The 93,805-nt window shown below is 41.7% G+C and carries 86 protein-coding genes, 1 tRNA gene, 1 rRNA gene and 1 pseudogene (1 of these 89 cut by a window edge); 57 read left to right on the top strand and 32 right to left on the bottom strand.

Annotation, left to right across the window (positions count from 1 at the left end):
- Nucleotides 1–48 precede the first annotated feature (48 nt).
- Nucleotides 49–163 (top strand): 5S ribosomal RNA (gene rrf, locus B9T38_RS05965).
- Between the two features lie 198 nt (nucleotides 164–361).
- On the opposite strand, the gene B9T38_RS05960 is transcribed toward rrf, so the two are convergent.
- On the bottom strand, nucleotides 362–1,741 hold the full coding sequence (locus B9T38_RS05960; protein ID WP_086195910.1) for a dihydrolipoyl dehydrogenase: 1,380 nt from the start codon (nucleotides 1,739–1,741) through the stop codon (nucleotides 362–364).
- A gap of 151 nt (nucleotides 1,742–1,892) precedes the next feature.
- On the opposite strand from B9T38_RS05960, the gene B9T38_RS05955 reads away from it, so the two are divergent.
- On the top strand, nucleotides 1,893–4,100 hold the full coding sequence (locus B9T38_RS05955; RefSeq protein WP_086195909.1) for an Ig-like domain-containing protein: 2,208 nt from the start codon (nucleotides 1,893–1,895) through the stop codon (nucleotides 4,098–4,100).
- Nucleotides 4,101–4,697: 597 nt separating this feature from the next.
- Here the strand turns inward: B9T38_RS05955 and B9T38_RS05950 are convergent.
- Nucleotides 4,698–5,033: a protein tyrosine phosphatase family protein gene (locus B9T38_RS05950; RefSeq protein ID WP_086195908.1), complete on the bottom strand. Its 336-nt coding sequence runs from the start codon at nucleotides 5,031–5,033 to the stop codon at nucleotides 4,698–4,700.
- A gap of 124 nt (nucleotides 5,034–5,157) precedes the next feature.
- Between B9T38_RS05950 and B9T38_RS05945 the strand changes: the two genes are divergently transcribed.
- The 3 genes from B9T38_RS05945 to B9T38_RS05935 are packed head-to-tail and all read left to right on the top strand — an operon-like array spanning nucleotide 5,158 to nucleotide 6,919.
- Nucleotides 5,158–6,054 carry an alpha/beta hydrolase gene (locus tag B9T38_RS05945; protein ID WP_086195907.1) on the top strand — a complete coding sequence of 299 codons (897 nt, stop codon included), beginning with the start codon at nucleotides 5,158–5,160 and terminating at the stop codon, nucleotides 6,052–6,054.
- The gene (gene trxC / locus B9T38_RS05940; RefSeq protein WP_086195906.1) at nucleotides 6,055–6,492 is read left to right on the top strand and encodes a thioredoxin TrxC; all 438 of its coding nucleotides are present in this window, start codon (nucleotides 6,055–6,057) and stop codon (nucleotides 6,490–6,492) included.
- Nucleotides 6,493–6,547: 55 nt separating this feature from the next.
- The gene (locus tag B9T38_RS05935) at nucleotides 6,548–6,919 is read left to right on the top strand and encodes an acyl-CoA thioesterase (protein ID WP_240921688.1); all 372 of its coding nucleotides are present in this window, start codon (nucleotides 6,548–6,550) and stop codon (nucleotides 6,917–6,919) included.
- Between the two features lie 85 nt (nucleotides 6,920–7,004).
- Here the strand turns inward: B9T38_RS05935 and B9T38_RS05930 are convergent, their stop codons facing one another.
- Nucleotides 7,005–7,505 carry a DUF4442 domain-containing protein gene (locus tag B9T38_RS05930; RefSeq protein WP_086195904.1) on the bottom strand — a complete coding sequence of 167 codons (501 nt, stop codon included), beginning with the start codon at nucleotides 7,503–7,505 and terminating at the stop codon, nucleotides 7,005–7,007.
- A gap of 32 nt (nucleotides 7,506–7,537) precedes the next feature.
- A complete protein-coding gene (locus B9T38_RS05925) occupies nucleotides 7,538–8,026 on the bottom strand; it encodes a YajQ family cyclic di-GMP-binding protein (protein WP_086195903.1) in 489 nt (162 codons plus the stop codon).
- A gap of 92 nt (nucleotides 8,027–8,118) precedes the next feature.
- On the opposite strand from B9T38_RS05925, the gene B9T38_RS05920 reads away from it, so the two are divergent.
- Nucleotides 8,119–8,433, top strand: a complete 315-nt coding sequence (locus B9T38_RS05920) for a rhodanese-like domain-containing protein (RefSeq protein ID WP_086195902.1) — start codon at nucleotides 8,119–8,121, stop codon at nucleotides 8,431–8,433.
- A gap of 135 nt (nucleotides 8,434–8,568) precedes the next feature.
- On the opposite strand, the gene mnmC is transcribed toward B9T38_RS05920, so the two are convergent.
- Genes mnmC through B9T38_RS05900 form a run of 4 tightly spaced genes read right to left on the bottom strand, consistent with a single transcriptional unit; the run spans nucleotide 8,569 to nucleotide 12,002 of the window.
- Nucleotides 8,569–10,491 carry a bifunctional tRNA (5-methylaminomethyl-2-thiouridine)(34)-methyltransferase MnmC2/FAD-dependent 5-carboxymethylaminomethyl-2-thiouridine(34) oxidoreductase MnmC1 gene (gene mnmC, locus B9T38_RS05915; RefSeq protein WP_086195901.1) on the bottom strand — a complete coding sequence of 641 codons (1,923 nt, stop codon included), beginning with the start codon at nucleotides 10,489–10,491 and terminating at the stop codon, nucleotides 8,569–8,571.
- A 56-nt stretch (nucleotides 10,492–10,547) separates the two neighbouring features.
- A complete protein-coding gene (locus B9T38_RS05910) occupies nucleotides 10,548–11,054 on the bottom strand; it encodes an SH3 domain-containing protein (RefSeq protein WP_086195900.1) in 507 nt (168 codons plus the stop codon).
- A 4-nt stretch (nucleotides 11,055–11,058) separates the two neighbouring features.
- Nucleotides 11,059–11,361, bottom strand: a complete 303-nt coding sequence (locus B9T38_RS05905; protein ID WP_086195899.1) for a YciI family protein — start codon at nucleotides 11,359–11,361, stop codon at nucleotides 11,059–11,061.
- A 26-nt stretch (nucleotides 11,362–11,387) separates the two neighbouring features.
- A complete protein-coding gene (locus B9T38_RS05900) occupies nucleotides 11,388–12,002 on the bottom strand; it encodes an inner membrane-spanning protein YciB (RefSeq protein ID WP_086195898.1) in 615 nt (204 codons plus the stop codon).
- A 45-nt stretch (nucleotides 12,003–12,047) separates the two neighbouring features.
- Here B9T38_RS05900 and B9T38_RS05895 point away from each other — a divergent pair, with 45 nt between their 5' ends.
- Complete coding sequence (locus B9T38_RS05895; RefSeq protein WP_086195897.1) at nucleotides 12,048–12,899, top strand: PHP domain-containing protein; 852 nt, start codon at nucleotides 12,048–12,050, stop codon at nucleotides 12,897–12,899.
- Nucleotides 12,900–13,008: 109 nt separating this feature from the next.
- Here B9T38_RS05895 and B9T38_RS05890 read toward each other — a convergent pair whose 3' ends face one another.
- Both B9T38_RS05890 and radC read right to left on the bottom strand, forming a co-directional pair.
- Nucleotides 13,009–13,920, bottom strand: coding sequence for a bestrophin family protein (locus B9T38_RS05890; protein ID WP_086195896.1), 912 nt, complete (start codon nucleotides 13,918–13,920; stop codon nucleotides 13,009–13,011).
- A gap of 82 nt (nucleotides 13,921–14,002) precedes the next feature.
- A complete protein-coding gene (gene radC / locus B9T38_RS05885) occupies nucleotides 14,003–14,686 on the bottom strand; it encodes a RadC family protein (protein WP_086195895.1) in 684 nt (227 codons plus the stop codon).
- Between the two features lie 112 nt (nucleotides 14,687–14,798).
- Here radC and coaBC point away from each other — a divergent pair, with 112 nt between their 5' ends.
- Nucleotides 14,799–16,064 carry a bifunctional phosphopantothenoylcysteine decarboxylase/phosphopantothenate--cysteine ligase CoaBC gene (gene coaBC, locus B9T38_RS05880; protein ID WP_086195894.1) on the top strand — a complete coding sequence of 422 codons (1,266 nt, stop codon included), beginning with the start codon at nucleotides 14,799–14,801 and terminating at the stop codon, nucleotides 16,062–16,064.
- Between the two features lie 155 nt (nucleotides 16,065–16,219).
- Nucleotides 16,220–16,597, top strand: coding sequence for a cytochrome b562 (locus tag B9T38_RS05875; RefSeq protein ID WP_086195893.1), 378 nt, complete (start codon nucleotides 16,220–16,222; stop codon nucleotides 16,595–16,597).
- 184 nt (nucleotides 16,598–16,781) lie between these two features.
- Here the strand turns inward: B9T38_RS05875 and dusA are convergent, their stop codons facing one another.
- Nucleotides 16,782–17,813, bottom strand: coding sequence for a tRNA dihydrouridine(20/20a) synthase DusA (dusA, locus tag B9T38_RS05870; protein WP_086195892.1), 1,032 nt, complete (start codon nucleotides 17,811–17,813; stop codon nucleotides 16,782–16,784).
- 133 nt (nucleotides 17,814–17,946) lie between these two features.
- Here dusA and B9T38_RS05865 point away from each other — a divergent pair, with 133 nt between their 5' ends.
- Nucleotides 17,947–19,095, top strand: a complete 1,149-nt coding sequence (locus B9T38_RS05865; protein ID WP_086195891.1) for a tyrosine-type recombinase/integrase — start codon at nucleotides 17,947–17,949, stop codon at nucleotides 19,093–19,095.
- Here B9T38_RS05865 and B9T38_RS05860 read toward each other — a convergent pair.
- Entirely contained in the window at nucleotides 19,079–19,354 is a 276-nt protein-coding gene (locus B9T38_RS05860) for a pyocin activator PrtN family protein (RefSeq protein WP_086195890.1), read from the bottom strand. The genes B9T38_RS05865 and B9T38_RS05860 overlap by 17 nt on opposite strands.
- A gap of 127 nt (nucleotides 19,355–19,481) precedes the next feature.
- Between B9T38_RS05860 and B9T38_RS05855 the strand changes: the two genes are divergently transcribed.
- From B9T38_RS05855 to B9T38_RS05800, 12 genes are all read left to right on the top strand, one after another.
- The gene (locus B9T38_RS05855) at nucleotides 19,482–20,363 is read left to right on the top strand and encodes a hypothetical protein (RefSeq protein WP_086195889.1); all 882 of its coding nucleotides are present in this window, start codon (nucleotides 19,482–19,484) and stop codon (nucleotides 20,361–20,363) included.
- Nucleotides 20,364–20,466: 103 nt separating this feature from the next.
- Nucleotides 20,467–21,705 carry a hypothetical protein gene (locus B9T38_RS05850; protein ID WP_086195888.1) on the top strand — a complete coding sequence of 413 codons (1,239 nt, stop codon included), beginning with the start codon at nucleotides 20,467–20,469 and terminating at the stop codon, nucleotides 21,703–21,705.
- 384 nt (nucleotides 21,706–22,089) lie between these two features.
- Entirely contained in the window at nucleotides 22,090–23,052 is a 963-nt protein-coding gene (locus B9T38_RS05845; protein ID WP_086195887.1) for a YagK/YfjJ domain-containing protein, read from the top strand.
- A gap of 619 nt (nucleotides 23,053–23,671) precedes the next feature.
- Entirely contained in the window at nucleotides 23,672–24,568 is an 897-nt protein-coding gene (locus B9T38_RS05840) for a helix-turn-helix transcriptional regulator (protein WP_086195886.1), read from the top strand.
- A gap of 30 nt (nucleotides 24,569–24,598) precedes the next feature.
- The gene (locus B9T38_RS05835) at nucleotides 24,599–26,113 is read left to right on the top strand and encodes a hypothetical protein (protein ID WP_086195885.1); all 1,515 of its coding nucleotides are present in this window, start codon (nucleotides 24,599–24,601) and stop codon (nucleotides 26,111–26,113) included.
- 8 nt (nucleotides 26,114–26,121) lie between these two features.
- Nucleotides 26,122–26,943, top strand: coding sequence for a hypothetical protein (locus B9T38_RS05830; protein ID WP_086195884.1), 822 nt, complete (start codon nucleotides 26,122–26,124; stop codon nucleotides 26,941–26,943).
- Nucleotides 26,944–26,954: 11 nt separating this feature from the next.
- The gene (locus B9T38_RS05825) at nucleotides 26,955–27,959 is read left to right on the top strand and encodes a hypothetical protein (RefSeq protein WP_086195883.1); all 1,005 of its coding nucleotides are present in this window, start codon (nucleotides 26,955–26,957) and stop codon (nucleotides 27,957–27,959) included.
- Between the two features lie 18 nt (nucleotides 27,960–27,977).
- Nucleotides 27,978–28,250 carry a YkgJ family cysteine cluster protein gene (locus tag B9T38_RS05820; protein WP_086195882.1) on the top strand — a complete coding sequence of 91 codons (273 nt, stop codon included), beginning with the start codon at nucleotides 27,978–27,980 and terminating at the stop codon, nucleotides 28,248–28,250.
- A gap of 158 nt (nucleotides 28,251–28,408) precedes the next feature.
- Nucleotides 28,409–28,696, top strand: coding sequence for a hypothetical protein (locus tag B9T38_RS05815; protein ID WP_034681927.1), 288 nt, complete (start codon nucleotides 28,409–28,411; stop codon nucleotides 28,694–28,696).
- Between the two features lie 52 nt (nucleotides 28,697–28,748).
- A complete protein-coding gene (locus tag B9T38_RS05810; protein WP_086195881.1) occupies nucleotides 28,749–29,792 on the top strand; it encodes a DUF932 domain-containing protein in 1,044 nt (347 codons plus the stop codon).
- 155 nt (nucleotides 29,793–29,947) lie between these two features.
- Nucleotides 29,948–30,988 (top strand): YqaJ viral recombinase family nuclease, encoded by a 1,041-nt coding sequence (locus tag B9T38_RS05805; RefSeq protein ID WP_086195880.1) that lies wholly within the window; start codon nucleotides 29,948–29,950, stop codon nucleotides 30,986–30,988.
- Between the two features lie 183 nt (nucleotides 30,989–31,171).
- Nucleotides 31,172–32,071, top strand: coding sequence for a recombination directionality factor (locus tag B9T38_RS05800; protein WP_086195879.1), 900 nt, complete (start codon nucleotides 31,172–31,174; stop codon nucleotides 32,069–32,071).
- A gap of 98 nt (nucleotides 32,072–32,169) precedes the next feature.
- On the opposite strand, the gene B9T38_RS05795 is transcribed toward B9T38_RS05800, so the two are convergent.
- Together B9T38_RS05795 and B9T38_RS05790 are read right to left on the bottom strand one after the other, a co-directional pair.
- Complete coding sequence (locus B9T38_RS05795) at nucleotides 32,170–32,766, bottom strand: putative adenosine monophosphate-protein transferase Fic (protein WP_032007969.1); 597 nt, start codon at nucleotides 32,764–32,766, stop codon at nucleotides 32,170–32,172.
- A gap of 12 nt (nucleotides 32,767–32,778) precedes the next feature.
- On the bottom strand, nucleotides 32,779–32,946 hold the full coding sequence (locus B9T38_RS05790; protein WP_086195878.1) for a YhfG family protein: 168 nt from the start codon (nucleotides 32,944–32,946) through the stop codon (nucleotides 32,779–32,781).
- Nucleotides 32,947–33,367: 421 nt separating this feature from the next.
- Between B9T38_RS05790 and B9T38_RS05785 the strand changes: the two are divergent.
- The 3 genes and pseudogenes from B9T38_RS05785 to B9T38_RS05775 all read left to right on the top strand — a co-directional run.
- Nucleotides 33,368–33,740: pseudogene (locus B9T38_RS05785) on the top strand (integrase core domain-containing protein); the annotation flags it as partial.
- 142 nt (nucleotides 33,741–33,882) lie between these two features.
- Nucleotides 33,883–36,501, top strand: a complete 2,619-nt coding sequence (locus tag B9T38_RS05780; RefSeq protein WP_251992209.1) for a DUF8727 domain-containing protein — start codon at nucleotides 33,883–33,885, stop codon at nucleotides 36,499–36,501.
- Between the two features lie 26 nt (nucleotides 36,502–36,527).
- A complete protein-coding gene (locus tag B9T38_RS05775; protein ID WP_143222665.1) occupies nucleotides 36,528–38,735 on the top strand; it encodes a hypothetical protein in 2,208 nt (735 codons plus the stop codon).
- A gap of 96 nt (nucleotides 38,736–38,831) precedes the next feature.
- Here B9T38_RS05775 and B9T38_RS05770 read toward each other — a convergent pair whose 3' ends face one another.
- The 3 genes from B9T38_RS05770 to B9T38_RS05760 form a co-directional block, all read right to left on the bottom strand.
- Nucleotides 38,832–39,587 carry a hypothetical protein gene (locus B9T38_RS05770; protein WP_086195876.1) on the bottom strand — a complete coding sequence of 252 codons (756 nt, stop codon included), beginning with the start codon at nucleotides 39,585–39,587 and terminating at the stop codon, nucleotides 38,832–38,834.
- A 10-nt stretch (nucleotides 39,588–39,597) separates the two neighbouring features.
- Nucleotides 39,598–41,757 carry a hypothetical protein gene (locus B9T38_RS05765; protein WP_086195875.1) on the bottom strand — a complete coding sequence of 720 codons (2,160 nt, stop codon included), beginning with the start codon at nucleotides 41,755–41,757 and terminating at the stop codon, nucleotides 39,598–39,600.
- A gap of 81 nt (nucleotides 41,758–41,838) precedes the next feature.
- Nucleotides 41,839–42,294 carry a zinc-finger-containing protein gene (locus B9T38_RS05760; protein WP_086195874.1) on the bottom strand — a complete coding sequence of 152 codons (456 nt, stop codon included), beginning with the start codon at nucleotides 42,292–42,294 and terminating at the stop codon, nucleotides 41,839–41,841.
- Nucleotides 42,295–42,757: 463 nt separating this feature from the next.
- On the opposite strand from B9T38_RS05760, the gene B9T38_RS05755 reads away from it, so the two are divergent.
- A complete protein-coding gene (locus B9T38_RS05755) occupies nucleotides 42,758–43,402 on the top strand; it encodes a HEPN domain-containing protein (protein ID WP_086195873.1) in 645 nt (214 codons plus the stop codon).
- Nucleotides 43,403–43,454: 52 nt separating this feature from the next.
- On the opposite strand, the gene B9T38_RS05750 is transcribed toward B9T38_RS05755, so the two are convergent.
- Together B9T38_RS05750 and B9T38_RS05745 are read right to left on the bottom strand one after the other, a co-directional pair.
- Nucleotides 43,455–44,651: an MFS transporter gene (locus B9T38_RS05750; protein ID WP_086195872.1), complete on the bottom strand. Its 1,197-nt coding sequence runs from the start codon at nucleotides 44,649–44,651 to the stop codon at nucleotides 43,455–43,457.
- A gap of 186 nt (nucleotides 44,652–44,837) precedes the next feature.
- Nucleotides 44,838–45,764, bottom strand: coding sequence for a DMT family transporter (locus tag B9T38_RS05745; protein WP_086195871.1), 927 nt, complete (start codon nucleotides 45,762–45,764; stop codon nucleotides 44,838–44,840).
- Nucleotides 45,765–46,739: 975 nt separating this feature from the next.
- Between B9T38_RS05745 and B9T38_RS05735 the strand changes: the two genes are divergently transcribed.
- From B9T38_RS05735 to B9T38_RS05715, 5 genes are all read left to right on the top strand, one after another.
- Nucleotides 46,740–47,867, top strand: a complete 1,128-nt coding sequence (locus B9T38_RS05735; protein ID WP_086195870.1) for a Re/Si-specific NAD(P)(+) transhydrogenase subunit alpha — start codon at nucleotides 46,740–46,742, stop codon at nucleotides 47,865–47,867.
- A gap of 11 nt (nucleotides 47,868–47,878) precedes the next feature.
- A complete protein-coding gene (locus tag B9T38_RS05730) occupies nucleotides 47,879–48,199 on the top strand; it encodes a proton-translocating transhydrogenase family protein (protein WP_086195869.1) in 321 nt (106 codons plus the stop codon).
- A 3-nt stretch (nucleotides 48,200–48,202) separates the two neighbouring features.
- Nucleotides 48,203–49,657: an NAD(P)(+) transhydrogenase (Re/Si-specific) subunit beta gene (locus B9T38_RS05725; protein ID WP_086195868.1), complete on the top strand. Its 1,455-nt coding sequence runs from the start codon at nucleotides 48,203–48,205 to the stop codon at nucleotides 49,655–49,657.
- Between the two features lie 371 nt (nucleotides 49,658–50,028).
- The gene (locus B9T38_RS05720; RefSeq protein ID WP_086195867.1) at nucleotides 50,029–51,363 is read left to right on the top strand and encodes an ammonium transporter; all 1,335 of its coding nucleotides are present in this window, start codon (nucleotides 50,029–50,031) and stop codon (nucleotides 51,361–51,363) included.
- Nucleotides 51,364–51,384: 21 nt separating this feature from the next.
- The gene (locus tag B9T38_RS05715) at nucleotides 51,385–51,993 is read left to right on the top strand and encodes a hypothetical protein (protein WP_086195866.1); all 609 of its coding nucleotides are present in this window, start codon (nucleotides 51,385–51,387) and stop codon (nucleotides 51,991–51,993) included.
- Nucleotides 51,994–52,099: 106 nt separating this feature from the next.
- Here the strand turns inward: B9T38_RS05715 and rsfS are convergent, their stop codons facing one another.
- The 5 genes from rsfS to B9T38_RS05690 form a co-directional block, all read right to left on the bottom strand.
- The gene (rsfS, locus tag B9T38_RS05710; protein WP_086195865.1) at nucleotides 52,100–52,501 is read right to left on the bottom strand and encodes a ribosome silencing factor; all 402 of its coding nucleotides are present in this window, start codon (nucleotides 52,499–52,501) and stop codon (nucleotides 52,100–52,102) included.
- A 77-nt stretch (nucleotides 52,502–52,578) separates the two neighbouring features.
- Nucleotides 52,579–53,373 (bottom strand): hydroxypyruvate isomerase family protein, encoded by a 795-nt coding sequence (locus tag B9T38_RS05705; RefSeq protein WP_086195864.1) that lies wholly within the window; start codon nucleotides 53,371–53,373, stop codon nucleotides 52,579–52,581.
- 36 nt (nucleotides 53,374–53,409) lie between these two features.
- Complete coding sequence (locus B9T38_RS05700) at nucleotides 53,410–54,276, bottom strand: NAD(P)-dependent oxidoreductase (RefSeq protein ID WP_086195863.1); 867 nt, start codon at nucleotides 54,274–54,276, stop codon at nucleotides 53,410–53,412.
- Nucleotides 54,277–54,312: 36 nt separating this feature from the next.
- Nucleotides 54,313–55,101, bottom strand: coding sequence for a crotonase/enoyl-CoA hydratase family protein (locus B9T38_RS05695; RefSeq protein ID WP_086195862.1), 789 nt, complete (start codon nucleotides 55,099–55,101; stop codon nucleotides 54,313–54,315).
- 128 nt (nucleotides 55,102–55,229) lie between these two features.
- Nucleotides 55,230–58,040, bottom strand: a complete 2,811-nt coding sequence (locus B9T38_RS05690; RefSeq protein WP_086195861.1) for a GacS-like sensor histidine kinase — start codon at nucleotides 58,038–58,040, stop codon at nucleotides 55,230–55,232.
- 153 nt (nucleotides 58,041–58,193) lie between these two features.
- On the opposite strand from B9T38_RS05690, the gene cysM reads away from it, so the two are divergent.
- The 23 genes from cysM to B9T38_RS05575 all read left to right on the top strand — a co-directional run bounded on the left by cysM (nucleotide 58,194) and on the right by B9T38_RS05575 (nucleotide 80,631).
- Nucleotides 58,194–59,114, top strand: a complete 921-nt coding sequence (cysM, locus tag B9T38_RS05685) for a cysteine synthase CysM (protein ID WP_086195860.1) — start codon at nucleotides 58,194–58,196, stop codon at nucleotides 59,112–59,114.
- Nucleotides 59,115–59,133: 19 nt separating this feature from the next.
- Nucleotides 59,134–59,955, top strand: coding sequence for a 3'-5' exonuclease (locus B9T38_RS05680; protein WP_086195859.1), 822 nt, complete (start codon nucleotides 59,134–59,136; stop codon nucleotides 59,953–59,955).
- A 6-nt stretch (nucleotides 59,956–59,961) separates the two neighbouring features.
- Entirely contained in the window at nucleotides 59,962–61,353 is a 1,392-nt protein-coding gene (gene rlmD / locus B9T38_RS05675; protein WP_086195858.1) for a 23S rRNA (uracil(1939)-C(5))-methyltransferase RlmD, read from the top strand.
- Nucleotides 61,354–61,382: 29 nt separating this feature from the next.
- Entirely contained in the window at nucleotides 61,383–63,689 is a 2,307-nt protein-coding gene (locus B9T38_RS05670; protein ID WP_086195857.1) for a RelA/SpoT family protein, read from the top strand.
- Nucleotides 63,690–63,922: 233 nt separating this feature from the next.
- Nucleotides 63,923–64,561: a beta-ketoacyl synthase chain length factor gene (locus tag B9T38_RS05665; RefSeq protein ID WP_086195856.1), complete on the top strand. Its 639-nt coding sequence runs from the start codon at nucleotides 63,923–63,925 to the stop codon at nucleotides 64,559–64,561.
- Nucleotides 64,546–65,355: a lysophospholipid acyltransferase family protein gene (locus tag B9T38_RS05660; RefSeq protein ID WP_427929936.1), complete on the top strand. Its 810-nt coding sequence runs from the start codon at nucleotides 64,546–64,548 to the stop codon at nucleotides 65,353–65,355. The genes B9T38_RS05665 and B9T38_RS05660 overlap by 16 nt, the downstream gene beginning before the upstream one ends.
- A complete protein-coding gene (locus B9T38_RS05655; protein WP_086195854.1) occupies nucleotides 65,352–65,612 on the top strand; it encodes a phosphopantetheine-binding protein in 261 nt (86 codons plus the stop codon). The genes B9T38_RS05660 and B9T38_RS05655 overlap by 4 nt, the downstream gene beginning before the upstream one ends.
- A 9-nt stretch (nucleotides 65,613–65,621) precedes the next feature.
- The gene (locus B9T38_RS05650; RefSeq protein ID WP_086195853.1) at nucleotides 65,622–65,870 is read left to right on the top strand and encodes an acyl carrier protein; all 249 of its coding nucleotides are present in this window, start codon (nucleotides 65,622–65,624) and stop codon (nucleotides 65,868–65,870) included.
- Complete coding sequence (locus B9T38_RS05645) at nucleotides 65,867–66,421, top strand: COG4648 family protein (RefSeq protein ID WP_086195852.1); 555 nt, start codon at nucleotides 65,867–65,869, stop codon at nucleotides 66,419–66,421. Before B9T38_RS05650 ends, B9T38_RS05645 begins: the two co-directional genes overlap by 4 nt.
- Before the next feature lie 12 nt (nucleotides 66,422–66,433).
- Nucleotides 66,434–68,104 carry an ApeI family dehydratase gene (locus B9T38_RS05640; RefSeq protein WP_086195851.1) on the top strand — a complete coding sequence of 557 codons (1,671 nt, stop codon included), beginning with the start codon at nucleotides 66,434–66,436 and terminating at the stop codon, nucleotides 68,102–68,104.
- A gap of 12 nt (nucleotides 68,105–68,116) precedes the next feature.
- A complete protein-coding gene (locus B9T38_RS05635) occupies nucleotides 68,117–68,851 on the top strand; it encodes a glycosyltransferase family 2 protein (RefSeq protein WP_086195850.1) in 735 nt (244 codons plus the stop codon).
- Between the two features lie 55 nt (nucleotides 68,852–68,906).
- Nucleotides 68,907–69,785 carry a lysophospholipid acyltransferase family protein gene (locus tag B9T38_RS05630; protein ID WP_086195919.1) on the top strand — a complete coding sequence of 293 codons (879 nt, stop codon included), beginning with the start codon at nucleotides 68,907–68,909 and terminating at the stop codon, nucleotides 69,783–69,785.
- Nucleotides 69,785–71,317: an HAL/PAL/TAL family ammonia-lyase gene (locus B9T38_RS05625; protein ID WP_086195849.1), complete on the top strand. Its 1,533-nt coding sequence runs from the start codon at nucleotides 69,785–69,787 to the stop codon at nucleotides 71,315–71,317. Before B9T38_RS05630 ends, B9T38_RS05625 begins: the two co-directional genes overlap by 1 nt.
- 19 nt (nucleotides 71,318–71,336) lie before the next feature.
- Entirely contained in the window at nucleotides 71,337–71,756 is a 420-nt protein-coding gene (locus B9T38_RS05620; RefSeq protein WP_086195848.1) for an acyl-CoA thioesterase, read from the top strand.
- Between the two features lie 6 nt (nucleotides 71,757–71,762).
- Nucleotides 71,763–72,410: a LolA family protein gene (locus B9T38_RS05615; RefSeq protein ID WP_086195847.1), complete on the top strand. Its 648-nt coding sequence runs from the start codon at nucleotides 71,763–71,765 to the stop codon at nucleotides 72,408–72,410.
- On the top strand, nucleotides 72,385–74,709 hold the full coding sequence (locus B9T38_RS05610; protein ID WP_086195846.1) for an MMPL family transporter: 2,325 nt from the start codon (nucleotides 72,385–72,387) through the stop codon (nucleotides 74,707–74,709). The genes B9T38_RS05615 and B9T38_RS05610 overlap by 26 nt, the downstream gene beginning before the upstream one ends.
- 19 nt (nucleotides 74,710–74,728) lie before the next feature.
- Nucleotides 74,729–76,027, top strand: a complete 1,299-nt coding sequence (locus B9T38_RS05605; protein ID WP_086195845.1) for an NAD(P)/FAD-dependent oxidoreductase — start codon at nucleotides 74,729–74,731, stop codon at nucleotides 76,025–76,027.
- 1 nt (nucleotide 76,028) lies between these two features.
- A complete protein-coding gene (locus B9T38_RS05600) occupies nucleotides 76,029–76,592 on the top strand; it encodes a DUF3261 domain-containing protein (RefSeq protein WP_086195844.1) in 564 nt (187 codons plus the stop codon).
- A gap of 11 nt (nucleotides 76,593–76,603) precedes the next feature.
- Nucleotides 76,604–77,800, top strand: a complete 1,197-nt coding sequence (locus tag B9T38_RS05595; protein WP_086195843.1) for a beta-ketoacyl-[acyl-carrier-protein] synthase family protein — start codon at nucleotides 76,604–76,606, stop codon at nucleotides 77,798–77,800.
- Nucleotides 77,797–78,234, top strand: coding sequence for a hotdog family protein (locus tag B9T38_RS05590; protein WP_086195842.1), 438 nt, complete (start codon nucleotides 77,797–77,799; stop codon nucleotides 78,232–78,234). Before B9T38_RS05595 ends, B9T38_RS05590 begins: the two co-directional genes overlap by 4 nt.
- Nucleotides 78,231–78,956 carry a 3-ketoacyl-ACP reductase FabG2 gene (locus B9T38_RS05585; protein WP_086195841.1) on the top strand — a complete coding sequence of 242 codons (726 nt, stop codon included), beginning with the start codon at nucleotides 78,231–78,233 and terminating at the stop codon, nucleotides 78,954–78,956. The genes B9T38_RS05590 and B9T38_RS05585 overlap by 4 nt, the downstream gene beginning before the upstream one ends.
- A complete protein-coding gene (locus tag B9T38_RS05580) occupies nucleotides 78,956–80,176 on the top strand; it encodes a beta-ketoacyl-ACP synthase (protein ID WP_086195840.1) in 1,221 nt (406 codons plus the stop codon). Before B9T38_RS05585 ends, B9T38_RS05580 begins: the two co-directional genes overlap by 1 nt.
- Before the next feature lie 20 nt (nucleotides 80,177–80,196).
- Nucleotides 80,197–80,631, top strand: coding sequence for an excinuclease (locus B9T38_RS05575; RefSeq protein ID WP_143222663.1), 435 nt, complete (start codon nucleotides 80,197–80,199; stop codon nucleotides 80,629–80,631).
- A 119-nt stretch (nucleotides 80,632–80,750) separates the two neighbouring features.
- Here B9T38_RS05575 and secF read toward each other — a convergent pair whose 3' ends face one another.
- The 7 genes from secF to queA form a co-directional block, all read right to left on the bottom strand.
- Nucleotides 80,751–81,719: a protein translocase subunit SecF gene (gene secF / locus B9T38_RS05570; protein WP_086195839.1), complete on the bottom strand. Its 969-nt coding sequence runs from the start codon at nucleotides 81,717–81,719 to the stop codon at nucleotides 80,751–80,753.
- 10 nt (nucleotides 81,720–81,729) lie between these two features.
- Nucleotides 81,730–83,628 (bottom strand): protein translocase subunit SecD, encoded by a 1,899-nt coding sequence (secD, locus tag B9T38_RS05565; protein WP_086195838.1) that lies wholly within the window; start codon nucleotides 83,626–83,628, stop codon nucleotides 81,730–81,732.
- 51 nt (nucleotides 83,629–83,679) lie between these two features.
- A complete protein-coding gene (yajC, locus tag B9T38_RS05560; RefSeq protein WP_086195837.1) occupies nucleotides 83,680–84,009 on the bottom strand; it encodes a preprotein translocase subunit YajC in 330 nt (109 codons plus the stop codon).
- 105 nt (nucleotides 84,010–84,114) lie between these two features.
- On the bottom strand, nucleotides 84,115–85,245 hold the full coding sequence (gene tgt, locus B9T38_RS05555; protein WP_086195836.1) for a tRNA guanosine(34) transglycosylase Tgt: 1,131 nt from the start codon (nucleotides 85,243–85,245) through the stop codon (nucleotides 84,115–84,117).
- 248 nt (nucleotides 85,246–85,493) lie between these two features.
- Entirely contained in the window at nucleotides 85,494–86,060 is a 567-nt protein-coding gene (locus B9T38_RS05550; RefSeq protein WP_086195835.1) for a LemA family protein, read from the bottom strand.
- A 29-nt stretch (nucleotides 86,061–86,089) separates the two neighbouring features.
- Nucleotides 86,090–87,118: a hypothetical protein gene (locus tag B9T38_RS05545; protein ID WP_086195834.1), complete on the bottom strand. Its 1,029-nt coding sequence runs from the start codon at nucleotides 87,116–87,118 to the stop codon at nucleotides 86,090–86,092.
- A 26-nt stretch (nucleotides 87,119–87,144) separates the two neighbouring features.
- A complete protein-coding gene (gene queA, locus B9T38_RS05540) occupies nucleotides 87,145–88,182 on the bottom strand; it encodes a tRNA preQ1(34) S-adenosylmethionine ribosyltransferase-isomerase QueA (protein WP_086195833.1) in 1,038 nt (345 codons plus the stop codon).
- Nucleotides 88,183–88,376: 194 nt separating this feature from the next.
- Here queA and B9T38_RS05535 point away from each other — a divergent pair.
- Together B9T38_RS05535 and B9T38_RS05530 are read left to right on the top strand one after the other, a co-directional pair.
- Nucleotides 88,377–88,463: transfer RNA gene (locus tag B9T38_RS05535), tRNA-Leu, on the top strand.
- A gap of 146 nt (nucleotides 88,464–88,609) precedes the next feature.
- Complete coding sequence (locus B9T38_RS05530) at nucleotides 88,610–89,419, top strand: TIR domain-containing protein (RefSeq protein WP_086195832.1); 810 nt, start codon at nucleotides 88,610–88,612, stop codon at nucleotides 89,417–89,419.
- A gap of 86 nt (nucleotides 89,420–89,505) precedes the next feature.
- On the opposite strand, the gene B9T38_RS05525 is transcribed toward B9T38_RS05530, so the two are convergent.
- Nucleotides 89,506–91,737 (bottom strand): NADP-dependent isocitrate dehydrogenase, encoded by a 2,232-nt coding sequence (locus tag B9T38_RS05525; RefSeq protein WP_086195831.1) that lies wholly within the window; start codon nucleotides 91,735–91,737, stop codon nucleotides 89,506–89,508.
- A gap of 1,126 nt (nucleotides 91,738–92,863) precedes the next feature.
- On the opposite strand from B9T38_RS05525, the gene B9T38_RS05520 reads away from it, so the two are divergent.
- Nucleotides 92,864–93,805 carry the 5' portion of a sensor histidine kinase gene (locus tag B9T38_RS05520; protein ID WP_086195830.1) on the top strand. 333 nt of this gene lie beyond the right edge of the window, so the window shows 942 of its 1,275 coding nt (coding positions 1–942); it begins with the start codon at nucleotides 92,864–92,866; the stop codon falls past the right edge of the window.

Below are 93,805 nucleotides of genomic sequence, written 5' to 3'. Positions count from 1 at the left end.
AAGCATTGGCATCTAAATAAGACCAAACGCAAAGTCATAAACAGTTGTGCTGGCGACCATAGCAAGAGTGAACCACCTGATCCCTTCCCGAACTCAGAAGTGAAACCTCTTAGCGCTGATGGTAGTGTGGGATTACCCATGTGAGAGTAAGTCATCGCCAGCTCATTATTCCTAAAAAACCCCTGCCAAGTGCAGGGGCTTTTTTTTTGCCTAGATTATTAAAATCCTCAAATCATTAGGGGCGTTTTTAGGTAATCTTAATGCTGCAAAAAGCCTAAAGCTTTTTGCAGTGAATTGTAAGCAGGATCGATTGATAGTCTTATCAAAAAATTATTAAAGGTATTTACTGAATATTAAACTTTTATAATCGCTTTAATTGTCTTCGAGCATGTTTTAAAGCGCTTCTTAGTCCTTCTTCTAAAGTTGGATGATAGAACGGCTTATCTAAAATTTCATCCACAGTTAAATTCTCAGAAATCATCCATGCCAGTAAATGAGCTATATGTTCTGCAGCTTCTACAAATAATTCTGCCCCTAATATCTTGCGTGAAGATTGATGAATATACACTTCGAGCGCACCACTGTTTTTAGCGAGTGCTAAAGCACGGCCTTGTTTTTCATAAGAAACCATACCTGTAACAAATTCAATTTTTGCATCGCTGAGTTGTTTGAAACTTTGTCCTACGGTTGCCATTTCTGGGGCGCTAAATACGATTGCTAAAGGTGTAAGTGTCTTTAAGTTTCTAATTTCAGGATAGTTTAAACAGTTATGTACAGCTTGACGTCCCTCATGTGCTGCTTCATGTTGAATAGGGGTGTTGCTATGTGCATCACCGATAATGAAAATGGGGTGATCTCCAAGCTGTTTGGTTTTATCATTAACAGGAAGTTTTCTAAGATCGGTATATGAGTGATCGATATTATTTAATAGTAGCGTATCTAAATAACTTTTTCGGCCTGTTGCAACCAGAAGATATTCCACATCAACTTGTTGAGATTGATTATTTTCATTGAAGTTAATTGTAACTCCTTGAGTATTAAGCTGAACTGTAGTCGGTAATATTTCGAATTTAATATTTAAATTTTTACTGATTTCATCTTGTACTAATTTCTGCAAAGCTGGGCTGCTTAGGGAGCCAACTTTACGGCTACGTGCAAAAACAGTGGTCTTGACCCCTAATCTTTGCATGGCTTGTGCAAGTTCGATAGCGATGACTCCACTACCTATTACGGCCAAAGACTGCGGTAATTTTTCTAATTCAAAAATCTGGTCTGAAGTGATGAGCCGGTCACCGAGCTGTTCTTTCCATTGAGGATCAAAGGTTGGGGTAGAGCCTACTGCAACTATAAAACTTTTAGCCTGATATTTCTGACCATTCACAGTAATTGTATTGTGATTAATGAACTGTGCCTGTCCTGATATTTTATGTTTTGCTGTCCAGCTATTTACATCTTTGAGTATCGCATTTGTAAAATGATCTCTAAGCATTCGAACATGTTGCATGATTTGAGATGTATCAATTTTTGAGGTAATAGATAGACCTACTTTCTCCGCAGTTTGGATATCATGCATACGGTTAGCAGCAGAAATAAGAACTTTACTTGGCATACAGCCGACACGGGCACAGGTTGTATCCCATGCTCCTTTGTTAATAATAAGAAGGTTTTGGGTGTGTTTTACAGCTTCTTTATAAGCAGCAATACCTGCAGTACCTGCACCGATAATAATGATGTCATACATTGTGATATTGCCCTCATTTTTTATATTTTCTAGGTTACCATACTAAAACATTTCCAATGCTTTTGTTTACATAAAGCACTAACTATGATTACATATCACGCAATATTAATTAAGAACAAGCTCTAAAGTTTTGAGGGTTCCGGGGATATTCATGAGTAAAAATATTAGTTTAAAATTATCTACAGTTGCTTTGGCTGTTTTACTTGCAAGTTGTGGTGGCGGTGGTAGTGAAGGTTATTTTAATAAGCAAGGTTCTACGTCAGGTAATGCTTCGAACCCTAGCACAGGCGAAGAAGTAAAATCTGTTAATATTAGTACTATTCAATTAATTGATTTAAATGGAAATATTACTCAAATCATTACCTCGGAAGGTGTAACAGCGAAAGTAAAAGTTACTGATCAATCAGGTCGTGGCATCAGTGGTGCATTAGTAACTTTTACAGCTACAGGTGGTGTCACTTTTGGCACTTCTAATAGTGCTGTTTTAACCAATTCTGATGGTGAAGCTACCATTTCTGTTACCCCGGAAAATAATAATACAAATGGTGCTTATAAAATTTCCGCTAATGCAGATTATGATGGTAAGACTGTCGCGGCAAAAGAAATAGCATTTTCATTGCAATCACTTAATATTACATTAGAAAATTTAAGTGCTGCAAATACAATGCTTGAATCTGGTGGTTCTACTAATATTACGTTAAAAACAAAGAACCAGAGTGGTGCTAATCAAAATAATGTTGCTGTAAACTTCTCTGCCAGTTGTGGTACATTTGAGCCAGCTACTGTTATATCGTCTAATCAAGGTGATGTCATTACTTCCTATAAAGCAATAGACAAAAATGGTGAACTTTGTGAGGGGCAGGATATAATTGTAGCAGCCAGTAATGGGGCAGCACCTGTATCTGTTCCTGTAAATATTGCTGCTATTAAGGCGGATTCTTTAGTATATACAACAACTTCAGCTATTGACTTAGGAATCAAAAACAGTGGATCCGCTGCTTCAGGACAAATTGAATTTACACTTTATGCGAATGGCACGCCTGCAAAGAATAAAGAAGTTCGCATCGAGTTGACTGATGCTCCACCAGATTTAAACTTTATTTCTTTAGGTAACCGTGATCCAAGAATCGTAAAAAGTGATTCTAATGGTAAAGTTGTTGTTAATTTATATCCTGGTAGTTTACCAGGGCCTGTTGAGATTAAAGCAACTCTTGTCTCAGCTCCAAATGTATCTGCTTTATCTAAGAATGTGAAAATTTCTACAGGCCGTGTGACTCAAAATGGTGTGAGCCTTTCTGTTTCTAAACAATCATTAAGAACAGATATTGATGGTGATACAGCAGTTATCACAGCACGTTTGCGCGATCGTGTCGGGAATGCTGTACCTGCAGGTACTGTAATTAGTTTTGTTTCTGAAGGTGGTAAGGTTGATCCAAATTGTGCAACAGATGTACAGGGTGTTTGTACCGTTACTTTAACGACTCAGAGTCCTCGACCATTGGATAACCGTGTGACGGTTTTAGCCTTTGTAGAGGGTGACAAGGCCTATGATGATAATGATGGGAATAACTCATTCTCAACTACTGATACATTGAAAAATAATATTGGCAATTTCTTCCGTGATGATAATGAGGATAATCTTTATAATACAGGTGAATTTATTTATCAAAAAGCAGTAGGTGCATTGCAATGTGCAATTTCTAGCTTTGCGCAGCCAAATATACAAGACACTTGCGACAGTGGTTTAAGTGCAGTCCTACGTCAACAATTAGTATTCTCCTTTGCACATGACACCCCAACATTCGTTTGGAATACAGGATTTGATAGCAACGGAAAAATTACAAATGGTGCGGGTAGTTTTTCTTTCCAAGTCTTTGGAAATAGTCAAAAAACTGTACCAATGCCTTCAGGTACTACTATTTCTGTAGCAGTAAAAGATAACACTGATTTTCAGCCAAAAGCAAAGCTTCAAGTCGATACTGCAGATTCAACTAAACAAATTTTAAAAGTTTCTGGAGCAGAACCGAATAGCACCTTAATTGTAACGATTAATAATATTGATTATACTGTAGCAATTGATTCAAATGGTACTGGAAGCAAAGGTGATATTGCATCAACTGTTACAGGAACTCCTGAAATAACTTATAAAAATTTATCTTGTGAAGCTGAAATTCGAGGCGGTAATATAACTGTTCCGAATACAATGAACTTATTTACTCCCGCCTCCTTCCAAAATATTGAAAATGGGGTTGTTAACTATACAGTGCAACTTAGAGGATGTACTCAAGGTGATGATGTTAAAATTATTTCCAATGTCCCTGCTGGTAAAACTGTTACATCATGGCTTGATATCAAATAAGGTATGTAAAAAAAACAGATGATTTTTCACACTTTATATAAAATTTTAGAATAAAAACAGCACTTCGGTGCTGTTTTTTTATTTAAAGGATATTAAATAGAGGTGCCTACACTCACCCCAACCGTAGGCCGAACATTCATTGAGCTACATCCCCCAATGACACATGAAATAAGCAGTAGAACAATAATTTTATTCATTAAACATAATCCTAATTTTTACTTTATTAAATAATAGGGAAGAGCATGGCTACTTCAACTTGTCATTAATATCAGTTTTAGAAGTTGATTATCATATTTTAAAAATTTAACGATGTGTGTTTTAAAAATTTTACTATTAGTAATGGGGAATAACACTGCTAAGCTATTGTTCAGCAATATGTCTGAGTGGATTGAATTAAGCCAAATAGCCTCGTCACTAATTTAGAATGAGGTAAGTGATGGTAGACTTAAAATTTTAAAATAATTTAAATTTATTGGTTGTCATTTGACCTTTAATACGGACAGAAAAGCTTAAATTACAGATTGAATCAATAATTTATATGAATAACTGAATATTAAAGGTCAAAATGAAACTAAAAAAGCGCGCCTTACAACGTGCTTAATCATCCAATAAATCCATTTGTTTGGCCAGCTGGTATAAGTTATTTGAGCGATTGCCAGTACGGCAGAACATCAATACCGGTTTTGGCAGCTCATTAAAGTGATTGGCAAATGTACGCACATCAACTTCAGTAATCTGACCTGCAACTACGGGTTGGAACACGTAGTCTAAACCTGCATTGCGTGCAGCTTCTTCAATTTGCGCGCTAGTAGGTTGTTCTGGACCACCTTCCATATCTGGGCGATTGTTGATAATTGATTTAAACCCTTTTTCAACAATTTGCGTTACCTGTTCTGGGCTAATTTGACCCGCAAAGCCGACATTTTCGCTCATTTTGTCACTCCATAATGTGCTCAATAGATATATGCTTTATGATAGCATTAAGCTGAAACTAGAGCTTAATCTGTTGAAATTTTTATAAGCGATTACAATCATAAAATAACGCACCGGAGCGCGTATGCATTCCTATACGGTTGAACCACTCTATGTAAATAGTGGGCACGAGGTCATTGCTGCGGATTTTTATCATCCCAAAACTGAACATAAACCTGCTGTCATCATTATGGCGCATGGTTTGGCTGCTTTACGTCAATTTAAACTGGTACAATATGCCAAGCGTTTTGCCGAAGCTGGTTATGCCGTAGTACTGTTTGATTATCGTTATTGGGGCGGAAGCACCGGCCGTCCACGTGAGCTGGTCTCGATTCAATCCCAGTTAGAAGATTGGCGCACCATGATTGCCCATGTGATAGAGCGAAAATCGATTGATTCCAGGCGCATTGTACTTTGGGGAACGTCTTTAAGCGGTGGTTATGTTCTAGATTTGGCGGCACAATTAAAAAATGTTCAGGCAATAATGGTGCAAGTGCCATTTGTCGATGGTACAGAAAGTGCCAAGCTGTATCCTTTACAACAATTGCCGACAGCCCTGAAAATATCCAGCCAGGACTATATGGGGGCGAAGGTAGGAATGTCTCCGAAAACATTGCCTATTGTGAGCAAAAAGGGTTTATGCTTTATGCCTACAGCAGATAGTTATGAGGGATATCTATCTATTGTTCATCCGGATTATTATTGGAGTGGCGAGATTCCTGCGCGAGTCTTTTTCAACCTAATCCGTTATCGTCCTATTCATTATGTGCGTAAAATCAGTGTACCCGTTTTATTTATTGCCTCTAAACAGGATAGCCTGATTCCAATTGAATCTAGCCGTGAAACAGCGACCAATATCGCGCCTTATGTACAATACCATGAATGGGATATGCAACACTTTGATATCTATCATGGTCAATGGTTTGAAAAAGCCATATCAACTCAATTAGAATTTTTACACCAACATATTGGAGTGAGCTAAATGATTATTGTATGTCCTGCATGTGGTGCCAGAAACCGAGTACCTGAAGATAAACTGGAAGCACATCCAAACTGTGGTCAGTGTCAACATGCGCTTATTCCTCTGGCTCCAATAGAGTTGAATGAGCACAATTTCAGTAATTTTATTACCCATAGTGAACTGCCTGTGCTGATTGACTTATGGGCGGAATGGTGCGGTCCTTGCAAGATGATGGCACCTCATTTTGAACAAGTGGCAAAACAAAATCCGCGAGTGATTTTTGCTAAAATCAATACCGAAGAATCACCTCGACTCAGTGGTGCGTTTAATGTGCGTAGTATTCCTACATTGGTTTTGATGAATAAAACTAATGAAATTGGTAGAATAAGCGGTGCGCTACGATCTACAGAGCTACAACAGTGGCTGGATCAACATTTAAATGCCAATACTGGGAGTTAACGTGTCAGATACTCATGTAAAACCGGAAGGAACGCTTTCCCTTCAAACAATTGCAATGCCGGCAGATACCAACTGGAGTGGTGATGTCTTTGGTGGGTGGATCGTTTCACAAATGGACTTGGCAGGTGCAATTCATGCAGAGCGTTTTAGTAAAGGACGCTGTGCAACCATTTCAATTAATCAGATGACTTTTTTGGTTCCAGTCAAAGTCGGTGATGTGATTAGTTGTTATACCAAAATTTTAAAAGTGGGTAATACCTCAATTCAAATGCAAATTGAAGTATGGGACAGTCATGACAGTTCCCGTGAACCTACTCGTGTAACCGAAGGCGTATTTACTTTTGTCGCTGTGGATGTAAAAGGGGCCAAGCGTCAGATTCCGGATGAGGTCAAACAAAAATATTTAGCTTCCCAGCAAGATAAATAATTCTAACCGTAAAAAAACCCAATCAAGATTGGGTTTTTTTATTGCCTAAATTTGGTTGTTTTAACCGAAGTTTATGAGATACAAGCTATTTTTTTAATTGGGATTTGGCAATCCATGCCCACAGCATCTCACATTGAATCGGCTCTTCACCGGATTCATCCGTTACCTGAACTTTAACCAGCGTTTCACCTTTTTCAGTGCTTTGCATTAATTTCTGCTGCTCATCCGTCAAGGTTGCGGTGGCAATCATTGCACCTTGGGTTGGACGTTTAAAATCAACTTTTAAGCTTTTGATTAATACAATGCAGGAATCCGGAACATTCATGCCGGTGACAAAACCTGTGGCAGTTTCCGCAGTCAGTGCCATGGCACAGGCATGAACCTGACCAATATGGTTTTGCATGGCACGGTGGTTTTCAATCTTGACCACCACTTTGCTGTGGCTGACTTCAAGGTAGTGGATTTGTGCACTACCTACCATCGGCACGACCCGACCAAACACTTTGCTCCACAGTCTATTGCGGATAGCTTTAGGTAATTTAGCAGTAGCTTTTACCAGTTTCGATAAGCGATTGGTCGGTGTCATGGAAGTCCTCGACGTGTTATGGCAGCAAAGCCTTAGTCTTTAAAGTTGTTAAACTGCAAAGGCACACCAAATTGTTGTTCTTTTAAAAATGCCATCACTTGTTGCAAAGTATCGCGTTTTTTATCCGTTACACGAATTTTGTCACCTTGAATGGATGATTGCACTTTGATGCCACTTTCTTTAATGGCTTTATTAATTTTTTTTGCGGTATCAGAGTCAAGACCGTCTTTCAGCTTGATCACTTGAATCACATTTTTGCCAGAAGCGGTCATTTTTTGCGGATCAAGTGCCTGAATATCCACTTTACGTTTGAAGAAATGATTTTCCAGCATGCTGTAGACTTGTTCACATTGGAAATCGCTTTCAGTCGAAATCTTGATTTCCTTGTTTTTTTCATTCAGTTCAATAGAAACGTCTTGTCCGCGGAAGTCAAAACGGGTTGCAATCTCTTTTTGCGTGTTTTGAACCGCATGATTTACTTCAAAAATTTCTAATTCAGATACAATATCGAAAGAAGGCATGGTTTAGACCTTTACAAAGGGAAAGAATATCTGAGATGCTAGGGATGTTTTCTTCATTTGCCAAGTGTTGTTTTACATCAAAGGAGTGCGCAATGATCCGTAAACAAGAAATTACAACATTTGAGTTCCCAGAAAATGCAATTATCTGGGATGTTCGTGATACAAAAGCCTTTGCTGAAGGTCATGTTAAAGGTGCTGTTAACCAGCCCATTAATGGCTTAAGTGCAGACAGCTTAACTCAGGTGGAGTCGGATCAGCCTATTTACATTTTATGCGGTGGTGGCAGTAAAGCGCCACGTGCTGCTGAAAAGTTGGAAAGCTTGGATGGCTCACGTGAGTATGTTGTATTGATGGGTGGTACTCGTGCTGCACGTGATGCAGGTTTCCCTCTAGAACAGGGCGCGTAAGGAAAAAGCGCCGCAAGGCGCTTTTTTATTGGCAAGGATTTGATTAAATAATTTCTGTTCTCTAATTTTGACTTGCACTTCATGTCGAAAACAGTGTGTAAAAATCTGCTCAGCAGAGACAAACTTCTACCTTTTTCAAAGGGAGGTCGGGAGGGATCTAATTTCAGGCTTAAAATAAGGCTTTTTAGCTTTCACTTTCTTTTCAAAGCGTTTTACACTCAGTTTCTTTAGTAAATTTGATGACACTGGGCATGCTTCCCCCAACACCTGTGCGGCCAGAACTTCACTGCACAGCGGTGCAAATAAAAATCCTTTCGAACCCAAACCTGCAAAAGTATAAATTTCCTGATGATCTTTCACCTGTCCCACGACTGGAAAATAGTCCTGCGTTTGTGCACGTATTGATGCACGGCCTTGCCAGGTTTCGACTGGTGGCAAAGTTTTGGCATATTCAGGAAAAACACTGTGGATAAGTTCATAGTTATGCACATGATCTTCTAGCAGCACTTCTTCATCATCACGATTCGGATAAAATGATGCCCCTAAAATAAGCTGATCTGCATCAAGCTGCATGCAATAACCGCCATAGCTGTAGGCTTGATGGTGATCTAGCGGCTGAGCAGCATTATTTACCCAGCTAACCTGACCACGAATCGGTTTTAAAATAGGAAAATGTTCAAAGAAATGCTGGCTATTTCGTGCAGCACAGACAACCACATGATCAAATTCACCCAATAGTTGCTGTGAACTGGAAAGCACCTTCACGAAAGTTGCTTGTTTGATTTCGGAAATTTCTGCTTGCTGATATTCGATCAGTGGATGTTCGAGGATCTGATCACGCAATTTGTGTGGTGAAACTGCACCCGCTTGCAATAGGTTTAGGTTTGGATATGGTGTTTTAACAGTACTCTCTGTCGCTTGCTGGCTTTGAAGAATATTTTCCGGATATTGCTTTGCCAGTCCGAGTAACTCATCGGCATTTTTCAGTGCTAACTGGCTGACCTGAATCGGGCGGAATGCTTTAAATTTTGCATAATGATTTATGGCATGCTGCCAAGCCAGAGTCATTAAATGATCTGCACTTTGTTCAATCGAACACAGTTTCGGGTTCAGCAACGCCAGTGGATTACCAGAGCCTCCAGAAAGAGGGGCTGACTGGTCATAGATGGTCACTTGATGGCCACGCTGAGCAAATGCCCAGGCACAGCTTAAACCGGCGATTCCTGCGCCAATAATAGCAATCTGACGCTGTTTAAAAGTATCAGTCTTTAGTTCATTTTTTTTTCCAGTGGAATCGAGGTTTTTTGAAGATTCCGATGGTTCTTCAGGTGCATTCCAGATGGCTTTAAGCATTTCCCGTTTATGTCCAAAACCGCGCGGACGGGAAATGGATATGCCATGACTTTTCAGACCACGTTTCAGTACACCAGCCACACTGAATGAAGCAAAAGTGCTGCCGAAATCTGATAAACGCACGATGTTATTGAGAACGTTTTCTTCCCACATATCCGGATTGCAGGAAGGAGCGAAGCCATCTAAAAACCATGCGTTGACTACTGCTGTTTTTTCCATCACGGGAAAAACGTCATGCGCATCGCCTAGCCATAAATCCAGGCTAAAACGCTCATCTGGAAAGGATAAACGATGACAGCCTGCTATCGGCATTGGGTACTGTGCAATCAGTTGATCAGCTAAAGGTTTCAGTTCAGGCCATGCATTTAAGGCACGAATCAGATCATCTTTGGATAATGGAAATTTTTCTACAGAAATGGCATGCAGATGGCTATGATTGTCCGGGCGAACTTGTTGCCAAAGTTGCCATAAGGCCAGAATATTTAAGCCGGTACCGAAACCGGTTTCACCAACACAGAAATATTCAAAATCATTCAGCTTTGCCAGGCGGGTCGATAAATCGTTGCCGTTTAAAAACACATGCCGTGTTTCAAGCAGGCCATTATCTTTAGAGAAATAGACATCGCCAAACTGTTTGGAAACAGGAACCTCAATGCCATCGACGTGTTGCCAATCCAGATCGGCAGTTTGAATAGGATGAGACAAACCTAAATAACCTTTAAATCAAGCTGTAAAACTAAATGAAGCAGTAAACATCGTCATTACCACTGACGACGACGTTTAGTATAGACATAACTGGCAATCAGGAAGCCCAGCAACACGCCGACGGCAATCGTCGCTGCGCCGTATAAAAACATCTGGGCACTACGTTCGCTTTGCAACACCTGCACCTGAACGCCCAAACTGTCGTTTTTCAATTGCAGTTCCTGGTTTTGTGACAAGGCATCTAAATTGGCTTTTTCCAGTTGCTGTAAACGCGTGGCCTGATCTTTAACTAATGCCTTCACTTTGGCATCTTGCACTGCTTTATTCTTGGCAATTTGTTCTGCAGTCAGAGGTTTGGCCTCCAAAGGTAAACCATTGGCATCCAGCTTGGTCGCAGGAACAGTACCCGGCTTATTTGCAGCTAAAGTTTGTGGTGGAGGTGTTGCAGTCGTTGCTTGAGTAGCAGGGGCTACAGCAGGTGTCGGAGCAGGAGCAGATTCCACCGCCCAAGCTGTTGAACAGATTAAAGAGAAACCCAATAAGCTTGAAACTACAACACGCATGATTTTATCCTTGAGGGAAAGCTTTATTAAAAGGTTTCACATCAATATGAGCATAGACGCCTTCTTTTAAGAAAGGTTCATCTTGTAGCCATGCATCAAGCGCTTCACGCGATTCAAAGTCAACAATAATCGTGCTGCCATAAAAACCTGCCTGTGGATTGCCGGGATCTTTAGGCATGGCACCTGCCACAATTAAACGACCCTCATCATTTAATTTTTGCAGACGTTCCAAATGTTTTGGACGTGTAGCTAGACGTTTTTCGACTGTACCCTCGTTATCGGTACAGGTTACGACGAATAAAGGCATATTCTTTCTCGATCAGTTGACCTGAATTATGCTTCAGGCGACTTAAAATATTTGCGCAAGACAATAAACTGAACAATGATAAAGGAAAACATCACAATCATGTCACCAAATGCGGTAAATTCGCCCCAATATTTTCCGCCAGCAAATAAAAATGCGAAGAAAACATGCAAGAACGACATGAATGCGAACATGCCAGCCCAGGCAAAGTTTAAATTTTTCCAGCCTTGGGCGGTTAAATTAAAGATGGGACCAAATAAACGCTGAATCAAAGGTTTCTTATCTTTGGTAAAATAAGGTGAAAGCAGGAAGGCACCCGCAAAAACGATATTTAAAAGCGCTGCTTTCAAACGGATATAAAAATCATCGCTCAGCATTAAGGTGATACCACCAAAAATGACCGTCATAAACAGCACAATCCATTGCTGTTTATCCAGGCGGAATTTCTGGCTGACAAATAAGATGCCATACACCACCAACATTGAGATGATCAGACCTGCGGTAGCCACCAAAATGTTATTATTATCAATACCTCCCGCTGAACCGATCAAATGTAATAGCGGATGCTCGGTATCTTTTGGATCAACAGTTTTATATAAATAAAAGAAAATAATGAGTGGCACAAAGTCTAAAAGTGCTTTCATGTTAGAGTATCTAAATCTGATCAAATAAATGACATAGTATAAGTGATGCAAGGCGTAGATTTACATACACATAGTAATATTTCTGATGGAACTTTGTCTCCAGAACAACTTGTGCATGCAGCCGTGGAAAAAGGCATTCATACCCTTGCGCTGACTGACCACGATAGCATGGATGGCTTAAAATTAGCTGAAAATATTGCACAGGATTTACCATTGAAGATTATTTCCGGTGTGGAAATTTCCAGCCAATGGTCACGTCCGGCAACGAAAAAAAACTATGCCGTACATGTAGTTGCATTGAATATGCAAAACCCAGAACCGTTACTTGCCTTACTGGAGCAGCAAAAACAGATTCGAGCAATTCGTGCCAAACAGATTTGTGATTTACTGGTTCCGCTGATTGGTGAGGATATTTATGCCGATGTGATTGCCAAAGTGGAGGGTGTTGCAGACCGGATTACCCGAACGCATATTGCTAAAACCCTGGTAGAAAAAGCTTATGTGAGTCGAGCCCAACAGGCCTTTGATAAATATATTAAAGAAGGCAAAAAGGCCTATGTGAAATTTGATGGCTTGGGCTTAGAAGAAACCATTCAGGTGATTCATGAGAGTCAGGGTTTCGCCGTGCTGGCGCATCCGACAAAATATGATTTATCAGCAACTAATATCCGTTATCTGATTGAAATTTTTTCAAAGTTTGGTGGGGATGCCGTGGAGCTTCCACCTGCGATTGAGCCGGCTTCAACCCGTCAGATGGTCGATCGGATGATTGAACAGTTTGGGCTTAAGGTCTCTGTGGGCAGTGATTTTCATGGTGACAATATGCCGTGGATCAAGCTGGGCAATATTCCGCGCGTTAAGGAGGGACAGGTAGGGGTTTGGGAGAGTTTTGTTTAGTTATGTCCTTATTCTCTTGCAGAACAATATTCCTCATCCCAAAGGGAAAAGGAGTTCCCTCTCCTTTAAGTAGATGAGAAGCACAGCTTCGTAAAGGAGAGGTCATAAATTAAAGCAGATTATTATCTTGTGCCTGAATAGGTGGAGGGGTTGGTTTACCTAAGGTACTCAATAATTCAATCTCGATGGTGCGTACCAATGAATCTAAGGGCAGATCATTGCTTTGGGTACCAAACGGTTCTTCGATTTCTGAACTTAAAGCATCCAGACCTAGAAAAGTATAAGCCAAAATACCGACCATTAAAGGCGTTGCCAAACCCAAGGTTGAACCCAGGCTAAACGGTAGCATAAAACAGAAAAAATACACGGTACGATTCAGCAGCACCGAATAGGCAAAAGGTAAAGGGGTGGTGGCAATACGGTCACAACCGGTTTGAACCCGACTCAGTTCAGCCACATGCTGGTTCATTTGAGTATAAATAATGTCGGAAATTTCACCTTCTTTCAGCGCCTGCATCAATTCCCATTGAATCAGGCTCAAGGTGTATTGCGGTGCATTGGCCTGCTGGTAAAGCTGGGTTATAGCCTGTTGGCTCATGCCGCTGGTTTCTACTAGTGCCTTAGGATTAGCTGTCTGGTGACGCAAACGGTCACGCAGTACATTGGCAAACACAATCACGTGCTGAATAATGCGTTCACGACGTCCTTGGCTGAGCATGCGACAATCACGGTCAAAATGCCGGGCATTGGCAATCAACATACCCCAAAGTTTACGGGCCTCCCACCAGCGGTCATAACAGGCGGTGTTTTTAAAGCCGAGAAAAATCGATAGCACCACCCCAATTAAGGTAAAGCCTACCAGTGGAAGTTCCGGAAAATGAAAGTAACCAATATAGGACAGACCGCCAATCACTGAGGAGATCAGCATGACCACACCTAAAGGCGGCAAAACCTTGGGCAGGATGGTTCCGCGCCAGGAAAAGAGCAGCTTGAATACACTAGGTTGATCACGAACAATCATGTTATTAGTATCAGCAAAATTTTTTGTTGATCTTCAGTGTTAGCAGGTCTTTTGTCAATATTTGTCAGCATAATTGTTGCGTTTAAATCAGCCCCAGTTCAGCCAATGAGCAGGTTCCTTCTGGTGACACGATACAATGGTCAATCAGCTTGATTTCCAATAATTGACAGGCCGTTAGAATACGCCGGGTAAGCTCAATGTCGGCATGGGAGGGCTGAGCTATTCCCAAAGGATGATTGTGTGCAATCACGATGCTACTGGCATGTTGATGGATCGCATAGCGCAGCAATTGATTTGTAGAAATTTCACACGAATTAAGCGAACCGTAGAACATTTTTTTAAAGCTAATTTTTCTTAAATGCGCATCAAGGCAAAGTACCGCAAAAACTTCCTGCATTTCACCCAGTAATTCGAATTTCAAAAAATCCAGGAGTATTTTTGAATTGCTTAATTCTATTTTTTCCTGCTGTAAATGGGTGGAAATATAGCGTCGTCCCAATTCCTTCACTGCAATCAGTTGGGCATATTTGCTTACCCCGATACCATGAAACTGGCTTAAATCCTGAAGCTCGGCATCCAAAATAGAGTTCAGCCCACCAAAATGCTGCAATAACAGGCGGGATAGTTCCACGGCAGAATGTTGCTTGGAACCGGAGCGTAAAAAGATGGCCAGCAGTTCTGCATCTGACAGACTGGCAGCACCTTGTTGAATCAGCCTTTCACGTGGACGTTCCTGTTCAGGCCAGTGTTTAATCGATAAATTCATTGTTTTTAGACTTTTTTGTTATTAGTAATGATTATTAACCAAGTTGCCGACTTGGGGATGACTTTATTTAATGCTATTGTGAGCGCCACTGCAACAGAAAGGTAGCCTGTTCGTGAGCTTCGATTTGAGTGTGATTCCAAATAAAAACATTGTTTTAGCGGTAACTGGTGGTATTGCGGCATATAAAAGTGCCATTTTGGTCCGTCGTTTAAAAGAGGCGGGCTTTAATGTCCGTGTGGTGATGACGCAGGGGGCGCAAGCTTTTATTACTCCGTTAACATTCCAGGCCTTGTCTGGAAATCCGGTACATACTGAATTACTCAATCCTGAAGCCGAAGCCGGCATGGGCCATATCGAATTGGCGCGTTGGGCTGACTTACTGCTGGTTGCCCCGGCAACTTGTGACACGTTGGCAAAGTTTGCGATAGGTTTGGCTGATGATTTACTCAGTACTTTATATCTGGCAACCAAAGTACCGGTTTGGGTAGCCCCGGCAATGAATCAGCAAATGTGGGCAGCCAAAGCCACACAGCGTAATTTAAATACCCTGGTGGAAGATGGCGTGCATGTGATTATGCCGGATGCCGGATCACAGGCCTGTGGCGATGTCGGTTTGGGACGTATGCCTGCACCGGAAGATTTAGCGCGACAAGTCACCGAATACTTCCACAAGGCGCAGCGTGCGATTGCAGAAAAGTTTGGCATGCTGGCCGGTAAACATGTAGTGATCACAGCAGGACCTACACGTGAAGCGATTGATCCAGTCCGTTATATTTCTAACCATAGTACCGGCAAGATGGGCTTTGCCCTGGCAGCGGCCTGTTATGCAGCTGGTGCTAAAGTCACTTTGATTGCAGGACCGGTCAGTCTGGATACCCCAAATGGTGTGCGCCGTATTAATGTACAGTCTGCAATGCAGATGCTGGAACATAGTATGGATCAGCTGGATAAAGGTTGTGACATCTTTATTGCCACGGCGGCGGTGGCGGATTACCGCGTGGCAGAAGTTGCCGAGCATAAAATCAAGAAAGCCGGTGATGAACTGAATGTGGCTTTAATTAAAAATCCGGATATTGTGGCAACCATTGCCCAGCAACAAAAACGTCCATTTATGGTGGGATTTGCTGCTGAAACCCGCAATGTTGAAGAATATGCAGCTGGTAAGCTGGTGGCGAAAAAACTGGATATGATTGCCTGTAATGATGTTTCACGTCCTGACATCGGTTTTGCCTCTGATGAAAATGCCATGATTGTGTTCTTTGCTGAGCAGTATCAAATGCAGCAGCGAGATCTGGAAAAAGCATCGAAACAGGAAATTGCCCAGCAGCTGGTGGAAGCGATTCATGACGCATTGCATCATGAAATGCAGCCTGTTTAAAAAAAGCGAGACCATTGAATAAAATGCAACCTTTCCGTTGCATTTTTTATGGCATCTACACTATGTTTAATGCTTAAAGCGCAAATGTTCAGAACAATTTAACTGTAACAATAAGCTTCTTATTTTTTGAAACGGATCTTTACAAGGACATCAACATGATGAAAAAAACTGTAGCCACAGTGATGCTTTCTGCTGCTTTGTCGTTCAGTAGCCTGAGTTTTGCTGGTGCACTTGAACAAAATATGATGACGCTTGGAAAAAACTTTAAAATGTTTAACAAGGCTGATAATCAGAAGGATGCACTAAAAGCACTGGATAATATGAAGGCTGCTGCTTTAGATGCAAAAAAAGTGAAGTTAAAAGCTCATGATGTAAAAGCACCAAGCTCAGATGCTTTATACAGTCAATTGCTGGTGGAGATTGAAAAAACCAGATTATTGGTTCAAAGTGGTAAATTGGACCAAGCCAAAGTAGAAGGCAAAAAAATTGCTCTGGTCAAAGATCAGGCGCATGCGATTTATAATCATCACTGATTTGATATACATTTATCGTTTAAGGTTTGGAAGGGGGAAGCTAGATTAAGCGCATCGTTTTATCTCTTAATTGTCAGATGAACTGTATAAATCTTGCTTCAGCAAGCCTCATGCATAATTTAAATAAAAAATGCCAGCCCATTCAGCAATAGGCTGGCATTACTTTTTATCAGGATAGTTGCAATCAACTTGATGCTAGATGTGCCTGATTTTCTCTGACATACTCTTCAGTACGTTGCATGGCTTCCTGAATATTAATCAAGGCTGTTTCTACATCTTTTAGGGTTTTGGCATTGCCGCCACTTAAAGCCTGACGCCATTTGCGTGCACCCGGCAAATTCTGGAACAACCCGAGAATATGACGGGTGATAATCGAAAGTGGAGCACCTTCTTCCATACGTTTAGCAATATACGGCATCATTTGCGCCATAATATCAAAACGGTCAGGCGCTTCTAGGTTCCATAATTGTCCTAGTTCAGCCAATAAATATGGATTGTGATAAGCCTCGCGACCAATCATCACCCCATCGACATGCTTTAAATGCGCTTGAGTTTCGGCAAAGGTTTTGACCCCACCGTTAATTTCAATCAGCAGATTTGGACGGTCTTGTTTTAAACGGTACACATCTTCATAACGTAAAGGCGGAACATCACGATTTTCTTTAGGTGACAAGCCCTGAAGCAGGGCAATCCGGGCATGTATAATAAAATTGTCACAACCGGTTTTAGCTACAGTATCGACAAAATGCAGCATTTCTTCATAAGACTGCATGTCGTCAATCCCAATACGGTGTTTGACAGTGACAGGAATATCCACGGCATTACGCATTTCAGCAATACATTCAGCAACCAGGTCAGGTTCTGCCATTAAGCACGCGCCAATTTTATTGTTTTGTACGCGGTCGCTCGGGCAGCCGACATTCAGGTTGACTTCATCATATCCCCAGTCTTGAGCCATTTTAGTACAGGTTGCCAAGTCTTTTGGATTTGAACCGCCAAGCTGTAACACGATTGGATGTTCTTCGTGGTTGTAGTCCAAATGACGTTCTGCACCACCAAATAGAATGGCACCAGTCGTCACCATTTCGGTGTACAGAATGATATTCGGATTAAACAGGCGGGCAAAAAAACGGTAGTCACGTGTGGTCCAATCCATCATCGGTGCTACACTGATTCTCGGAGATTGAGTGTTTTCAATGTTTTTTATATTAGTCATTAAAAATCATACCTTTAATCTGTATTTCGCAATCTGAGCGAATCTGTGTGAACCTATATTAAGGTGGGTTAATCTGTTTGCATTTACACCAAATTTTACACCATAATTAAAAAAATAGTTTGTGGTGTAAATTATGGGGTCAATTACAGCAAGGAAAGGTGCAGATGGTAAAGTTAACTATCGTGCTGCAATTCGAATCAATCGAAAGGGCTTTCCTACTTTTTCTGAAAGTAAAACATTTCACTCAAAGAAGTTGGCTGAAAACTGGATTAAGAAACGAGAGGTCGAGATTCAAGAAAATCCTGATATTTTGCTTGGCAAAGAAAAGCTGATTGATCTGACTTTATCAGAGGCCATAGATAAATATTTGGATGAAGTCGGGAGCGAGTACGGAAGGACGAAACGCTATTCTCTGCTCTTAATTAAGAAGCTGCCAATCGCGCGCAATATTATCACAAAAATAAAATCAGTACATTTGGCTGAGCATGTTGCTTTGAGGAAAGGGGGAGTTCCTCACCTTAATCTTGAGCCTATTGCTACCAGTACGCAGCAACATGAGCTTTTACATATCCGAGGTGTGCTTTCTCATGCTGCTGTTATGTGGGAAATGGATATTGATTTAAATGGCTTTGATAAGGCTACTGCCCAGTTAAGAAAAACACGTCAAATATCATCTAGTCAAAAAAGAGACCGACTTCCTTCAACAGATGAACTGATTGCATTGACGCAGTATTTTACAAAGCGATGGAAGTTAAATCGTTACAATTCAAAATATCCAATGCATTTGATAATGTGGTTTGCAATTTTTTCATGCAGACGTGAAGCCGAATTAACACGGCTTTATCTGCGGGATTATGATTCACATCATTCTACGTGGAAAGTACATGATCTAAAGAATCCCAATGGCTCTAAAGGTAATCATAAGTCATTTGATGTACTTGATCCATGTAAGGAACTGATCAAAAGACTAAAGCATTCAGAAGTTCGAGAACGGATGTTAAAGCTTGGACATGATGAAAATTTACTATTACCCTTAAACCCTAAAAGTTTAGGCAAAGAGTTTAGAGAAGCTTGTAAAATGTTGGGGATTGAAGATTTACGATTTCATGACTTGAGGCATGAAGGCTGTACCCGATTAGCTGAGCAGAGCATGACTATTCCCGAAATTCAGAAAGTAAGTTTGCATGATTCTTGGAGTAGTTTACAGCGATATGTATCAGTGAAGGCAAGAAGAGATGTTATACAATTTGAAGAGGTGCTACGCCTCATCGATGAAACGTAGCATAGTCTTTAGAAGCTTCTGAATACTTTTTGTCTAAAATATCTGCTAAATCTTTTACGTGTACTAGAAAGGGTGCACGTTTACTCTGATCTATTTTAAATACAGAGAAAGGGAATTCTTGATTATTCGCCTTTCTCAATGCTTCAGCTTTACTAAGATGAGGATAATAGTCAGAAACTATAGTCATTAGTTCTACTGTCATAGAGCGATATTTCATAAATAGGTAATCGGATGTGGAAATTTTTAAAGATATATTCATGATTAAAAGTTAGTAATTATCTCGATGAATTCAGTTTAGTATCCTGAAAATAGTAAAAGTAGATTGGTACTAGATTTTAAAAATATAGTAGTATTATGCTATTTAATTTATTGTATTTTAATAATTTATGACTAATAAAAATTTGTCGGACTTAGATCGGATTCAACAGGATATATGGCTAAATTTTTGCTATTACTATCAATGTGATTTAGTAGATACGTCAATTAAACCTGAAAATTCATTATATAGAGATCATTTTGAAAAAATCATAAAAAGAATGCAGCAGAATGATTTTCCATTGAGTGAGCAGTTAGCTTGTCATTTAGAAATGATGGGGGATGTGGTTTCAATCCCTTTCAAGCCATTTCAGATTGCACAGCTTTTAATACAGATAAATACATTAAGACTTGAGGTGGAGCATTTGTCTACCCGAATGTTCCAAAGACAATATTCGGAGATCTTAATTGCCTATGTACAGATCATAGGTGGGTTGGAGTTCATTCAAAATAATAAGCTTGCCCGTAGTGCCAAGGGAATCCTTGCTGTTAAAGCACGCTATGAAAAACATTTATACCCAAGACGTGAAATTTTATATCGTACTCTACGAGAGCATGTGGCGCGTCGTGGCAAATGGGATAATTTGAATCAAGCAGTTAATTTTGTGCTTGATGATCTAGTCAAAGCTTTTGAGGTTTACGATATTGAATGGCTTCAGTCTGAACTTGCGCTTAAGCAAAAAATGCTTAGTGAATTGGAGCAGGAGAGTAAGCAGTTGTATGCTAAAGCTCAGTCAGATGGCGTGCGAAGAAAGCCAGCATCAATTGCGAAAAAAATAGAAAAATTACAGCTGGAACTTAACAATCTTAATCAGATACTGAAAGCAAAATATCCTTCTAAAGAGATGGAAAAGTTTGGGTATAAGATGCCATATAGTGGTGGGTACATTGCTGAAACTATTATTCATGAGCTAAGAACCCAACCAGAGTTACTGCGGGAAATCTTAAGCTAAATAAATTGTCACTTAACATTAAAATATGAGTTTATTAGACTGAAATTAGGTGCTATATTTTACAAATTTCATCTTAAATTTATATAAAATTACAGGTAATTCAATGGGTTTGGTTTATTTTGGCGATAAAATAATTAAAAACGTATTTATTAATCTTCAGCAAGACCTGACTCGAAATGGACTAATTGAGCGAAGACAAGAGTTAGATCTGAGAATTTTGCTGGAATTAATACTGTTCATCAGATCACTAGATAAAATCAAAGGGCAATATTTTAAAGTGACTTGGAATAAGTTTTACCCGCCTATTTACGCGGATAAGTTTTATCCTTTTGAATTTTTCACTTATGATTTTGGTTTGAAAAATACAAAGTTTGTCAATATTGATGGAGAGAGCAGAAAAGTAAATTTATTTGAGTCGACGCCTCGAGTTGAGCTATTTTACGATGTTCTTGATCTACATATAAAAAATGAACAATTAGTGAGTTTGCGCGAAAAACTGCAACCAATCTTGAATGAAAGGAATAAACCTATTGACTTAAGCCTATTGCCTGCAAGCTTTTTCCCTTCAAAATTTAGTGAAATTTCAGTTGAAAGTGTTGCATATTTGGATGAGTTCTTAGATATGTTCAGAGAACATGAAGAATTCACAAAGAGAAAAAATGATGAAAATAAGGCAGTAAAAAAATTTCATGAATATTGTGACTATTTTAATGATGCGATGAGTTTAAGTACTAAAAGCTTTATTTTTGCCATTGAGTTTCTTGTTCATGGTCAGCAAAAATTAATTGATGATACTTATATCAATCTAAAAAAAGATTTTATGAATTCGATAAGGGGATACAGGCAGCTCGCTCAGATTTCGGGATATATGGGTTTTTGGGATTTAGCTGATAACAATAATTTGTGCTTTAGAATTATGTTTATTGTGCCTGATATTGGCATCGAAGTAGATGAATGGATTGAGGACATTATTTATTACTGGGAGGATATTTATTTCAATAGAATCAGAGAGAAAGATGTTTATAAATTTAAAGGTACAGATGCGATAAGATTTGAAGCAGTTCAGTTGCCTGTTGCTTGGTCACATAAAAAATTGAAACCTCGATTTTTAGAGGTTGGAAAAAATAATCTAAGTATGAAAAAGCTCATTTGTGAGCATGCTATTTCTTATATTGTACTGTCTGAATTTTATTACTGTCCGTTTGAGCTCCAGCTTTATCTTAAAGCTATAGCGGTTATTTCTGAGGAACAGTCTAAGGTGGAGTCTGGGTTGCGAATTAACGGAAAACGGATGTATAGGGTGTTTAGAGGAAGTCTTTCTAAAAAACAAAGTCTGGTGTAACTTTAGCTTTTGCAACATTCCCATATTTTGGTTGTTATCGTTGTATGGGCCTATGGTGCAATCGTTAGATCATAGGAACTTGCTTAACAGGTAATATATTTTATTAACTACAAGAGTAATATATTAAACATAAACAATATCTTATCTAGTTGAGTGAGTACTGTGAGTCACTTAGCACAGTATAGCCCATACTCAAATGGGCTATAGACTATGTATCAATAACACAGTATTAAAATATTCAGAACTAACCCTATAGTATGTTCCAAAGTCTATGAGCATATTCAGCTAAGCAGGATGATCACAACATCCTGCTTTAGAATCAAGATCAGTAAAAAAATATATTCCTCACTTACATATGAACCTTATGTTTCAGTGAGAATCTAAATGTACCAAAATGTTCAATTTCAAAATAATCCATATGATCAGCTTTACCATGAAGCAGAAGTATTGGCAGCAGTAGACCATTTCATTCAAGAAGTATGCTTGGGTAGCTATGATCTATATCTTCAAAACCTGATGATAGACCTGCAAAAGCTGATTCAGTCATTTAAGCCCATCTATAACGCTAATTTTTTCTATTGTAATACAGTGCAGATATTCATTGAGGTTGTGAACATCGTCGATCGCACACTCCGTCTAATGCGGCAGGCAGACTATGATTGTATAGTCTGTATTGATGATATGACAGTCTGGCATATTCTGACTTATATACAATCATTATCTGGCTGTGTAAAACAGCAACTGATTGATTTTCAACAACGTGAATTAGAGAATCAGTATAGCCTTTTTGATTATACATCTACACTCATTCATCATTATGCGAGAACACTGGTGGTTCGAGTGGATTTATCTATCAAGAAAGAATATCAAGCCTTATACAACATCCAAGTGTTCAATAAAGCGCTAGAAACATTGCTTCGTCGAATCGCAGATCAGGATACTTGCTTTAGTGGTTTACATGGTTATGCATGGGCATTAGAGCATGGCATAAGCAAAGGCTACCATTGTCATCTCTTGCTTATGTACGATGGAAATATACATCGAGGTGATTTTGAAATGGGGCAGTGGGTAGGTGAGTGTTGGGAACAGATTACACATGGATGTGGTTATATTTTTAACTGTAACCATTCCGACTATAAAGCCATCTATGAAGCGATGGGGACATTAGGGATTGGTATGATTCATAGTAAAAATCCTGATCAAGTTTATAATTTTCTGAATTACGTTGTCCCTTATTTGGTGAATGCTGAAAAAGAGCAACAACATCCCCGAGTAAAAGATCTAGCCTATATGCGTAGCTTTGGCAGAGGAGTGGTTGATTCGAAAAACCGCAGAGGACTGGAATAATTTCACAAAAAAGGAGAGCATCTGAATCATGCAGTGCTCTCATTGTTGAAGCTGTTCTAAAATTTCTACAGCCTTAAAATGTAATAATGAAGCTCCCCTGATCTGTAATCAATTCAGCTTCAAGCACTTGATCACCACGGTATTTCAATAAATACGATACCGTAGAGCTATAGTTGATCATTATCAGCATTTTTCTGTGAAGATCCGTAATATAGCGTTTACGATAAATTCTTAATTCTTATCTTAAAAAATATAGCTTATGACACGACCTGTCACTTTGACTTTTTATATTTACACAAGTTCTTAATAGGCTTATGTGTTAATTAAAAATGGATTAAAAATAGTGAAGGTAAAAATTATGAAAATGTATTTAAAGCCATTTACTAGTCATCATAAAATTGGTGCCTTAAAGCGTATATTTAAATTATTTGTATTTGGAACGATAAAGTTGTCTGAGTTGAAGCGAACTTATTTAGCAATACTGAATTTAGAGCGTTATCTAGAACGGTTAAAAAAGATTTAAATTAATCAATATGTTAGTTTTTTTATTTGTGTTATATTTACACGATATTTAAGAACGACAGATTGTATACTTGATTGAATAATTAAAGGTTAATTTATGCGGCAAGATGAGTCGACTCATGAGCGTCTAGCAGATCGTTTAGCTAACATCTTAACTAAGTTGAACATGGGGTATCAGTTAAATGCTAAAGAGTTGGCATCAGAATTTGGAGTAAGTAGCAGAACTATTTCTAGAGATTTTGACCGTTTAAATACTTATTTACCTTTACTCCAAGATGAAGGGACTAAAAAGTATTATTTGGATTCAAATTATTTGGGGAAGATTACTCCGAATGATATCCGTAGTTTTGCTCAACTTTCAGGAATTAGTCATTTATACCCATCTTTGGATATAGCTTTTTTACGTGAGCTTTTAGATCGCCGTGCAAATGAGATTTACAGTGCTAAGGGATATTCTTTTGAAGATGTTACAAAATTTAAAGACTTATTCAAAAGTATTGGTAAGTCTATTCAAGAAAATGGTCGGATTAGTTTTGTATATAAGGGTGAAACCAGATTGGTTGAACCTTATCGTTTAGTACATCATCATGGCTCTTGGTATTTAGCAGCGGTACATAATGGTAACTTGAAAGCCTATCGTATAGCCCATCTTGAATCATTCCAAAGCCTAGAGCTTTCTAGTTTTAAACCAGATATTAAAATTTTGGAGCAATTAAAGAAGGAAGAAAGTATTTGGTTTGGAGTTGATAAATTTGAAGTGGTTTTATCCATTGATCATGAAATTGCTTTCCATTTTCAACAAAGACAGTTGCTACCCGAACAGCTAGTTATTAAAAGATTGGATGATGGGGGATTATTGTTATCTAGTCGTATCACTCATAAGACTCAACTTTTACCTTTGGTTCGTTATTGGCTTCCCCATATTAAAATTGTTAATCCTGAAGATTTACAGCAAGAGTTGGAATCTCAATTAAAAAAATATTTGTATCAATAAGATAAAATTTATAAATGGTGGATTGGGGAAATGAAAGAAACAATAGATTTACAAGATTATGCTATTACTGGAGCATTGTTTGAAACGACTTCGCGTTATGGCTCTGCTGGAGCAGAATTTCTAAAGGGTCTAAGAGGCATAGATTATCAAACTGGAAAAGAGTTTGATAGAAGTTTACGAGATATAAAGTCTTATAAAATTAATGTAGACCATGCAGATCAAAATATTAAGCAACAAGCTGGATTTTCTGCTGAGATTGCCAGTGTTTCTCGTAGAAATGCCAAATCAATAATTAATAAAAGTAATTCTCATTTTACTCGTAGTGAAGACTTAGCGCATTATGGGAAGAATCATAATGTTGTTGATATTGTAGAATTATTTGATGATCAAGAAGTTACATCACAAATGAAGTTTGTCACCAATAGTGAAAGTTTGGTTGATAAAATTGCTGCTGGTTCTGGTAAGGGAAAAAGTGACTATTCACGCTATATGGCTGTAGATAAGTTAGAAGTTCCAACAGAGCAAGTTGAGGAAATGAAAACTTATTGTCGTACTCAAGTAGAGAAGCTCAATAAGCAAGTTATGGCTTTAGAAAAGCAGGGTAAAAGCGAATTAGCTACAAAATATCGTGAAAATATTGAAAATTATAAAAAACTTGAAGGGAAAATTACGGATTCTGGTTTGACCACTGATCAGGCAATTAAATATCGATTAAATCCTGAATGGGAAACTGTTCTAGATATCACTGATGTCAGTCATCAGGCTGGAAGTGAAGGTGCGAAATTAGGAGCCGTCATTGGTGGAAGCATTTCGCTTATAAGTAATATGATTGCTGTCTATTCTAATCAAAAAGATTTTAGTGATGCTGCAATAGATGTAGCACAAGATACTTTAGTGGCTGCTGGTGTTGGTTATGGAACAGCTTTTGTTGGAACAGCAGCGAAGACATATATGCAACAATCTGCCTCTTCAACCTTACGATCATTATCTGCAGCAGGATTGCCAGCAACAATAATGACAACGTGTTTGGCGACAGGGAAATCTGTTAATAGGTATGCTAACGGTGAAATTGATGGCACAGAACTATTACAAGAAATGCATTTAACTGTATCGGGAACATTATCTGCATCAATGTTTACAATGATTGGACAGCTAGCAATACCAGTACCTGTTTTAGGTGGATTAATTGGTGGCATGATAGGTTATGCTCTGACAAATACTTTCTATCAAAGTTTTTTTGACGTATTAGAAAAAGCTAAAATATCTGCTGAACAACGTGCCATTACTGAAATGAAATGTAAGGCCGCAAAAGAATTATCTTATTTCTATCAAAAAAGAATTAATAAAATTTTTATTGAAAAACTTTCTCAACTCGATCAAGAAAGTCGAGAAATGTTTGAAGTTTTAGATAATCCAGATATTTCTGCTGATGACTTTTGTGTTGGCATTAATAAATTTGCTCAATCGTTGGGTAGAGAATTAAGCATCAATAGTTTTGATGAGTTTGATCAAATGATGTTATCCGATGAACCTTTTAGACTTTAGGAAAAAAAATGTTTTTACACGAAATTGAACACAAAGCATCAAAAGTTTTTTTATTGGAATACGCTTGCCTTTTGGCAATGGTTGAGAAAAGTTCAGAATCAACGGCCACTGAAATTAGAGAGAATGAAGAAAATTTTATCCAGCCTTATTCCCAGTGTATAGATGACTATGAGTTAGGTAAATTAAAGGAATATGCACAAACATTTGATTCTATTTTAGAAAAAAAATCAAATTTTTTTACAACTAATCATAATTCTTTTTTGAAAGATTCCTTGGAAAATGGTAGTGAAAAATATAGCTTTGATGATCAAGAAGTATCGTCTATTTACAATGGTAAATACTATGGTTTTGAGAGTATGGAAGAATATTTAAGTAATGGATACTTTCCAGCATTAGGACATGTTCTAAACCATTCTATACAAAGTATTTTTAAAAAATATGGTGATGATAAGGATGTTAAGCAGAGAGTAATTCATGAGTTAATATCATCAGGAATAGATTTGATGGATATTAATCCAGAAAAAATTCATGGAGTTATGATAAGTTTTGAGGATATTAAAAGTGAAATTCTAAGGGATTCGGTAGAAATTTTATCAAGTACGAAAACTGCATATTTGGATGAAATGACTAACAAAGATAAGAAATCAGTTTTATTTGAATTAATTAGTTTTTGTTTTAATAGTGGAAAGATTTCAAATAATCAGATGGATTTGATTAAGCAAATATGCATTTGTTTAAGAGTCGATTCAGCCTACATAGAAGAATTTATGGAAGTAATTCAGCGTCTTTTTGCCGCAAATAAAGAAGCTAAAGAATTAATTAACGAGTAGGAGTATTTGGGATGGCTGTTCCTTTAATTATTGGTTTGGGACTTGGGGCTGTTGGGCTTTATAAAAGCGGTAAAGCTATTAAGGATAATATGGATGCAAATGATCTTAATAGTTCAGCACAAAGTATCGTAAGGTATGCTGAGTCCGAATTAGAAGTATCTCGTGATGATTGTCAAAAAACATTGACTGATTTAGGTCAGCTTAAAGTTGAAGCTGTACAAGTGAATATACATAACTTTTTAGAAGAATTTAAAAAGATTAAAAATAAAGATGATATTGGTGACGCAGAAATAGGAAATTTACAGTTATCTGAATTCAGTGAACAGGCACTACAGGAAATGGATGAAAAGGTTTCTTTTCTAGTAAGTTCAGGTTTAGGGGCTGGTGGTGGTGCTCTCAGTGGTGCTCTAGCTGCTTTTGGTGCATATAATGGAACAATGGCATTTGCAGCTGCAAGTACTGGTACAGCAATTAGTAGTTTGAGTGGGGTTGCTGCAACAAATGCAACCTTAGCATGGTTAGGTGGTGGTACATTAGCATCTGGTGGAATGGGAGTTGCAGGAGGCACTTTAGCTTTAGGTGCATTAGCAGCAGGCCCAGCATTACTGGTTGCTGGCTGGTACATGGGAGCAAAAGCAGAAAGTAAAGTGAATGATGCTTTGAGTAACTTAGCAGAAGCTGAGCGATTTAAGGTTGATATTGATTCAGCTATTCTTTTAACGAATGGTATTCGAGACGTCGCAAAAAAAGCGTCAGAAGTTATTAGTACACTTAGAATGCACGCTAGACGTAATTTAAAATTATTGAAGAATGTCATTGATTCACAAGGGGTTGATTATTCAATCTACACTCTAGAAAATAAGCACATTGTGATGAAAAACTATAAAATTGCTCAAGTATTAAAAGCTCTTATCGATACAGCAATACTAGATCAAGAGGGTAATTTATTGGGTGATGCATCAAGTAATATTATTAAAATGCAAAATTATATAGATGGCGATTTTAGAGAGATGTAATAAGAGTTAGTTTGTTAAATGAGTTTAGAGTTGAAAACATTCCCATGTACCCAATGTGGTGCATGTTGTCGACACGTAAATTTATCTGAATTAACAAAGCATTTAGATCGTGGTGATGGTATTTGCCATCACTATGATCTGGATTCTAAATTATGTAGTATTTATGAAAGAAGACCAGAAATTTGTCGAATTGATACTTTTTATCAAAAGCATTTAAAAGAGCAATTTACATGGAATGAATTTGTGGAATTGAATTTAATAGCATGTAAACAACTTGAAAATTTGGATTAATATTTTTTGTAGAGTACCTGAAATTAATGATCCCAAATAATTTCAGATACATAACATCCTAATGAGAATCATGAAGCTCTTTAGAGTACACATGAAAAATGAATATCAAGCCTGCCATCGTGCAGGCTTTTTTATGCCCAAAATTTAGGAGTCAAATCATGAGCTTGAATTGTCCCTTTTGTCATTCAACCGACATCATGATTGTTGAAGCGAATGCACAACAAGCAAATTCAACATTATCCAATTTTGCATCACCCGCAGCTTTAGGGGCCTTAGGCACAACCGTTGCGAAGTCTTTGAATTTGCCTCCCATCGTTGGAGGAATTGCAGGAACTGTACTTGGTGGTTTGTTTAATTCTTTTACAGAACAAAGCACACCTCCACAGCAAAGTTTGTGCTTCTGTCATAACTGCTACCAAAAATTTCCAACGCATCTTCTGCACTAAAGATCGTTGGTATTAACACAGAATCAAATTTCAAATTAAAAGGAATACAACCATGGCACATCAACTTGAACAAATGGCTTATGTCGGTGAAACCCCTTGGCATGGACTAGGAAATCAACTAAGTCAAAACCAACCGATTGAGGTCTGGGCACAGCAGGCAGGCATGGACTGGCGTATCGAGTCATCTAACGTCAGTTATATGGCACAGAATGAACGTGGGCAAAGTATCATCATGCCGTATGAAGACCAGCGTGTACTGTACCGTTCTGATACCCATGAACCTTTGTCAGTGGTCAGTCAACGTTTTCAGGAAGTCCAACCTCGTGAGATCTTAGAGTTCTATCGTGATCTAACTGAACAATCAGGCTTTGAGCTGGAAACCGCAGGAGTACTTAAAGGCGGCAAGAAATTTTGGGCATTGGCACGTACAGGTCAAAGCACAGCACTCAAGGGAAAGGATGTCAGTAATGGCTATATTCTTCTTGCAACCGCATGTGACGGTACGCTTGCCACAACAGCACAATTTACTTCCATCCGTGTCGTCTGCAACAACACCTTGGCGATTGCTTTACGTGGTCAGAACAGTAGTGCAGGTGTAGTGAAAGTTCCGCATAGCACCAAGTTTGATGCAGATAAGGTCAAACAGCAATTGGGTATTTCAGTTCGTGCATGGGATGAACACATGTATGAAATGAAGCAGCTCAGTCAGCGTAAAGTCACCCAGTCTGAAGCCGCAGCCTACTTTGATGCGGTATTTAATAACACCACAATGAGCATTGCAGATCAGGAAGAAAATATTATTCAGTTCTACCGTGATGTTGCAACTCAGGCAGCACAGGCAAATGCCAAGGAAAAAGCTGAGCCAAATGCCAAGGCGATGACTAAAGCAATGGACATGTTTAACGGTCAGGGACGTGGTGCAACACTTTCATCATCTAAGGACACGGCTTACGGATTACTCTGTTCAATTACAGAATTTATCGATCACGAGCGTCGTGCCATGAGTACAGATCATCGACTCGATTCAGCTTGGTTTGGTGCAGGAGCAGCGATCAAGCAACGTGGACTAGAACAGGCTTTACGCATGGTGTCATAGTGTAAAAGGTTAAGTTTTTTCAATAGAAAGTTAGATCTATCATTTAGATTTTAAAGATAAATTTACATTTTAAAAATAATTAAACCACATCTTCGGGTGTGGTTTTTTTATGCCCTTTATTTGCCATCACCCATATAAAAATGAGGAAGCAAGATATGAATACAGCAATATTAAACCCATCCAGTCAACAAGCGAGTACACCCTTTATTGCCCCAAAATTGTTTACAGCAAAACGATTGGTCAATACCAAAAATATGACTCAATCTGACTGGCTTGAAGTCAGACGACAAGGCATTGGCAGTAGTGATTGTGCAGCAGCCTGTGGATTGAATCCCTATATGTCGATGCTCGAACTTTGGATGATCAAGACAGGGCGATTCAAACAATCGATTGAAGATGAAGGTTCAGGTATCGCTCCACTCTATTGGGGCAAACAGCTAGAGCCATTGGTGGCTGAATACTACAGCATGCATACCAATAACAAGGTACGCAGAATCAATGCAGTGCTTCAGCATCCAGATCCTGATAAGCATTTTATGCTGGCTAATCTGGATTACTCTGTGGTTGGTAGTGATGAAGTCCAAATTCTGGAATGTAAAACAGCAGGTGAGTATGGTGCAAAACTTTGGCGAAATGGCGTGCCTTTATATGTCTTGTGTCAGGTACAACATCAATTGGCAGTGACAGGCAAACGAGCAGCACATATCTGTGTGCTGATCTGTGGTCACGAAACGCGTATCTATAAAGTGGTTCGCAGCGAATCAGTGATTCAACACATCATCAATGCTGAACGATACTTCTGGGAATGCGTGGAAAATGACACACCGCCTTCAGTCGATGCTAGTGAATCGGCAGCCAAAGCCATTCAACAATTGTATCCTCAACACATTCCCTTAACAGTAGAAGACCTCAGCCAAAACCAACACGCCAATCAGTTGTTTGCTCAACTGATTCAAGAAAAGCATCACATTGAACAGCATCAAAATAACTTTGATGAAACTAAGCATCAAATCCAGATGTTGATGAGGGATGCTGAACGAGCAACCTTTGCCAATGGTTCAGTGACGTGGAAGAAATCCAAAGATTCAATCAGTTTAGACAGCAAAGCCTTACTCAAACTTCATCCTGAAATGCTTGAGCAGTTTCCACAAAGCAAAGCCGGGACACGACGTTTTCAGATCTATACCGATGACTGAATCCATCACGTCGATATTTCCAATCTTCCCAAAAGCGCAAAAAACCACCCCGATCCACCGACTCCCGAAGGAGCGGTGGACTAATAATGGCGGTCTTTGCATTTCATCTGATCTTTAAACGGTTTTGTATTTGCTTACATAACAAAGGGTCAATAGTAAAATTTTACTTAGAGGAAAATTATCATGATTAAAGGGTTAGCGATTACACCACCGATTCTTGGACGTATTAGTATTGGTCGCGTTGTTGAAAAGAATGGGAAACGTCTGCCTGAAAAGGATGACCAGTTCACCATCACTTCACAAATCCAGAATAAAGATGGATGGGTGAAGCATCCATTAGATGAGCAGCTCCGAGAAAAAGTACCCAATCAAAAGCTACGCTCGATTCCAGTCAGGATGATCTTCAATGATCCTGATCTGAACTTACGCGCAGAGTACACCATGTTTGATAGGCAGACTGGCCGTCCTATCTGTGTAGGGGATGGGGAAACCTGTCAGCGTTTGACCAATCAAGGTATCGAACAGCATGCCTGCCCTTCACCGGATCTTTGCCCATTAGCCCAAGGTGGGCACTGCAAGCTCTATGGACGTTTACATGTCAATTTGGATGAAAGTGATGAACTCGGTACATTCATTTTTAGAACCACAGGTTTTAACAGTATCCGCACCTTGGCAGCACGGCTAAATTATTACCATGCAGCATCAGGTGGTTTGTTGTCGTGTTTACCATTGCAACTCACGTTACGTGGAAAAAGTACCACCCAAAGCTATCGCCAACCTGTGTACTACGTGGATCTGACTTTACGAGAGGGCATTAGTCTGAATGATGCGATTGCTCAAGCTAGGCAAATTGACGAACAGAGTAAACAAGCTGGATTCTATCAAGAGGCTGTAGATCATATCGCCAGACGAGGTTTTGCGAACGCAAGGTTTGAAACGGATATAGAGGAAGGACTAGATGTGTTGGAGGAATACTATCCCGAACAAGAGCAAAGCTTTATGGTAGAGCAACAAGCTTCGCATGAAGGGTTTGTGCAGGATATTCAGCAGGGGTTGCAGCAGAGTGTCAGAGCTGTGAATTGAGCACAGTTGAATTATCTAGTCAGCTTGGTAAGTCAATTAATGGATTCTGAACAAGTTGGCCAGTCACTAATTGAAGGGAGCTTTGGCTCCCTTATTTTTTAGTCTGGTAGGGTGAGACATGATTCAAATATTTGAATTAATAGCTGCAAATTACCATAAAAGCCTTCAATATTTGCTTGTACCCATTGTTCTTTAGAGTTGATTTTCGACCAATCAATGCCATAGCCACAGTAGGCAATTAGGTGTTCAAAGAAAATACGTTGGGTACGTCCATTACCCTCACGAAATGGATGGATGACATTGAGTTCACAATACAAATCAGCAAGTTTAGGTATAAATTGTTGTAGTTCTAGACCTTGAAAGTAATTCTGCTGCTGAAGTGGATTAAGTAATTTATTTATTTCAATTTCGATACGGGAAAATGTACAAAAGCGAGTATCACCTTTAGAGATATCAATTTGCCGAAGTTGTCCTGCCCATTCGTACAAATCGCCAAAAAGCTGTGCATGGATAGATTGTAAGTAGTGCAAATCGTAAGGCGGTTCCGCATATTCAATTAAGCTACTCGATAAGCCTGATAGTTCAAGTTCCGCTTGTTCTAAAACCTGCTCATCACGGATATTCAGCTTGTTTTTTAGAATATTTGTCCCCGAATAGCAATATAGGCTATCCCCTAGTTCCCCATACTTATCCATAGCAGTACTCAGTTAGCTTTCTGGTTGTGAATACTTTTTATATTTTTGCAAAATTTGCGCTTTGCTTAGTTGGGTTAGATTACCAGATGCGGTGATCCCTTCAAGTTTGAGACTAGCTTGGTAGTTTTTCAAACGCGTCTTTTGAATGTATATTTTTTTTTGTTCGGTGGTCTTAAGCATTTTTAGATTCCATTAATTTAACAACTAAAATGAGTATAGCAAAGAATAACGACACAGAGCTGAACATGCACTCTATGGTACATAATTGTCTTTCCGCAATCGTATCCCTTTGATCAGCATTTACCCTATTAGGGTAAAATGCTTTCGATTGATTTGGATGAGCCAATCGATAATGTCACTGTCTTGGTACGGATCGCATTAAAGCATTTGGAACAGACATGAAGCTGGTGTGATATATAAAAAATGTGGGGTGATGCTGACTGATATAATCGGTAAATAGCGTTATGCCCCGACACTGTTTGTAGATCAGGAAAAACTACAAAGTAATGAAAACCTGATACAAGTCTATGAAGCGATTCAGCAGAGATATGGCAAGACTAATATAGCATAGGGAGTTGTTATCTACCCAATCTAAAATGGTCGGGAAAGCGGACTAGCCATTGGAGCAGGATTCTTATTACTGACATACGAGTTATTCGAACACTCAATCAGTGACTTGAATATCGATAAAAACCGTTTGTGATCCAATGTGACAATAGAGCGGAATTTATCAGTCATGAACTTATTACGCTGGGCAACTGAAGACGGTAGTTGTGTTGAATATATTCAATCAGGTAAACCACATCAAAATGTCTATATTGAACGTTATAATCGGACTATACGGTATGTTGCTTGAGCAAGAATTTGACCCACTGGAAGAAGTGCAAGATTATCCAACGAGTTGGCTGTGGCATTACAATCATGAACGGCCACACAAAGCCAACAAAAGAAAGCCTCCTCTAATGGCTCCTTAACCTCTACTTTTAACTTCAGTTATTTATTTGAGGATTAGCGGAGCAATCCAATACAGTAATTGAGAATGTTTACATATGTGATCATTTTAAATGTAATATAAGAATATTTATGTGATTTAAATTATTTTTGAGGGGCGTAGTGGTGCGATTAATAGTACATGGACTGAAAACATCTAATACAAATAATGATACAAATAATGATCGAGTTAGCGGCTATGTTGTTCCTATCGCCTATGAAAATGATGATATGACAGTTACTTATACTAACCCGATTGACTTTCCTAATAATAATCGTATCTGGATAAGTAGTGGATTTCCATACATTGAGAACAGCTTTCCTAGTGATAAAATTTTTTATTTGAATTCACATTATAATGGGTATGAGGATGATAATAGTTCTAACGAGATATTAAATGATCCAACCAAGTGCAAATACTTTTCTTTAGGTAAACACGCATCTACGATTTCATCTGACTATAAACAAATTTATAAATTACCAGCATTACCAGATATTCGCACAGGACGTTTAGAATCTTATGCGGTATCTCTCTTATCCAGTGTTGTTCATCCATTTTTTGCTTTGGTCGGTGACTATGTTTATGGACCATTTCAAATCAAAAAAAATAAAATAAATGAAGATGAGCATATTGTTTTTGAAACTGTAGATACTAAAACTCCTCTTGATCTTAAAAGTAATCATATTGCTAAATTTGCTTTAAATGATTTAATCGAACAAAAAATTTTACTTAAAGTTGAATCGCATGGCTTAGAGGCTATGTATATTACTAGTTTGCATATCTTAAAATCATCTGTTCCATTTGAAACGATAGACTACATCTCCGATAGTAAATTAATTCAATATTATCAAAGCTTGGACTTTGCGAAAGATGATTCAATATCTAAAAGTCAAGCAAAGAGCTTGAGCATATCTATACAGCGTTATCTTCATAACAACGCAGTAGAACATCCAGAGCGTATATCACGTTTACAAATGGTATTAGATCAATTTCTTAACAAGGAGGATCAAGAATTTTCCATTATAAAACAATATCTTGATTCAGAACAAGGACGTGCCTTTCTTAATGGTTTTTTAAGCAAGAATAAAGAAAATATTTTAAAAGATCATATAAAGGATTTACAAAAAGAAAATGCTCCTATAGTGGAAGAACTTAGAGCTAAATATCAAAATCAAATTGAAGATTTAAAGAAAAAATATACTGATGAAAAACTGGATATTGATAATAATATTGCCCAACTTAGACAGGATTTTGAAAAAGAGAAAGAGTCGATTAAACAGCAAAGTGAAGAAATACATAACTCAAAATTGAATGAAGCGTTGGAGCACTTACAGACCCAGATTGCTTTAAAAACTAAAGAGTTAAACAATATTTCTAGTCTTGTAGATTTAGAACAAAAAATTACTCAGAAACAGGGGGTTTTGGATCATGTTCAAGGTCAAATAAATTCAAAGCAAGGTGAATTAAATAAATTTGAACAAATGGTTAATCAGCAGAGAACTTTACTTCAAAATCCACACCAATTAAGTGATAAGGCTGTAGAGTTTGCTACTTTACGCTCTATCATGACTGGGGCAAACAATATAAAAGAAGAAATTTATGAGCCTGAAAAACTAACTCCAGCTGCCTATCAAGTCACAGGTGAAACAAGAATATCCTATATTAATTATTTACAAAGACATATTAATCAAAGAGATGGTAGAAAATTGTCTTATAACGGAACTGCCAACCTTATGACTACCGTTATGCAGACTTACTTGACGATCTTTAATGGACTACCTGGTGTAGGTAAAACTTCTACTGTTCATCATTTTGCTGATGCCCTTGGAATAAAGGGACCTATAGAGAATAAAGCTAACTTTTTGAATGTTGCCGTAGCACGTGGGTGGACATCAAGCAAGGATTTGCTAGGTAATAAAAATGCACTTCGGATGAGTTATGAAGAGGGGCGCACAGGCATCTACAGTATGCTGAAAGCATTAGAATATGCTAAGAGTAGTGGCAAGGACGATATTATTAATCATCAAATGCTGAGTATCATTCTCTTAGATGAAGCAAATCTCTCCCCGATGGAACATTACTGGTCAGATTTTCTTTCTATCTGTGATACTTTCCATGAAGGTAAAAATTTAAATCTTGGAGGAAAGAGTAATACATTTACCCTCAATTTACCGCCAAGTTTAAGATTCATTGCTACCATCAATACGGATGCTACGGTAGAACCATTATCAGATCGTTTACTTGATCGTGCTAGTGTTATTACGCTAACAAATGAGAATAATAACTTGGATAATTTATCTCTAGATGATTTAGGGTTTAACGGTGCTGTCCCTTATCAGGAATTAGCCGAAGCATTTATGATAAGTCGCGAACAAACGCTTAAATTACAGAATTCTGGTAAGCTGGAATTAGAGAGAAATGCATTAGCAAAGATTAGACATGCTTTAGAGTCTGATGCAAGAAGTGCACATCCAGTTTATATCTCTAATCGTAAAATGAATGCGATTTATAATTATTGTGCCGTAGCAAACCAATTGGCTTTTGAAAATGATGTTCCCCCTTTAGATTTTGCTATAGCTCAACATGTTATTCCTAAAATCAGAGGATATGGTAAAGACTTTAAAGAACGTTTAATAGACCTAGATAAAGTTTGTCGTGAGTATAGGTTGTCACAATCAAATCAGTTAGTTAAACAAATTCTCGATAATGGTTCAGAGTTCGCTGACACTTTTTCTTTGCTCTAATGTTTTTTAAGGGAATAAATCATTCTATGAAAGTATCCGTTGAGGTTATTGCTGGACGTAATAAGGGCCAAGTACTCGACCTGATGCAATCTCCACCCAATAATATGCCATACATATTATGTGAAGATGATGTTTTAGTCTTCAGGGTGCAGACTAGTGAGGAGCGTCCTAACCTACATCTCAATTTACATGAAACGTTTATTCCCTTTTTTCAAAAATCAGAGCTATGCAAAGATCAACCATATTACGAATATATTTGCGAACCAAAAAAGATTAAGAATAGTTGGAGGTATCAAGCACTTTTTCATAATTTTTGCGGTATAGCAGAGCTGATCATTACAGATTACCTAGACCTTGGTTTTGATAATTTTGAAATTAAAAATGCACAATATTTGCACCCGATTGAAATATTAGCACGTAAAATTAATGCTGATCGTATCAGTGCAATGCTAGATTTCTTAGGCCGAAACGATGGCAGTGATCTAGCAGCTCTCGCACGTATGACACGAAAATATTCTGGCTTTCAAGAAGGTGATAAAACAATCACTTATACCTTGGATAGTGTAGAGCGATATATTTTGTCACTTGAAGATTTATTGCCAAAGATTACCCAACATCCTATTGTTAAACTAGTACAAGTTAATCGTCTGAATTCTTATAAAGATTCTTCTCAGCTCACTGAAGATTCAATCAACCATTTAATCAATACAACTGAAGACATATATGAGGTCTTAGATGAAGAAGATAGTCTATTTTCTATAGATGATCGTTATTTCGCTGTTGATAAAGTATTAGAAACGGAAATCGTTGAAGAGTGTGATCTTTATGAAAACGAAGTTCTACATGGTTTTATACATATATTAATTCAATCATTAGGACAGATTACAAAGGGTTTACAACAAAAGTGCACGAAAGATGAAAGAAGAGATATCTCAGGTTATGAATCTCTTTTTAATAAAATTGATAAGTTTAAAGAAAAGTTAAATCGACCAGTGATTGAACGTTGCAATCATTTTATTTCTCGACTTTTTTTCTTGAAAAGGCTTCTTGTTAATAGAATTAATGTAAAAAAACCTTATTTGCGAGAGCCTATTTTCACTCATAAAGCAAAGCATAATCTTTATTATCGTCAGGTCTTTTTGATGATGATTGAATGGATGAGATTTGGTAAACCAGACTGGAGCTTACAAAATCAACTAAATTCAATTGAAAATTTACCTAAGTTATTTGAATATTACCTGTTCTGTCTTGTTAAAGAGCATGTCCTGAATTATAGCTTACAATTCAGAGAGGCTCTCGCAGAAACACTTCTAGATGGATCGAGTTATGATCGGTTCGTTTTCAAACTTAGTGAAGAGGTAAAAGCAGAACTACTATATGAACCAAATATCTATACTTCTGACCGCAATTCACTTAATGCTAAGGATAGGGTTTTAGCTTCTTATAGAAATACAGAGGCGTGGAATAGAAAGAAAGATTCTAACGACGCACATGTGGATAAAAATATACCTAACCGTAGTTTTCAACTGCGCCAAAATTCAGAAAATGCTAAAAAAAGATTGTATCGCAGGTCCCCTGATATTGTATTGCGTATGTATACATCAAATCATGAGTCACTACTTATGTTGGATGCTAAATACATGACATCAGAAAAAGCTTTCCATGAGGCAATGCGTGACTGTATGATTAAATATTTACATGGCATCCATTTTGCTGCAACTGGAGAAAACAAGACTATTGGCTTGATGATAGTTAATCCTGATGAGCAAGATGTTACACACCATTTTCATCATGATGAATATACAATCTTTGGTTCTATGCCAGTGACGCCATGTGTCATGACTGCATCGATCGATATTTCTAAAGCACATCATCTCGGTTCAACTATTCAACGTAATATATTTCGTATTATGGAAATGATGGTAGAAAAAGTCAGTAATGTGGGGTTAGGTGAGATGAAAACTAATGTACACGAATTATATAAAACAAAAGAAAACTTTATATCTCAATCACAAGATGAAATGTTGAGTGAACATAAAGAAATAAAATATCATGAGATTGAGCTTAGAAAGCCAAAAATCAATGAGAAGAAAGTGAAGAAATCGTCTCCAATTGTAAAGCAATCGTTAACAGTTGGCCCACTTTTCAAGAAAAATCCTACATCAATCAAGAATGAACAACCAAGTCATATTGATTTACTGAAAAAGCTGAAACATCGTGGTCGGAATAATTAACCCCAATCCTATCTAAGCTAATAACTGCACTAATAAGCATAACTCAAGAACGGTTAATCTTGGATTGAGGAAGTAAAATGCATGAAAAAAAAATTCTTAATCAAGTTTAAGTTGATTTACGCTATTAAGATCACGCTTATCACTTATTTTTGATTCAATCATATTCACTTGGTTTTGAATATTTTGCTTAATCCCTAAAGACAGGTTATTAGCATGTTCACTCATTGCAAGTTTACTTTGCAAATTGGCATCAACTACTGCTTTTTGACGAAAGCCTAAATTACTTAATTGTTCGCTTTTAAAGTCGATGGATCGCTTTATCTCCAAAGCAATTGCATCCATGTAAATTTTTTTACTATCAGAATTTTCAGGAAATTGGTTGGAAGTTTCCAAAAGCTGCGGAAGTTTGATCGTGAAGAATTTATCATCTTCATTTATCGACTTGGCTAATTCCCCATAAAAAGCTTCGATTTCCTTAACTTGTTCTAAACTGCTACGCTCTATAAGTTCGAGCCTCGAATTAGCCAATTGATCTAGCTCTTTTTGCATTCTTGCTAAGGAATCAGCTATAGCCTGAAAACCCCTGAATTTAGCCTCAAGCATTACAGCTTCAATTTTAGCATTTGCTTGAATTATTTCGAGTTGAGCTTCTTTAACTAGATGAACTCTCTCGTTCTCTAATTCAGCCACCCTAATCTTGTCTGGATCATAATTGGTAACTGTAGAGCTTCCTGAATTTGAATACGACCTACCGCCAGAATCACCGTTACTACTTGTTGATGAACCCAGAAAACCACCTATTGCACTAGCAACATTAGAAACAATAGTAGACCCAAAATCCAACCATCCCATAATATAATCCTTATTTAATTAACTCTTTACTTATTGCTTTACGCATCTTAAACATCAATGTAGCAAGTTCTTTTTCCCTTTGATCCAAAGCATTACTATAGCTTTGTGCATCATGTAGAAATTCTGCTAGGTTCTGTTGCTGAATCTTTCTAAATTCTTCATTCATGCTCAGGAAAATTTCATTTCGATTTATTAATTGTTCATCATTTAATAGATCAACAATGAGGTTCACTGATGTTTGTTGCCAAGCATTAGCAAACTTATCCAACCAAATCTTTTGCGCTGTCGTGCTGCAACTGAAAATAATATTTTCTAATCGCTTAATAAGGTTATGAGTAAGAATAGTTAATTGTTGCTCTTTCTCTAACTTTTCTAAACTGTCGCCATTGATCTTACTTTCATTTGTTATATAAATCCCGAAACGCTTTTTGCAATAAAATTCATCCAGATCATTTTGATATTGCTCAATAGACAAGAATATATCTATTACTGTTTTTTCATCTATAACCTGATTTAATCCTGCATCAAATAAAGAGCGAAGTTGTTTCAGAGCCACTAATCGCTCAGTGCGCCATTCATTAAAGCATTCATCAATTTTATCTAGTTCAATACCACTGTCTAAGCCAATTTGGATCAATTTTTGTTTAGAGTTATCAATGAATATCAGATGATTTTGTAGCACCTGATTCATGTAGCTTGAGATTTTTTTGATAACATCCATTGATTCATCCAGTAATTCAGCTTTTCTTAATGTACTGGTACATAGAGTTGCCGTGTATTCTGCAAGCAGTGTGAAATTTGGAACAGGCTGTTGTCCAAGGGCATGTAGATCACTAAGCGTTTTAATATTGGTATTTGACAGAAGCTGGTTTGATTCTTCCAAAAGATTCGTCAACTTTGAGCGTAAAGATATTAAATCAATATCAAGATATTCTTGTAACAGTTGTTTTTGAGATTCAAAAAATTCCTGTTCTTCAACTGTCAAATTATGTATGAGTGGCTGTTGTTCAAGTTGAGTTTTCAGCCTGATAATCTTGCTAAACAAATCAAGATTATGACTTTCCCAATCATTAAGTTTGCTTAATAGATTTGTAATCCATTTTTTACTTGCCAGACTATATTGCCAAGTGGATTTTTGAATTGCATTTAAATCATAATTTTTCAGCTCTGTAATATAGTCAAAATAGGGTGAAAGCAAATTGGTCGCATTTTTTTCTTTCGCGTAGTCTATTTTTTTCTCTACCTCGACTAACTCGTTTTGTAATTTTTTATACCTAGAGTAAATATCATAAAGACGGTTATATTCATCACATCTTTCTTTAAGTTCTTCAGCAGTCTCACTGTGCTTTTTTTTTGGCTCGAAAATGGGAATCCAATTGTTTTCAATAAAGTAATTTAGGATAGCTAGAGCTTTCTTCCGTGCGGGAAGAGAGTTGCCCCATATATCTGGTTCGAAAGTATCAAATTGTTGAAGATGAATGACAGGGCATCTTAGAAGTGCTACAACCGATGAATCCAAATGATAGTTGAGGACATCTACGGCTTCTGGATCAGTATGGTTACTATATTTGACAAGACATTTATAAGTTGAGCTACCCCAAGGATAATAAGCACCGTCCCCGCTATATGCAATCGTAACTTCTTTCTCTGGTCTAAACTTTTTATCAGGGATACAAAAAGGAATCGGATTCTTTTCTGTATGAACAGTCCATTTGCCTTTCCCTATGCCGTGTAACTCATATTCTTCCCATAAGTTTTTTTCCTCCCATAGTTTGCAAGATACAGGTTCTACGACACTAAGGTTTTGATATATGCAGCCAGTCCTGTTATCAAAGAAGATTTGATCCAAGTTTTTAAAAGTAAAAAACCTTTGTTCATTTATAGCTTCAATTAATGTGCGTATGGTATTTTTATATCCCCAAGATAACCACATCAACTTGTGTATCGTTTCATCACGTTGGGCTAATAGTCTGATCCTTTCTAATTCACCGAAGTATATATCTTCAACACTACTCTTTTGAGCGTTTTCATCTAGGTGAAAAAACGCATATGGGTCTTCATTTGTGAAATTTATTTCGCTTTGGAGTTCTTTAAGACTTCTACGCAATATTTCTCTTTTTTCTAAATATTGTTTTGCATCATAACAAGCATTATTTTCGATTGATTTCACGGCACCCTCTTAACAGGAGTAATTAACCAAATTTACAACGCTTTACAGCATATCAATTCGATACTCAAAATGCTGTAAAAATTAAACTTTTTTCATTTTTGACATAGCTAAATTAATGTACGGAGCACAGTGCTGAATGACTTGTTGGCACTGTTCAGTATCAAACTGACCTACATGACAATCATCAACGTGTATTTCCATTTTCTTAGCCAACCACTCATAAGCAGCTTTACGAGTTTTCATTTTGGCTAGGATCAGGTGCAACATTTCTGCAGTAGATGGATTGAATGTTGTAGAGCAAGGCAAGGCAATAAATGCGGGCTTGGATAATGCCGGGTTGTGCAGAGTTTGTCTGCCATCGAGAAGGTGAATCAATTTAGATACGAGATTTGCACTCAGGCCATACTGTAAAGCGACTGAGGTGATTGAAGTGTTGGGTTCTTTATAGGCTTGAACAATACTATTTTTAAATTCAGCACTGTATGTTCTTTGCTTTTTGGAAGCAGATCCGGTTGATGCATGAATATTTGTGGTCATAAATTAAGTCACCACTTAAAAATAAGTGGTGGATCAGTTAGCTAGAGAAGAGACGGCTCACAGGACTTTTTTATCATTTTCTACCCGCCTTATAATTTAAATTGAATATTTTGTAACCGATCATCAAGCCACTAACTTAATTTTACTCCAAATTTACACCCTATATATTAGTAATCTATTTAAGTGTTTGAAATATAAATATTATTATTTTTATAATGTCCAATCCATCATCGGGGCAACCGAAATGCGAGGCTGTAAAGATTGCAGAGCAGTCATGGCATAAACCTGAAATAATGAAAAACCGAAGCGCGGATTATACGGGGTTTGATGAAAAATCGACAGTCGCTTGCAGCGATCATTGCCTTTATTAAAGTCTTAAAATCAACTGTGCAGTCAGCTTAGAATTTGTATGTAATTTAACTTTTTAGTATGTTGGAGATATGACCACAACAGGGAAAATAACATGTTGGTTCTAGAAGAAATGTATAGGAGTAAAAAAAATGAATATTCTACGCCTTTTAATTTACGTATCCAGCGCAGTTTAAGCTGGTTTAAAAAAGCCCTGATACTTCATGATGATCTTGATCTACAGTTTATTACGGTATGGGTGGCATTTAATGCATTGTATGCACAGGAGCAAGCTGCTGATCAGGAGCAGTACACCTTAAGACATTTCCTCAGCTCGATGTGCCATAAAGATGTTAATCAAAAAATATTTCACATCCTCTGGGAAAAACAACAGTCAACCATTCGATTACTCCTGAGTAATCCATATCTGTATCAGAGCTTTTGGGACTGGCGTAATCAGAAAATCAGTGAGGCAACATGGCGCTCAGCTTTTGCCACAGAACAACAACAGCTCCAGCACATCTTGCAAAACCATGATTCAGTCAGCCTGTTGGTATCCCTGTTTAGTCGCTTGACGACTTTATATCAACAGTTAAGTCGAGGCGGAGCGACCTACAATAGTGCTATTAACCGGAAACAATTAGCCAATGCTTGGAGTATTTTATCTGTATTGGTACCGAGCTTTATCCAAATTTTATTGGAAAATGTCGAAAATATAGAGTTCAATCAGCCATTTTATCCCGTGGTGCAAGTATCCTGAGGTGAATGATTTGAAATAGACAGCAAGATCAAAAACTGTTTCATTTGCAATTTTATTTTGAAAGAGGCATGCTGCGAGCGTGATAACGCATATCCAGAAATGCAAAAAAAGCAGCGCAGAGTACCAAACTCACTCCTGCAATACAGGTCATCTTCCAGCCGCCATGATGCCATGCATAGACTCCGAGTGCAGAACCACAGGCTCCACCAATAAAGTAAGAAGTCATATAAATAGAATTAATCCGCGATTTGGCATCTGGACGTAGACGGAAAATAATATTTTGATTACTGGTGTGCACAATGGTCAGGCCCAGACTGATTATGCCGTAGCCAATCATATAACTCAGCAAAGACTGCCCACCGAAATAAAGAAAAAACCAGCTCACAATCAGCGTTAACAGGCCGATCCAGGTCAGTGACTGGGTATGGCCCTGATCGGCAATTTTGCCAATTTTCGTTGTAGACAATGCACCAAACACTCCCGCCAGCGTTACAACACCCACCAATACATCGGAAAGATGAAACGGGGATGAGGTCAGTAAAATGGCAATGGTCGAAAACAGGGTACTCATGGAAGCAAATACAAAACCACCAATCAATGAACGAAATCCTAAACGCGGTTCCTGTTTCAGTAAAATCGCCATGGATTTAAAAATTTGTGTATAGCTCATTTTTAGTATGGTGATGTGGGGCAGTTTGGTTTTGAGTAGAAAGGCTAACATCAGCATCAATATGGCACTGAGCATATAGATCAGTTTCCAGTTGAACAGGTTGGACATTAAACCCGCAAGACTGGTGGATAGCAGTAGTCCGACCAGAAGTCCACTCATCAGGAAGCCGACCACTTCACCAGTTTTTTCAGGTTTGACGGCCATGGTGGCTAGAGGAATCAGGACCTGTGCTGCGACCGAAAATAGCCCTGTAATTATGGTTCCCAGCCAAAGCATGGGTAAGTTGACGGCAAAAGCACATAGAAATAAACCGATGGCAGTCATGACCATCAGTAAAGGAATAAATTTGGTTTTATTGACAATGTCACCCATTGGAACAATAAACAACAGGCCCAGTGCATATGATACCTGGGCAAATGTCACGGTTAAGGCGACTTGTGATTCAGGAACATGAAAATATTGCTGGATGGAATGGATTAAAGGCTGGCAATAATAGTTGGCTCCCGCACACAGACCACAGGCTATGGCCATGAGCCAGAGTAAAGATTTATCCTGGCTGATGTCGAGAGAAGTTTTCATAACCATCCTTGTTTTGTTTCAGGTAGGCAAAGTTTGCCGGTATTGTATGTACATGTAGAGTATAGCAGCCCTATCAGTCTGGACTTACCAATATAGGGGAAAAGCAATCTCTATTCGGTGTTCTGTGACTATTTTAAAAGCCGTATTTTTTAGCTTGCGGCAGACTTTGATTAGACCAGACAAAAATTAATGTGAGAATTTCTTTTTAGCCAGAGTAATCATCATGACGCCAATTATATTGAGCATACAGCCTAGCCATTGAATGGCATTTAAATGTTCACCTAAAAAAATAGTGGCCAAGATAATGGTCAGAATCGGGCCAATTGAAGCAATCATGGCAGACTGTGCAGCACCTAAGCGGACAATACTCTGTGCCATCAGTACCGTCGGTAAAACTGTGACCAGCAGGCCTAAGGCAATACCGTACCCAATTACACTGACAGGTAGCTGGGTGAATAAATGCAAAGGCTGCGGCGTGGCAATCATGTAATGGGTTAGGGTGCCGATACAGGCAATACTCAGTGCCAAACCGGTAAAATTCCATGAACCAAAACGTTGAATCAGTCGTGGAGTAAGCAATAAGTACCCGGCAAAACATACCGCACTGGCAAAGACCAGACTGCTTCCAAGCCAGAAATGACCTTCATGTGCGACGTTGCTTTGTTCCTGCAACATCACAATGACCGTACCGCCGTAACTTAAGGCGATGGCCAGCATACTTTTTAGGCTAAGTTTCTGCTTATAAATGGCACTGGAAGCCAGAACCGTCAGGGTGGGATAGAGAAATAAAATAATCCGTTCCAGTGAGGCACTGATATACATCAGACCAACAAAATCCAGCCAGCTTGAAAAGTAGTAACCCATGAGCCCTGCAACAATCAACAAACCCCAGTCTTTCGCTGCCAGTTCTTTATTATGATGACGGTTAAACCAGCACAGCAGCAAAAAAAACGGTAAGGCACTTGCCATACGCAAAGCCATCAGTACCGTGCCATCGACCAAAGGCGACAAGGCATAGGTTTGCTTGATAAAAATGGCTTTGGTACTAAACAGGAAAGCAGCACCAATCGCAAATAATGAACCTAATTGTGTTTGGCTTAGAGTCGGTTTCATTTTACCTGCTTGATTAGGGCTTCTGATCCGAAGAAGATCGAGACAAAGTTGAATTATAAAGTTTTTAAGCCTCGAGGTTAAATGCAAAAAGATGCGAATTATAATTCCAATTAGGAATGATTGATGCTTAGAGCCATTTTCTAGAGGTTACTGACAACTGGCTTGGCTTCTCTGGAAAGTGAGTTTTGTTTTTTTGTCTAAATTTTATTCAAGCACGTTTGTTTAGAAGCGTTATATCGCTATGCCTACTCTTTTAAAAGTAATAAAAACAAGAAGATGAGTATAAAAAATAATTTTTTGCACTAAATTTGTGCATAAAATGTTGAATTGAGACAAATACAGTGTAAAACATCATCAAGCGAAATGGCTGTAAAATTTTTTTTAATTAATTTTTTGAATTACCTTAGACTTAGGGCGAATAAGCATTAAATAACAAAAAAACATAAAAATAAGCAAAATCAGCATTTTTTCTGATATGCAGCTCCAGACTTGATTTAGGCAAAACCAGATAGGCAATCGCTTATTTTTTAAGGGAACAAGTCCATTCAAGATGTCATTCTGGCCAATAAAGGGGGAGAAAATTATTTAAATTTACTCAGTCGATAACTAAATCAAGCAACTTTCTAGGTATTTATTTAAATTCTGATTAAAGGAAGAATGTCAGAAAGATCAATTTTGTGGGACAAGCCGGCTGGAAATGGTGAACGGAAAGGTCAAGATAAGGATTTATAGCTTTTTCAGGCTGGCATTTAAAGTCATGAAGACGAGCTAAAATTAAAGTAAAACCGACGAATCCTATATGAAACTATTATTTTTATGAATCATCAGTTCAAAATATGGGTATTTATTAAATAAATATTGGGTAGTAATTTAAAAAAGTTCAATTAGAATCCAAAAATTCAACAAAAACGCATCCTGGGGGAAACATTGCTCACCGCGATGTTTACTGAAGAAAAATTAGCTTGAGGAACGCTCATGCAGATTGGAATCCCAACCGAAACTGTGGTCGGTGAAAATCGTGTGGCTGCAACGCCAGAAACAGTAAAGAAGTTGATCAGTGCTGGTCATACTGTAGTCATTGAACGTAGAGCAGGGGTAAAAGCTGCTTATATTGACAGTGCCTATGAACAGGTCGGCGCCAAAATTACCGATGATGCCTATACCGGCAGTCAGATTATTTTGAAAGTTCGTGCCCCTCAAGGTGATGAAATTCAAAAACTTGCAGCAAACACCGCAGTGATTGCAATGTTTGACCCGTATCGCAACACTGAACTTGATCAGTTTGCAGCAAAGCAGGTTTCTGCATTTGCACTGGAACTTTTACCACGTACGTTGTCCCGTGCACAAAACATGGACGTGCTGTCTTCTCAAGCCAACTTGGCCGGTTATAAATCGGTACTTTTGGCGGCAGCAGAATATCAACGCATGTTCCCAATGCTCATGACGGCTGCGGGTACGGTAAAACCGGCCCGTGTGGTCATCATGGGGGTTGGGGTTGCCGGCCTGCAAGCCATTGCGACTGCTAAACGTTTAGGTGCTGTGGTTGAAGCCACCGATTTACGTCCAACTGCACGTGATCAGGTCGAATCACTTGGCGGTAAATGGCTAGACGTACCAATGTCGGATGAAGAAAAGCAAAAAGCTGCGGACGCTGCTAAAAATGGTTATGGCTGGATGCCAGGTGAGCAATATATCAAAGACCAGGCGGCCATTGTCGATAAAGCTGTTTCTAATGCCGATATCGTGATTACCACTGCACTGTTACCCGGCCGTGATGCACCGCGTTTAATTCGTGCTGAAACGGTGGCCAAAATGAAACCGGGTTCAATCATTCTGGATATGGCGGTTGAATCAGGCGGTAACGTGGAAGGTTCCAAGTGCGGTGAAAATGTCGTGACGGATAATGGCGTGACCATTTTGGGTATTCCGAATATCCCATCTACAGTTGCGACCGAAGCCTCAGCACTGTATGCACGTAATGTCTTTAATTTCCTCGATACCCTTTTTGATGCAGAGAAAAAATTTGCCATCAATCCGGAAGAAGAAATTCAAAAAGCCCTACTCGTCACTCATGGCGGTCAAGTACTGCTGAAGCGTGGTTAAGGAGAGTCATCATGGTTGAAACGATTACAATTTTCGTCCTTGCCATTTTCGTAGGTTACTACGTGGTTTGGGGCGTTACACCTGCATTACATACGCCATTGATGGCGGTAACCAACGCCTTGTCATCGATTATTGTGGTGGGTGCGATGTTGCAGACGGTGGGCATCCCGGGTTTGGTTGAAGCCAATGTGCAATTCCAGAGCATCAACGTGGTCAGTATTTTGGGTGCAGTCGCAGTATTTCTGGCAAGTATCAACATTTTTGGTGGCTTCGCCGTAACTGCACGTATGCTTGAAATGTTCAAGCCAAAGCAAAAGAAAAAAGAGGGCTAAAACATGGAATTCATTCGAGACTATGCGGATTGGTTCTACCTGGTGGGTGCCGTTCTTTTTATCTTAACTTTACGTGGTTTGTCTGGTCCTAAAACAGCCATTGCCGGTAATCGTTACGGTATGATTGCAATGGCCATTGCCGTGATCACCACCTTCTTTGTTGCTGATCATCCTGTGGTCTGGATGATTGGCGGCGCAATGGTGTTAGGTGCGATTGTAGGTATTGCTCGTGCACGTACCGTTCCGATGACGCAAATGCCGGAAACCGTTGCATTGATGCACTCATTAGTGGGTTTGGCTGCAGTGCTAATTGCGATTGCTGCAATTTTGCATAACAACCAGTTAACGGCACTATTTGCACAAAATGAAGCGGCGTTAACAGCTGCGGGTGTTGAACATGCCCACATGAGCAAAGTTCATCTTTTTGAATTATTTGTAGGTTGTTTCGTTGGTGCGATTACCTTTACCGCTTCAGTATTTGCTTACGGTAAGTTGGCTGCGAAAAAATGGGCGAAAACCATTTCGGGTGGCTGGGTTAAACCACTACAGGCGATTATTTTCCTGGCGATGTTAAGCTGTGGTTTCATCTTCTTCTCAACAGGTAACATGCAGGCTTTCTGGGCAATGACTGCTCTGGCACTTGCATTTGGCTGGGTATGGATTGCACCGGTCGGTGGCGGCGATATGCCAGTGGTGGTATCGCTGTTGAACTCATTCTCTGGCTGGGCTGCGGCAGGTATTGGTTTCACTTTAGAAAACAATATGTTGATTGTTGCGGGTTCACTGGTGGGTTCTTCAGGTGCAATTCTGTCTTACATCATGTGTAAAGCCATGAACCGTTCAATCATCAACGTCTTGTTTGGTGGTGCGATGGGCGGTGCAGCAGTTGCATCAGCAGATAAAGGTGAGCAAGTTCAACGTAACCACCGTTCTGGTTCAGCAGATGACGCAGGCTTCCTGATGTCAAATGCGGATAGCGTGGTGATTGTACCGGGTTATGGTATGGCGCAAGGTCGTGCACAGAATGCGGTAAAAGAATTGTGTGAGATTTTGAAAGAGCAGGGCGTAAAAGTACGTTTTGCGATTCACCCGGTAGCAGGTCGTATGCCAGGTCACATGAACGTATTACTTGCTGAAGCAGACGTGGCGTATGAAGACATTCTGGAAATGGATGAAATCAACTCGGACTTCCCGGCAACTGATGTTGTGTTAGTCATTGGTGCAAACGACGTCGTTAACCCGGCAGCGAAAGATGATCCAAGTTCACCAATTTACGGCATGCCGATTCTGGAAGCGCATAAAGCACGTACTATTATGGTGATCAAGCGTTCTATGGCAACCGGTTATGCGGGTCTGGACAATGACTTGTTCTATAATGAAAAAACCATGATGATTTTCGGCGATGCCAAGAAAGTCGTGGAAGACATGACTAAAGCTATTAACGGTGGCGGTCACTAAATCCACGCTTCAAAAGTCCCTCTTTCATAAAGAGGGATTTAGGGAGATTAAAACCACCTTCGGGTGGTTTTTTTAATTCTAGAATATATGACTTTTTAACAATTAAATTGAAGAATAGTGCAGAGCACACTTTTATCAGGCTATGGTTTCTTGTTTTATTTGGTGCTGCCTGATCAAGCGATATTGCAAAAATGCTTTATAAAATGGCAATTAACTGTTTATTTCTAAATAGGTATTGCCGATGAGGGATATTTTTAGAAATTAAGTTGTGTTAAGACCGGCATTTGCCGGCCTTTTTAAATAAAAAGATAAATCTCGATAATCTGGCATTTCTTTTGCATTTTTGTGATTCAGTTTTAGGGGGACTGTTCATGAAAATAATAAAGTATCTAGCATTGCTGTTATGTGTATGTTCACTACCTGCATTTGCAAGTGAAGCTGCGACAAACACAGCGAATATTCAAGAAATACGTTTATCACTCGACAGTGTCTGGGTGGTAATGGGCGGTATATTGGTGTTCTTTATGCAGGCCGGGTTTGCACTGGTGGAAAGTGGCTCTGTACGTAGTAAAAATACCGTCAATGTACTCATGAAAAATTATATGGATGCTTGTCTGGGGGGATTGGTCTTCTGGTTAGTTGGTTTTGGTTTAATGTTTGGGGTCAATGCTTCAGGCTGGATAGGCACCAGTCATTTTGCACCCAATGACCTGGATGACTGGCATTGGAATCTGTTGTTCTTTCAAATGATGTTTGCCGCTACTGCAACCACAATTGCCAGTGGTGCCATGGCAGAGCGTATTCACTTTGTTGCTTATATTGTAGGGGCTGCTGTGGTCAGTGGCCTTATTTATCCTGTCTTTGGCAGTTGGGCGTGGGGCAGTATTTTTGAGGGTTCAGGCTGGTTAAAAGCAATGGGTTTTATCGACTTTGCTGGTTCAACCGTGGTGCATTCAATCGGTGGTTGGGTCGCTCTGGCCGGGATTATTGTTTTAGGGCCACGCTTGGGACGTTTCGGGCGTAATGGACAAACTCACCATCTGGCAGGGCACAACCTGCCTTTGGTGGCTTTGGGTGGTTTTATTCTCTGGCTGGCATGGTTTGGTTTTAATGCTGCATCAACCGTGAATGCCAGTGTCAGTATCGGTCGTATTGCTTTAAATACCCATCTAGCGGCCTGTGCTGCTGCAGTGGCTTATATGCTGTATGCCTTAATTCGTGGTAAGGCAATTCTAATGCAGACCACAATTAATGCTTCATTGGGCGGTTTAGTGGGGATTACGGCGGGTTGTGCCACCATGTCACCTTTATTTGCCGTGATTACTGGACTCATTGCCGGACTCATTGTCAGCGTCATGCCAAGCCTCATGGAAAAATTAAAACTGGATGATGTGGTGGATGCCGTTACTGTTCATGGTTTTTGTGGGGCGTGGGGAACCGTGGCTGCAGGCCTGTTTTTTGAAGCCGATATGTTTAACTCACAAATTGTGTCTATTCAGATTTTAGGTGTGCTGGCAGCATTTGCTTGGGGATTCGGAATCGCGCTGATTACTTTTAAGCTGCTGGAGAAAATATTGGGTGGTTTACGTGTCAGCACGCAACATGAACAACGCGGTTTGGACTATACCGAACATGCCGAGCTGTCTTATCCTGAATTTCAGCGTGATGTGACTTTTGAAACAGATGATATTACCAAACGCCACTAAACCAAGAAGGGGAGTTTAGCTATGCCAAATGAATTACTCACTGTGATGCAAAAGAAACAGGCGATTGAACGCGGTTTAAGTCATTATTTGCAAGGAACTGTACTGGAACGGGTATTGAGTTACTGGGAACAGGAGTATGGCGACAAACCTTCATTTGTACTCAATCGTTTTATGAATGACATTTGCAATACTGATGAATTGCGTATTCATCGCAAAGAAATGTTGAAACAGGTGTTATGTGAAATGTCGGCGGTTGAAAAACAGGTGCTACTGGATACCCAGCCGAAAGTGCAAACGGAGGTGCCAATTTCAGCCGATTTTGCCGATGCTTTTTTTGATTTGATTAATGGGGTGCTACAGACAGTAGCCAGAGCTGATCTGAATGATTTTAATGCGGAAGTTAAAAATCACATCCAAGCCCTGGGCATTGCGATTGAGAAATCTGCAAATCTGAATGATGCTGCTTTTGCAGAATGTTTACCGCTCACCAGTTATGCTCAGGTGATTACCGCATCATATGAATGCTATTGCGAATTTTATGGCCCAAGTAAAGCCGATCAGGTCTATGCACGGGTGAAAATGGATATCAAGAACAAATATCCGTCCGTGGATTTACATCATTTATTATAGTTGGCAGTCATCTTGATCAAATACATGTTCAGTCTTAAGTTCAGGCTGGGCATCCTAAAAACAGCAGCACTAAAAAAGCGACCTGAAGGTCGCTTTTTTAGTTTATTTAGGCTACTGATTCTGGAGTTGTGCGCCATAAGCTTTCCAGATCGTAAAATTTACGTGCTGTTGGAAGCATGACGTGAACTACAACAAACCCAAGATCGATCAGGATCCATTCGGCATCACGTTCACCTTCAACGCCGAGAGGGCGGAAACCCGCTTTACGTGCTTCTTCAGCAACATTGTCTGCAAGGGCTTTAATGTGACGGGTTGATGTACCGCTGGCAATGACCATGGCATCTGCCACATTGCTGATTGAGCTGACATCAAGTTCTAGAATATCTTTTGCTTTTACATCTAATAGGGCTTCATGTACAACTTTCAAGCAAGCTTGTACATCTTTAGCATGAGCATTCATTGCGTGTTCGAGAGAATTAGAAGCGCTGGGCGATGGTTCTAAATTCATAAAAGGTTTAATTTCCGGACAATATCTCATCGTGTAATATAGCGGTTTTGGGGCTGAATTTCAAATCTGTTCATAATTTAACTTTGTGGATGTTTTGCAAAATATTTATCTTTCCAGGCAAAAGAATGGCTGGAATGCGCTTGTGGCTTGTATTCTGCTGCAGTGAAACCTGTATAGGTACTTTGGTTTAACCACTGAAAAATTTCTGCATAGGGAATTTGTGCAGTATCAGGCTGATGACGTCCCGGACAGTCTGCAAACTGGATGTGTCCAATATCCTGAATATTTTCCTTTAAGCCCTGTAGTACATCTTCACCCATCATCGCCATGTGATAGCAGTCATATTGCATTTTTAGCGCTGGGTGTCGTACTGCTTCCAGCATTTCTTGGGCTTGGGCAATATTTTGTACCAGAAAGCGGGGCATGTCGGTGCCATTAATCATTTCAAACACTGGCTGAATGTTGTGTACAGCAAACATGGAACACGCCAGTTTTAAATTTTTTGCCAGCGTATTTAGGCAAGGCAACAAATCGGAATCAAGCGGTTGCTTGCCGGCCAAGATATTCACACTGAATACATTCAGTGCTGTGGCATATTCAATGGCCTTTTCCAGGGCATGATGGAATGCAATTTCTTGACCCGGTACGCCAGCCAGACCATTACCGCCTTGCATTAGGTCACCTGCAGGGACATTAATCAGGCATAAGCTCAGGTCGTGCAGGGTCAATTGGGTCTGAATCTGTTCGATGCTGAGTTCATAGGGAAACTGGATTTCTACATGCTGAAAACCATGAGCCTGCGCCAGAGCAAAGCGCTCAATCAGAGGCACTTCAGTAAAAATCATGGATAAATTGACCGCCAGCTTAATCATGCCTTTACTCCTTGCTCATTAAAGAAAATGGTCTGATCAGGATTCAACCAGTTGAATGACGGTCGCCAGATCTGTTTCAGCATAGCCTTTATCTTGATGGGTTTTCAATTGCGAAAGTGCCTGTTTTGCCACAGGAATATCTAAATTGAACTGTTGGGCCAGCTGCACGGCATTATTTAAGTCTTTGGACAGGGTTTGCACTTTCCATTGCACCGGCTCAAAAGTATGCGTCGCCATACGCGGAGCTAAAATCTGGAAAGGTTTCGAGTCAGCAAAACCACCGGCAAGAGCAGGAGCAAGCAAGGTGGTATCTACACCGGCTTGTCCAGCTAAGGCCACTGCTTCGGCAATCAAGGTGCTGTTGGCGGCCACAATAAGTTGGTTGCAAATTTTGGTCGCTTGTCCGGTACCTGTTTCGCCCATACGCGTTACGCGTTGTGAAAGCACATTATAAATCAGCGATAAATTTTGAATGGTGTTGATATCGCCACCGGCGAAAATCACTAAGGTGCCCTGTTCGGCACCTGCCGTGCCACCCGAAACAGGCGAGTCAATCCATTGCACTTGTTGGTTTTGTGCCTGCTGTGCCAGCGCTTTGGTTTTATCCACAGATAAACTGGAAAAATCCACAATCACTTGACCAGCAGTGAGTTGATTCTGGATTTGATCAAATACTGCCTGTACGGCAGCATCATCGGCCAGACAGGTCAGAATCACCGGATATTGCCCAATCTCTTGCAAGTCTAGGCCAGTAGCACCCATATCAATCAGCACGTCACAGGCGGATGCCGTTCTGTTCCATACAGCCACTTCAAAACCGGCTTGAATCAGCCGGGTCGCCATGCGGCTGCCCATCAGACCCATGCCTAAGAATGCAATTTTTGTATTACGGTCAAAACCCATGTGTTTTTCTCTGGACAATGCTGTTATTTCACTATTTTACTTATATTGGCGCGGTAAAAACTGAACTTCCGGGTTCTTGTCTTTTTTACGCGCCAATTTACTGTTTTTGCCTAACAGTAATTTTAATTGCCAGATTTTCTCCAGACGTAACGATTTCTTCGGTTCATGTTCCATGGCATCCAGTACATGTTTGGCAGCAGCAAGTGCATCGGGTGAACGTTGCAACATTTCCTCTGCAATCGCTTGGGCTTTGCTGATGGGTGATTCATCCAGATGCGTCACCAGACCAATCTCTTTGGCATAATTGGCATCAAAAATACGTCCTGTTAAGGTCAGTTCTTTGGCCAGATCAAGACCGATAATGCCTTTAAGGGAACGGGTGAGTCCCATGTCCGGCACCAATCCCCAGCGACTTTCCATAATCGACATTTTGGTGTCCGGATGGGCAATACGAATATCCGCAGCCAAAGCCAGTTGCATACCGGCACCCAGACAATAGCCTTCAATCGCAGCAATAACAGGAACAGGCAGTTCCTGCCAGATCAGAAATGCTTTCTGAAACAGGCTTTGTCCCGGTTTTAGCAGTTCCCAAGCGGCGTAAGCGGTATTTTTCGGCGCGTTTAAATCGGCCAGATCAATGCCGGCACTAAATACATGTGCTTCACCGGTTAAAATGACACAGCGGATGGAGCGGTCTTTTTTAATTTGTTTGGCAGCATTGACCAGTTCGCGTAATAAAGCAAAGCTCATGGCATTACGCTTTTCTGGACGGTTTAAGCAAACGGTTGCGATGCCATTATTTTTTTCTATGCGAAGTAACGCCATTGTAGAGACCTGTATTTTTCTATTGTTTTGAGCATAACATGGGTATTTCTCTGATACATGCCGCGATACATGACAGCACAGTCACATCTAAAGATAGACGTGACTTTCAACATTCAGATAACTCCTGATCAGATCCCTAGTCTGTTTAAAATTTGCTGGGAGGCCTGTTCAACCTGCTGAATGACCGACTGTAATTCATCAAAGCGTTTCAGGGTTTCCTGAATAAAGGCTTCATCCGCCTTGCGGCGTTCTTTACGTAAAGCAGAAACAAACTGTTCGAATCCACCGGTGACTTCCTGAAGGCGAGGAACACCCACATAACGGGTTGCCCCATATAAGCGGTGCAGCACATGTTCCAGTTGCGGGAAATCTTCCATTTCAATCAACTGTTGCATTTCATCCAGTTCTGTCGGGAAACTGTCGATGAGCATTTTCAGTAAATCGATGGCCAGATCTTCTTTATTGGCTGCCAGTTGCAGGCTTTGTTGCCAATCCAGAATATTGGGATCCAGCGCTTCAATCAGAATAGACTTCTCTATACTTTTAGCCTTTTTAAAGCTTTCCGAAGTCCAGTGGGTCAGAATCTGAATAATCTGTTCCATCTGAATCGGTTTGGTCACGTAATCATCCATACCGACCTGCAACAGTTTTTGTTTTTCATCAGCAAGGGCATGTGCGGTCAGGGCAATAATCGGCAGACGTTTATGATTTTCCAAGGTCGACTCTAGCGAGCGAATGGCACGGGTGGTATCAATCCCGGACATCACCGGCATTTGGATATCCATAAACACCACATCAAATGCAGGTAATTCCTGTTCAATGCGCTGCTGAATAATTTCAATGGCTTCCTGGCCGCTTAAGGCTTTGGTGGTGGTGACATTTAATTCTGCAAGTAGTGCTTCCAGAACAATCAGGTTCGGTAAATGGTCATCCACAGCCAGTACATGCAGACCCTGTCCATTAAACTCTTCATGTACATCCTGTTCGAAAACAGGCTGATTGCTGAGCAGTTGAATCAAGGCACTACGGCTGAGTGGTTGATACAGCGGTCGTGCTCGGTACTCGTTCAGCATGCTTGGATCGAGCGCCATCTGATAGCCATACACGGCAATATTGCCATGGTAGCGTTGACGGATTTCTTTCAGCAGGGCTTCGCCATCGCCGCTATGGTCGACAATCAGCCAGGTATTTTCATCGTTATTCGAGAATTTGTTCAGCTGGCTGAACAGGTCCAGAATCGAGCCGGTTTCGACATGATGCACCCCATAATTTTCCAGATAATGGCGCAAAATGTTGGCGGTTGCAGGATGGGCTAAATAGGAAACCACCTGCATCTGTTCAAAGTGCGGATGTACAATTTCAATCTCTTCATCCACCACAAACATGGCGGTAAACCAGAAGGTTGAGCCTTTTTCGGTCGGCGCGCGTTCCTGGTTGTCTTCAAAGCCAATTTGCCCCTGCATCAAATGTACCAGCTGTTTGGAAATGGCCAGGCCAAGTCCTGTGCCGCCAAATTGACGGGTCACTGAAGCATCGCCTTGCGAGAAGGATTCAAACAGTTTTTTTCGGTCTGTACCACTTAAGCCAATGCCGCTGTCCTGCACGCTAAAGTGTAATAAACATTGCCCGATATCATCATGTTCCATGCGGGCACGGACAATAATTTCGCCATCCGGGGTAAATTTGATGGCATTGGATATCAGGTTGGTCAGAATCTGCTTGAAGCGTAAGGCATCGCCAATCACTTGTGTCGGCACATTGTCGGCATAATAAAAGGCCATATCGATATGCTTTTGCGCTGCCAATGGCGAAAGCATATCCATCACATCAAAAATCGCTTCTTCCAGATCAAATGGTGCTGTTTCCAGTTCCAGTTTGCCAGCATCAATCTTGGAGAAATCCAACACATCATTAATCAGCGCCAGCAGATGGGCAGATGATTTGCGAATGGTTTGCAGATACAGGTTTTGTTCATTGCTCAGATTGCCTTGACGCAGCAATAAATGAATAAAGCCATCAATACTATTCAACGGAGTACGCAACTCATGACTGATATTGGCCAGAAACACAGACTTGGACTGGTTGGCAGAAATCGCCTGGTCGCGTGCCTGACGATAGGTAATGTTCTGAACTTCCAGGGTATCTAAAGTGCGGCGTAAATCATCTTCAGTCTGTTCGGTATGTTCTTTGAGTTCCAGAAAGCTGAAGTGCAGCCGCTTGACCACATTGGCAATATCACGCTGCAACAAGCGCAATTCACCGGTACTGTTAATCACCATGTGCTGATCAAGGGTGTCAGCATTCAGGCGCTGTAACTGCATCCGGATTTCGTACATCGGCGCAATCCAGCGCCGTGAATAGAAATTCAGGCACAGTAACAGCAGTAATAAAGTCAGTAGACCAGTGGCAATCAGTACAATCATGACCCGGTAATGGGCAATTTCCAGGGGCTGGTTATCCAGCTCAATCACCAGTGTGGCCGGGTTGTCCGTATGTTCATTGATTTTTAAGGCATAGATATGATTGTGATTATGCAGGATAGGCCCGACAAAATCGGCTTTAGCGTCAATCTTGGGCCAAGCTTCCTGATCTTGAAAACCAATACTTAAACGGTTTCTGCCTTGAGGATCAATAATTGCGGCACGAATGAGATGTTTTTCATCCAGCATCACTTGCAGGGTATTACGGGCCTGATCATATTGCCAGGGATAGCGGTTGAGCAGATCGAATGCAGCTTCGGCGGTAAGCTGATAGCGGGTCACAATCGCAATGGCCATCTGACGTTGCTGCGCACGTGAGGCATTGGATGTTTCGGATAAAACCAGCAATGCCCCCACACATGCCAAAACCATAATGGGGACAAAAATCATGGCGATGAGTTGTCCATAAGCATGATTTAAGTGTAGACGCTTAAATAACTTTTTATTGATATTTGACATGGTTAAAGCAGTTGATTCCCTATGCTTTGCATATTAGCACGCTTTATTTAAAACTGGCTGTGCTTTAATCACTTTCAATAAAAAGCCTGCTAAATGGGTGCAGGAGGAAGCATTTTTTCATACAATAGGCGCACCTCGATATAGGTGCAAATAATGAGTAATACTACCCCTGATTTCCAAGCTGACGAATTTTTACTGGACCACTATGTAGGGAAAACTCCTTTGGTGCGTTTACAACGTTTGGCAAGTCATACTCAAGCAACAGTATTGGCTAAACTTGAAGGAAACAATCCTGCAGGTTCGGTAAAAGACCGCCCAGCGTACAATATGATTATGCAAGCTGAAAAACGTGGTCAAATCAAGCCAGGTGATACATTGATTGAAGCGACCAGTGGAAATACGGGAATTGCCTTGGCGATGGTGGCTGCCATGCGTGGCTATAAAATGAAACTCATTATGCCTGCAGGTTCAAGTCAGGAACGCAAAGATGCCATGCGTGCTTATGGCGCCGAGCTGATCGAGTCTGAAAATATGGAACAGGCGCGTGATATGGCGCTGCAAATGCAAAAAGAAGGGAAAGGACTGGTCTTGAACCAGTTTGGCAACCCGGACAATGTGGACGCCCATTACCGGACGACTGGTCCGGAAATTTGGCAACAAACCGGCGGTAAAATTACCCATTTCGTCAGTTCCATGGGAACCACAGGTACGATTATGGGGATTTCAAAATACTTAAAAGAACAGAATCCGGATATTCAGATTGTCGGTTTGCAACCTTCGGAAGGTTCCAATATTGCCGGTATCCGTCGCTGGCCACAAGAATATCTGCCTACCATTTTTGATCCGAAACGTGTTGACCGTATTATCGATATTCCGCAAATTGAAGCGGAAAAAACTGCACGTCAATTGGCGCGCAAAGAAGGCATCAGTGCCGGAACCTCATCAGGCGGTGCCGTGTGGGCTTCCATTAAACTGGCGGAAGAAAATCCTGGCGCTGTAATTGTCTGCATCGTTTGTGACCGTGGTGACCGCTATCTGTCTACAGGTTTATTCTCTGTAGTCGACCCTGAATAATTAAAAACTGTGAGATGAAATGCGCCTACCTGTCTTGATTTTTGATATCGAAACGCTGACTGATTTAAAGTCAGGTGCGCATTTATATCATCTGGATTTGCCTGAAGCGGATCTTGAGCAGGCGTTAATGAAATTGCGCCGTCAGGAATCGGGCATGGATTTCCAGCGTTTGCCGCTGCATGAAATTGTCTGTATTTCTGGTCTCTGGATTGACGAAAATGGTGCCATGAAACTGTTTTCATTTAGCCGTGAGCAATACGGCGAAGCAGAGATTTTAAAAAAATTCCTGTCCATTTTTGACAAGCGCCATCCGACCTTGGTGAGCTGGAACGGTTCACAATTTGATTTGCCGGTGATTCTGTTCCGTGCCATGTATCACGGTCTGTCGGCACCGAGTTTGTTTGATCAGGGCGAAATTGACCAGCAAAAGCGTTATAATAATTACCAGAACCGTTACCATCAGCGCCATGTCGATTTGATGGATGTCATGGCGATGTTCAATGGCCGTCATTTCCAGAAACTGGATGATGTGGCCCACTTACTTGGTTTCCCGGGCAAGCGCGGTGATGGTGCTTACCATGTTCCAGAATATGTCCGTGAACAGCAGTGGTTAAAATTGACCAGCTACTGTGAAGGGGATGTGCTGAATACCTGGCTGATCTACTTGCGCTGGTTATTGCTCAAGGGGCAGTTACTGACTGAAGAGCACCGTTACTGGGTTCAAGCCACCATCCAGTATTTACAGCATCAACCGCAACATGCAAATTTTCTTCAGGTATGGCGTGAAACTTCACAACATACCGAATTTACCGCCACAGATTTTATCTCTCCCACACCCTAGGTATTCATGAAACATAGAACCAAGCCACGTCCAGCTCAGCATCCGATTTACACGTTTCAGGTTGAGTCTCTTTCACATGAAGGACGGGGAATCGCGCACTATGGATCGCATCCCGATCATCCGAGTGACAAGCACGGTAAAAAAGTTTTTATTGCCTATGCCTTACCGGGGGAGACGGTTAGAGCGCAAATCACCCATGTGGTGAAACGTTTAGAAGAAGCCGATTGTGTGGAGGTTCTGAGTGAGCCTTCGCATTTGCGTGTTCAGCCGCAATGCCCGCATTTTGGTGTCTGTGGTGGCTGTAATATGCAGCACATCCAAGAAGATGAGCAGATCCGGCTCAAACAGGAAGTCTTGAAGTCGCATCTGGAACATTTTGCCGGCATCCAGCCTGAACAATGGTTGGCACCTTTACGCTCTCAACGTGAAGACTACCGCCGTAAAGCGCGTATCGGCGTGCGTTATATTCCAGTTAAAGATCAGTTGGTGGTGGGTTTCCGTGAACGTCAGAGCAATAAGCTGACGCCGATTGAGCATTGTATGGTGTTAGATCGTGAGTTCGGTTCTATTCAGGTTTTGAGAGAGTTACTCGAAAGTCTAAAGGGCAAAGCAGCGATTGGTCATGTAGAATTGGCCATGGGTGATGAGGATATTGCACTGCTGGTTCGCCATACTGAAAAATTGTCATCCGATGATGTCAACCGATTAAAACAGTTTGCGTTAAACAGACAGTGGCAACTGTATTTGCAGCCTGCGGGCAGCGACAGTTTGCATCGTATCGACGATCCGAATGCAGCGATGCGTTTGCATTATGCTTTAGATGAATTTGAGGTGAAATTTGGCTTTAATCCGCTTGATTTTACTCAGGTCAACTCCACCATTAATCCTCAGATGGTGAAGCTGGCATGTGATTTGCTTCAATTGCAGCAAGGTGAACGCGTACTTGACCTGTTTTGTGGTTTAGGAAACTTTTCCTTACCCTTAGCTCGTTGTGTCGGTGAAACCGGAAAAGTGGTTGCTGTGGAGGGAAGTGAAGAAATGGTTCGACGCGGTGCAGAAAATGCCAAGAAAAATGGTATGCATCACGTAAAATTTTATTCACAAGATTTAACAAAAGATTTTTCGCATCATTCTTGGGCAAATCAGGGATTTGATGCATTATTGATTGATCCTCCACGCTCAGGGGCGGAGGAAATAATGTATTATGTGCCCAAATTTGGTGCGAAAAGAATCGTTTATGTATCATGTAATCCTGCCACATTGGCGCGAGACGCGGGTGTGCTGGTGAAACATGGTTATCGATTAAGAAAGGCTGGGGTAATGGATATGTTTACCCATACGGGACATGTTGAATCTATTGCCTTATTCGAAAAATACAACGAAATAAACGATTTATAATATGAAGTGTAAAAAAGTAGGAGTAGGGTATGGTCACAGTACGTGAGCAGCTTCCTGGACGTCTCAATGAGTTGTCGGAGGAAGCGACTGTAGAACATGCCGAACAAGCTCGACAAGATTTGGCTGAATGGTTAAATCGGGTTCGTGGCATATTAGATGATACGGCGCTAAAACAACTCGAAGATGTAGCGCATTTAACTTTGCAGAAAGAACTGCAAAGTACGGTCAACCATCGTTCCAATACCTTTTATACCGGCATTGAAATGGCCGATATTCTGGCGCATCTGCATGTTGATGAAGCGACCTTGTCTGCTGCAATGCTGTATCGTAGCGTTCGTGAAGGCGTGATGACGCTGGAAGAAGTACAGCAACATTTTGGTGAGCAAGTCTATAGTCTGGTGCAAGGGACACTGGCGATGGGTAAGCTGTCCGAGCTGATTGAAAAGAACAAGCGTCTGGAAGATCATTTTAATAACAACCAGCGCGAACATTTAAGCGGCATTTATAAAATGCTGATTGCCGTGACCGAAGATGTTCGTGTGGTGCTGATCAAGCTGGCTGAACGTACCTATGCCTTGCGTGAACTGACTCAAGCTTCTCGGGAACGTCAGGAGCGGGTTGCGCGTGAAATTCTGACCATTTACTCGCCTTTGGCACACCGTCTGGGAATTGCCCAGCTTAAATGGGAGCTAGAAGATCTCGCTTTCCGTTATCTGGCCCCGGAGCGCTATAAAGAAATTGCCTCGTTGCTGAATGAGAAGCGCCTGGAGCGTGAGCAGTACATCCAGTTTGTGATTGATAAGTTGAAAACTGAACTGGCCAGCCATGGGATTGAAGCTGAAATTAGCGGTCGGGTGAAGCACATTTATTCGATTTATCGAAAAATGAAAAGCAAGAACTTAAGCTTTGACCAGCTCTATGATATTCGTGCAGTGCGGGTTTTGGTTAAAACCGTACCTGAGTGTTATCACTCCTTGGGTATTGTGCATCAAATCTGGCGCCATATTCCGCATCAGTTTGATGATTACATTACCAACCCGAAGGCCAATGGCTACCGGTCATTGCATACTGCCGTGATTGCAGAGAACAAGTCGCTTGAAGTGCAAATCCGCACCAAGGATATGCATGAAGAAGCCGAGCTTGGGGTATGTTCGCACTTCAACTATAAAGAAGGTGCTAAAAATACTGATCATTCCTTTAATCATCGTTTACATTCTTTACGTGCTGTACTGGAACATTATCAGGAACGTAATGATGCCAGCGCGCATAAAGTAGAGGATGAACCGGAAAATTTTGAACAGATTCAAGATTTTGAAGGCTTCGAAAAAATTTATGTGTTTAGCCGTGATGGCGATATCAAAGAGTTACCACGTGGTTCGACTGTTTTGGATTTTGCCTATCACGTGCATACCGAAGTGGGTAACAAATGTTATGCAGCACGCGTTAACCAGCGCTATGTGCCGCTGACCTATACCTTGAAAACCGGTGAGCAGGTTGAAATCTTAACCAAAAAAGATCGCGAGCCGAACCGGGACTGGTTGGTCAATTCACTGGGCTACATTAAAACTGCCCGGGCACGGGATAAGTTACGTCACTGGTTTAGACAGCAAGACCGCAGTAAAAATCTGGAAGTAGGCCGTGAAATTCTCAATAAAGAGCTTTCACGTCTGGCGATTCACCCGAAAAGTATTGATTTAAGTGACTATTGCAATCATTTCAACGTCAAGTTGGGTGAAGATATTCTGATCGGTCTGGTGAATGGCGACATTAGCCTGCATTCCTTGATCAATCAGGTCAACCGTCATATGCATATCGGTCAGGACGAGCCTGAACTGGTACTCAAACCGACCTTGAATCCGCGTGCTAGCCATACCTTGTCTGCACATGGCATTTTAATTGATGGTTTAGACAATGTGGAACTGCATATTGCCCAATGTTGTCAGCCGGTGCATGGCGAATCGATTGGCGGTTATATCACCCTGAATCGTGGCGTCAGTATTCACAAGGTGGCCTGTCCGGATTATGTACGCATGATTTCTCAGGAACCTGAACGTGCCGTCGAAGCGGATTGGGAAATGCAGCCGACCCGTGGCCAGAGTGTACAGATTGTGGTGGAAGCCTATGACCGTCGCGGTCTGCTGAAAGACCTGACTCAAGTGATTTTCTCGGATCAGATCAATATTCGTCAGGTAAATACCATTTCTGAAGCGGATGGTATTGCCAATATGAAACTGTTGATTGAGGTTAAAGGTTTGGCCCAGTTATCACGTCTGTTAGCGCGTTTGGAACAACAGCCGGGCATTATTAGTGCGCGCCGTTTGGTGCAAGGCAATTAATTCAACATTGCACTGATGCAATAAAAACCAGCAACACCTGTTGCTGGTTTTTTTATGTTTGATCAATTTCTTAAGGGTTTTCAAATAAAATAAACAATGAAATCAAAAATATAAATTTAAACAATTGATATTATACAAGATACGTTTTGTGTAATTTTTATTACAAATGCTATAATCCCGCCAATTAAAATAGCCTCGAGCTAAAATATTTTTGGGTATGGAAAATTAGGGCAATGCTTCAAATCAATGTGTCACAACTGTGCATAAGTCGTGCCGATGAAACCGTTGCCGCCTTAGAACAAATTCCAGCCATGCAGCGCAGACGTTTGTCAGGGATTGCCAAACTCGCTTTAAGCAGTGCCATTCAATCGCTGAATGCTGAACGGGCAGATTATATTGTTTGGGCTTCGCAATATGGCGATGAACATAAAACTTTAAACATTCTGGCCGATGTGCTGCAAGATCAGACGCCATCACCCACCCAGTTTTCCACTTCGGTGCATAATGCGATTGCCGGGTTGTATTCGATTTTGTGTCAGGATGCGACCCCGTCGACCAGTCTGGCGGCTTCGTGGAGTGAAGCGCTGATTGAAGCCTATGCCTGGTTAAAAACCACAATGCAACCCAATCCACGCGTTCTGGTGGTGTATTATGACGAGGCATTACCGGCACTTTATCAGGAAGCTGAGCCTTTTACAGCCTTTGCCATGTCGGCAATTGTTGGTCTTGACGCACCTAACCTGCAACTGGATATGCAAGCGCTAGGCAATCATTGCCATAAATATAAAGACGCACTCAATTTTCATGATTTCTGGCAGCAATCTGCACAGAATCAAGTTCCCCTGCATACTCAGGCGTGGCAAACATGTTAAAACCAGATCAACTTAAACAAAAAGCCAACTACCTGTGGCGTGTGGGCGCAACCGGGTTTAGTTTTGCCAGTTTTGGTATTGGCGGTGTGGCCATTGGCGGACTGGTTGCCCCTTTGGTAAATTTATCGACCCGCAATCCAGACTTGCGTCAGCAGCGTGCACAAAAGGTGATTAAGCATAGTTTCAAGGGCTTTACCGAAATGATGGTCAAGCTGGGAATTATGACCTATGACATCGAAGGTCTGGAAAAATTACAGCACAGTCAGCAGGAACTGGTGATTGCCAATCATCCGACACTGGTGGATGTGGTGGTGCTGATCGGGCTGATGGAACAGGCCAACTGTGTGGTCAAGCAAGCACTATGGTCGAATCCCTTTACCAAAGGTCCAGTACAGAGTGCCGGTTATATTTTAAATGCCGGTTCTGAGCAATTTATTCATGACTGTGTGGAAAAGCTCCGGCAGGATCAGGCGGCATCGCTGCTGATTTTTCCGGAAGGAACACGGACCGCCAAAGGGGAATTGCTGAATGAGTTTCAGCGTGGGGCGGCCAATATTGCCATTCGCGCCAATGTGCCGATTCGTCCGGTGCTGATTAGCTGTACCCCTTCAACCTTAACCAAGAATGAAAAGTGGTATCACATTCCTTCACAGCCCTTTCATATTCAGGTGAAGGTACTGGATGCCATTCAAGTCGATGATCTTTTGGACGATGCCAGCGTAAATCCCAAAAATGTGCGTCAGCTCAATCATCAATTACACCAATTTTTTAACCAAGAGTTATCTAAAAAATGAGCAATCTTGCTGATGAATTAAAGCAAATGATTATTGATGTTCTAGCCCTTGAGGACATCAGCATAGAAGATATTGACACCGATGCCCCTTTATTTGGCGATGGTCTGGGTCTGGATTCTATTGATGCCTTGGAACTTGGCCTGGCTTTGAAAAAGCGTTACAACATTCATTTGAATGCTGAATCGGCCGAAACCAAACAACATTTTAAATCAATTCAGAGCCTGGTTGCTTTGGTTGAAGCACAGCAACAGGTATAAGAGGTAGTCATGCTAACTCAGGAACAAGTACTGGAAAAACTTAGAGAATGGATGGAAGATCTGTTTGAAATTAGCCCTGAAGATGTTCAGCTGGATGCCAATTTGGCGAATGATCTGGATGTCGACAGTATTGATGCAATTGATCTGGTGGTCAAAATCAAGGACCTGACCGGCAAGCAGGTCAATCCTGAAGATTTTAAAAATGTCCGTACGGTGCAGGATGTGGTAACCGTAATTCAGAACATGTCTGCTGCATGAAATGGCTCTTGAAAGGGATAGTGGCAATTGGCTTGCTTCTTTATCCCTTTTTAGTGGGCTATAGCTTGGCACACGGTCAATATATCTGGGTCAGCAGTCTGCTGATTGTACTGGGTGTGCTGCGTTTATTGAGCAAGGGTAATGCCTTGCTGTGGCCTTTAACTGGCTTTGCTATTCTATGCGGCAGTTTGAGCCTGATTTTAAAAGATCATGCCTGGCTGAAACTGTATCCGGTATTGATGAGTGTCGGGGCATGTATGATTTTTGCCTCCACCTTAATCCGTCCACCGTCCATGATTGAGCGTTTTGCCCGATTGGCTGAACCAGATTTACCCGAAGCAGGCGTGATCTGGACCCGTAAAGTCACCATGGTGTGGTGCGGTTTTTTTGTATTGAATGCCTTGATTGCCTTGGCGACAGTCTTGTTTGCTTCCATGCAGACTTGGGTGCTATATAACGGCTTTATTTCCTATGTGTTGATGGGGCTACTATTACTGGGCGAATTTATCTTGCGTAAGCGGCAACAGCGCTTAAATCAAATTCAGGAATAAAAATAGAATATTATGTTGTGTCATTTTCAAAGTCATCTTCATTCACAGAAAGCACTGTGCATTCAGCCTGATTTAAGCCCAATCCGCTTTCAGGATTTTTGGCAGGATGTGATACAACAAAGCCAGGCCATTGAGTCACTTGCCCAGGACAGCTGGGCACTTTGGGAACCTGACAGTTACCAGTTTTTAGTACTGCTGTTTGCCGCACTGCTGGCCAAAAAACAGGTATTACTACCTCCGCACCGGGTCAGTGACTTAGAAAAAGAACTGGCTGAACAGAACATTTATTTCTTGCAGCGCCAGCCTGTAGCTGTTTCCCACAACCAGCCGATTCAACTCAATCTGGATGATGCCTTTTTAAATCAGGCGCAAATCTATTTTTACACTTCCGGTTCAACTGGTCAGCCGAAGAAAATTCCACGCAGCTTGCGTCAGTTACTCAATGAAGTGCAGGGATTGGATGCCAGTTTTCAGTTGCCTGAGCAGGCGATTGCGATTGCCACAGTGAGCCATCAGCATATTTATGGCCTGCTGTTTAAGTTATTCTGGCCACTGGCAAGCGGTCGCTGTTTTTATCAGGCACAGCTGGCCTTTCCGGAAGATGTAGCTGATATCCAGAAAAAACTCAGTATTTTCAAGCTCGACAACTATGTGATTTCCAGTCCGGCCCTGTTAAAGCGTTGGACCAGTGATGTTGTGTTACAAGATTGCCTGACCGTTTATTCATCCGGCGGGAAACTGGAATCCGGCGTACGACCGTATCTGAACCGGCCGATTACCGAAGTGTTTGGCAGTTCGGAAACCGGGGGAATTGCCCATCGCCAGCAAGATGATGCCTTGTGGATGCCTTTTGCTAATGTCGATATTCAGGCCAGTGAACAGCAGGAACTCCAGGTCAGAACCAATCATGCTTTTAGTGAAGACTGGATTTTTACTGGCGATAAGGTCGAAGTCATTGAGCCGGGCAATTTGAAAAGTCCATTTCATTTGTTGGGTCGCTTGGACCGGATTGTTAAACTGGAAGAAAAACGTTTAAGTCTGGATGCCATCGAGCAGAAAATTATCGATCTGGATGACATCGTACAGTGTCATGTGCTGATTCTTGAACGGGAACATCGTCAGATTTTAGCCTGTGTAGTGGTGTTGTCCGATTCAGCCAGACTACAGTTAAAGCAAGGTTCCAAAGCGCAATATGTGGCAGCCATCAAAGCACAGTTAAAGTCCAAGCTGGAAGGCATTGCCATTCCCAGACAGTGGCGATTTTTGACACAATTACCGCAAAATGCCCAATCCAAGCTGAATAAACACTACATGAAATCCTTATTTCAACCGATGTTGTTGCCTATAGTACTGGAACAGCACCATGAGTCAGAGCAGGCGCTCTATCGTTTGGAGTTTTCACCTGAGCTGGAATGTTTTAAAGGGCATTTCCCGGGCAAACCTATTTTCCCGGGAGTAGGACAAATCGGTTTCATCCAGCATTTTGCCCGTCAGAGCTGGGCAGAGCTGGAATGGTGTAACGGTTTTGAGCAATTAAAATTTCAGGACCTGATTCAACCGTATATGGTGTTGCAACTGAAATTGACCAGAAAATTGCACAAAGTCAGTTTTGAGCTTTGCCATGCAGAGCAGACCTTGGCCTCTGGTCGATTGCTGTTTCATATACCTACCGAACCGGCTTAAAAAGGACGATTTATGCAGCATTGTTTTGTCATTCCGGTGTATAACCATCCTCATTATATTGAAGCTTTGGTCGCCCATCTGGACCAGTTTCAAATGCCGATCATTCTGGTCAATGATGGTAGTGATGTCGCATGTACCCAGCTTTTACATGATATTGTGCTGAAACATCCCCGGGTGGATCTGGTTGAACACACGCATAATCAGGGCAAAGGCCAGGCTGTCATCACTGGTTTGCGCCATGCCCACAAGCTCGGTTTCAGTCATGCTTTGCAGCTCGATGCTGACGGTCAGCATGACTGGCAGGATGTGGCAAAATTCCTGCAAATTTCCCAGCAACACCCGGAAGCGATGGTTATCGGTCAGCCGGTTTTTGATGCATCAGTGCCGAAAAAACGCCTTTATGGCCGTTATGCCACGCATATCTGGGTCTGGATTAACAGCCTGTCCTTGGACATCAAGGACAGCATGTGCGGTTTCCGGGTCTATCCCTTAGCACCTACCATTCAGGTGCTGGATTCGGCAAAGTTTCAGCCGCGTATGGGCTTTGATAGCGAGATTCTGGTGCGCTTAAAGTGGGCCAATGTATTTTTTATCAATGTGCCGACCAAAGTCATTTATCCGGAAGATGGCATTTCCCATTTCAACGCCTGGCGTGACAACTGGGGGATGAGTCAGACTCATGCCAAATTGCTGGGTGGGATGCTGATTCGTTTGCCGCAATTATTGCGACAAAAAATGCAAGGTTGATACTGTGGCTGATCTGAACCCGACCCAATGGAATGACATCAAAGAACGTGGCGGTATGTTGCCGTTGACTTTGATGTTGGCTTTCTATCGCGTAGGCGGGCGATGGCTGTGTCGCATATTGCTGTATTTTATTATTTTATGGTACTGGCTGTTTGCGATCGCAGCACGTCAGGCTTCAATGCAATATTTGACCCGATTGCACCATTTTGCCGGTCAAAACTCTCCATTTCCGCATACGCCGAGTCTGACCCATAGCTATCAGCATTTTATGCAGTTTGGCGAATGTATTCTGGATAAAATTGAAGGCTGGCTGGGCAATATTCCCGAGCAGCAATTACAGTTGCATGGTCATGAGCATTTTCGTGCCCGCTATCAAAAGGGGGCTGTCATTGTGGTGTCGCATTTTGGCAATATCGAGTTGCTGCGAGCGATCAAGTCGGAATATCCACAAAAAATTAATGTGCTGGTCTATCAAAAACATGCCACCAAATTTAACCAGTTCCTGAAAAAACTCAATCATCATGCCGATGTCAATTTGATTTCGGTGGATGAACTGGGTATTGAAACTGCCTTGATTTTGCAGGAAAAACTCGATCAGGGTGAATGGGTGATTGTGGCAGCAGACCGCGTACCGGTGCAGTCAGACCGGGTTCAATCCGTTTCATTTTTAGCTGAACAGGCGAACTGGCCGCAAGGGGCCTGGATTTTGGCCAGTTTGCTGAAAGTGCCAGTGCTGGCCGTGTTCTGTTATCGGGTCGGTACTCATTTTGAAGTACATATCCATTCGATTGCGGAACAACTGAATTTTCCGCGTAACAACCGTCTGCAAGCCATGCAAGCGACCATCCGTGAATATGTATCACTCCTTGAGCAGCACTGTATTCGTGCGCCGTATCAATGGTTTAATTTTTATAATTTTTGGAACAAAGATTAATGCAAGTTTTAGTTATTGGGGAAAGTCCACTTTCAATTGAAGATGTGGTGGCAGTCGCACGTCAGGAAAAACGCGTGGCTTTACCGGACTCGAATGAGTGGCGCAATTTGATTCAGCGCGGTGCTGATTTTCTGGATCAACTGTTGCAGGATGAAGGCGTGATTTATGGCGTGACCACCGGTTATGGCGATTCCTGTCTGGTGGAAATTCCTGCGCATCAGGTCAATGAACTGCCTTTGCATTTATCGCGTTTTCATGGCTGTGGTCTGGGACAAAATCTGGATTTAATTACCGCGCGTGCAGTAGTGGTGACACGCCTGTGCTCGCTGGCACGTGGCTATTCCGGGGTTTCGCATGCGCTGCTGGAACGTCTGGTCTGGATGTTAAATGAAAACGTGATTCCAGTGATTCCCTCTGAAGGTTCGGTGGGGGCCAGTGGCGATTTAACCCCATTATCCTATATTGCCGGCGCATTGGTCGGTGAGCGCGATGTGTATGATCAGGGACAGATTGTTCCGGTCAGTCAGGTTTATGCAGAAAAAGGCCTAGAACCCCTAGTGATGCGTCCCAAAGAAGGCTTGGCACTGATGAACGGTACGGCGGTGATGACCGCGATTGCCTGCCTGAACTATAAAAAAGCTGAACAGATCAGCTTGGCCAGTACCTGTATTACCGCGCTGAATGTCTTGGCTTTGGAAGGTAATCCGAGCCATTTTGATGAAGTGCTGTTTGCGCAAAAACCGCATCCGGGCCAGCAAAATATTGCCGCACAGCTGCGTGACTGGCTGAACAGTGAAGTACAGACTGAACATCAAAGTTCACGTCTGCAGGACCGTTATTCGCTACGCTGCGCACCGCATATTATTGGCGTATTTGAAGATTCTAAAGTATGGCTGCGCCAGTTTATTGAAAATGAACTGAATTCCAGTAATGACAATCCGCTGATTGATCCGGTGAACTTGCGTGTGTTGCACGGCGGGCATTTCTATGGCGGTCACATTGCCCAGGCCATGGACAGCCTGAAAATCATGATTGCCAATATTGCCGACCTCATGGACCGTCAGCTGGCGCAACTGGTGGACTATAAAATGAATAATGGTTTGCCGCGTAATTTAACTGGGGCAACCGACGAGCGCCTACCATTGAATCATGGCTTTAAGGCGGTGCAGATTGGCGTGTCGGCATGGACGGCAGAAGCCTTGAAACAGACCCTTTCTGCTTCGATTTTCTCGCGCTCGACCGAATGTCATAACCAGGACAAGGTCAGTATGGGTACCATTGCCGCACGTGACGCCAGCCGTGTGATCGTACTGACCGAACAGGTGATTGCGGCCCTGTGCTGTGCCAGTGTACAAGCCATTCATTTAAAAACTCTGGATGGAAAATTGTCTGAAGTTCTCGCCACATTTAAGGCCTGGGTGTTACAAACCTTTGATTACGTGGTGGAAGACCGGTCATTGCAGCACGAGTTGCAGCAACTGGTGGATCGACTGGAAAATCTGCAATTATTGAACAGTGGACTTGTTCGCTAAACGTGATGGGAAACAGACGATGCATGCCGATGTGATTATAGAAGTGCCCTTTCATGATGTGGATACCATGGACGTGGTTTGGCATGGGCATTATTTAAAGTATTTTGAAATTGCCCGCTGCAAGTTGCTGGACCAGTTTCAGTATAACTATAAGCAGATGCGCGCTTCTGGCTATGCATGGCCGGTGATTGAAAGTCATGTGCGTTATGCGCATGGCATCCTATTTGAGCAGAAAATTCGGGTACGCGCCATTTTAAAAGAATGGGAAAACCGCCTGAAAATTGAATACCAGATTTTTGATGCCGAAAGTGGAAAAAGGCTCACCAAAGGCTATACCACGCAAGTGGCGGTAGATATTGCCAGTCGGGAAATGTGTTTCCAGTCGCCGCAAGTTTTATTGCAGCGTTTAAATGCCTGGTCTGAATTTAAGCCGGAGTAAAGCAAGATGACATCTTTCAATCTACCACGTGCAGCAGGATTATTCCTGGCTGGACTGCTGTCGCTGATCACGTTGCTGTCACAAGCAGTACATGCGCAAAATCCGCAGCTCAGACAGATCTTTGCTCAACTTTCCGAAACACCAACGGTGCGGGCCAATTTTGAACAGCAAAAAAAACTGGCGAGTATGAACAAAACTTTCATCTCCAAAGGCACGGTGTTATTTTCCAAATCGCATGGCGTAATCTGGAAAATCCAGAATCCGGTCAAGGCTGACCTGATTGTGACCCCACGTAAACTGGTGCAAAAAACCCAGCGGACCTATAGCCAGATTGAAATTGATAAATCTCCTTATGGTTCGGTCGCGACTATGTTCTTGCAGCTGATGTCGGGGAATGAAGCGGCTTTAGCCAAAAACTTTAGTATTGTTTCGGCCAGTTATAGTCCGGCACAGTGGACTGTGGCCTTAACCCCGAAAAGCAGTTTATTTAAAAAACTGTTTGTCCGGGTCGATGCGCAAGGGCAGCGTTATGTGGACCGTATTGTGATTCGCGAGAAAGCCAATAACAGCACCAGCATTCGCTTTAGCCAGCAAACCACCCAACCCCAAACCTTAACGGCTGAGGAAAATGCACTTTTCCAACTGGCAAAATAAATTTACCGCACTGTGGCTGCTTGTACTCTGCGTGATTGCCATTGCGCTGGGTAGTGCATGGCTGAAAAAAGACATTCATATTCAAACCAATATCTTTGCTTTATTGCCGGAAGCCCACCATGACCCGCGGCTGGAACGGGCGCAGCAATATGTCAGTCAGCAGCTGAATGACAAAGTCTTTGTGGTGCTGAATGCCCAGGATGATGCCACCCTGACCAAAGCCACAGCGACTTTTAAACAAAAGGTGGCACAAAGTGATTTATGGCAGCCCTTACATGCACAGCTGGACAGTGACAAGTTTGCCCAGGTGTTGTATCAGCATCGTGCCGGTTTGCTGTCATCCACAGATCAAAAGCTGCTGGAGCAACAGGATTATGCCGCGCTGAGCGAACAGGGCCTGTTGCAGATCATGAGTCCGGGTATGCCGGTCACAGCAGAGCTGTTACAACAAGATCCGCTCTTATTATTTCCACGTTATGCTGTCAGCTTATCCGGTTTACAGGTGAACCCGGATATTGCGCTGGAAGATGGCTTTGCCACCATTCGCGATGAGCAGGGCATTTCCCGCCTTATCGTTTTGCAGCTCAAAAATAGCCCTTACAATATTGATTATCAGGAAAAAACTGCCGCATGGATTGCACAGTTAAATTTAAAATTGAAACAGATGCGAGTTGAGCCGCACTGGACCGGAACGTTATTGTTTGCCCAGTTCGGTACCACCTCGGCGGAAAAAGAGATTTCCACCATTGGGGTCGGTTCGACCATCGGGATTTTCTTCCTGGTGCTGTTTGGTTTCCGCTCGGTTCGTCCCATGCTCACGGAAATGATTGCTGTAGGCACCGGCTGTCTGGTGGCCTTTGCCATCACCCATGCAGTGTTTGGGGAAATTCACCTGATGACCTTAGTGTTTGGTGCTAGTCTGGTCGGAGTCTGTGTCGACTTTTCCTTTTACTTTATGGCGATGCAATCACAGCATCGGCATATTAACGGTTTTGCCGTACTGAAACCGCTGTTGCCCAGTCTGTTTATGGGTCTGATGACGACATTGGTGGCTTATATTTTCCTCAGCTTTACCCCATTTCCAGGCTTTAGGCAGATTGCTGTTTTCTCAATGGTGGGGCTGGCTGCGGCATGGATCACCAGCATTTTATTGTTGCCAAGACTGCCGGCATTAAATGCTGAACCGGCGATTCGCCGCTTGAGTTTTATTGGCCAAGCCCGAACCTTTATTCAGGCCAGAAAGGGGCTGCGTTATGGCTTGATCGCCGTCATTACCGTGGTCACCGGCAGTAGCCTGATGTTGCTGCAAAGCAATGATGATATCCGTAACCTGCAAAGTATGGATCAACAGCTGAAACAGGAAGACCAGTATGTGCGTGAACGCTTTATGCAGCAGCAAAGCAGCGAATACTTTGTGGTGCATGGTGATACGCTGCAGCAGCTGGAACAGAATGAACAGCAATTGCTGCAAAAATTGCAACTGTTACAGGCGCAAAACAAGCTGGAAGGTTTTCAGGCTCTCGGTCAATGGTTGCCCTCCAAAGCACAGCAGCAACACAATATTCAATTGTTGCAAGCCATTCCGACTAGTGCCTTGCAGGACTATGCCGCAGCATTGCAGCTGAATCAGGCAGAGGTCTTGGCCTGGCAAAAACAGTTGGCCCGGCAGCCTTTACTCAGTCCAGCTGAAATGAGTCAGCATCCTTTGGCCTTTTTACAAATGAGCCCAACCGAGCGTCTGGTGCTGCTGCAAAATGTACATGATGTGGCTGCCCTGCAACAGCTGAATAGTCCACAGGTACAGTTATTGCGTCCGGTAAACCAGTTGTCTGAACTGTTCCAGCAACACCGTATTCAGGCACAGTGGTTGCTGCTTTCTGCCTTAGTCTGCCTGATGATTGGTTTGGGGATACTGTATGGGCTTAAGTCGGTTTTGCCTTTGGTGTTACCGGTCAGTCTGGCTTTAATGACCACCTTCGCCATTCAGGCCTGGCTCGGAGTGGAAATCAATCTGTTCAGCATTATGGGCACTTTCCTGATTATCGGGATTGGGGTGGACTATGCCATTTTTTACCGACATGGACATGATCATCCACAAGTAGTTGGCATGGCCTTATTCCTATGTATGATGTCGACCTTATTAGGTTTCGGGTTATTATCCTTTAGCCAGACTTATGCCATTCACTGCTTTGGTTTGACGGTTTTATTTGGGGTTATTTTTTCATTTATCTATGCAACATTGTTTACATCATCCGATGCCAAACATGTTGTGCTTCAACAGTATCAGCCAAAGAGCTGAAAAAATAAGGTACAGTGCAATGAGCACCATGCAACACACAGATGTATTGATTATTGGCGCAGGGCCATCGGGGAGTTCGGCAGCAGCATTACTGCGCCAGAAAGGCTATCAGGTCACGATCATCGAAAAACAGCATTTTCCACGCTTTTCCATTGGCGAATCATTACTGCCGCAATCGATGGTGTTTCTAGAGGAAGCCGGATTGCTGGATACGGTGCGTGAGCATGTCGAACAGTTTGCCTTCCAGTTTAAAAATGGCGCGGCTTTTTTAAAGGGGCAGCAGCGCAGTTTTTATGATTTCCGCGAGAAATTTAGCGATGGTCCCGGCACCACATGGCAAGTGCGCCGTGCCAATTTTGACCATTTACTGGCACAGCAGGCAGAAAAATACGGTGCCGACATCCGTTTCGGCCATGAAGTGATTGATGTCAATGTTCAGCCCGAACATCCGATTTTAACGGTCAAAGATGAACAGCAAAATGTGTATCAGATTCAGGGCAAATTTTTGTTCGATGCCAGCGGTTTTGGCCGGATTTTACCGAAATTCCTCGATCTGGAAAGCCCATCCGATTTTCCGGTACGTCGTGCCGTGTTTACTCATATTGAAGATGGCATTCTGGATGACCCGGAATTTGACCGGGAAAAAATCCTGATTACGGTACATGCCAAAGACCCACGTGCCTGGTACTGGCTGATTCCATTTGCTGATGGCCGTTCCTCTTTCGGGGTCGTAGCCGAGCAGGATTTCTTTGAACGCTATGGCTTTGATGGCAGTGCCGATTATGATCTGAATGCCTTGTTGCCGCGGATTCTGGCAGATGAAGAAAGCCTGTCGCATGTGCTGCGCAATGTCAAATTTGACATGCCGGTGCGTACCCTGGTGGGCTACTCTGCCGATGTCAAACATCTGGCCAAGCGTAACTATGCTTTATTGGGTAATGCCGGTGAATTCCTCGACCCGGTATTTTCTTCCGGTGTGACCATTGCCCTGAAATCTGCCAGTCTGGCCATTCCACTGGTTGATCAGCAGCTGCAAGGACAGCCGGTCGACTGGACGGAGCAATATGAAAAACCGCTACGTGCCGGTATTCATGTGTTCCGTGCCTATGTGGAATCATGGTACAGCGGTGAATTTCAGGATGTGGTGTTCTCGAAAAATCAGGATGACAAAATCCGCCGCATGGTCTCTTCCTTACTGGCCGGCTATGCCTGGGACAGCAACAATCCAATTTATAAAAATGCCAAAAAGCGTTTAAGCACGCTGGCAGAATATTGCCGTGATCCGCAGTTACAACACGTCGAGATGAACGGTGCCTAGAATGAAACTGAAATGGACGGGGATTTTGCTCGGTGCAGTCCTGCTATGCGGTGGCTGCCAGTCCATGCTGCCTCAAGCACCAGGTCTGACAACGGCTGCCTGGACTGCACAAAACTACCAGCGTCAGGATCAGTTAGAAATTCAATGGAAAGAACACAGTTTCAGCTTTTTACTGTATCAGCAACAACAAGGTCAAAAGCTGGAAATGCTGGCTTTGACCCTGACAGGGCAGCAGTTATTCAAGCTCAGTTTTGATGGCCGCAAGGTTGATGTCGAACAGCGCATTGCACCAATGAAGCTGTTGCCATTTGAATTTGTGGTGCGCGACATTCTCTATGCCACCTATCCGGATTTTGCCCGCTTGCAGCAGAATGTCCGCATTGAAACTTCGGCTCAGACCTGGAAAGTATGGATCAATCAGCAGCATGTGCTGAATATTCAACAGCAGGACGGGGCCATTGAGCTGAACAATCTGCAGGTACCGTACCAGATGGTCATCAGTCCTATCAGCGAAGGCCTGACCAGCACAGAGGGGGAAAACTCAGATGTGCAAAGCACTGAATAAGGGGGATGAGCATGGGCGATAAAATCACACAATATCCTGCAGTCGGCATTCAGTTGAGTGCCGGTCTATCTGCACTCGGAAATACCGCTGAACAGATCAGACAGGCGCTGACCACGCAGCAAAATACCTTGAGCCTTCGTTCAGGATTTATTCCGGAAAAACAGGTCTGGGTAGGCGCCTATCAGCAGCCTTTAATCGAAACTGTTCCCGCATTTTTGCAGGATGTCGATTCGCGTAATCTACGTTTTGCTTTAACGGCGTTAAGCTCGATTGAAAGCGAAATCCGAGATTATACTGCGCAGTTTGATCGCAAACGTCTGGCAATTATTTTGGGCACATCGACCTCCGGCATTGCTGACAATGAAATATTGCTGAAACAGTATTTTAACCATCACAGCAAAATTGAAATTAATCACTATAAACAGGAAATGGGCAGCTTAGCCAAAGGCCTGCAGATGTATCTGGGCTGGGAAGGCCCGGCATATACCATTTCCACGGCTTGTTCTTCCAGTGCCAAAGCTATGGCGGCAGGACAGCGATTGATTAATGCTGGTCTGGCGGATGCGGTACTGGTCGGTGGCGTTGATACATTGTGCCGCTTGACCTTAAATGGTTTTTATAGTCTGGAAAGCCTGTCCAATGGTCTGTGTCAGCCCTGTGGTGCACAGCGTGACGGCATCAATATTGGCGAAGCGGCGGGACTGTTTTTATTGTCCAAAGAAAGCGCCCCTGTGATGTTGATGTCCGCCGGGGAGTCGATGGATGCCTGGCATATTTCTGCACCGCATCCGGAAGGCAAAGGGGCTGCCGAAGCCATGCAAAAGGCGCTGGATATAGCCGGCATTAGCGCCAGTGAGATTGGCTATTTAAATATGCACGGAACGGCTACACCACAAAATGATGCCATGGAAATCAAAGCCGTGCAGACGGTATTCCAGCAATATGAAGTACCGATCAGCAGCAGCAAACATAAAACAGGGCACTGTCTGGGAGCCGCTGGAGCCATTGAAGCCGTAATTTGCCAGCAGGTGTTAGCCGATCAGTCCTGGTTACCTTTGCATCATTCAGGCAGTATTGATCCGGAACTGGATGAAGCCAACTATGTGCTGAATGCGCAGTTGCAACAACCGATAGAATATGTCATGAGTAATTCTTTTGCCTTTGGCGGCAGCAATATCAGCCTAATTTTTGGAACAAAACTGAAATGATGGATGCTATACAGTTTATCCCGCATGAACAGCCGATGGTGTTTGTCGATCATCTGATTGAAGCCAGTGACAATTTTGCCATTGCCGAACTGGTGATTCGTCCCGAATTGATGTTTTGTGAAGCGGAAGGCTTGCCAACCTGGAGCAGTATTGAACTGATGGCACAGACTATTAGTGTCTATGCCGGACATAAAGGAAAAATGTCAGGTTTGCCGCCAAAAATTGGTTTTTTATTAGGTACGCGTAAAATGCAGTTGCCTGTGCCTTATTTTGCTTTAGGTGAAACCGTCAGGATTAAAGCAGAACAGGGCTATTTACATGAGGGGCTGGGGCAGTTTCAATGTGAAATTGAATACCGGGAACATCGCTTTAGTGCCATGTTGAGTGTATTTGAGCCGCCAGAAATGAAAGAAGAACTTAAGGATACAGTGTGAGTAGACGAATTTTAGTAACAGGCTCAAGCCGTGGAATTGGGAAAGCGATTGCCTTGCAACTGGCACAGGCTGGATTTGATGTCACCGTCCATGCGCGCTCCAGACAACAAGAAGCCGAACAGGTGGTTGAAGAAATCCGTGCTTTAGGCCAAGCCAGCCATGCACTGTTATTTGATGTAAATGAACGTGAAAAAGTACTGCAATTGCTGGAGCAGGATGTTGCCGAGCATGGCGCATTCTATGGTGTTGTTCTCAACGCCGGTTTAACCCGTGACGCGGCATTTCCGGCCTTAACCGACAGTGACTGGGATGAGGTGGTTTCGACCTCACTGGATGGTTTCTACAATGTACTCAAACCTCTGGTGATGCCGATGATTCGGCTGAAACAGGGCGGCCGCATTGTGACTTTATCTTCGGTTTCAGGTTTGATGGGTAATCGGGGACAGGTCAATTACAGTGCAGCAAAAGCGGGACTGATTGGTGCTACCAAAGCCTTGGCACTGGAACTGGCAAAACGCAAAATTACCGTGAACTGTGTAGCACCGGGCTTGATTGAAACCGAAATGGTCACTGAAGAAGTGAAAGAACATGCTCTGAAAATGATTCCCTTACAACGTATGGGGCAGGTTGATGAAGTCGCCAAAGTAGTGAAATTTTTATGCAGTGATGATGCCAGTTATATCACCCGACAGGTGATTTCGGTCAATGGGGGCTTGATTTGATGAAACGTGTTGTAGTGACGGGCATGGCTGGAATCACCTCTTTAGGTGAAACCGCAGATCAGGTATTTGCACAATTTGAACAGGGCAAAAGCGGTATTCGCTATATGCCGGACTGGGAGGTGTATACCGACTTGCGCAGCAAACTGGGTGGTCCGGTCGAATCCTATACCATTCCCAAGCATTTTAACCGTAAAGTGACCCGCGGCATGGGTCGGGTGGCCCTGATGTCAACGGTCTGTGCTGAAAAAGCCTTGGAAGATGCAGGTCTGTTAAATGACCCGATTTTAAACAGTGGTCAAACTGGTGTGGCCTTCGGTTCATCTGCTGGCAGTGTCGATGCAATTGGCGAGTTTGGCAGCATGTTGATTGACAACAATATGAACAAACTCAATGCCACCACGTATATCCGCATGATGTCGCATACCAGTGCCGTCAACATGACCGTTTATTTTGGCTTGAAAGGTTTAACTTTACCGACATCCAGTGCCTGTACCTCAGGTTCCATGGCGATTGGTCAGGCCTATGAAGCCATTAAATATGGCAAGCAGACTGTAATGCTGGCAGGTGGTGCCGAGGAACTCAGTGCCGCAGGTTCCGCGGTATTTGATGTGTTGATGGCGACCAGTAGTCAAAATGAGCATCCGGAAAAAACGCCGCGTCCATTCGATAGCAAGCGTGATGGCCTGGTGGTGGGTGAAGGCGCAGGCTGTTTAATTCTGGAAGAATATCAACATGCCCAAGCACGCGGCGCCAAAATTTATGCAGAAATCATCGGTTACGGCAGCAACACCGATGGTCAGCATGTCACCCGTCCAGATGCTGAAATGATGGGACGCTGTATCCAGCTGGCTCTGTCAGATGCGCAAATTGCAGCAGACCAGGTGGACTATGTCAATGCGCATGGAACCTCCACCGATCAGGGTGATATTGCTGAAACGCAAGCCACTGCTCGCGTACTGGGCAAAAAGCCAATCAGCTCTTTAAAAAGCTATTTCGGGCATACGCTGGGCGCATGTGGGGCAATTGAAGCGTGGCTCAGTATCGAGATGATGCAGCGTAGCCAGTTTATACCGACATTAAATCTGGATGAAATTGATGCGGCCTGTGGCGATCTGGATTACATTGTTAAACAGTCAAGAAATATGCATGCCGACATAGTTATTACTAACAATTTTGCTTTTGGAGGAATTAATACCTCCCTGATTTTTAAACGTGTCTAACAACAACTAGAGGGTACATTATGTTGATGAAGAAATTAACACTTACAGCTGCATTGTGTTTGGGTGGAATCGTTTCAGCTCAAGCTGCAGATCAAATGCATGACTTCAACTTCCAGGAAGCGGTGAGTCGCGCAGTTGCTGACGGTACACTGGACGGTTCGGTTAAGTTTTACTTGGCGGGTACACGTGCGGGTGGAAAAGTCATTCAAAAAGGTTTGGTGAGCAATAAAAAAACCAATGGTTTTGCCAAGTCTGCTGAAAGTTCATGTGATCATGTTTTGCGTTCAGCCTTGATTCAATTTCAGAACACGGCAAAAGCCAAAGGGGCCAACGCTGTGACCAATATCGTGAGTTTCTATAAGTCCAATGAAACCCGCAGTACCACCACTTATCAATGTGCCAAAGGAACTGCAGTTGCCGGTGTAGCCTTAAAAGGGGATCTTGCAAAACTATAAGCTTGTGCATTTACACTGATAAAATTTCAGATCTCGTACAGAATTTTATATTTTTGACCTGCATAAAAAAGCCCATCACATGATGGGCTTTTTTATCGAATTTAAAGAAAGCACAGAAATTACTTTGGAATTTCCTGTTCCTCATCAAATTCAGGTTTCACCTGTACAATAAAGTCCTGACGGTTCAGGCCACGCCATAATGCAAATGCAGTACCAATATAAATTGAAGAATAGGTACCCACAAATACACCAATAAACATCGCAATCGAGAACCAGTGCAGACCTTCACCGCCCAGGAACATCATCGCGACAACGACCAGCAATAAGGTCATGGAGGTGTGGATGGTCCGACGTAAAGTTTCAGTCAACGCGATATTGACGATTTCAACTGGCGAGGCACCGCGAATCTTGCGGAAATTTTCACGAATACGGTCGGATACCACAATGTTATCGTTTAACGAGAAACCTAATAGCGCAAGAATAGCTGCCAGTACGGTTAAATCAAACGGCCATTGCATCATGGCAAAAATACCAATGGTGACAATGATGTCATGGAATAACGAAAGCACCGCACCTACCGCCAGCTTGAATTCAAAACGAATGGTCACGTAAACCAGCATGAGCAGCAACGCCAAGGCTACGGCACCTGCCGAACGAATATACAGCTCGTTACCGACCTGTCCACCGACAGAATCCACTTTGTGGACCTCAGCAGGGTTATTCGGTAATTGTGCCGCTTTGGTGATGGCGTTATTCAGATCTTCTACTTCAATGTTCTGAACAGGCATACGAACCAAGAGGTCTTTGTTACTGCCGAGGGTTTGTACCACAGCATCCTTAAAGCCTGCCTGGTTCAAAGCTTGAATAACTTCGACCTGATTGGCCGGTTGTTTATAGTTCAGCTCGGCAGATACACCGCCAGTAAAGTCCAGACCGAGGTTTAGACCTTTGGTGGCAATAAAGAAAATACTGGCTAAAGTTAAAAGAATAGAGATGATTGCCGCAGGTTTGGCAATCTTCATAAAGTCAATGATGCGCTCATCATCCGGGCGACCGTATTTCTTTTTCGGTTGAGTCATATCAGTCATCTTCGATCTCCTAAATGCTCAACTTTTTCAAGTTACGTTTTTTGCCATAAATAAGCTGTACGATGGCACGGGTCACAGTAATGGCTGTAAACATCGAGCAGACAATACCGATCATTAAGGTCACCGCGAAGCCCTTAATCGGACCTGTACCAATGGCAAACAGAATGAACGCAACCAGGAAGGTGGTTAAGTTCGAGTCAAAAATGGTGTTATAGGCCCGATCATAACCGGCGACAATCGCCTGTTTGGGCGAGGCCCCCCATTTCATTTCTTCCCGTATTCGCTCACAGATCAGTACGTTGGCATCGACCGCCATACCAATGGTAATTACGATACCGGCAATACCCGGAAGGGTGAGGGAAGCGCCAATCCATGACATGACGGTCAGGATCATAGCCAGGTTAAACACCAGTGCAAAGTTGGCAATTACACCGAACAGACGGAAGAACACCACCATCCAGATCGCGACCAGAAGGAAACCGATTTGAGTCGATAATACACCTTTGTCAATATTTTCCTGACCTAGGCTCGGACCAACCACACGTTCTTCAACGAAGTACATCGGCGCTGCAAGTGCACCGGCACGAAGCATCAAGGCAAGTTCAGCCGCTTCCTGTGGTGAATCCAGACCGGTAATACGGAATTGAGACCCTAACACCGCCTGAATGGTTGCAGCATTGATAATCACAGACTCTGCATAAGGCGTACGGACTTCAGTTTGTGCACCCGTCACAGGATCTGGAACATAGCTGATTTTCTGCTTATTCTCGATGAACAATACCGCCATGCGTTTACCAACTGCATTACGGGTGGCATCTGCCATCAGCTTACCGCCAGCACTATCCAGGGTAATGTTTACTTCAGCACCGCCAGTATCCTGGCTAAAGCCGCTAGATGCGTTTTGTACACGTTCACCGGTCAGAATGCGGTTACGGTTCAATAATAATTCACGACCACTATCCAACGATTCATAAGCAAAAGCTTCAGTACCCGGAGGTAAAGCTCCTGTAGGCTTGCCGGTATACGGATCAATGTACTGGTCATTCAAATCGGAAACCAGACGGAATTCCAGGTTGGCTGTACGGCCCAAGACGCGTTTCGCTTCAGCAGTGTCCTGAACACCCGGAAGTTCAACCACAATACGGTTGCTGCCTTGAGTTTGAACCAATGCTTCCGCTACACCTAACTCGTTAATACGGTTACGTAAAGTGGTTAAGTTCTGGTTAACGGCATACGACTGAATTTCCTGCTTGCGCACGTCGGTATAGTTCAGACGTAAAGTTGAACCGGACTCAGAGGCAATTGCTTGCTGGTTGAATTCATTGCCATTACGACGCAAGAAATCCATCACCGCTTCACGGTCGCCATTATTGGCAAACTGAACGGTAATGGTGTTGTTATTCAACGACAGGCTGTTGAATTTTAGCTTGTTGTCACGCAATTGACGACGCAGATCAGTCGCCGATGTTTCCATACGCTGACTGATGGCCTTGTCCATATCCACTTCAAGCAGGAAGTGCACACCACCACGTAAATCCAGACCCAGTTTCATTGGTTTGGCACCAATTTTTTGCAGCCATTCCGGTGTGGTTGGGGCAAGGTTCAAGGCAACAACATAATTATCCCCCAATCCGCGACGCAATACTTCTTTGGCTTTTAACTGTGCTTCAGAGGAGTCGAGGCGTAAAAGGGCAGCATTATTGCTAAAGCTGTTGTCATGGCTTGAAATTTTTTCACTTTGTAATAATTGCTCTGCTTTTTGTACGATGCTCTGGTCAATTTGGGTGCCGGCTTTAGCACCGGAAATTTGAACAGCAGGTTCATCGGGGTACAAACTAGGCAGCGCGTATAATGAGCTGATCACCAAAACCACAAGGATCAGCAGATATTTCCATGCTGGGTAACGCATCTGTTTTCTTCTTAAAATGAAAAAGTCGTGCTAGGGCACGACTAATTTTGATTAGAGATTATTTAATGTGCCTTCAGGAAGAACTGAAATCACACTTGCGCGCTGAATTTTTACTTCTACGCCACGGCTGAGTTCAACCACTGCAAAATCGCCTTCAATTTTAGTGATTTTGCCCATCAGGCCGCCTGCAAAAACTACTTCGCTACCTACACCCAGACTTTCAACCAGGGTACGGTGTTCTTTCGCGCGTTTCGCTTGAGGACGCCAGATCAGGAAATAGAAAATTGCGACAAATACCGCAATCATCAAAAGGTTGGTTACCAAACTTGGTTGTTGTGCAGCTTCACCTGCTGCGTGAGCAGTAGAAATAAAAAGGCTCATTTCAATTTCCTAAACTAAAAAATGTATATCAACAATATGATGATAAATAAGATAACTTGTTCAGCAATTTACCTTGTCTTTTTCTTCAGCGCAAATACTGAAAGATTAATCTTCAGGACAAGGTGGGACTTCTAGACCACGACGCGCATAAAAATCCTGTACATATTCATCAAAAGTACCATTATCTAACGCATCACGGATGTCTTGTGTAAACCTTTGGTAATAACGCAGGTTATGAATAGTACCCAGCATGGAACCCAGCATTTCACCGCATTTTTCCAGATGGAACAGATAAGCACGGGTGAAGTTTTGGCAGGTATAGCAGTCACAGTCTGGATCGAGTGGACTTTGGTCATGACGATATTTGGCATTACGAATTCGCACCAGACCGTCTGTCACAAAATAATGACCATTACGTGCATTACGAGTTGGCATGACACAGTCAAACATATCCACACCACGGCGGATGCCTTCTACAATGTCTTCCGGTTTACCGACACCCATCAGGTAACGTGGCTTGTTTTCCGGCATTTTCGGTGGAAGATGATCCAGAATCTTGATCATTTCTTCTTTCGGTTCACCGACAGAAAGACCGCCAATGGCAAAGCCATCAAAGTCGATTTCTTTTAAGCCTGCCAGTGATTCATCACGCAGGTCTTCATACATACCGCCCTGAATAATACCGAACAGGGCATTTTTATTTTTTAATACATCATGGTGGTGGGTTTTACAGCGTTTTGCCCAGCGCAGTGAAAGCTGCAAAGATTTTTGTGCTTCTTCACGGGTCGCCGGATAAGGCGTACATTCGTCAAAAATCATCACGATGTCTGAATTCAAGGTATGTTGAATATCCATTGAAATTTCAGGTGATAAAAAGACTTTGGAACCATCAATTGGCGAACGGAAGGTTACACCTTCTTCTTTAATCTTACGCATGGCACCGAGGCTAAAAACCTGGAAGCCGCCTGAATCGGTTAAAATCGGTTTGTTCCATTTCATGAACTCGTGCAAACCGCCATGTTCACGAATCACGTCCAGGCCGGGACGTAAATAGAGATGGAAGGTGTTACCTAAAATAATCTGGGCTTTAATATCTTCTACATCACGTGGGAGCATGCCTTTGACTGTACCGTAGGTACCGACAGGCATGAACACCGGTGTTTCCACCACGCCGTGTTCCAGCGTTAAACGACCACGACGGGCACGGCCCGACTGACCTAATTTTTCAAACTTCATAAAATATCCTGGACGAGAGCAAAGCACTGCTTTGGTTGCAGTGCAAGAGCGAAAAAACAGTTCGCCGCCAAAAGTCCGCTATTTTCCTTGATTACGCACATAAACGCCAGTGTTGTCGAATTTTAACGCGATTCTTTTTTGCCGAAGAAAATAAGCTAAAAGAGTGGCTCTGCTTGCCTTGCGGATGGGCATGTAGAAATGATGTTTTTCTGCATGCTGATGTTTTCATTTATTCTAAGATTAACGACTTAAAAATTCGGTCGATAGTCAAAACTCTGTGTAGCTGCCAGATCGCGGAAGGGGCGAATGGCTTTTTTACCGAGTGACAGGGTATTGACGATGTTATTGGGAAAAATCTGAATATTGTTATTAAACAGTTCAACATTGCGATTAAAAATGGTAATGGCTGCCCCGACATTTTCATTCTGCTCTTCAATTTCATTCATCATTTTTAGATAAATTTCATTGGCTTTCAGCTCAGGATAGTTCTCTACCACGACATTGAGACTCTGCATCAATTCCTTGTTCAGGCTTTCAACACGTTGCAACTGGGCAACATCGGCATTGTTTAAATTGAGATTTAAAATATTCTGCCGCAGTTCGGTCACTTTTTCCAAAGTGCCTTGTTCAAAATTGGAATATTGTTCAACCAAAGGTTGCAAGCCATCCAGAACTTTAATCTTCTGACGCTCATAAGTTGCCACATCTGACCAGGAACGAATAGAAGCATTGTGATGACGCACAATATTATTGCGAATCATGATACAGGCTACAATCACGGCAATAATCAACAATAAAAAAATCAATAGCCCCATTTATTTGTCCCCAAATATTTACAAGATTGTTATTTTAAAAACTGCGTTAAATCACGCTGTAAACTTTCCAGATACGGTAGTTTAAAAGTACGCAAGTGTCCACGTAATGCAGAAATATCGTGAATATTTTTTGCCCGGCTTGAAATGTGAAATAAATCGGCCGTTCCTAAAAAACATAAGATATGGCTGTCGGGATGGAAAATTAAATCGCCTTGACGCTGGGCAAAAAATTCATCGAGCCTCAACACAAATGCAGGCATGAGCAGTTTTGCCATCTGCATTTCATCGCTACCAAAAATATTCAGTTTCTGGTTGACTTGAATATCACTGGTATGCCACGGAAAACTGTAAGGATAATAAAACTCCTTGTTGGCCGTAGTGACTGCCACACCGTGTACTTCCACATCAAAAACAAATACACCCCATAAATCTTTGTGTACTTCACTCACCTGTACTTCATTGCCCTCTTTATTACGAATCCGGATTTCATTGACATAATGGTATTGAAACACCATCACCTGATGCTGTTTGCCTTCATCATCGGTCCATTGGGTGCTGGCGTAATAAGGAAAGTCATTGGAAATGCTGCCCTGATTAAAGACCGGAAATAAACGCTTTAAATGGGCAATAAATAAAACCGGTTGCAGGGGAACAGAAAAATGTTGCGGCTGTTGCTGGAAGGCAAGATTGTATTTTTTAGCAATACTTTGCTGTTCCAGATATTCGATGACTTCATCAATGGGCTTGCTTTCTTCATAACTAATATAAGCCCAGAAAATCATAAAAAAACCGCTGATCAGGCTGAGCTGAATCCAGATATTACCGGGATGGATAAAAATCAGCATGATAAAAAACAGTCCTGCTACTGCCAGAAGCAGCGGGAGAACATTTTCAAATTTGAGCACGATTGGGGCATTCCAGGGATGCAGGGCATCTAAAATATCCTGATGCGTCTGAGCCTGGCGGGCAATCTCCCAAAGCCGCGCAATATTATTAAAAACCCGTTCATTTTTTTTACGTCGAATATGAATCGAATATTTAACAGCATCTAGCGGCATGGCGTACTTCTTATTATCAACAATAATTAAGGTGTGATTTTATCAACCAGCATGGCATCGCCATAACTGAAGAAACGGTATTTGGCTTCTACAGCATGATGATAGGCAGCTAAAATATTATCACGATTCGACAATGCCGAAACCAGCATCAATAATGTTGATTCAGGAAGATGGAAGTTGGTAATCAGACGATCAACCACTTTAAACTCGTAACCCGGGTAAATGAAGATTTGGGTATCACCCGTCCAGCCTTTTAATTCACCGCCATTGGCCTGTGCAGCACTTTCAGTGGCACGGGTTGCAGTTGTACCGACAGCAATGACTTTATTGCCACGCGCTTTGGTTGCTTTGATCAGCGCCATAGATTCATCAGACACATCACACCATTCACTGTGCATGATATGGTTTTCAATATCGTTGGTCCGTACCGGAAGGAAGGTTCCTGCACCGACATGCAAGGTCACAAAGGTTTTCTGGATGCCTTTTTCTTCAAGTTTTTTTAACAGGGCTTCGTCAAAATGCAGGCTGGCAGTCGGGGCCGCAACACTGGCCAGTTTAGTTGGGTCATTAAAAACGGTCTGATAACGCTCGGTATCAATTGATTCTGCTTCACGGTTGAAATAAGGCGGAATTGGCAACGCACCATATAAATCTAGAACATTTAAAATGGGCTGAGAAAACTCGACAATGAACAGATTTTCATGACGACCTTTGACTGTGACTTTTACTTCATCTGGACCAATGAACAGTTCTGCGCCTTCTTTTGGCGAGTTACTGGCTTTAATATGGCAATGCGCAATGAACTTGTCCAGCATGCGTTCCACCAAAACTTCAACCGCACCCCCAGTGGCACGTTTACCTTTCAGACGTGCTTTCATGACCTTGGTATCATTTAAAACCAGCAAATCACCTTCATTCAGTAAATCGAGAATATCTGTAAATTGATGGTCATGATATTGACCTTGAGCATCAAGATGCAAAAGGCGTGAAGCACTACGGGTTTCAAGCGGGTAACGGGCGATCAGCTCGTCAGGGAGATCAAAGTTAAAGTCAGAAAGTTGCATCTTCAATGTATTGAAATAAGAAAAACATCCGCATTATAGGCTGGAAATGCACAAAACAGATGCTATCTGATGTTTTTTAAAACAAAGTTTTTGATTTTGATTTAAAATTGAGCGATCGGTTAATTTAGATAATTGACAATTCCAAGTTTGAGAGTAATATAGCCACCACAAGCTGATCAGCTTGCAACACCTTTCCCGAGGTGGTGAAATTGGTAGACGCGGCGGACTCAAAATCCGCTGTCAGAGATGACGTGTCGGTTCGAGTCCGACCCTCGGGACCAAGATTTTGAAGAACCCCAAGCATATTAAGTCTTGGGGTTTTTTATTGCCTGATGAAAAAAAATATAGATTTTTTGTTGATAGCTATGTCAATTGATGAGTATTTTTCAATTTATTATCAAATAATATTAAATATTTAGGAGGGTATATGAATAAAGAACAATTGATTGGAGAGTTAAATGCTCTTAAGGATCGGCTTAATGAAGAAGTATATGGTGCGTATGTAGAAAAAGGCAGGGAGTATGGAAGAGAGAGATTTAAGGCATGGGAAAGAGCAATACAAAAAATTTTAGAAGAACATTTTCCTGCTTATACTGGTAAATTGCATTCAAAACTTCACCCTATGGTTATGGTTGGTTATCATGACCCTATTCAGCAGTTCATGGAGGACGAGTATAAACCCTCAATTTCCTTTATTGATTCTCTTATTATGGATATTAATAATAATGAAGTTATATCTCCTGCTTCCAATAAACATAAAATAAAAGTGAGCAAGTCGGGTAAAAATTCTAATGAACTATTGAAAAAAGCATTTATTGTTCATGGTCATGATGATGCCAAAAAGCTTGAGACAGCACGTTTTCTAGAAAAAATAGGATTTGAAGCCATTATTTTGCATGAACAACCTAATGGTGGGAAAACTATTATCGAAAAATTGGAAAAGTTCACTGACGTAGGATTTGGAATCGTCTTATATACTCCTGATGATGTGGGTGAAGCAGTGGCTAATCAGGCTTGCATTAGACCACGTGCTCGTCAAAATGTAGTATTCGAACACGGCCTTTTAATAGGGAAATTAGGTCGAGGAAGAGTTATTCCACTAGTTGTTGATCACAATATTGAGCTCCCGGGTGATATTAGTGGAATGGTCTATATGTCTGATAATGGTTGGGAAGTTCAGTTGGCAAGAGAAATTAAAGAATTAGATTATGATGTTGATTTTAATAAATTATTTTAAGATATTTTAGATATGTTTAATGACAAAAAACCGGCGCCTAGACGCCGGTTTTTTACATCACTAACTTTCGTCAGTTCTGGAAAAGCTTAGATTGAAGCAAGTGCAGCATTAAATGTAGCACTTGGACGCATTACTGCATTTACTTTCTCTTGATTAAGAGCGTAGTAACCACCGATGTCTACAGCTTTACCTTGTACTTCTGCAAGTTCAGCAACAATCTTGTCTTCGTTTTCAGCAAGTGCTTTCGCAAGAGGAGCAAACTTCGCTTTAAGTTCAGCATCTTCGTCTTGTGTAGCAAGCTCTTCAGCCCAGAATTTAGCCAGGTAGAAGTGACTACCACGGTTATCTAGCTCGCCAGTACGACGTGATGGAGATTTGTCATTGTCAAGCAATTTACCAGTCGCAGCATCAAGTGTCTTCGCAAGAAGTTTCGCACGAGCGTTGTCTTCTTTAATGCCCATTTCTTCTAGAGAAACTGCCAGAGCAAGGAATTCACCAAGAGAGTCCCAACGTAAGTGGTTTTCTTCTACCAACTGCTGTACGTGTTTAGGTGCAGAACCGCCAGCACCAGTTTCGTACATGCCGCCACCGGCCATTAACGGCACGATAGACAACATTTTCGCAGAAGTACCCAATTCCATAATTGGGAACAAGTCAGTCAGGTAGTCACGAAGAATGTTACCTGTTACAGAAATGGTATCCAGACCGCGAGCAACACGTTCAAGTGTGTAACGCATTGCACGAACTTGAGACATGATGTGAATGTCTAAACCAGTTGTGTCGTGATCTTTCAAGTATTTTTGTACTTTCTTGATCAGTTCATTTTCATGTGGACGGTACGGGTCAAGCCAGAAGATCGCAGGCATGCCAGAGTTACGTGCACGAGTTACTGCAAGTTTCACCCAGTCACGGATCGGAGCATCTTTCACCTGACACATACGCCAGATATCGCCTTCTTCCACGTTTTGTGACATCAACACTTCACCTGTTTCAAGGTCAGTGATGTTTGCGATACCTGCTTCAGGAATTTCGAATGTTTTGTCGTGTGAACCGTATTCTTCAGCTTTTTGTGCCATCAAACCAACGTTTGGCACAGTACCCATGGTACGTGGGTCGAAGTTACCATTCCATTTACAGAAATTGATCATTTCCTGGTAAATACGTGCGAATGTAGATTCAGGCATGACTGCTTTAGCATCATACTGTTTACCATCAGCACCCCACATTTTACCACCGGCACGGATCATTGCAGGCATAGAAGCATCTACGATGATGTCGTTAGGAGAGTGGAAGTTGGTGATGCCTTTAGCTGAATCAACCATCGCCAGTGCTGGGCGGTGTTCTTGACACGCGTGCAGGTCACGGATGATTTCGTCACGCTGTGACTCTGGTAGGGTTTCAATCTTTTCGTAAAGATTAGCCATACCGTTGTTTACGTTAATGCCTAATTCGTCGAACAGTTTACCGTGTTTTTCAAATGCATCTTTGTAGTAAATTTTCACACAGTGACCGAATACGATCGGGTGTGAAACTTTCATCATGGTTGCTTTAACGTGTAAAGAGAACAAAATGCCTGCTTCACGGCAATCTTCAAGTTCTTTTTCATAGAAATCGCAAAGCGCTTTCTTGCTCATGAACATTGAGTCAATGATTTCACCATCAAGCAAAGCAAGTTTCGGCTTGAGAACAATGCTTTCACCAGACTTGGTGATGAGTTCCATTTTTACATTGCGTGCACGGTCAAGTGTCATTGATTTTTCACCGTGGTAGAAGTCGCCTTCATCCATGTGTGAAACGTGAGTTTGTGACCATTGTTTCCACTCGCTCATTGAGTGCGGGTGTTTTTTCGCATAATTTTTTACAGCAGTCGGCGCGCGACGGTCAGAGTTACCTTCACGCAGAACCGGGTTTACAGCAGAACCGAGGCATTTGCTGTAACGTGTTTTAATTGCTTTTTCTTCCTCAGTCACCGGGTTTTCCGGATAGTCAGGAAGAGCGTAGCCTTTCGATTGAAGTTCCTTGATACAAGCTATCAACTGGCCAACTGACGCACTAATATTTGGGAGTTTAATGATATTAGTGTCTGGGTCTTGTGTGAGATTGCCAAGCTCTGCCAGGGTATTCGGTACTTTCTGCTCATCGCTGAGGAAGTCCGCAAATTCTGCAAGCACACGTACGGCTACAGAGATGTCTTTTTTAACAATCTCTACACCAGCTGGCTTGGTAAAGGTTTCAATGATCGGCAGCAGGGAGTAGGTCGCCAATAGTGGCGCCTCGTCGGTCAATGTGTAAATGATTTTTGACTTTCCACCAGCCATATATAGCCCCTTGCTTTAGATTGAGTTTGTCAGTACCGAGCTTTTGGCTCAGTTCTGCGAACCGGTTTGCTTAAATAAAACATTAAAAGTATTGGCGCTTATTTGCACCTCAGCCGAACAGCAATATCTTGCATATTGGTCTTTGGCTGAAAATTTGTATACATCAGTGTTGTTCACCAATCCCTCTATTCTACGTGAAATTTAGTTATTTTTCGAATCGGGGTGAGGCTTCCAGTCTCTCATGTGGCAATTCCCTGTATTTGGTCATATAAGTAGAGAATCTTGCTTAATAAGTTATATAATTTATTATTATCAATAACTTATTTGTATGAATACCTCCTGCATAAAAAAAAACCGGCGGGTGATTTTTTGCCGATTTATAAACTAATTACTTAGGACATGTTGGGTATCATGGAAATAAATTATCTAGCAGGGAAGAAGAGGCAAATTTTTCTTAGATTGATTGGACAATTATTTGGGGGAGATAAGCATTTACTATTGTTATTCATGACTGCGCTGAAAAGTGTGCTGGCAACAATCATGATCATTACTGTCATCGAAAATGGGTTGCAGATCTGATGTAAAAGAAGAAGTTAAATAAATGAATAGCTATTCTGAGCAGCAGTATTTGAACAGGACAGTCCTAGAGAGACAGGAAAAACGTTGAGAGGGAGACTCAAAAAACAGCAAGGCTAAAAAGATGATTTTTTAATTGTTGTGCAAGAAATATGGCAATTTGCTGTATATGATTTCTGTAACATAGAGTATACCTGAACAATTGAATGATGAGCTAAACACTTATCATCTGACTGTCCCGATGAAAACTGGAAACCATGCTATTGTAGTCAAATGTTGACTAAGGATAGCTTTAGATTTTCGCTTCGAGTCCGACCCTCGGGATATATATTCAAACAATATAAGTAATTAATAATAGATTGGTTTTTTATTGTTTGAATAGAATTGCGGTCTGCTTTTAATGACAAGGTGAAAACTAGAGTCAATATTGGGTATAAATTGTCACTGTTTGTCTTTATTCATTGTCTTCGATATGAAACTTTGTTAATAAGATGAAACATGATAATTATTTCTTTAAAACAACAAATAATAGTGATTGGATGAATCAAATATGAAAATGCAGTTGCTTGAAATAGGCTCGGAAACTGAGCAGCTTAGTGCATGTAAAATCTCACTATTGTTAGGCGTTTTTACAGCAACGAATCAGCTTGAGCGTTTTTTAAGGTTTTCCCGCAACATGCTTGGTGCTGAACAGGCGGTACTGGCTTTTCATCATGAGCCTTATATCTGGTATTCCTCCAATCATGGTTTTAAGGCTTTTTGCTCGCCTGATGAAACCGGTTTAAGCCATTATTTTGAAGGGCGTAATTTCATTGATCATCAGCATAGCCAATATCCGAATCTGGTGCAGCATATGAGTCAATTCGGCGTAGAGGCTAAGCGTTATCTGGCTTTTGATTTGCGTTTAAGTAACGGTACTTCAATTGGTCAGGCGCTTTTTTTTGATCAGCAGAAAAAACCGTTTCATCCTGAAAGTATTATAAATGTCAGTGACTTGACCAACAGTCTGATCCATATGATTGAACTGAAGGCAGATCATGCTGAACTGAAGGAAATGTATGAGCAGCAAGCGGCGCTCAATTTCAGTAAAACCAAGTTTTTCCAGATTATTGCCCATGACCTGAGAGCCCCATTTCATGGTTTGCTCGGCTTTTCAGAAGTGCTGGCGCAAGAGCGTGAAACACTGGATGAATCCAGTATACAGAATATTGCTGAATATTTGTATGATACGGCACAATCGACTTATAACCTGCTGGAAAGCCTGCTGAACTGGGCAATGGCTGAAGGCGGACGTTTCATTTATCATCCCATTAATTTTGAATTAAAACAGTCAAGCAAGATTGTTTGTGACGTATTACATAGTTTGGCGGTAAAGAAAAATATTCAGTTAATTGACCAGATTGAGGAAGGCATCAAGGTCTATGCCGATATCAACATGATTACTTCAGTGATACAGAACCTAGTTTCGAATGCTTTGAAATTCACCCCGACC

Source organism: Acinetobacter sp. ANC 4218, assembly GCF_002135245.1.
In the GTDB taxonomy this organism is placed as follows: Bacteria; Pseudomonadota; Gammaproteobacteria; order Pseudomonadales; family Moraxellaceae; genus Acinetobacter.
The sequence above is the reverse complement of the archived record's forward strand: the minus strand, read 5'-3'. Positions and strand labels throughout refer to the sequence as shown.

Excerpts from the sequence above, each read along its gene's own strand:
- B9T38_RS05960 (WP_086195910.1), bottom strand. The coding sequence starts at position 1,741 with ATGTATGACATCATTATTATCGGTGCAGGTACTGCAGGTATTGCTGCT.
- B9T38_RS05955 (WP_086195909.1), top strand. The coding sequence starts at position 1,893 with ATGAGTAAAAATATTAGTTTAAAATTATCTACAGTTGCTTTGGCTGTT.
- B9T38_RS05950 (WP_086195908.1), bottom strand. The coding sequence starts at position 5,033 with ATGAGCGAAAATGTCGGCTTTGCGGGTCAAATTAGCCCAGAACAGGTA.
- B9T38_RS05945 (WP_086195907.1), top strand. The coding sequence starts at position 5,158 with ATGCATTCCTATACGGTTGAACCACTCTATGTAAATAGTGGGCACGAG.
- trxC (WP_086195906.1), top strand. The coding sequence starts at position 6,055 with ATGATTATTGTATGTCCTGCATGTGGTGCCAGAAACCGAGTACCTGAA.
- B9T38_RS05935 (WP_240921688.1), top strand. The coding sequence starts at position 6,548 with ATGCCGGCAGATACCAACTGGAGTGGTGATGTCTTTGGTGGGTGGATC.
- B9T38_RS05930 (WP_086195904.1), bottom strand. The coding sequence starts at position 7,505 with ATGACACCGACCAATCGCTTATCGAAACTGGTAAAAGCTACTGCTAAA.
- B9T38_RS05925 (WP_086195903.1), bottom strand. The coding sequence starts at position 8,026 with ATGCCTTCTTTCGATATTGTATCTGAATTAGAAATTTTTGAAGTAAAT.
- B9T38_RS05920 (WP_086195902.1), top strand. The coding sequence starts at position 8,119 with ATGATCCGTAAACAAGAAATTACAACATTTGAGTTCCCAGAAAATGCA.
- B9T38_RS05910 (WP_086195900.1), bottom strand. The coding sequence starts at position 11,054 with ATGCGTGTTGTAGTTTCAAGCTTATTGGGTTTCTCTTTAATCTGTTCA.
- B9T38_RS05905 (WP_086195899.1), bottom strand. The coding sequence starts at position 11,361 with ATGCCTTTATTCGTCGTAACCTGTACCGATAACGAGGGTACAGTCGAA.
- B9T38_RS05900 (WP_086195898.1), bottom strand. The coding sequence starts at position 12,002 with ATGAAAGCACTTTTAGACTTTGTGCCACTCATTATTTTCTTTTATTTA.
- B9T38_RS05895 (WP_086195897.1), top strand. The coding sequence starts at position 12,048 with ATGCAAGGCGTAGATTTACATACACATAGTAATATTTCTGATGGAACT.
- B9T38_RS05890 (WP_086195896.1), bottom strand. The coding sequence starts at position 13,920 with ATGATTGTTCGTGATCAACCTAGTGTATTCAAGCTGCTCTTTTCCTGG.
- radC (WP_086195895.1), bottom strand. The coding sequence starts at position 14,686 with ATGAATTTATCGATTAAACACTGGCCTGAACAGGAACGTCCACGTGAA.
- B9T38_RS05875 (WP_086195893.1), top strand. The coding sequence starts at position 16,220 with ATGATGAAAAAAACTGTAGCCACAGTGATGCTTTCTGCTGCTTTGTCG.
- dusA (WP_086195892.1), bottom strand. The coding sequence starts at position 17,813 with ATGACTAATATAAAAAACATTGAAAACACTCAATCTCCGAGAATCAGT.
- B9T38_RS05865 (WP_086195891.1), top strand. The coding sequence starts at position 17,947 with ATGGGGTCAATTACAGCAAGGAAAGGTGCAGATGGTAAAGTTAACTAT.
- B9T38_RS05860 (WP_086195890.1), bottom strand. The coding sequence starts at position 19,354 with ATGAATATATCTTTAAAAATTTCCACATCCGATTACCTATTTATGAAA.
- B9T38_RS05855 (WP_086195889.1), top strand. The coding sequence starts at position 19,482 with ATGACTAATAAAAATTTGTCGGACTTAGATCGGATTCAACAGGATATA.
- B9T38_RS05850 (WP_086195888.1), top strand. The coding sequence starts at position 20,467 with ATGGGTTTGGTTTATTTTGGCGATAAAATAATTAAAAACGTATTTATT.
- B9T38_RS05845 (WP_086195887.1), top strand. The coding sequence starts at position 22,090 with ATGTACCAAAATGTTCAATTTCAAAATAATCCATATGATCAGCTTTAC.
- B9T38_RS05840 (WP_086195886.1), top strand. The coding sequence starts at position 23,672 with ATGCGGCAAGATGAGTCGACTCATGAGCGTCTAGCAGATCGTTTAGCT.
- B9T38_RS05835 (WP_086195885.1), top strand. The coding sequence starts at position 24,599 with ATGAAAGAAACAATAGATTTACAAGATTATGCTATTACTGGAGCATTG.
- B9T38_RS05830 (WP_086195884.1), top strand. The coding sequence starts at position 26,122 with ATGTTTTTACACGAAATTGAACACAAAGCATCAAAAGTTTTTTTATTG.
- B9T38_RS05825 (WP_086195883.1), top strand. The coding sequence starts at position 26,955 with ATGGCTGTTCCTTTAATTATTGGTTTGGGACTTGGGGCTGTTGGGCTT.
- B9T38_RS05820 (WP_086195882.1), top strand. The coding sequence starts at position 27,978 with ATGAGTTTAGAGTTGAAAACATTCCCATGTACCCAATGTGGTGCATGT.
- B9T38_RS05815 (WP_034681927.1), top strand. The coding sequence starts at position 28,409 with ATGAGCTTGAATTGTCCCTTTTGTCATTCAACCGACATCATGATTGTT.
- B9T38_RS05810 (WP_086195881.1), top strand. The coding sequence starts at position 28,749 with ATGGCACATCAACTTGAACAAATGGCTTATGTCGGTGAAACCCCTTGG.
- B9T38_RS05805 (WP_086195880.1), top strand. The coding sequence starts at position 29,948 with ATGAATACAGCAATATTAAACCCATCCAGTCAACAAGCGAGTACACCC.
- B9T38_RS05800 (WP_086195879.1), top strand. The coding sequence starts at position 31,172 with ATGATTAAAGGGTTAGCGATTACACCACCGATTCTTGGACGTATTAGT.
- B9T38_RS05795 (WP_032007969.1), bottom strand. The coding sequence starts at position 32,766 with ATGGATAAGTATGGGGAACTAGGGGATAGCCTATATTGCTATTCGGGG.
- B9T38_RS05790 (WP_086195878.1), bottom strand. The coding sequence starts at position 32,946 with ATGCTTAAGACCACCGAACAAAAAAAAATATACATTCAAAAGACGCGT.
- B9T38_RS05775 (WP_143222665.1), top strand. The coding sequence starts at position 36,528 with ATGAAAGTATCCGTTGAGGTTATTGCTGGACGTAATAAGGGCCAAGTA.
- B9T38_RS05770 (WP_086195876.1), bottom strand. The coding sequence starts at position 39,587 with ATGGGATGGTTGGATTTTGGGTCTACTATTGTTTCTAATGTTGCTAGT.
- B9T38_RS05760 (WP_086195874.1), bottom strand. The coding sequence starts at position 42,294 with ATGACCACAAATATTCATGCATCAACCGGATCTGCTTCCAAAAAGCAA.
- B9T38_RS05755 (WP_086195873.1), top strand. The coding sequence starts at position 42,758 with ATGTTGGTTCTAGAAGAAATGTATAGGAGTAAAAAAAATGAATATTCT.
- B9T38_RS05750 (WP_086195872.1), bottom strand. The coding sequence starts at position 44,651 with ATGAAAACTTCTCTCGACATCAGCCAGGATAAATCTTTACTCTGGCTC.
- B9T38_RS05745 (WP_086195871.1), bottom strand. The coding sequence starts at position 45,764 with ATGAAACCGACTCTAAGCCAAACACAATTAGGTTCATTATTTGCGATT.
- B9T38_RS05735 (WP_086195870.1), top strand. The coding sequence starts at position 46,740 with ATGCAGATTGGAATCCCAACCGAAACTGTGGTCGGTGAAAATCGTGTG.
- B9T38_RS05730 (WP_086195869.1), top strand. The coding sequence starts at position 47,879 with ATGGTTGAAACGATTACAATTTTCGTCCTTGCCATTTTCGTAGGTTAC.
- B9T38_RS05725 (WP_086195868.1), top strand. The coding sequence starts at position 48,203 with ATGGAATTCATTCGAGACTATGCGGATTGGTTCTACCTGGTGGGTGCC.
- B9T38_RS05720 (WP_086195867.1), top strand. The coding sequence starts at position 50,029 with ATGAAAATAATAAAGTATCTAGCATTGCTGTTATGTGTATGTTCACTA.
- B9T38_RS05715 (WP_086195866.1), top strand. The coding sequence starts at position 51,385 with ATGCCAAATGAATTACTCACTGTGATGCAAAAGAAACAGGCGATTGAA.
- rsfS (WP_086195865.1), bottom strand. The coding sequence starts at position 52,501 with ATGAATTTAGAACCATCGCCCAGCGCTTCTAATTCTCTCGAACACGCA.
- B9T38_RS05705 (WP_086195864.1), bottom strand. The coding sequence starts at position 53,373 with ATGATTAAGCTGGCGGTCAATTTATCCATGATTTTTACTGAAGTGCCT.
- B9T38_RS05700 (WP_086195863.1), bottom strand. The coding sequence starts at position 54,276 with ATGGGTTTTGACCGTAATACAAAAATTGCATTCTTAGGCATGGGTCTG.
- B9T38_RS05695 (WP_086195862.1), bottom strand. The coding sequence starts at position 55,101 with ATGGCGTTACTTCGCATAGAAAAAAATAATGGCATCGCAACCGTTTGC.
- B9T38_RS05690 (WP_086195861.1), bottom strand. The coding sequence starts at position 58,040 with ATGTCAAATATCAATAAAAAGTTATTTAAGCGTCTACACTTAAATCAT.
- cysM (WP_086195860.1), top strand. The coding sequence starts at position 58,194 with ATGAGTAATACTACCCCTGATTTCCAAGCTGACGAATTTTTACTGGAC.
- B9T38_RS05680 (WP_086195859.1), top strand. The coding sequence starts at position 59,134 with ATGCGCCTACCTGTCTTGATTTTTGATATCGAAACGCTGACTGATTTA.
- rlmD (WP_086195858.1), top strand. The coding sequence starts at position 59,962 with ATGAAACATAGAACCAAGCCACGTCCAGCTCAGCATCCGATTTACACG.
- B9T38_RS05670 (WP_086195857.1), top strand. The coding sequence starts at position 61,383 with ATGGTCACAGTACGTGAGCAGCTTCCTGGACGTCTCAATGAGTTGTCG.
- B9T38_RS05665 (WP_086195856.1), top strand. The coding sequence starts at position 63,923 with ATGCTTCAAATCAATGTGTCACAACTGTGCATAAGTCGTGCCGATGAA.
- B9T38_RS05655 (WP_086195854.1), top strand. The coding sequence starts at position 65,352 with ATGAGCAATCTTGCTGATGAATTAAAGCAAATGATTATTGATGTTCTA.
- B9T38_RS05650 (WP_086195853.1), top strand. The coding sequence starts at position 65,622 with ATGCTAACTCAGGAACAAGTACTGGAAAAACTTAGAGAATGGATGGAA.
- B9T38_RS05645 (WP_086195852.1), top strand. The coding sequence starts at position 65,867 with ATGAAATGGCTCTTGAAAGGGATAGTGGCAATTGGCTTGCTTCTTTAT.
- B9T38_RS05640 (WP_086195851.1), top strand. The coding sequence starts at position 66,434 with ATGTTGTGTCATTTTCAAAGTCATCTTCATTCACAGAAAGCACTGTGC.
- B9T38_RS05635 (WP_086195850.1), top strand. The coding sequence starts at position 68,117 with ATGCAGCATTGTTTTGTCATTCCGGTGTATAACCATCCTCATTATATT.
- B9T38_RS05630 (WP_086195919.1), top strand. The coding sequence starts at position 68,907 with ATGTTGCCGTTGACTTTGATGTTGGCTTTCTATCGCGTAGGCGGGCGA.
- B9T38_RS05625 (WP_086195849.1), top strand. The coding sequence starts at position 69,785 with ATGCAAGTTTTAGTTATTGGGGAAAGTCCACTTTCAATTGAAGATGTG.
- B9T38_RS05620 (WP_086195848.1), top strand. The coding sequence starts at position 71,337 with ATGCATGCCGATGTGATTATAGAAGTGCCCTTTCATGATGTGGATACC.
- B9T38_RS05615 (WP_086195847.1), top strand. The coding sequence starts at position 71,763 with ATGACATCTTTCAATCTACCACGTGCAGCAGGATTATTCCTGGCTGGA.
- B9T38_RS05610 (WP_086195846.1), top strand. The coding sequence starts at position 72,385 with ATGCACTTTTCCAACTGGCAAAATAAATTTACCGCACTGTGGCTGCTT.
- B9T38_RS05605 (WP_086195845.1), top strand. The coding sequence starts at position 74,729 with ATGAGCACCATGCAACACACAGATGTATTGATTATTGGCGCAGGGCCA.
- B9T38_RS05600 (WP_086195844.1), top strand. The coding sequence starts at position 76,029 with ATGAAACTGAAATGGACGGGGATTTTGCTCGGTGCAGTCCTGCTATGC.
- B9T38_RS05595 (WP_086195843.1), top strand. The coding sequence starts at position 76,604 with ATGGGCGATAAAATCACACAATATCCTGCAGTCGGCATTCAGTTGAGT.
- B9T38_RS05590 (WP_086195842.1), top strand. The coding sequence starts at position 77,797 with ATGATGGATGCTATACAGTTTATCCCGCATGAACAGCCGATGGTGTTT.
- B9T38_RS05580 (WP_086195840.1), top strand. The coding sequence starts at position 78,956 with ATGAAACGTGTTGTAGTGACGGGCATGGCTGGAATCACCTCTTTAGGT.
- B9T38_RS05575 (WP_143222663.1), top strand. The coding sequence starts at position 80,197 with ATGTTGATGAAGAAATTAACACTTACAGCTGCATTGTGTTTGGGTGGA.
- secF (WP_086195839.1), bottom strand. The coding sequence starts at position 81,719 with ATGACTGATATGACTCAACCGAAAAAGAAATACGGTCGCCCGGATGAT.
- secD (WP_086195838.1), bottom strand. The coding sequence starts at position 83,628 with ATGCGTTACCCAGCATGGAAATATCTGCTGATCCTTGTGGTTTTGGTG.
- yajC (WP_086195837.1), bottom strand. The coding sequence starts at position 84,009 with ATGAGCCTTTTTATTTCTACTGCTCACGCAGCAGGTGAAGCTGCACAA.
- tgt (WP_086195836.1), bottom strand. The coding sequence starts at position 85,245 with ATGAAGTTTGAAAAATTAGGTCAGTCGGGCCGTGCCCGTCGTGGTCGT.
- B9T38_RS05550 (WP_086195835.1), bottom strand. The coding sequence starts at position 86,060 with ATGGGGCTATTGATTTTTTTATTGTTGATTATTGCCGTGATTGTAGCC.
- B9T38_RS05545 (WP_086195834.1), bottom strand. The coding sequence starts at position 87,118 with ATGCCGCTAGATGCTGTTAAATATTCGATTCATATTCGACGTAAAAAA.
- queA (WP_086195833.1), bottom strand. The coding sequence starts at position 88,182 with ATGCAACTTTCTGACTTTAACTTTGATCTCCCTGACGAGCTGATCGCC.
- B9T38_RS05530 (WP_086195832.1), top strand. The coding sequence starts at position 88,610 with ATGAATAAAGAACAATTGATTGGAGAGTTAAATGCTCTTAAGGATCGG.
- B9T38_RS05525 (WP_086195831.1), bottom strand. The coding sequence starts at position 91,737 with ATGGCTGGTGGAAAGTCAAAAATCATTTACACATTGACCGACGAGGCG.